The organism is Streptomyces sp. A0958 (assembly GCF_004795035.1).
Taxonomy (GTDB): domain Bacteria; phylum Actinomycetota; class Actinomycetes; order Streptomycetales; family Streptomycetaceae; genus Streptomyces.
Genome location: NZ_SSBK01000008.1, coordinates 1 through 112,790 on the forward strand (window position 1 = coordinate 1; position 112,790 = coordinate 112,790).

A 112,790-nucleotide genomic window follows, 5' to 3' on the forward strand; every position below is an offset into this window, starting at 1 on the left:
ACAACCGACGGCATTCGCGACCTCCTCGAGAGCGACGAAACGACACCCCAGCACTCCCACACCGACGCCGCCCCTACCCATGACCAGCGAAAACACAGTCGTCAGACCCGGAAAGACAACAGCGTCTGACATCAAAACGCCGAACCACCACCGACAAAAACTGGCAGATCATCACCCGTTCTCCAGCTTTGGAGGAAAATTTGGTTGGGCAAGCTGTTCTTGCAGAAACCAGCAGCCGCGCCACCAGCACCGGCCTGGACACCCCCAACCCCGACACGACCTCACCCCACGCACCCGGCTCCCCCACCGAAAAGGCCTTCCCCTCGCGGACACCAACACCCACCACGGTGCCGCCGCACAGCCCTCTAAAAGATCAGAAGTACCGTTCCCGAGACAGCGGCATGGGGCGGGGTGTACCGCCCCATGACAGCCATGACGGCACCAGGTACCGCCCCGCGTCAGTGACCACGCCCTCGCTCAACACCCGACCAGCGAGAAAGCCCCGATATGACGCACCGTCACTGACACCGCCCCACTAACACCAAACCAGCACATCGCACCACGGGCGCGGCACCGGTGTCATGCCCATAGAGGGCGCAGCGCCGGTAGCACTGGCTAAACCGGGTTGTTCTGGAGCAGCAGAACAACCCAGCCGGTGCGTGGCCGCAGCGGCGCCCGCTGCGACCGCGAGGCCGGCCTTGCTGTACGAGCAGCACCCGTGTGCCGACCGGGCCATGTAAATGCTGCGCTGCCTTCCGAGCCCCCATTCAACGACTGTGCAGCACGACCAGGAGCACGAGCAGCACCAGGAGCAGCGGGAGGGTGGCGGGTGGCTGCTACACCTCGATGAACGCCACGACCACCACGGTCTTCAACGCGGTCACCCAGTACACGAGGCGGACCCGTTCGACGTCGTCGAGGTACTGGCGCAGCCGCGGGCCGTTGCTGTCGCCGGGGAGGAGTTCGCCGGCGTCGGGGTCGACGGAGAGGACGACCAGGGCGCGGTCGAGAGCGTGGAGCTCGGTTTCGCTGGTGAGGGAGTCCAGCTGCTTGGCGGCGGAGTCGGAGAACGCGATCCGGGCGCGGCGGCGCGGGCCGTGCGGTGCGGGCATCAGGCGACGGCCGGGCGCTGCGCGGTGAGCCGGGCGAGGTGGGTCTCGCGCAGGTCCTCCCACGGCGTGCAGCCCTCCACCGGGGGCAGGCCGTTGGCGGCGATGTCCTCCAGGACGGCGGCGAGCTGGTCGGCGCTCTCCCGGGTCCGGGCCGCGTACGCGCGCAGCCCGTCAGCAGCGTCAGCCTCCAGCTGCTGCCGGACGGTGGTGTCGGCGGGGGCCGGCTGTTCGCTCATCGAGGGCTCCAGAGGGCAGAACTGGCGTTGCTCACCACGGTATCGCCGGGCCGGGGGGCCCGGGGCCACTCCGGCTGAACCGCCCCTCGTGACTACGTTCCGTACTGCTCATAAGCGCTCGGAAGATCAACTCTTACGTATCACGCTCCACCCCCGAAACCGCCCTAGAAGCCCCTGCGGGCCCCGAGAAACGGACATACAAGGACACGTTCGAGGTTGCGTGACGCTTTCCCGAGGGAACGTGACAGCCGGTGTCACGCTCACGCTCAGTCAGCGTGACACGCGGCCGGTGTCCAGTGACAACGGACCTGGACCGTCTGCCACGGAAGTTGGATCGCCGCCGCATCCGGAACCTACCTCCCTCGGTCGCGCGAGGTCCCGTCGTCCGCCGCCGGCATCCGCTCTTCTCCCCCCGCGGAGCGGCGCAGGAGCATCGCTGGCCTGATCACCGCGTAGACAACCGAGAACATCACGCAGCGAGCCACCAGCTCACCGCCCCAATCTCTGTCGGTCAGCAGGGTCGTACCGGCGCCCGCCGCGATTCCCAGGACGACCGGCACTCCCACCCACAGCCACCAACGCCTCATACCCGCCGAATGCCCCAGGCCCGCAGTCCTACTTCGATGGCAACTGGTCCAACTTCAATGTCAAGGGACAGCCGGAAGGGCGTGGTGCGGTCAGCTGGCGTCGAAGCGGACGCGGGCGAGGAACGTGGCGAGGTCACCGGCGGCTTCGGGTTCCGTAGTGGCGAGCCGGGCCGCGAACGCCAGCTGCTCCATGTCCGCGTCGGGGACCAGGCGGACGAGTTCGGTGAGCAGCGCGGCGTGCGCGAGGACCGGCGGGGTGAGAAGGCCGGCGGCTTCCTCGCGGTCGGCCGGGTCGCGGTAGTGCCCGAGGTACGCGGCCAGGGAGCGGGCGAGCCAGGCGTCGACGTCGTCCTGGACGTAGCCGCCGGCTTGCCGGGTGAGTTCGTCGCGTACGGCTTCGTCCCCGGCGCGGGGCTCGGTCTGCTCCAGGGTGCCGAGCTCGCGCAGCGCCTGGAGCTCGTCGGCGCGGGCCGCGACCCGGGCGGCCTCGCGCAGGTCGGCTTCCCGGGCGGCGGCGGCCGCGGCTTCGGCGGCCAGCTCGGCCTGGACGACGGGGTCGGTGTCCGGGTCGTAGGCGGTGCCCGTCGGCGCGGTGGCGAGCAGCTGGTTGATGCGTTCCCACTCCGCGAGTTCCGCTGGGCCGCGGGCGTCGTCGGCCAGGTCCTCGTGCCGGGACGCCTGCCGCGCGTCGAACCGCGCGTCATCGAGGGCCTCCGCGATCGCGTCGGCGTCCATGCCCTTCGCCCGGCGCCGTACGACGCGATGGCCGATCCGGGCCGGGTCGACCGGCTCCCGGGGTACGGCAACGCGCGGGGCGAGCGGGCGGCGGACGGTACGCGGGGGCGGCCAGGGCGTGGTCATCTTCAACCTCGTCTTCGTGGTGCGGATTCGGTGTCTGTCACCGAAGGTGCGCGAAGCTTGGTGAGTGTCACCACCTCCGCTGGAACCGCTCCTCCTCGGGTGATGTCTGGGCAGACGTGGCTGATCTTCTGTTCCTTGCTGTGCTCTTTGCACCCTTCCTGGCGTCCGGGGTTCTCCTGGGCGCTGCCATCGTCTTCGTCCTACGGGTCCGCAAGCAGCGACCGATCCTGGTCGGGCGCCTGCCAAACCTCGCCACCTCCGTCGTGCTGGCGGTCATGGCCGGCGCAGCGGCGTTCGGAGCGTACTCGTGGGGCGTGATGTCGGGGTTCTACATTTTGGACCCGGATCAAATGTGCGCGGCGCAGGGCGTACCTGGCGATCACGTAGTGACGCGATGGACGTTGCCGGTCAGTGCACAGTGCGTCACATCGGACGGCGTGGGAACCGAGCTGGCGTCAGGCTGGGTGAATCCTGTGATCTTTGCAGGCCTCGCACTGCTGCTACTGGCCCTCATCACAGGATTCCTCGCAGCGGTGCGCCGACGCCCTTCCCCGCGGTGAAGCGTTCGACCGCAGTGTGCCTCCGCGCCCACGAGGCACATCTCGCTCACTGCGACGCGCGCTCTTCAGCTCGCACAGTCACCCCTGCGTGCTCCGTTGGCCGCTGGTGACAACACCCTTGTTTCGGTGACAGCTATCGTGCTTCGGCTCATCTGGTTTATAGCAGGTCCGGTAATTTCGGCCGGGTCAGAACCGGAAAGAAATTGACGACACGGACGTGAAATCCGCGCGCAGCCCGTTGGCCCGGGTGCCCCATTCTGTGAAATACGACTTTGTGATGGCCTCCGCGACGATGGGATGCAGATCCTCCTCCGTCGCACCGGCCTCCTGGAGCTCCAGGATCTGCTTCACGTAGGTGGGCGAGATGTCCGTGGTGATATGGCGCTCGCGGCCGTCGTCCGAGCTGCCCGTGCACGTGAACCCGAAGTACGCCGTGACGTCCGCCATCATCCCCTGGGAGGTGGCCGCCGCCACGTGTGCCTGTGCCCTGACCTGGGGTTTCCACTCGGATTCGGTCTCCTCCACCAAGGCGCCGCCAGGCGCTTCTGCGGTGTCGTCAGCTTCCCGGATGGGTAGCGCTCCACGGTGCGGCGCGAGACGCCCGGCCGCTCTGCCAGAGCCTTGGCCGACCCCTTCGCCCGCGTGAGGAGGAATTTCACCTGTGCATTTGCGGACTTCGGAGCAGGCCGGGTGAAAACCTTCCGCTCCGCCCGCGCGAGGGTTTCCAGGACCTTGCCGCGGCGCGGGGCCGGCTGCTGCTGCTCGTGATCGCTTATACGTTCCAGGAGGCCACGGATCATTGAGCCTTTTCCAACCTCACGTTGAGGTGTGCTGGGGGACAGAGGCTGCCTGGACCATCATTGCGATGCGATGCCACCTGCCGGAGTGAACGCGACCCGATCCGCTGCCTGCACCTTCGATCCTCGTCGGCGTCTCGCCCCTGGCAGGCGGTGCCACCACTGTCGCCCAGGGCTCGCTCCGGATTCTGGATCGGGCCCCGCAGGCAGGCGCGTGGTGCCCCCGCAACGCGCCTTGCGAGAATGCTTCCTGCACGCATGTTCGATCGGGGGTGGGTTCGTTGGTCTGGTTCGCGGAGAGGTTCCTCTGGGACGGGGAGCGTCCTGAGTGGGCGTGGGTCCCATCGAAGTCCGTGGGGCCCATACGGTTTGGTCAGAGCAAGGAGGAAGTCTCAGCCGCTCTGGGCGAGCCGATCACAGGGTGGGGCGAGATGTATGCGCGTTGGTATCCCTTCTCCGGAGTTGGCATCGACACCTACTACGACCAGGAGTCCCAGACCTTGGCTGCAGTGGCTGTTGACGCCTGCCGGGGCCCCCAAGTCAGCCTCGACGGCACTCCTCTGGTTGGCCGGCTGCCCTCGGAACTCGAACCCTGGCTTGAGGAGACCGCGTCAACACTTGAGGATCCGACTCTGCCCGAGTATGTCGACGGGCTGCGCTTCGGGCCCCACGGGGAGCCGTATCTCCTCAGTCTGGGATTGATCCTGCGCTGCCAGCAGAACGGTGACCACGCCCGCTGTCGCCCCGTGTTCCTTGCTCCTCAGTGGGCCATGCGAGGCCAGGAATGGATCGAGGACTTGGTCCCCGAGAGAGAGTGGCTGACGTATTGAACCGCTTCGTGACGGGTGGCTGGGTCGGCTGCCCCGGCGGCGGGCATGAAGAATGTTCCTGGTAGACGGGTTCCCGACCATGATCACCAGCCCGCCAGGAGCTTTCGCGTGCTTGTCTACCCGTCCGGTATTGATCTGTCCAGCCGTGCCCTGCAGCACCTCGCCGGTCTCCTCGCAGGTCACCGCCGTCAAATCGGCTCCCGGTGGCGTCGCCTCACCTGTGGCCGGCAGGCCCTGCTCGTCCTGGCCCACCTGCGCTGCGGCGACACCTACGCCCGTCTTGCAGCGGGTTTCCGCGTCGGGATCGCGACGGTCTACCGGTACATACGCGAGGCCGTTGACCTCATGGCCGCTCTCGCGCCCACGCTGGAACAGGCCATGACAGCTGTGCGGAAGAAGGCGTACGTGATCCTCGACGGCACCGTGCTGCCGATCGATCGCATCGCTGCCGACCAGTCGTACTACTCGGGGAAGAAGAAACATGAAGTTTCCCCGTGATCCTGGACACTCGTTCGTTATGCCGCGAGGGCGTGTTGATGCCGCTGCCTGGTCTCGGCCGGGGTGAGGTAACCGAAGATTTTTTGTTTGCGCAGGCGGCGGCGGTTGTAGAAGGTCTCGATGAAGTTGAAGACCTCGGCGCGGGCGGTAGCCGGTCGGGCCAGGTCCGGGTTCCGATCTCCTCCTTGAGTAGGGCCCAGAAACTTTTCGCTGCGGCGTTGTCGAAACACGAGCCGGTGCGTCCGCAGCTCTGCCGTAGCCCCAACTTGATTATCTGACAACGGAATTGAGACGACGTGTACTCGCTTCCGCGATCACTGTGGACCACGCATCCGGACTCCAGATCGCCTCGGCCGTGGGCCATGTCGAGGGCGTCCACGACGAGCTCGGCGCGGTGGTGGTCGGCCATCGCGTAGCCGACGACCTCGCGGGTGGCCAGGTCCAGCCAGCAGGCGAGGTAGAGCCAGCCCTCGCCCGTCGGAAGATAGGTGATGTCGCCGACCAGCTTGGTGCCGGGGCGCTCGGCTTGGAAGTCGCGGCCGACCAGGTCCGGGGCCGGCTTCACCTTCGCATCCGGCCGGGTCAGCGAGCGCCGCCTGCGGCGGGTGACGCCGGGCGGTGTGCCCGTTGGAGAGAGGCCGGCGGCACAGGCCCGGCGTCGCCGTCGGGCGGCTGGCGTTGACTCGTACTACGGGGCTGTGAGGGTGTCGAGCCGGGCGGCGAGGTCGGGGTGGGCGGCGGCCAGGTGGGGGCGGGCGGCGGCCAGGGGGGCGATGAGGTCGGCGGGATCGTCGTGGGCGAGGGCTGCGTGGAGCTCGCTGAGCGGGCGGCGGGCGGCGGCAGGAAGGTCGGTGAGGGCGGTGACCTGGCCGGCGAGGCGGCGCAGGTCGGCCGCGTTGCGGCGGGCCCAGGCGGCGGTGGTGCGGTCGGCGGCCCGGGCTCGGCGGGTGGCCGTCACGCGCTGTTCGCCGGTGGTCCCTGCGGGGCCGGGGCGGCCGCGCAGGTAGCGGCGTTCGGCGGCCTGTCGGCTGGCGACGCCGAGGGGGCGGGCGAGGTCGGCCCAGCTGGCGCCCGCGTCGCGGGCGGTTTCGATCAGGCCGGTCTCCCATCCGGCTAGCTGCTCGCGGACCTGCCGCAGCAGCGACAAGGAGGCCAGGGCCTGTTCCGGACCGGGGGCGGGGGCGGTTGGGGTCTCGTGCTGGGCTTCACGCAGGGCGTCGTCGATGGCGTCAAGGGCCGCCGCGGCGGCAAGGAACGACACCGGGCTGTGGGCGTCGGCGCGGGTCGGGGGCGGCTGGTCGGCCGGGGTCACGGGCACCTCCCTCAGGTTGTCATCAGGCAGACGACATCTCATTTGTCATCCATTGGATGACATGTTACAACGGTGTCAGTGAAGCGCATTGGCAGTAACTGCCTGAACCTGCTGGAGGTGTTTTCACGATGTTGATGCGCACTGATCCCTTCCGTGAGCTGGACCGGCTGGCGCAGCAGCTGATGGGCCCGGGCACCTGGTCGAAGCCCTCGGCGATGCCGATGGACGCCTACCGCGAGGGCGACGAGTACGTGGTGGCCTTCGACGTTCCCGGCGTCACCGCGGACGCGCTCGACATCGACGTCGAGCGGAACATGCTGACCGTCAAGGCCGAGCGCCGGCCGGTGGCGAAGGGTGACGACGTGCAGGTGGAACTGTCCGAGCGGCCGCTGGGCGTCTTCTCCCGCCAGATCGTGCTCGCCGACACCCTCGACACCGAGCACATCAAGGCCGACTACGACGCGGGCGTGCTCACCCTGCGCATCCCGATCGCCGAGCGCGCCAAGCCCCGCAAGATCTCTGTCGGCGTCGGATCCGGCAACAAGGAGATCTCCGGCTGACACCGGCCGGACAGGTGCGGAGGACGGGCACCTGATCTCCCCCTCACCCCGCCCTCCGCACCCCCACGGGCATCCGAATGGAACAAGAAGGGGTGGCGGCCGAGATGGCTCTGCGACGCGAAGCGTTCCTCGACCGCGTCAAGGAACGCGGCGAGTACGACACCGTGGAGGAAGCCGAGCGCGCGGCCCGCGTGGTGCTCCCCTGCTCGGCGCGCACCTGGTCGGCGAAGCCCGCGCCCAGCTCGCGGCACGCCTGCCGGAGGAATGCGCCCTGATCCTGCTCAACCCGCTCCGGAGCGCCGAACCGCTGCCACCGGAGCGGTTCCTGCGGGCCACTGCGGCCTGGATCGAGGGCGCCACCGAGCACACCGCGACCTGGGACGTCGGCGCCGTCCTCTCAACGGTCGCCGACACGGCCGGCGATGACCTGCTGGGCCAGATCCTGCTCCAGCTCCCCACCGGCTACGACCTCCACTTCGGCCGCCCCCAGCCCACCTGACCACCCTGGCTCCCATGAAAGGAATCCACCGCAGTGATCACCGACGTACGCGTACCGCTTGAGCGCCAGCAGCCGTACTCGACGGTGTACGAGCAGATGCTGGAGAAGGTCCGCTACGAAGGCGCCTACCCCACCCGCGAGCGAGCTGAGGAAGCCGTCCACCTGGTCCTTTCGGGGCTGGGACGCCAGCTGACCGGCGACGAACGCGTCGACCTGGCGCGCTGCCTGCCCCGGGAGGCCGCTCGTGTGCTGACCGCGCAGATCCCCGACCCTCAACCGCTGACCGGATGGGCCTTCGTCAAGGACCTCGCCGCCCGCTCCGGCGCCTCCCTGGCCACCACCCGCTGGGACACCGGCTCCGTCTTCGCCGCCGTCACCGCCCACACCGGCCCCGACCTCATCACCCGCATCCTGCACCAGCTCCCCGCCGGCTACGCCCTGCTGTTCGGCCGCGCCGAACTCACCCCCGCCGCGTAAACGGCCGGTGCCCTTCCAGCGCCACGGGAGGTTGGACGACGGTCCACGGCCCGCGCACTCCGCAGGGAGAGGCCGCCGCTGCCCCGGCGTGACAGCCGGGCTCCGGGCGGGGCTGGAGCCATGACGAAGACGAGGCTGCCCGGGACGCCGAGGCGTCCCGGGCAGTAGGTGCGGGCGCCAGCCGCGAAGCCACTCGGGGCAGATGCAGGTCTTCGCCGTCTCAGGCCGAGGCCGGCGGAGCGGACGACTCGGCGGCGCGGCGGTATTCGGCGTTGATGCGCTGGGCTTCTTCGAGCTGGTCTTCGAGGATGACGATGCGGCAGGCGGCCTCGATCGGGGTCCCGTGGTCGACGAGCTCCCGGGCCCGGGCGGCGATGCGCAGTTGGTAGCGGGAGTAGCGGCGGTGCCCGCCCGCGGAGCGAAGCGGGGTGATCAGGCGGGCCTCGCCGATGGCGCGGAGGAAGCCCTGGGTGGTGCCGAGCATCTCGGCGGCCCGGCCCATGGTGTAGGCGGGGTAGTCGTCGTCGTCGAGACGGCCGAAGGTGTCGTCTGCTGTCATTGCACCTCTCTGTGGAACACGCTTGAGGGGCCCTGGTGTCGTTCGACACCAGGGCCCCGGAGGAACTGCTACACCATCTGCCGGCCCTGGTACTGCGCCGGCGCTCTGTTTCCGCTGACCCGACGGGAATGCTGTCGGGGGTACGGGGATCGCGGTTGCTTGACCGGAGACCACCTCACTATCGATGTCCTGCGGTACCCGGGCTCAAGACTTCCGCCCGGGCGATCCTGATGGCGCCTGGCTCCTCCGTTCTTTCCTCGGTGATCAACTGCGTACTGCTGGCACTGCGGTACTGCTCACGGCGGCCCCTGAGCACTGCGGGCCACCCGGTCCGGTCGCCAGTCCCGTCGCCGTCCTGCAACAACCCTGGCTTCGAAACTCCACTCCCGCACCGTCCTGCCAACTGCAACTGCGGCACTGCTGCCCGGCAGTTCGTCTCTGCCAGACCCTGCTGACTTCCTGTGTTACGAGAGAAACCATAACCAGGCCACCACCCAATGTCTACTCCAGCCACCACAGATTTTCGCGCGTTCGACGATGAGATAATCGAACTCAAACAGCACCGAGAGCCCGAACGCACGATCGAGTTCCGTCCGGATCGGACTGCCGTTGACACCGCGACCGGCGAGCGGCTGCAGTGGTTCTCCCTGTGAGGCGATGAGCAGCAACACGGCGAAGGGGCCCGTACGTAAGGACGGGCCCCTTCGCGTTCCGGCCGCCGCGCACAGGAGTACAGCGGCCGGCTGTTACTGGGCGCCGACGGGGGACGGGGCCCGGTGGTTCGGTACGGCCCGAGCGCCACACGCAAGCCGCCGTCGGCGGGCCCGTCCCAGGGCGCCGTTCGTCCCGGCCGACGTGTCCGCGTACATCAACGTTTCGCTCGTCGTACTCACGTTTTCAGGACGAAGCGGCCTGTATCTGCGTGGTGGCCTGGGAGCGGGGGGTCTTGGCACCAGCCACGCCTACGCCGATGGTGCGGGGGTCGACGGCTTCGAGGGGTGAGCCGACCGTGTACGGGCCCTCGGGGTCGTCGGGCCGGTTGGGGCGGTCGTGGGGCAGGAGGAAGAACGTGCGGCGGACGAAGAGGCCGCTGTCCGGCAGCGCCCGCGCCTTCGGGGCAAGGTTGGTGTAGCCGACGAGCCGGCCGTCGCGTTCGTAGCGGGGCTTGCCCCGGCGTGTGGTGACCTTGTCGAGGGCCTGGCGGACGTAGTCGAGGTCCTCGGTGCTCTCCAGCCAGACGATCTCGGCTTCCTGGGCGAGATCGCCTTCCCGCGGCATCGCGCTCATGTCGCCTCCTGATGGTCCGCGGCCAAGTAGCCGCCGACAGGTGTCCTGTTCATACTGCCCCGCCTTCGGCGGGCCGGCGGAACTCCTGGCGCGGGTACCTCTCATCGTACGGTTGTTCTTCCCCCCCCGGCCTCGGGGTGCCAGTCGTTGTCATGGCGTTGCTTCCTCGTCCGTGTCGCTGTCCTCGGCGAGCAGGGCGAGGCCGGGGTAGAGCTTGGTCGCGTTGTTCTTGATCATGTCCGCCGGTGAGGCGAGGCCTAGCTCCTGGCGGATGCGGGCGGCGAACGCCCGGCTCGTGGAGGGGCGGATCATCTCCTCCGAACACCAGCGACCGTAGACCTCGTAGAGGAGCTTCTGTTCGACGCGCGGCTCCGGGTTGGGGCGGCCGTCGGTGCTGCGGGTGCAGCGTTCGGTGAGGAAGCGGCCGACGTGGTCCTCGGTCGTCTCGTACGCGGCGGTGGCCAGGCGTACGGAGTCGGGGCCGGTCAGCGGGTCGCGGGTGGTGAGGTAGAGGCGGGCGCCGTCGATCAGCCACTGCAGGATGCCCGGGCCCTCATCCTGTACGAGCTCGGCACCGAGGTTGTCGATCTTCAGCTCGTTCGGGACCGTGCGCTCGAACGGGATGAGGCGGATGCGGCGCCAGAACGCGTGCCCGCCGGTCCCGACCTCGGGACGGTGGTTGCCCAGCAGCCACAGCTTGTGCGTCGGGGCGAAGGCCATGAAGTCCTGCCGCATCCGGCGCGCGGTGATGCGGTCGCCGCCGGTCAGGAGCTTGACGCGGGACTCGTTGAACTTGTCGTTCTGCTTCAGCTCGCTGCACACCACGATCCGCCGGCCATGGAGCTCGGTCAGCTCCGTGCTGTGCTCGGCTAACTTCCCCTTCTCCATCAAGAAGCCCGGCGGGGCGGCGTTGGCGTAGTCGCCGAGGATCTGCGTGATGGTCTCCAGCAACACCGACTTGCCGTTGGCCCCCGTGCCGTAAAGGAACGGCAGGACCTGGGCGCCGACGTCGCCGGTGATCGAGTAGCCCAGCAGCACGTGCAGGAATCGGGTGGTCTCCAGTCCCTTCTCGTCCTCGCCGAAGGTGTCGCTCAAGAACCGCTGCCACCGCGGGATCGGCATGGTGCGAGGGGCGACCTGGGTGGCCCGCGAGTGCATGTCACTGAGCGGGTTCGGGTCGCTGAGCTTTCCCGTACGCAGGTCGACCACCCCGCCCGGCGTGCACAGGGCGTAGATGTCACCGTCCAGGACCTGAGGGTCCAGGCGCATCCCGGGAGCCGCCTGGGCCTGGAAGAACATGGCCTTCACCCCCGCCGTCGACTCCGAGCGCCTGCGGTGCGCGGCAATGTCCCGGCTGCTGAAACGGTCTTTCGGGTCGGTGTCGGCGAAGCTCTCCGCCATGTCGCCCGCCGCCCAGACCGCTTCCTCCTCCCCTCCGATCAGTCTCCACCGGTAGCGGTCCCACGCGTGCCAGCCCATCCCGATCACGTACCGGAACTGATCCGCGTACAGGCGGGCGAACAACTTCGCGTTACCGCGATCGGTCAACGCACCCGGCAGCACCCCCGCGTCCGGGACCGGGAAGCGGGCATCCGACTGCTGGGCAGGAAGAACCGGCTGCCCCGAGGGAAGGCCGCGGCCGTGCTCAAGAACCTGCTCGGCTGCGCCCTGCGCATCGAACCGCGCCGGCTCGGCGCTCATGACCGTCCCCGAGACCGGGCTCGGCACCCGGCCTCCGCGTACGGCGCCCACCGGGCCACCCCGTCCAGGAGGTGTTCCCGGCCGGCGGCACCGTCGGCCCGCGGGGCATGGCCCGTCGACGAGGTCTCGGGCTGACGGAACAACGGCTGTCCTTGTCGACGTACGTGCTGGGGCAAGGCCGCCCGGCCCACGCCTAAACACCACTGACCTGGCTTTTCTCTTCACGGGACCGAATGGGACTCAGCCCGCTACGGGGCCGAAGCATCAGCTACCGGTCGGTGGTTGTCCGCGTGGACGCCGATGTCGCGCCCCGGCCGGTGCTGGTGAAGCTGAAGGCACCGATCCGGCTGAGCGGACGCAATGCCACCGCCGACCGTAACCGACTCCTCCAGCTCGCCCGGGAGGAGCCGTCGGCGAGGGTGCTGCCCATGGGGCAGAACGTCATGTCCCCGAACCTGGAGAGGGACAACGAGGGCCAGCCCACCGCCGACTTCATCCTGCGTACCGGCATCAACCTCCCGATGGGAGAGGCCGGCGCCTGGCGCCCGCTGTCGGAGAGGACTGTCGCTGCCCTCGCCCAGGCACTGGACGACTCCGCCTTCCCCACGGCCCTGCGCAACCCCGGGGACGGTGCGATCGACTACGCCACGGGCTTCCGCCAACTCGGGCACAACAGGGCACGGAAGGCGCGGCTGGTGTGGCAGGCCACCGGCCGGCCCGCGGACAAGACGCACCTGGTCGAAGCGGTCGTATCGGTCGACCTTCCCGAGCCCTATGGCTCTGCGGCGACATCTCCGGTCGCAGGCCCGGCCACGCGGTACTGGTCATGACCCGGGCCGGATCGCGACCGACCTCGCGGTGATGGTAGCTGCCGGCGGCGAGGCCATCACGGATCTGGCCGTTCTGCGCGACCAGCGCGAGGTGTTCGGCCCCATCGCCTCGACACCGACTGCCTGGAGGCTGCTGGCCGCCGTCGACGAACGCGTACTGGGCCGCCGGGCCCAGGCCCGGGAAGTGGCCTGGCTCCAGGCATCCGAGACCAGCTGTGGCATACCGGCGGCGAAAGCCGGCGGACGGGAAGTGCCCGGACTGGTCCTGGACATCGACGCCACGCTGATCACCTGCCACTCGGAGAAGGTCCAGGCCGCACCCACCCACAAAGGCGGCTTCAGCTTCCACCCCCCTGCTGTGTTTCCTGGCCAACACCGGCGAGGCCATGTCCGGGCGCCTTCGGCCCGGAAACTCCGGAGCCAACACGGCCGCGGATCACATCGCGGTGCTGGACGACGCTCTCGCGCAGATCCCCCACGCCCACCGGCACGGCACCGACATCCTCGTCCGCACCGAGTCCGCCGCGCGATCCGGGCCCTGCCCGAGCAGGTCTGGCACCCCGCCCTGGACCAGGACAGCACCCTCCGCGAGTCCGCCGAGGTCGCCGAACTGACCGGCATGACCGACCTTGCCGGCTACCCCGCCGGCACCCGCATCATCATCCGCCGCGAACATCCCCACCCCGGAGCCCAGCTCTCGCTCTTCGACCAGGACGAGGGCCTGCGGCACCAGGCGTTCCTCACCGGCACCCCGTTCACCTCCGGCCCGGCCCAGTTCCTTGAGGTCCGCCACCGCGGACACGCATGCGTCGAAGACCACATCCGGTGCGGCAAGACCACCGGCTTCGGCCGCTTCCCCTCCCGCCGCTCCGGCGTCAACGCCGCCTGGCTCGAACTCAGCCTCGCGGCGATCGACCTCCTCGCCCGGACCCGCGTCCTCCTCCTGGACGGCGAACTCGCGACGGCCGAACCCAGCAAACTCCGCTACCGGCTCCTGCACGTCGCCGCCCGGATCACCCGGGGCGGCCACCGCCTCCACCTCCGGATATCGGCGACCTGGCCCTGGCGACACGAGCTCGCGGCCGCATTCCACCGACTGACCGCACTGCCCCGCCCCGCCAGCTGACCCGCCGCCCCCGCCCACCTCGACCCAAGGACCTCGGAGAACCCGACCCCGCGTCGGGCCCTCACCATGCCCACCGGCCGACCCAGCCTCAAACAACCTCGCTCAGCCGCCCAGCAACCCCAACCGAAACGCCGAGGCTAGCTGACCAAGATCGTTCTCAGCGCCAACCGCTGTACCGATGTTCCCCGAGGCCTAACTCCCCTTTCAAGCCATTACGGGGGAAGGTCCGGACCCGGGAGGGAATGCCTGCTTAGATTCTGGCGCCCGATCAAGTGCCGCACACTTGTACGTCCGCCGTGGACCGGGTGCTGTCCCGTTCGATTCGAAGGGAACCACTGTGAGAACTGCCCGAGCACTCGCCGCGTTACTGGCGGCGATACTCACCTCCGCCCTGATGCTGACGGGAACGGCCGCCGCGGCGCCGGCCCCGGACCCGGCTCCCGCCGGCGTCGCGGCGGACGGAAAATACTTCCAGGGGCAGGACTGGGGCTTCTCCCCGGCCATGGCGGAAGCCAACGCGACAGGCTACGCACTGAGCATCGCGAAGCAGGCGCGCTATCAGGGATGCGTGCCGGCGGGACCGACGCAGTTCCAGTACAACGGCGACATGTACCTGGCGACCGTGGTCCTGTTCTGCACGCCCATGCCGCCGATCACCGGCGGCCCGATCGTCGGCGTCCACTCCAGCAAGTGCGTGGACGTCAAGGGCGCCAGCAAGGCGGACGGTGCCCCGATCCAGCTCTACAACTGCAACGGCACCGAGGCCCAGGCGTGGACGATCCACGCGGACGGCACGATCCGGGCCATGGGCCGGTGCCTCGACGTGCAGTACGCGAAGACCGAGGACGGCTCACTCCTGGGCCTCAACACCTGTCACGGCGCGGCCAACCAGCGCTGGGAGAAGCTTCCGAACGGGCTGCTGCGCAGCGTCCACTCCGGCAAGTGCCTGGACGCGCTCGGCTGGGCCACAGGCAACGGCGCCCGGCTCGGCATCTGGACCTGCGCCCCCAGCCACACCAACCAGCAGTGGACCGGCGCGGGGATGAACACCTGAGCCATGGACGAGCCGGGCGCGCGGAGCGAAGCCCCGCGCGCCCGGCGGTCGGCCCGGACAGCCGACCCCGACCGCTCTCGTGCCCGGCGCGCCTGTTCGTCGAGCAGCCGGGCTGACCGTACCGGCCGCCGGGGTCCGGTCCATTAATCGAAATGCCCCGCTCAGCGCGTACAAACCCGGCGGCCGGGCCTTCTACACCCCGCCCCCGACACGCCCCACGGGCCGTTCGTCTGGGACGGCAAAGGGTCTGTCAAACGATCGGCCCTGTCTCATATTCGGTGGTGACGCAGAGTCGTGGAGGTCGTTGATAGTCACGTAAAGGATGTCAACGAGCTTGTGCAGATGGTGTTTTCGGGTCTGTCCCCGCTGGTCATCGAGGATGTGGCCGACGAGGGCGAGCGGATCGTGGTGCGGGCACGAACGCCGCAGGACACGGCGGACTGCCCAGTGTGCGGGGCGTCGTCGGGGCGCGTGCACAGCTACCACTGGCGGACTGTGGCTGACGTACCGATCGACAGCCGACGGGTGGTGGTCCGTGTGCGGGTACGGCGTCTGGTGTGCCCCACCCGCGGCTGCCGACATACCTTCCGCGAGCAGGTGCCCGGAGTCCTGGACCGATACCAGCGACGCACCACCCGCCTGACCAGGCAAGCCAAGGCCGTGGTCAAGGAGTCAGCGGGCCGGGCGGGGGCACGTTTGCTGGCGATACCCGCGTCGGGCGTCTCGCGTCACACGGCCCTGCGTACCCTGTTGCGCATCCCGCCGCCCGCAGGGCGGACGCCCCGCGTGATCGGCGTCGACGACTTCGCTCCGCGCCGGCGGCACCGCTACGCCACCGTGACCATCGACGCCGAGACGCATGAGCGGATCGACGTACTGCCCGACCGCACAGCAGACACCCTGGAGGAGTGGCTACGCGAACATCCAGGCATCGAGGCCGTCTGCCGCGACGGCTCCGCGACCTACGCCGAGGCCATCCGCCGCGCCCTGCCCCGTGCGACGCAGGTCGGTGATCGGTGGCATCTGTGGCACAACCTGCGCGAAGCCGTCTTGAGCGAGGTCAAGGCGCACAACACCTGCTGGACCACCGTACTGGACGCGCCTATCCACGACGGACCCCGCGCCCAGACCACCCTGGAACGCTGACACCAGGTCCACGGCCCACTCGATCAGAGCGTGGACCTGCTCGAATGCGCCCGCCGCCTGGAACTGGCCCTGAACACCGTCAAACGCTACGCGCGAGCCGACCGGCCCGAGCACACGCTCCGCGCCCCAAGTATCGCGCCAGCCTCCTCGACCCCTACCGCGAGCACCCGCGCAAACACCGGGCCGAGGACCCCGGCGTCCCCGCCCAGCACCTCTTCGAAGAGATCAAGGCCCTCGGATTCACCGGCTGCCTGAACCTCCTGCACAAGTACATCAACCAGGGCCGTGCGGACGCCGACCGCAGCCACATCTCCCCGCGCCGCCTCGCTCGAATGACCCTCACCCGACCCGACAACCTCAAGAGCGAGAATCCCCATCTTCTGACCCGGCTCACCCCCGCCCGCCCTGAGATGACCCAACCGACCGCCAGCACCCGGGACTTCGCCGAACTCCTGACTCCTCGCCCAGAACATGCCGCCAAGCTCGATCCCTGGATCACCCAGGTCCGCACAGCCGATCTGCCTCACCTGCACGCCTTCACCCGCGGCCTGGACCGAGACCGCGACGCCGTGATCACCGCGCTCACACTTCCGTACAGCAACGGCCCCACTGAAGGTGTCAACACCAAGACCAAACGGACCGCCCGCCAGATGCACGGGCGAGCAGGTTCCACCCTTCTTCCCCACCGCACCCTCCCCGGATAGCGACACTCTCCGCCACCACCGAATGTGAGACAGGGCCGAACGTTTGACAGACCCCCTCGTGGCCGGTGGGCGGGTAGATCCGCTACCACAGCCGGAAGTCGTGCACCGCCGCACCGTCGCGCCGGGCCGCAGGTGCCTTGACCTTGTCGGCCTTCGGCGCCAGGAGCTCGAACCGCTCGGCGTAGCGGCGGACCTTCGACGCCAGGGGCTCGAACCGCTCGGCGTAGCTGTGGACCTTGGCCGCCAGTACGTCGACGGGCTCGTTCACCCGGTCGATGTCCAGGAGCATCGCGGGCACGTCGACGTCCGGGGCGCGCATCGTCAGATCGGCGTACTGGGTGTAGCGGTACTGGTGACCGTCATCCGGCTTCAGCCGGGAGATCGGCCGCAGGCTGGGCGGCCACCGCACCGCGCTCCTCGCCGGAGAGCTGTAGGGCGAGAGCCAGTCGCAGACCGGGCGTTCCGTCAAGGACGAGACGCCCGGCGTGCGGACACGGGCACGGGCACGGGTGGTCAGCTGGTCCAGAGGACCGGGCTGTCGCTGTACGCGTCACCCTCCTCGAACGAGGCAACCGCGATGGGGTCGGTCTTCGTGGCGCTGAGCGAGCAGCTCTCGTACGAGGCGCCCTTGGTGTTGAAGTCGCGGGGGGCCGTCTCGCTGTCACACTTGCCCGGGAGGTCGCCGATCAGAATGACGCCCGTGGGGCCGCCGCCCTCCAGATTGCCGCGCAGCCTCAGCGACGCGTAGGACAGGTCGGTGCCGCCGACGTTCTCCACCTTCATCCGGATGTAGTAGGGCGTCATGCCCTTCGCCTTGTCACCGAATGGGGCCATGTCGGCCTCAGTACCCTTCTCGATCGCCGTGACCGTCACGGCGACGGTGCCCTCCTTCTTGGTCCCGTACTTGAACGGCAGGACCGCTCGGTCACCGATCTTGAACTTCGTGCCCGGTGCGGCGACGTCACCACTGGGCGCGGCGCCGGCGTCGTCGCTCGGGTCCGCGGACGGGCTCTTGCTGCTCGGAGCGGACGAGGCCGGGGCGGAGGCCGAGGGCGAGTCCTGCGCCGATGCCGAGTCCTCACCGTCGTTGCAGGCCGTGAGCCCGAGGCCCAGGGCAGTAAGGGCAACTGCGAAGCCAATGCGTCCCTTGTATGTCATTTTGACCTAACTCGCGATGGGGCTGCGCGGTGCGACAGCCGGAACGTTCAACAACTGGACGAAGCCCCCGGCCGTGCGACCGGGCACGCCGGAGCGACACGGCGACGGCAGTGCGTCAACGAGGCGCGCCGCGACGCCCATCTCAGACTGAGGCAGGAATGACACAGGCTCGTCGCAGGCACGGCACAGCCAGGCGACGAGCGCCCGGGATGCCGGGTGTGGTCTTCCCCGTACAGTCCATCGCCGGCAGCGGTTCGCCGGGTCATGTGATTCGGGGGGCCGTTCACCATCACTGGGTGTACAGGTGGATACGCGTCATCATGCTGGCCCCACAGCCCCTCGGCCGTACGGGCTGACGCGAGAAACGAAGTTGCGCTCCAGTGCGGCGGACAATGGTCGTTGCCCTGGCAGGGAACGACCACGGCCTGCCGGCCTTGTCCTTGGCGGCGGTGCCGTACACGAAGTGCGGTGCCATCTCGCCGGCCGGCACATCGACGATCAGGACGGTCTTCGTTCCGCCGGCCGGCTCGAATATGCGGAGGTCCGGCAGGTAGGGCTGGACGTGGTTGCGGCTCCACTGGTCGTACTGCTGCCGGTTGACCTGGTCGGGGGCTATGCCCATGAGGGCGATCGTCTTGTCCTGGACGCCGAAGATGTTCAACCTGCCACGGGTGTTGGCCATGGCGGCGACGCCCTTGGCGAGCTCGACCATGACGCGTACCAGCTTCTCGCTGTCCCGCTGGTGGCATAACGCCCGGTGGTCCAAGACCGTGACGGTGACGGAGGCCAGGACGCTGGTGCGGGATCTCGTCGACCCGGCGCTCGTGGCCGGGCGTCGTCGTACCGGCCCCACGCACCGCGCCGAAGACCTCGTCGCCGCACTGACAAACAACTTTCCGCGCACGAGCGGCGACGGCCGGGCCATGTCCTCGTCACAGGCCTCGAAGCCGTCGACCACAGAGCGGGCTGCTCCGCCCGCTCTGCAACGCCACGTGCCTGGCGGCGGCCTAGGTGCTGATCAACAGGGTGCGGAAGCCGTCGAGTTCGAGCATGCCGGTGTTGGGGGTTCTGGGGTTGTAGCGTGCCCCGGGGATGCGAGCCTCGGACCTGGTCAGCCATGCGACGACCTGGTCGTGGTGGGCCTCGGGATCGAAGTCCCAGGCGAGTCGGCACGGCCGGGTGCCATGACCCGTGATCCAGACGGGGGCGAGGCCCAAAGGGACCGGGGCATACAGCCCTCAAGGACCTCTGCGGCTTCGCCCGGGGCGGGATCGCTCGCTTCCAGGCCGCCCCGGGCCCGGGGCATGCAGGTGCCGGCACGTTCCTCACATGCAAGGCGACACACCGCCGGCTCTCCGCCTGGCGGCGCTCTCGGCCCGGGCCGGCCTCCTTGTCCACCGTGCGCAGGTCCCGCAATGGCCGCCGGCGGACAACGCCCGGCCACCGCACCTGGGTCAGGAGCGCCGGGTGTAGCGGTGGAGGCGGGTTCGGGGTTCGGGTGTCGGTTTCGGTGAGTCCGAGGGCGGTGGCGGTGGTGGTCCAGGGCTGGTCGTCGGCGCGGGCCATGTGGGCGGGCGGTGCGGGCGGCTTGGGCGACGGGGTATTCGAGGGCGGTGATGGCGGGCAGCGCGGCGAGGGGTGCGCCGACGGCCAGGGTGTCCAGGCGGGGCGGAGCTGGGTGAGGAGGGCGGCGACGTCTTCGGGGATGGGGGTGGTGCGGTCATCGATGTCGGTGATGTGCTGGTCCCAGTCGGCTTCCGGGCCGCCGGTGTCGTGCCACTCCGGACCCTCGGCGGCGGCCTCCTGCCAGTCCAGGGGGTGGTGGCTGATGGCACGCCGGCCGCATGAGCACGCCCCGCGCAGCGCGGTCACGAGCGGAGCGTTGAGGGCGCCGTCGTAAACCCACCAGTCGCTGGTCTCGCGCATCTGCGAGCCGCTGCCGAGGTCGAAGATCACCGGCTTCGGCTCCGTCCTGTCGACCGGCACCGGGGCCGACGTCCCAGATACGACGCGCCGCACTCCTCCGTCTCCCACACAGTCACAGCCCCGCCCCATGCTTCCCCGCCGGCAATGGTCTTGCGGCGGCTCGGTCCCTGTCCCTCGTCCCCGACTCTGCCCGCCCCCAGGCGCCGGCGAGCCCTGAATGCCCGAACCGGTGAACGCCGGCCCGGCGAGGGAAAGACGGAGCCGTCCGGGTGAGTGTCCTGTGTCATCGAGCGGTGAGCACATGCCACCGCACTTTGACTGGCTGACGTCCGTGACACAGGTGGAGCCCTGGGGAAGGAGTGAGTGGAACCCAGGGAGGTTGTTGTGGCGCGTGATCGGATCGGGCTGGCCGAGGTCCTGGCCGCGGCGGAGAAAGCCGCCCCGATGGCCTCACTGGATGTGGTGGCGCGTAATCTGCGGGACCGGTTCGGCGCGCGGAACGTGTCGTTCCTGTTCCTCGACCTCGTCGGCCTGAAGCTGGCGCGGGTCACCGAAGAGGTGGCTACGCAGCAGGGGCGCCAGTCCGATCAGGTCGACCTGCCCGGCAGCGTCTACGACCAGGTCCTGCGCACCCAGAAGCTGGTGTGCACCCCGGACAGCGGGCAGTGGCAGCGGGTGATCTCGCCGGTCACCAACCGCGGTGACGCCATCGGCGTCCTGGAGCTGTTCCTCCTCGACGCCGGGCCGGACGTGCTGGAGCAGGTGGAAGAGGTCGCGCACGCTCTGGCGTACCTCTTGGTCACCGACCGCCGCTTCACCGACCTCTACCAATGGGACCAGCGCACCGCCCCGGTGAGCCTGGCCGCCGAGATCCAGCGCCAGCTCCTACCCTCCGCCCCCACGTGCGAGGCGCCCGAGTTCGCCCTCGCCTGCGCCCTCGTCCCCGCCGATACCATTGCCGGCGACACCTACGACTACACCCTCGACCACGACACCCTGCACCTGTCCATCACCGACGCCATGGGCCACGACGTCGACGCCGCCCTTATGGCCACCCTCGCGGTCAACGCCTCCCGCGGCGCCCGCCGCGCCGAAGCCGGCCTCGCCGAACAAGCCCGCCAGACCCACCAGGCCATGCTCGACCACGGCCGCCGCGTCTTCGTCACCGGACAGCTGCTGCGCATCGCCCTGGACGGCAGCGGCGCCCAGCTCGTCAACGCCGGCCACATCTGGCCCCTGCGCCTGCGCGACGGCCAGGTCGACGAAGTCCCCCTGGGCGTCAACCTGCCCTTCGGCATCTCCGTACAAGGCCCCTACCAGGTGCAGGACATCGACCTTCGCTCCGGTGACCGCCTCATCCTCTACACCGACGGCATGCAGGAGCGTGAGGCGGAGACCGTCGACCTGCCCGGCGTGATCCGTGACACCGCCGATCAGCACCCCCGGGAGGTGGTTCGCACTCTGACCGCCGCGGTTACCGACGCCTGCGGCGGCCACCTCCAAGATGACGCCACCGTGCTGTGCCTGGACTGGCGCGGTCCCCACACCGCAGGCCGCAGCGCGAACGCCGGCGCCGACACCTGACCCCGCCGTACACCGGGACTTCGCAGCGGTTCTGGAGCGGAAAAGCTCAATCCTCATCCTCAGTGGCACACGCTCAAGGTTGGATGGCCCAGAACAGGGAGGGCGGAACGGTGTGACCGGCGTGCCCTCGCGCACGAGATTCGAACGGTCGCACTATTTGGGTTTGTCGACGTACGACTTCCCCAGGACCTGCGCGACGCCCAGCTCGCCCTTCAACCACACCCGCGCCGCCGGCCCAGGACGCGGGCGGCCCGGGGCGCGGGCGGCCCGGGGCGCGGGCGGGTCAGGGCGCGGGCGGGTCAGGACGCGGGCGGGTCAGGACGCCGAGCGCTTCTACGCCCTCTTCGAGGCGTATGCGAGCGGCAGACGTGCGTCCGCGCCGGCGGCAAACCCTTCAGCCAGGCGCCGTGGGGCGGATCGACGCCGCCGCCCTCTGATAACTGGTCCAGCCGAGCAGGACCGCGACGCCCCGGGAACGCGCTGCGTGCCCTCGGCGTGGAGCGGGCGGTGTAGCGGGGCGTACGTAGGCCCAGGGGGCGGATGCCGTCTCTTTTGCCGCGGTGACGGGCGCATGCCTGCACGAGCCGTCAGGCTGGACGGAGGACCGATCCCCGATCACGGTGCAGACCGAAGAAGAGAGGCAGAGATCTGTGAGCGTTAGCCGAGTTGTGGTTGTGACGGGCGCGGCGCGGGGGATTGGGCGTGCCACCGCAGTCGCGTTCGCCAGGGCCGGGTACCGGGTGGCCGGGGCCGATATCGCAGCGCTCGCGAGTCCCGCGATGGAGTACGAGCCCGCAACCGCCGAAGATCTCGCTGAGACCGGGAGGCTCGTGGAGGAGGCCGGTGCCGAGTGGCTTCCGATCGTTTTCGACCAGCGCGACAAGGCGGCCGTCCGCGACGGGTTCGCCGAGGTCGCTGACCGCTTCGGCGGCGTCGACGTCGTGTTCGCGAATGCGGGTGTGCAGGGCTTCGCTTCGCTGCTGGAGATGAGCGACGAGCTGTGGCACGACCAGATCGACATCAACCTCACCGGCACCGCCAACGTGCTCCGGGTCGCCGCGCCGCTGCTGGTCGAGCGCGGTGGCGGGCGGATCATCGTGACTTCTTCCACGCAGGGCCAGCACGGCACTCTCGACGGCGCCGGCTACTCGGCGTCGAAGTGGGGGCTGATCGGGCTGATGAAGTCGGCTGCTCTGGATCTCGGGCGGTACGGGATCACGGTCAACGCCGTGATCCCTGGGCTGATCGACACGAAGCTCACCCGGCACGAGGACCGCTACGCACAGATCATCCGCACCGGCGGCAACGAGCCCAGCGGGGATGTCGAGAAGGACGAGCGGACCGCGGCGGACGCGCAGCGGCGGAAGCTTCCGCTCGGCGTGCCGTGGGTCGAGCCGCAGGACGTGGCCCCGCTGGTTGTGTTCCTCGCCTCGGAGGACGCACGGATGGTCAGCGGTACCAGCTTCGCGGCCACCGGCGGCGACAGTGCCAGCATCACCGCGTGACCGGCACTGTCGCGCGCATGGCAGGCGGCGGCTCGCACGCCGAAGCCGGTAACCCACTGCGCCCACTGCGCCTGCGCCGGGGCGGGCGCGGCGTCCCGGCCGGAATGGTCGAGGGCATGTGGCGCGTCCGACGTCTGGTCGTGGTGGTGGTGGTCGTCGTCGGCGTGCGCAGCGGTCGACGCGGTCGCGGGCGGGGCGTCGTCCTGCGCGGTGGCGGGTGCGGGGCGGGCGGGGCCGATCGCGTTCTCGACCATCGGCCCGACGCCGGTCGGAGGGCTCAGACGGGGGCGCGTCCCGCCGGCGCCTGGGCTGGACGTCGAGGGGCGGCGATTGATCCTTCTCACCGGCCGATCCGCCCCGGACCCCCGCGCCCGCCGAAACGGCCATCACCACTCTGGCCGTCCCCGACTGCCTGATCGACCTGTCAGAGCGCAGCCGAACCTGCCGGCGTTCGTCGACCGGCTGGGCGTCCCCCTACAGAGGGCCGTGCTGTTCATCGTGGGCCCAATCGGTGCCCCGGGCGCTACCGGCAGGCACCCCAGGGTCCGTCGGACACACTGCCCGGCCCCGCCCTAAAAAGCGTTGTCCAGCGTCAGGGTGAGCTCGGCGATCCGCCACCCACCGACGGTCCGGCGCAGGCCGAACGTGTCCCGGTCGAGACCATCTGGTTGCTCTCGCCGGTGTTCCTCGTCTGCGCCAGATAGGCGGCTCCAGGTGGTGTCTTCGGTCAGGCTCGCTTCCAGCTCGGGCACATCGAGCTCGTCCGGGGCGTGGGCGTAGTTCGCCACCGCCTGCTGGAGTTCGGCGATCACGAGACCACCGTCAGCACGATCTTGCCTTGGAGGTGGCCCTGCGCGGCTCGCGCGTGTGCGCTGCCCGCCTCGGACAGCGGGTAGGTGCTGTCCACCCCGACCTGGAGCTTGCCCTCGCCGAACAGGCGCCCGATCTCGGCGAGCTGGGGGCCGTTGGAACGCACCTGAATGTTCGAGACCGTGATGCCCAGACGCGCCGTCTCTTCCGGGTCGTACTTGGCGAAGAACACCGGAAGCATGGTGCCGCCGCGCTTGAGCACGGTCAGGAAGCGTGAGCTGTCCGGGCCGCCGACGGTGTCGATGACCAGGTCGACGCCGCTGACCACATCTGTGGCCCGCGTCGTGGTGTAGTCGATGAACTCATCGGCGCCGAGCTTGCGCAGGAACTGCTCGTGCCGGCCCGAGGCTACCGCGATGACGTGTGCCCCCTTCCATTTCGCCAGCTGCACCGCGAAGTGGCCCACTCCACCGGCGGCCCCATTGACCAGCACGGTCATCCCCGGCGTGATCGGCACCGGCTGGTGCACCTGGCCGGTGAAAGGAGACGGCACGTCGTGGCCGAGGTCAACCAGGTACTGCCAGGCCGTAAGCACGGCCATCGGCGCCCCAGCCGCCTGCACGTGGTCAATACCGGCCGGCTTGTGAGCCAGGTCCGAAGCCGGCGCGGCCACGTACTCGGCGTACGTCCGGCCGTCGAATCCGGGGAACCGCAGCATGCCGAAGACCTCGTCACCGACGGCGAACCCCGACACGTCCGGGGCGACCGCCTGAACCACGCCCGACATGTCCGTTCCAGGGACCAGGGGGAACTCCAGCGCCGGCCTCATATCGGCCGGCATGACCTTCATCCCCTCACGCAGGTACCAGTCCGGCGGGTTGATGCCCGCCGCGTGCACCCGGACGAGCACCTCGCCCGGGCCGATCTCGGGAACCGGCACCTCGTCGTACTGCAGAACTTCCGGCCCGCCCGCTTCGTGGAACTGGATCGCCTTCATCGCACCTGTCGCTTTCTTGGGGAAACGTTGCTCCTTCAGTCAAGGCCCAGGACGGCATGGCCGTCCAAGACCGGTTCGGCAACCTGATCATTCTGAAACGGCATGACGGCGTACGCTGGAAAAGTGAACGATCTCGGACAGGACCTGGAACTGCGGCTGGTGCGTTACTTCACCGTGGTGGCGGCGCACCAGCACTTCGGCCGGGCGGCCGCCGACTTGCACGTGGCCCAGCCGGCGCTGAGCCGCCAGATCCAACGGCTCGAGAAGCGTCTCGGCGCACGCCTGCTGGACCGCACGCCCCAGGGAACCCGGCTCACTCCGGCCGGACAGACGTTCCTCCCCCAGGCCCGAGCTCTGCTGCAGGCCGCCCGCCAGGCCGAGCTGGCCGTGCGTGAACAAGCCGAGACCGAGCGAATCGCCATCGGCTACGTTGAAGACCTGGTGATCACTGCCGCCGTACGGGAACTGCGCCGCCGTCACCCCGACGCCGAGATCGCCACCCGGCATCTAAGCTGCCGCAACGTCGGGGCGCTGTCCGACAAGCGCGTCGACGCCCTGATCGCGCGGGCCCCGCTGCCGCTCGCCGCCGACGACGTGTCCACCACGCCGCTGTATGAGGAGCCCCGGATGCTCGTTGTCCCGCGCGGCCATCCCCTGGCCGACCGCGCGGCGGTGACCGCAGAAGAACTGGCCGGCGAGGAAGCGGCGCCGTGCGCGTTCGACACCGCGGACTGGACTTCCTACCGAATCCTCGGGGCCGGTGTGCCGCCGATCGAGAGCTACGAGGACAAGCTCGAACTCGTCGCGAGTGGCAGGGCGATCGCCGTGCTACCGGTCGGCGATCGGCGTAGCTCACTACGTCCCGACCTCGTCACCGTCCCGATCGAGGGCGCTCCCCCCAGCCAGGTCGTCCTGGTCAGCCGCAAGGGCGACCCGAATCCGATGATCAGGAATCTCCGGCTAGCCGCCAAGGCCGTCCTGACCGCCCCGGCAGCCTGACCGGGGAACCGGCGGCCGGTTGATGTGGCGATGGGTGACCTGGACTCTGGGTTGTCACGATGCCTCCGGGCTCGTACTCGGTGAGCGAGGCAGAAGAACCGCCTACGCGTCCTGGGCCAACTCGATCGAAGCCCGCTTCGGACTCCTGCGGCAGTTCACCGTCGCCAACTCCGACCACTCCAACCACACGGCCCAGTCCCGAGCCCTGCCCGCCCTACCTCCGCTGGCGCAACACCAACGCTCCCCCACCCCGACGTCCTCGCCTCCCAGCCCTGCGAATGCGCACATATCCGCAGCGAGAAGAGCATCCGATGGGGCGGACGTCCCGTCGGTGAAGCAGCGTGAGTTCACGTCTCAGGTCTGAGGTTCGCTCCGCAGGTCGTCGAAGCCCTCTGGCGTCGCGCAGGCCGAGGCCGCCAGGTCTGCAGAGAGTGCGCACAACGGCTTCGGCCAGGCGTCGTCACGAACGAGTCAAGGGCTTGCGTCGTGCTGGCCTTCTTGGAGCTGGGCGGGGCGGGAGACCGGGTCTGCGGTACCTGGTCTCCCGCCCCTGGGGCCGCTGCTGCCGGCCGGGATGAGGTCGGTCCGGCCAGCAGCAGCGGGGTCTACGGCGCCGGGCTGGGGAACGGTCCCGGGCTCGCTTTCGTCGGCCTGGGGCCCGGCGTTGGGGCAGCCGATGATGTGCGGCGAGTCGGGTACGCAGGTGGCGCCTTCTTCGGGGTACAGGCGCCAGTACAGCTTCGTGCCCGGGGTGGTCGGCAGGTCCTGGCAGAGGGCGGAGACGCGGTTGGCGTTCAGCTCGGCGAACTGGGTGCCTTTCGCCGATGGCAAGCCCCGGTAACCGTCACGCCATACTGCGATCTTGGGGTCGTCGCGGTGGTGAGCCAGTCCGATACACGGTTGGTGTCCTGCGTCTGCGAGGCGCCGTTCCGGAACTCCGTCTCGGCTCCGCCCGGTTCCTCAAGACTCCCGTTGGCCAGGGCGACGCGGCGAGGCGGGGAGGAGGGTGCGGTCATCATCGTTCTCCTTCTTCAAGGCAGTGACGGATTGTGCGGTCGGGCCGTGCGTCGGCTCGTCCTCGGTCCTGCGGAAGATCGGTGTGGCAGAGAGCGGGCTGAGGCTGGGGTGGCTGGGTACGCCCCCTTTCGCGTAGCCCGGTGAAGCGCGCGGAACACCGCTCCCTGCGGCGAAGCGAAGGGCGACCGGACCCGGTTGCGTAGGTTGCGGCCGGCCTCGCACGACCGACGTGAGGGGCGGTGGTACCGCCTGACGGGACCGCAGACAGACCGGTGAGGGGTGCGCCCGGGACCGCGGCGGACAACCTCAAACGGAATATCACCTTCAGTATTTCCACTGACACCGTGCGTGAACATCGGTGTGGAGTGCTCCCCACAGTCCGCGCACCGGCGCACAACGCGGCCTGAGCGCGGGCTCGGCTCGCACTCCCGTCTCCCTCCTTCGACGGGTTTCGGCGCCCATGCGGTGGGAGAGCGGTTGGGTTCACCCGCTCTTGACGGGGCTACAGCTCGCCGACCTACGGGAGATACGCGCGGGCACGTGGGGGCGTACGAAAGCCCTGGTCCGGGAACGGCGCGACTTCAGGCCGTGCTGCCGTGCTGCCGTGCTGCCGTGCCGTCGTGTCGGCACGGCAGCACGGCAGCGCATCCGCTGGTCCCCACGCCGCAGAAGGCCGATGGCTCATCGGTCCTGGTCGGCGTCGGCCTCTGTGTGGGGAAGCAGGGGGAACAGTCGGGTGACAAGGGCCACCGGTCGAGCGCCATCGGGCCGGGCGAGGGGGCGCTGTTCTCGGTCCTGGTAGGAGGCGAGCGCCCGTCGGATCACGTTGGCGACCCGGCTCATCTCTTCAGGCGTCAGGTACGCGACAGCGCTGAAGGCTTCGTCGTGGCGCCATTCGGACGGCGCTTGTTCTCGCTGTGTCAGCCAGCGCTGCCAGCTCTCGTCCTCCAGCCCACGGGCCAAGTCGCCGAACCGCTCTTCCGTAGGGCTGTCGGCGGCGGGGGCGTGCTGCCTTATGCGCCAGGGTCGTGCGCGGCCACCGCCATGGGGGGCCTCTTCGATGTAGCCGTGACGTGCGAGCTGCCGTAGGTGAAATGAGCAGAGCCCCGAGCTGTAGCCCAGCCGGGTGGCGGCTTCGGTTGCCGTGACGGTGCCGACTTCGGCGAGTAGGTCCAGCAAGGCCGTGCGGACTTCGTGCTCGCGTAGTTCTTCACTGGCGCCGGTTGTCTGGGCGTCCGGAGTGTTGACGTCATCTTCAGTCACTTTGCAAAGTCTGCTACTTTGCAAAGTGCTTGGCAAGCGGCAGTCCTTGAAGGCATCCGCCACGGTGTCCACTGCGGCATCTGTGGCGTGCGCAAAGGGGGGAGACAACCATGCCTGTCCGTTACGAGCGGTCCCGTCCCGCCGACCGGCGAGTTCGTGTGCAGGGCCGCCCAGTGGACACCTTTCCGGCTCTGCCGCCGGAGGCGGAACGGGGTTCGGTTCGCAGGATCACGGTGGTGGGCGAGGAGGTGCTGAGCCGTCCGTGCCGGGTCGTGACCGAACTCGGAACTCCGGAGCTGTCGGCGTTGATCGACGACATGTTCCTGACCATGTATGTGGCTGACGGCGCCGGCCTGGCTGCCAACCAGGTAGACGTCGGCCTGCGGTTGTTCGTATACGACTGCCCGGACGACCATGGAATCCGGCATGTCGGCCACATCGTCAACCCTGTTCTGGACCTGCCTGATCCAGGTAGCCGCCGACTCATTGACGACTTCGAGGGCTGTTTGTCCGTACCGGGTGCGGGCATGACGGTTCCTCGTACCGATCGTGCTGTCGCTCGCGGACTCGACAAGGACGGCAATCCCGTTGTCGTCGAAGGAACGGGTTACTTCGCCCGGTGCCTGCAACACGAGACGGACCACCTCTTCGGTCACACCTATCTCGACCGGCTCTCCAAGCGGGATCGCAAAGACGCGCTGCGGCAGATGGCGGAGCGCCGTGAGGATGTCTTCGCTCAACGCTCCATCAAGGCCGCCCGCCTGGGGCAGTGAGAGCTCGGCCGAAGCGTTCGGGCTTGTGACGTGTGCCCGGCCGAGCCTCCCAGTGCCGCGGCCCCTATTCGATGTCAGCGTCGATCGGCCAGCGGTACTTACTGAAGCGGGACCTCATTGCCAGAGCTTCTGCGACGTCCTCCATCGACGTCCCCAGGTCAAACGCGTACTCGGCAACGGTCGGCTCTCGCCCGAGCTCCTTGCGCAGCCGCTTCCTCGCGTCCTTTACGGCGGGCAACGTGCGCCTGGCCCGGGTCTGCTCGGCAGACCTCCCGCCAAGTCGATAGAACAGCCTTGCGGCCACGGCCAAAAGGGCAATGAGCGCAATGACAGCGAGCACATCAGGTACGGGAGCACCGAGCGCTTCGCTCGCCTTCTCAACTATCGAACGGCTGCCAGGGTCGGCCTTTGTCCATGCGAAAGCACCCGAAGAGCAGATGAACATCATCAGCGCGAACCCTCCGCCGCTGAGGGTGGCGCTCATCAGCTGCATCAGCGTGCGGGTTCCGCGTCGGACGTGCTGGGCCACCGTCCCCACATGGAGGCCAGTGATCTCCGAGATCTCGGCATGCGAATAGCCGAGCCCTTTGGCCATGGTCACCATGCGCTTCTGCTGGCCAGGCAGTTGCCGCAACGCGTGCTCCAGGTCCACTCGGTCCACGGCACCCTCCGGCGTCACCTCCTCGATGTCCGAGATATGAAGAAACCGAGTCTGGGCGGCGGCACGTGCGGTCGTGTCGATGGGCACAGCAAAGCCCACTCGTCGGCTCTCGTCCTTGACTCTTCTGGAGATGACCGCGTACATGTAGCCGGCCAGGTTCTCAATCGGCTTCCGCGCGTGGTTCGCCATGGTGGTGATGACTGCTTCGTGGAGCAGGTCGTCCGCTTCGAGCCGCGATGCCGCAACTCGCTGCCCGGCCAGGCAGCGGCGGGCATGAGCCAGCAGGTCTTGGCGCTTCTTCCGGTAGACAGCGGCCACGTCGCCTTCGAGCGACCCCTCCCCCTCGGGCAGGGGGTCGTTCAGGCCCTCAACTTGAAAGGGGGAGAAGGCGCCGTCGCGCATGACCTGGAAGGCCGCGCCCACTTCCTGCTCGGGCGGGAGACGCCTCCGCACGATCGCCTGACGCGGGCGGCGAGGACTGAGGGTCGGTGGTATCGCTTCGGTCCCTTTTTGGTCCCTCGCATAAAAGTGCAGGTCAGAGGCTTGTTCCGTGTGTTGGAGAGGGTCCGAAGGGACTGAAGGGACTCAACTTCCCTGTTCCATTCTTTATGCGTGCGTGTGTATGCGCGCACGCGAGACAAACCCCCCTATTCTCCTCATCTTTGACCCCTGTATTCCTGAGCCGTTCATAACTACTGACTCTCAGTCCCTTCAGTCCCTCGACTCATCCCGCAAAACGCTCTGACCTGGGGTTTTATCGAAGGGACCGAAGAGGGACCGAAAGGTCTCGGTCCCTCCGGTCCCCGTTCGGTCCCTCTCTTCGCGACGGTCGCGCGCTCGCCGACACGCCCGGCCCACTGGTCGGCCGCTGGAACACGGTCCGGCGGCCGGTGCCCGCAACTCCCCCGGGTGGCCGAGGGACTGAAGGGACTCGCGGAAGGAAACAGTCCCACTCAGCCGGAGGCTGCTGTTGTAGGCTCTGACCCGATTGGAAAACTCAGTCCCTTCAGTCCCTCCGTCTAGCAGTGGAAACGCTGTGACCTGGTCTTTCTTCCAGGGACTGAACAACCTGTTGGCCCTCGGCAAGGACGATCAGCGTGCCGCGTCAAAGCGAGACCAGTGGCCCGCGTGGAGCGGGAGCCACGAGTCCCTTCGACATGGCCCGGTGGTGTGCGGGGAACGGCTGGCCCGTCCACCCTCTGGCCGCCGGCCGCAAAACGCCCGCGGGCAACTGTCAGGCCTGCCGCCAGGACCCTCACCGTCCGGCCGACTGTCCGTGTCTCCCGGCGGGCAAGTGGTGCCACGGCTTTCACGCGGCGACCACGGACCCGGAGCTGCTGGCGGCCTGGTGGGGCGTCAACCCGGCGTTGGGGGTCGGCGTCTCGTGCGGCCCGGCCGGGCTCGTCGTCCTGGACGTCGACGCCCACAGTGCCGAAGTGCCGCACCGCGACCGGCTCCTGCCCGGCATCCCCATCCACGAGAGCGTCAACCTGGCGGGCCTGGCCTCCGGGTTCGACACCCTCGCCCTCCTCGCGGCGCTGCGGGGCCAACCGAGTCCGGCGGACGACGAGTCGACGCTCCGAGTCCGTACGCCCTCCGGCGGCCTCCACGTCTGGTACCGCACCGGCCCCGACGGGCCGAGCTACCGGTCATCGGTCGGCTCCAGCCCCAAGGTCGCCCTCGCCTGGCAGGTCGACGTCCGCGCCGGCGGCGGCTACATCGTCACCCCGGCCACCCGCACCCCCGCAGGCACCTACACCCCCGTCGGCGCGGCCCGGTTCCCCGCCCCCCTGCCCGACTGGCTCGCCGCTGAGCTCCGGCGTACCGGCCACATGCCCCGTCACGCCCCCGTACAGGTCCCCGCACCCCGGCCCCGGCCCGTACGCGCCGCCCGCAGCGTTCAACGCGCTCAGCGGCTGCTGGAGCCCCTGCTCGCCGAGGTCGAGGCCTGCGGGGCGGCGGCCGAGGGGACTGCCTTCACCGAGAAGCTGAACCGCGCCGCCTACACCGCCGGTGGGCTGATCGCCGGCGGGCACCTCACCGAGGCCCAGGCCCAGGCCCTGCTCACCGCGGCCGCCGACAGCGCGCGCCCGCACCGCAGCCGGCACAGCCTCACCGTCATCGCTTCCGCCCTGTCCGCCGGCGCAGCCCGCCCGTTCCATCCCGAAGGACGCCCATGAGCAGCGCCGACAGCAGCCCGCGCTTCGACGCCACTGCCGCAGCGCAGCAGATGCTCGCTCTCGAAGCAGAGGGAGGCCTGCCCGGCCTGCCCGCCCAGCAGAACGCCTCCGCGGTGCACGAGCCGGTCCCGGCCGCAGGGCGTCTGCCCGCGCTCCTGACCGACCGGGGCAACGCCAAGCTGTTCGCGGTCATGTTCGGCGACCAGTTCCGGCATGTCGAAGGGCTGGGCTGGTACCACTGGGACCAGTACCGCTGGAAGCGCACCGGTGGCGAGAAGGCCGCGGTCTGGGCGGCGGGGGACCTGGCCGAGCAGATGCCCGCCACCGATCCGACCGGCCAGTTCACCGACCGGGAACTCACCGCCCACCGGCGGCGTTCCATGTCGACCCCCGGCATCAAGGCCATGCTCACCCAGGCCAAGGCCTCTCCCGCGCTCGCCCTGGACCCCGATGTCCTGGACGGCGACCCGTACGCCCTGTGCACCCCGGCCGGTGTCGTCGATCTCCACACCGGGCACCTCCACAAGCCCGACCCGGTGAGCGACATGCACTCCCGGGCCACGAGTGTCGCCCCCGAGGCGACGCCCACCCCGCGCTGGCACCGCTTCCTGCACGACACCTTCGGCGACGACGCCAAGGGTGAGGAGACCATCCACTTCCTCCACCTGCTCCTCGGCTACTCCGTCACCGGCGACGTGGGCGCCCAGGTGCTCCCGTTCCTCTACGGCACCGGCGCCAACGGCAAGTCCGTCCTCCTCGACGTCATGACGCAGATCCTCGGCGACTACGCACAGGCCGCCCCGCCGGGCTTCCTCATGGAGAAGGGCAAGTTCTCCGAGCACTCCACCGAGCTGACCGAGCTGCACGGCCGACGCATCGTCGTCTGCTCCGAACTCAAGCCGAACGACAAGTTCGACGAATCGCGTGTGAAGCTCCTGACCGGCGGCGACCGCATCATGGCCCGCCGGATGCGGCAGGACTTCTTCAGCTTCAACCCCACCCACAAGCTCTGGCTGCTCGGCAACCACCGCCCCGAAGTCGGCACCGGCGGCCACGCGTTCTGGCGGCGTATCCGCCTCATCCCGTTCGAGCGCGTCGTCCCCGCCGCCCGCAAGATCGACAACCTCGCCAAGGAACTCGTCCAGAGCGAGGGCCCCGGCATCCTGCAGTGGCTCATCGAGGGCGCCAAGCTCTACCTCGCCACCCGCGACCCGCTCGACGGGCCCGCCACCGTCCGTACCGCCACCGCGGCGTACGCCACCACCGAGGACCACATCGGCCGCTTCCTCACCGAGTGCTGCACCACCCACACCCCCGACCTCCGGGTGGAACAGGGCCTGCTGTACGCGACGTACAGCAGTTGGTGCAGTGCCGGTGAGGGCATCCGGCCCGCGACGGCCCGCGCGTTCGCGACCCGGGTCCGCCAGGAACTCTCCCTCGCCTCGCCCGCCGACATGATGAAGTCCAGCGGCAAGAAGTACTACCCCGGCCTCGGCCTCCTCGCCGACGACGACTCCCGGACCGGCCATGCCTGACCCACGCACCCGGCACACATCCGCCGGCCCGGCCTACCATGGACACGGTGCCCCCACCCGGGAACGTGCTCACACCCACCCCGGCCTCCTCCCGGCCGGCCGAATCACAAAGGGGCTGCAGCCATGAGCTCGCTGCTGAACGAGAGCGACCTCCACCACGAGAACGCCGTGGTCTGGCTGGAGAACCCCGACAACCTCGACTACGTGCGCCAGGCCCTCGACAAGACCACCCGTCGCCGCGGAAAGCCCCGCTACGAACGTGACGGGCGCATGGTCGGCTACACCGAGCTGGAGGCCCATACAGAAGCCGACCCCGACAGCGGCCTCCACCTGCGCCGGGTCTTCTTCCTGCTCCCCCACGACCGGGACGCCGACCCCGACGGCCCGTACCACGAGGGCGCGCCCGGCGAAGCGGTCGACCCGAGCACCATCGAGCCCAAGCGGGTCGGGGACAAGACCCCTCGCTCGCAGCGCGGCCTGGCCGCGACCGCGGACGCCGCCAACTGACGGGGGACGGGCCTGGGGGCCGGGTTATTACGCCGTAATAACCCGGCCCCCAGGCCCGTTTCTGCACGGTGGCAGGGTTCTTGAGGGCCCTTCACGCCCACGATGCGCCATCATAACTAACGCACCGATGCGAAAAATGGATCACCAGAGTTAGTAAGGTGACTTCCATGACTTCGCCTTCCCCCGGCGACCGCGAGAAGGTCGTCTCCAAGCTGCCCCCGGTGCTGCAGCAGGATCTGAAGATCCGGGCCGCCCAGTACAACGTCGACATCCAGCACGCCGTCGAAGCCGGCATCAAGGCCTGGCGGCGACTGGGCTCCAACCTCTCCCCCATCGACACCGCCGGCGCCAAGTCCTTCGCCACGTTCCTCCCTGACGGCCAGTGGGAGGAGTTCCGCACCGACTGCGCCTCCCGCGGCGTCTCCCTCATCCAGGGGCTCGCCCAGTCCGTCGTCATGTGGCTCGAGACGAACCCGGCGCCCACCGTCGTACGCCCCGAGCACCCCAAGCGCATCATCACCTGCAACCAGAAGGGCGGTGTGGGCAAGACCGCCATCGCCGCCGGCACCGGCGAAGCCTTCGCGGAGGACGCCGACGCACTGCATCCCGTCCGCATCTCCAAGCACTTCGCGGCGGCCCTTTCCGAGAACGAGACCTCGCCCCTCGACCACGAGGACCTTCCCGGGCTCGGCCTGCGCGTCCTCCTCGTCGACTTCGACCCCCAGTGCCACCTCACCAAGCAGCTCGGCCACCAACCGCTGCCCATCGAGGGCGACAGCCTCACCAAGCACATGGCCGGTGAAGCGATGGGCCGGCTCTCCGACCTCGTCGTACCGGTCGCGGACCCCCGCTTCGGCGACCGGCTCCACCTCCTGCCCGCCTGCACCGACGCCTTCCTCCTCGACGTCAAGCTCTCCGGGGTCCGGGCGCGCGAAGCAGCCCTGGAGCGGGCGCTGTCCGCGATCGAGGCCGACTACGACGCCGTCATCATCGACTGCCCGCCCAGCCTCGGGCTCAGCATGGACGCCGCCGCCTACTACGGCCGCCGCCGCCAGGGCGAGGCCCCGGGCAACTCCGGTGTCCTCGTCGTCGTCCAGGCCGAGGACAGCTCCGCCGACGCCTACGGGCTCCTCACCTCGCAGATCGAGGACCTCCGCGCCGACATGCACCTCGAACTCGACTACCTCGGCATCGTCGTCAACCACTACGACGCCCGCCGCGGCTACATCGCCACGTCCTCCCTCAGCTCCTGGATGGACATCAAGGACCCCAGGGTCGTCGGGGTCATAGGAGACCTCAAGGAACAGAAGGAGGCCGTACGCGTGAAGCAGCCCCTGCTCGCGTACTCGCCCCGCTGCGACCAGGCCGTCGGTATGCGCGCCCTCGCCCGGGAGATCTCATGAGCAAGGCAACCCGGCTCGGCGCCGGCACCTCCTTCGGCCAGACCCAGTCCATCAGCGCCCGGCGCGCCGCCATCAACCAGGTCACCGCCGCACCCACCGAGGGCGCCCCTCCCCCGGTCGAACTGCCCGTCGACGTCATCAGCCTCAACCCCGACAACCCCAGGTCCGACCTCGGTGACCTCACCGACCTCGGCCACAGCCTTCGCGACCACGGCCAGAAGACCGCCATCAGCATCATGGGGCGGTTCGCCTACCTCGAAGGCAACCCGGGGCGGGAAGCCGATCTGGAACCCGGCACCAGGTACGTCGTCATCGACGGCAACTCCCGTCTCGCGGCAGCCCGCGAAAACGGCCTCACCCAGATCAAGGTGATGCTCGACGACAGCCTCGGCAGCAACCCGGACGAGATCCTGGAGTCCGCCCTCGTCGCCAACATCCACCGCCAGGAACTCAACCACCTGGACGAGGCCAAGGCCCTTGAACAGCTGCTGAGGATTCACGGCACCCAGGAGGCCCTGGCGGCCCGCCTCCACCGCTCCCAGGGCTGGGTCTCCCAGCGCCTCGCGCTGCTGACCCTGACCCCCTCCCTCAAGGAGAAGCTCCAGTCGGGTGAGGAATCCGCGGCCACCCTGCGCCTGGTCGGCAAGAAGAAGGCCGAGGAGCAGGAAGCCCACCTCCAGCATCTGAAGGCCACCAGGGCGAAGAAGTCCCGTACCCCCAAGCAGCAGGCGCCGGCCGCCGGTGCCGCCGACCGGCTGCCCTCGACGGACCCCCACGCCCTGACCGCCCTCATCATCGCGCAGCTCGACGTACCGGCCCGGCGGAAACTGACGGAGCTTCTTGTCGACTACAAGATCGAGGAGTCGAAGCGGATGAGGGCGGAAAGGTCCACCACGACAGCCGACCCCGCCCCCAAGTGACGCCCGCCTTCACCTGCCTGCGGGAGCGGGAAGCACGCACCTCCAGGCAGGTGAACCTCCTTCGGCGCCGCCCCGCCTGCCGTACCCGTCGATGATCTTGCAGCAAGATCGTTTCCGGGCCGGCTCCGGACCCGGAGCAGCGCCCCGATCCGTTCGCGGCGCGGCATCACCGACCTGTACGAAGGAGAATCCGTGATTCTGAAGGGCAAGAGGCTCCTCGGCTCACTGGCCATGGCGTTCGCTGCGGCGGCCTCGTTCACCGTGGCCGTACCCAGCGGTTCCGCCTTCGCCATCGACCACGTCGAATGCCGCGGTGGCGAGAACTTCCTCAAGATCTGGTCGCACAACGGCGGTCAGCAGAGCGTCGACTGCTACGCGAACGCCGGAAGGACCAACTTCGGCGGCTGGTGGGTCGACAGGATCTCCACGGGCAACAACGACCTGATCTACTACGACGCCAACGGCGACTCGGTGAAGATCCCCCGCTGGACCGACATCACGTTCCCGAACCTCCCCCCGAAGGTCAACTCCATCGAGATCCTCTGACGCACGCCGGAGAGACCAGCGGCCCGGGACGCCGGGCCGCGCACTATTACGGCGTAATACTCTGGCGGCGCGGCGCGCGGCGGCGGTGGGGATGGCCCCACCAGGCGACGAGCGGCGGCCACGGGACGGCCAGCGCGAGGGCGCCGAGAAGGGGTCTCCACGGCGGCCAACTGCCCAGGCCCGCGCCATGAATGCGCTGCTCGGCCTGAGCTCCAGTCGCCAACTCACGTGCTCACTCGCCCACTGAAGTGCTCAGTCACACCGGGGCTCGCGTGCTGTTCGAGAGGCGTGCCGCTACAGGTCGAACTCCAGGTGCTCGATGTCCGTGAAGCGGACTTCTTCGAGGCTGCCGGCGCGGCGGCCGCCGTCCTGGAAGTAGACCTCTTTGAGTCCTTCGGCGGCGATCTCCTGGAGGCGGGCGTCGTTGGCGCCCTGTTCCTGGGCGTCGAAGAGGCGGGCCGCGTGGTGGGGTGGCAGGGCGACGGTCAGGTGGCGGATGCGGTTCTCGTCCGTGGAACCGATCGGCGCGGTGTAGCCGATGCGGGCGCGGGTGTCGATGACGATGCCGCCGGTGGAGGCCGCTTTCTGCCGGGCCTTGGCTCGGACCTGGGGCTGCCAGCGCTTCTTCACCTCGCGGTCCAGGCGGGTGGCGAGGTCCGGGCGGGGCTTCTTGATCTGGCCCTTCACGTACCGTTCGACGGTGCGCTGGGAGATCCGCAGCATCTGGGCGACCGCCTTGGTGCCCTTGAGCTGCTTGACCAGGTAGCGCATCTGCGCGCCGGCGCTCTTGGGCGCCGGGCGGGTGAACGCCTTCTGTACGGCGGCTTCCAGGCCGTCCCCGAACATGCTCATCGCGCTCTACTCCCCGTTGTCGGCATCGGTGACGGTGCCGTCCTTGATGTACCGGGCGAGGTTGAGCTCCGGCGCGTCGAACCGCTCGCGGACCTCCTCGCCCCACAGCACGGACTGGGTGCCCTCGTGTTTGACCAGGCCCGGGTTGATGCCGAGCTTGAAGCCGCCGGGCAGCGGCTTGCCCTCCCGGTAGGGCAGGAAGTCCAGCGGCGAGGGCCCGGCCGAGGCGTAGACGACGCAGTCGGACAGGATCGCGACCGGGTACTGCCCGGTGAACGCCGCATGCTTGACGATCTTGCGGTGCAGGTTGACCCGGGTGCGGGAGATGACCGCCGCGCGGATGTCCGGCCGCCAGGTGGGGCGGGACAGGGCGCGCCACGGCCGGCCCGGGCGCCAGCCCTCGCCGCGGGGGCGTTCGCGGAGCTTGCCCAGACCGCCCTTGACCGTGGCCTTGACCGCCGAGGCGACGATCGCGAGCTGCGGGTCGCGGTCCTTGTAACGGTCCATCGCCGCGAGGAAGTCGGCCGGGGCCAGGTCGGTGTCGACGCCGAGGTCGACCATGGTGGCGAGGTAGGCGTCGCGCAGCCGGCCGTACCAGCCGTCCAGGTAGCGGCCGTTCTCGTAGCGGACGTACGCCTCCAGCGGGCGTACGTCGTAGCCGAGCTCGACCGCGTAGGCGACGGTGGGTGTCGCGTACCAGGCCGGGCCGGCCGGGGTCTCGCCCTTCGGCGTGAACGGGGAAGGCAGCAGGCTGCCGTCGAGCTCCACCCACTCCTTGCCGGCCTTCACGCGGGACAGGTCGACGTGGGACAGGTCCACCAGCCAGGAGCCGGGCAGTTTCGGGTCGAACGCCGGGGCCTTGACGTGCGTGGGCGCGCCGAGGCCGACGTTCAGTCCGTTGGCGCCGGCGGCGAAGGCCATGTTGACGTCGATGCCGACCAGGTGGTGCAGGGTGCACTCGGCATCCGTCATCGGCCGGGCCCAGTCGTACGCCTCCTCGAACAGCTTCTCCGCCGGGCCGCGGACGTGGAAGCGGGGCAGGTCGGCGAGGACCGGGTGGCCGTCGGGGGCCTCGCACGGTGCCGGGTCGACCGGGTCCTTGCCGAGGCTGCTGGGGTTGTGCTCGGAGTGGCGCTTGCCGTCGGCGTCCGGCTCGGAGGCCCGGGTCGGCGGGTGCAGCGCGGTCATCAGCTCCAGGCCGGTCACGGCCGTGGAGCCGCGCGGCGTCATCACCCGCGTCGCGTACAGGCCCAGGACGCGGGCGAGTTCGGCCGGGGGGAGCTGCCCGGCCTGGCCCCAGTGCCGGGTGTCCAGCGCCTGCCAGGACGGGATGCACAGCTGTACGCAGGTCCGGGCGGAACCGGTCGCGGGCCGGTAGATCCGCGCCCAGGGCCCGAGACCGCGCTTGGTGAGCTTCCACTCCGCACGGGCCAGCTGCTTGACGACCTTGTGGTCCTCCGGCAGGCGCCCGGCGAGGCGCTCCTGCTCGTTGAGGCTGGCCGGGAGGCCGTAGCGTTCGCATGCGGCCTCGGTGAGCACGAGCAGCGGGTCGGCGTCCTTGCCCGGCCCGGACAGCTTCGGCTGACCGAGCTTTGCCTCGCCGAGCGTCCAGTCCACCAGGGCGGGGAGGGTCTTGGCGGGCACGTCCAGGACCAGGCCGCCGGTGCAGTACGCCACCCCCGCGCCTTCGGGGTCGACGTCGATCACCGCGAGCGGCCCGTTCTCGAACCGCAGGTCGGTGCCGCTCACCGGGGTCGCAGCCGGGGCGGCCGTCTTCGCGCCGGGGCGGCGCGGCGTTGCCGACGTCGGCCTGGTGGTGCGCGCCGAACGCGGCGCGGCCGTCGGAGCGGCGGTGACGGGGGTGACGGGGGCGGCACTGGGCTGGGTGTTTACGGGCGTGGTCGTCTCCGCCGCGTCGGGCTTGGGGCCTGTGGGTGCTTCCGCCGGGGCGGAGGCGCCGACGGACGTGGTGGGCACTGCGGCGTCCTCGGCAGGAGCGGGCGGGGCAGCGGGAGCGGGCGGGGCTGCGGGGTAGAGCTCCGTGAGCTTGTCCAAGAGCCGGGCGTAGGCGTCGCGCTCCGGCGGGCGGGGCTCGGTCTTCCCGGACTCCCAACCGGAAACTGTGGCCCGGCGCACCTTCAGCGCGGTGGCCACTTCGTCGATCGTCAGGCCGTGCGCCGCACGCAGCCGCTTGCGCTCCGTCGGCGGCGGCAGCGCGGCGCGGGACGCGAGCAGGGCGTCGACCGCGTCGAACAACTCGGACATGGAACACCTCCTGACCACACCTTACCCCCGCGAAACGCACAAGGTGCGTACGTTTCGCGTACGAAGTACGTACACATGGGCCATTTTTCCGCTCCTGAATAACTCATAATCGAAGTTGAAACTAGACTCCTGTGTCGCTTACTATCGAGGGGTGAACGCGGTCGGATCTCTCCCGACCGCCTTAGGGGAGGTTTCATGCCGACGCTCAGCATCAATTTCGACCCGGCCGTCATCGCGCACCTGGTGAACGCCAACGGCGACGACACCGTGCACGTCACCCTCACTCTGGGCACCGAGGGGCAGTCGTCAACGCCGAGGCCGGTCGTTCCGCACGGCCCGCTGGCCGACCTCATGAAGGCAGGCCTGCTGAAGGCGGGCACGGAGCTGACGTTCCACCAGCGCCGTGCCAACCGATCGGGGCACGCCGTGGTGACGGCCGACGGGCAGCTGGTCGTCGACGGCCACGCCCTCCCCTACCCGTCACCGTCCAAAGCCGCCGAAGCCGTGACCGGGAACGTGATCAACGGGTGGACGTTGTGGCACGTGGCGAACGTAGAGGGCGGTCCCACGCTTGATGCTCTGCGCCGCAAGCTGGAGGCGGGAAACCCGGAGTAGCCCATCACTCGCGTCCAGTTCTGCCTGGCAGGGGGCAGTGGACGGCTGTCCCCTGTTCGCGCGTACGAAATCCCCGCAGCTCGCGGCCGGGAGTGCGGCGCCGGACCGTCCACATGTCCGAACCGCGCACGCCGGCCGGTTCCTGCTCGACCACATCGGTGTCGGGTTCCTCGACCCGCGACCGCACGAGCTTCGCCACGTCGGCGGCCGTCGGGTGGTCGAAGATCAGTGTCAACGGCCAACCCAGACCAGCGAGTCGAGCGAGACGGTTGCGGAACTCGACGGCGCCGAGGGAGTCGAATCCGAGCTCGGTGAACAGCTCGTGCGGGTCGATCGCCTCGCCGGACCGGTGACCGAGGACCGCCTCCGCGACGTTGCGCGCCTCCCGCAGGATCACGCCGTCGCGGTCCGCGTCGGGCAGTGCGGCCCATTGCTGCGCCAGGCTCACCTCCGTACTCGCGGCGGCCGGGGGAACCCGCATCATGCCGCGCAGCGTCGCGGGCAGAGTGCCGACGCGCGCCAGGTCGGTGAGCGCCGCCGTGTCCAGCAGGCAGCGACTTCCGGTCCGGGGCCACGACCGCGGGCGCGCTCCTCGAGGTGCGCGCGGTGCGGCGCCAACGTCGCTGCGACGTCGGCCGGATCGAGCTCGGGGCGTTCGCGCAGCATGTCGTGCAGGCGGCGCGCCTGGGCCCGCAGCGCGGCAGGCGTCCGCGCGGACAGCAGCAGCGGCATGGCCGCGCCGGGCTCGGCGCGCCGGCCGGCCGCGGTGAGGCTGCGGGCGCCTCTTCGAGGATCACGTGCGCGTTGGTCCCGCTGATCACGAACGACGACACTCCCGTCCGGCGCGGCCGGTTCCCGGCCGGCCATGGCTCGGCGTCGGTCAGGGTCCGTACCGCGCCCGCCGCCCCCTCCACGTGCGGCGACGGTGCGTCGACGTGCAAGGTGAAGTTCGCCGAGGAGCCGACGAGGCCCGGGTTGAGAGGTTCTTCTACCTCGATGACGTCGACCGTGCGCTGATCGGCAAGCGGCGGTTGTTCCGTACGTTCCTGCACGGCAGGGCGTGGACGAACGCCGAGGGGCCGGTGGCGCTGTTCAACCAGTCGGTGCACTGGCTGCGCCGAAACCGGGTGCTGTCGCCCGGGGTGGGCGTGCTGGCCCGGCACCCGTACGCCTCGGCCTGCTCGGCAGTCAGAAATTCCACCGGCACGGCCGGACCGTGACCCCGCGACGACCAGCTCAGCCGAGCTTCGCCGCACAGGTCGGCGGCAAGTCCCGCAAGCCGCAGAAGCAGGGCTGATCCTTTCGGTCTTCCCTTTGAGGGCATCCGCCGTGGCCGAGATCGCGGTGGATGCCTGGACGCGTTCTTCAGGGCGTGGGTGCCGTGAGATACCGCTGGACCGTGGGTCCGAGCCAGTCCACGATCTCCTCGCGGCCGAGCGCCATGCTCGCCGGGAACCGCAGCACGTAGCGCGTCAGCGCGAGCCCCAGCACGGTCGAGACGCACAGTGCAGCCCGCGCCTGAGCCTGCTCCGGCTCGTGGCCCAGTCGGCGGGCCAGCGGGATCATCTGCTCGCGCAGCACGCTCTGCATGCGATCGGCGGCGGCCGGGTCGGTGGCACCGACCCGCATCAGCGCGGTGAGTTCCCCGTTCTCCTCCCACCGGGTGAGGAAGTGGCGCACCAGCGTACGGCCGATCTCCTCGCGCGGTTCGAGGGGCAGGCCCGGCAACCCGGGATCGACCGCGACGGCCGCCGCGAACAGGCCCGATTGCAGTCGCTGGAGGCCTTGGTGCCACCAGCGATGCCCTTGAGTGCCCGTCAGATCCCCTCGTGCCACGGATAGCGAGCGTCGTGAGCTTCGCCGGACCCGGTACGACGGTGGCCGGCCTCGGTGCCGCGGGGCAACCGACAGCGAGAGGAAGTACCGAAAATGGCCAAGCAGCAGAGTCTCGACCCGAGTACGCCGATGTTCGCGCAGTTCAAGGAGAAGACCGGACCCGTCGTCCTGGCCAACACCTTCGTCGTCCCGAAGGAGAGGGCTGAAGCGTTCCTGGCCCTCTTCCGGAGGCAGGCGGAGTTCATGAAGGCTCAGCCGGGATTCGTCTCCTTGGAGATGCACAAGGGAACGGCGGACAGCCGGCTTCTGATGAACGTCGCGGTCTGGGAGTCGACCGAGGCGCTCGCCACGGCTTTCGGCAGCCCGGAGTTCCAGCGCATGGCGGCCGAGTTCAGCGACGACATCGTGTCGTACCCGCACATATTCGAGCAGATCAACGTATGACACGGCGGTTGCAGCCAGAGAGGGCAGGCGGAGAAGCCCTGCCCCTCCCCCGGCGCACTGGTGGTGGCGGGATCGCGACAAAACCGGCATCGGCGAAGACGAACCGGCAGGCCCGTGCGGCTGGAGACCGAGTGAGGCGATCTTGCCCCCACCCGCGCCGGTCCGCGTCATCTGGCACGTCATCGACCGCCCCCGCTGTGCCCGCCGCATCCGCCGCTGAACCCCTGCCCCATCCCAGGCTGAACGTCAAAGGAGAAGAGCCATGTCGCTGAAGAACGTCAACACCGCCCTGGCCACCGTCTGCGCCCTGTTCGTCCTCTACCTCGGGTTGTCCTTCGTCCTCGCCCCGGAGGCGTCCACTCAAGGCGTTGGCCTGCCGACCTGGCCCGCCGGCAACGGCGACGGCTTCCTGATCATGAAGGGCACCCGCGAATTCTCGATGGGCCTGGTCATCGGCATCCTCCTGCTGACGGGCCACCGCCGCGCCCTGGGCTGGGTCCTGCTGATGGAGGCCGTCGCCCCGTTCGGCGACATGATCAACGTCTTGGCCCATCACGGACCCCTCGCCGCCGCGTTCGGCATCCACGGCCTGACCTCGGCGCTGATCGCGATCACCGGCCTGCTGACCCTCCGGGAGACCAGTAAGGCTCACAAGGCCACCGCCCCGGCGCCCGCCGCGCAGCCCGCCTGACAGCCGCATGCCCCCAAGGGGTGGCCCGGCCACATGGCCGGGCCACCCCTTATCCGTCAGCGACCGCCGAGAAGGATCAGACAAACGATCTTCTTACAGCCTGCGGCGGCATGGCGGCTGAGGCGGTCCGCTGCGCCGCAGCGGCTGGCCACGGCCGCCTGAACTGGCTGGTATTGGGCATGGGTGCCGCGCTGTCACCACCATGCCGCTCATCACGCGCGCGACCACGGAAACGAGACCCGAGCCGGTTGAGTCGGACCGGCATCCCGCGTCCCCGCCGAGTACGCGTCCGGCGCGAGCCCCTTCGCCTCGTTCCGCCGGCCTGAGGTCTTCCCCGATCTCAGGCTCACCAAGGCGCGGCGCCCTGTGCTCGGCCCCCGTACGCGGAGCCGACCCACCACCAGTCCTTCCGACAGGTCCAATAGTTGAATAAGTAATAACTTCTCTCAGAGCCACTGAGAGCGCGGAGCAGAAATCGGGAAGGGCGGCCGATTCGCCGTTCCTCGCAGGTAAGGGCGTCTACGAGGCGATACGCCTCTTCGAGCCTGAACGCCGGACCACTCCCCCGACACGGGTCGCGTCCGGCCCGTACTTCACTGTCCTGTCTGCCCGTCATCTCCATATGCTTCCGCCCACTGCGAGTGACCCGGTGGCCGGTGCAACGCTGGGTGCACGCCCTGGCCGGAGGCGAGTCCGCCCGATGAATGCGGGACACCTGTCGGACCGGACCGAGCCCTGGGGAGGGTTGGCGCAAGACGGGGCGCAGCTGACTGCCTCGTGTGCTGAGTCGACGCCGACCCGAGGTTCCGGGCGAGAGGAACGCAGCCTCGCCTGCCGGTGGCCGACAAGCCCGAGGGGCCGCTTGTGGCTGCGTTGGGGATGTGGGCGTGCCGCTGCAACGGCTGCCTTCCGCGCATCGGCGCTGCGTCACGTGCCGCAGGCCCAGCAGCACGTCTCCGGGGCCGTTCAGACAAGCCGACGCGGCCTCGGGGCGGTGCGGGATGGCCATGGCCGGCGGAGTGCCGCTGCGTGGTACTCCGGAGGGTATGCGCTCGGAGACGCAGCGGCACGCGAAGGGGCCATCGCGTCGGGTGACCCTACCGCCGTGCCTCTCGAGGCCTCCGTGATCCAAATCGCCGAGGCCCGCGCATCTGACCTGCCGAATCCGGCACAGGACGGGCGCCTCCGCAGGCTGTTGTCCGCCCGCGTAAAAGGCGCCATGCGGGCGGCTTCTGGGGCTCCTCGCGACGGACGATTACCGGCGGCCGTGCCCTGTCCGCGTGAGGGCACTGTGCGGCATCCAGACACCGCCCGAGACCACAAGGGCGGCGGCATGGCTCGCCGAGTAGGCGCTGCTGAAGAAGACGCTGCTCCGCCAGTCGGGAACGATGCCCGGCATACAGGGCGTGCACGATTCTTCTTGCCGGGAACGAGTCCGAACGTGGCCCAGTGCGCTCCGCTTCCGATGCCGTCAGCGGGGCCGTCGATTCCAGTGGAGGGTCCGAATCCTGTCGCTACTCCTCCACCGGGACATCCGGATGGTGCGAGGTGCGAACCGACTGATGAACCCTGACAACCACCCGAGTTCGTCTTCACGGAGACGGTATCTGGCCCGGTGACCAAGGCAGGGCGGGTAGACGTTTCACCGCACCCTCTCATCCGGTCATGCCACCGTGTACACAGCTCCTTCGGCCACGCTGCAACTCGGCGACTCAGATGCTCTGCAAGCATCGACCGCCACGTTGGGTGCCCACTTCCGACCCGACACCACGCCGACACGGCCAACCCCCCCATGGCGCCCTAATCCGGTAGCCCCGATGGCTGGACACCTCTCTGTCGACTCGCGGTCAGCCACCTTCCGGCCTTTCCGATGGGGCGGTCGGAGCAGCAGAGGAACCAACACCTCCCCCGCAGAGTCGTCAAATCTGAAGCACGAGGAGCGTGACATCCGGCCCCCCGAACCCGGCAGCCTTGCCAGCATGCGACAAGCCGTTCAAGCCTCAGGAGGCTGGATCAGCAAGCCCATCGCACCTATACGCGCTACGCATTCATCGGAGCTCAAAAACGCCTCTGACCTGGGAAAACAAACATCACTGCAAACATGTGTGCAAGCTTGCGAGCAAGCGTGGAGCAAGGCGTCGTAGCGCGCTTTGCTCATGGTTTGATGCATGGCTTAACTGCATGCCCTGAGACGGGCAAGAGCACAGGTGGGTTTCTCAGTAACTTCCATCGCCTTCTCTGCTGCTTGAGCTGCTGTAGGTGTACGCACTGACATAGCTGTCTAGGTGGCGGTCAAGTTGCAGGCCTGCGGGGCGGCGGGGTCGCTGGTGAGCACTTCCGTCGGGTGTGCTGCCTGCATGCGAGCGCGGTCACCGATGAAGTCCTCTACTCGGTTGCCGCTGCGATTGTTCGTACGGTTCCGTATCAAGCTCCCCGCCAGCCCACCTGCCTGTCGGCGCGCTTGATCGGGCATCGCCCCAGACGTCGACGTTGTGACGAGCTGCGCAATCAACAGGGAGACGCGCTTCCCAGCCCACCGGTTGGCCAGTGCGGCAGTGGGCGTGAAGGGGGACCTAACAGCCAGCAGGCGTGCTGGCAGGAGGGTGCGTCTGCGTGGAGGAAGACGCGTGAGTTCCCCCGTGGGAATCAAGGTGCGCCTACAGGTCAGCATCGAAGCCCGTACACAAGTGGGCTCACGGGGAGGCGTGTGGGTCTGACTCGAGGTCTGATGAACAACCCGGCGGCACGTACGCTGCTGCACCGGCGCGCGAAGCAGGACGGCTATGGGCTGCCGGGCACGCATGCGGATCGGCACCACCGTCAGATGACCGGCCGGGCGAGCTGTACGAATACTGGTAGGTGTGTGCGCAAGGGGCTGGACGGGAAGGGAAGTTTGCCCGTCCATCGGTTGATCGGTCGGCAGCCAGGCATGCCCGCCGGCCTGGCTGCACGCGCCCAGGCATGTCAGTGCGCAGGTCGGGCGGCCCACAGGTCAGCGGGATCACGTGCGGGTCTGGGTGCCGGCGGGGGAGTGGGCCTGTCCGCCTGCTCGTGAGGCTGTCCGGCTGCCTGCCGCACGAGTAGCAAGCGGCGCTACTCATGGACTCACTGATGGAACGGCAGGCCAAGGCGTGGGTGCGGCTGTGCGGGTACCCGCTTGATACCCGGTTGGAAGCAATGCGTGTTGCCATGTCCGGGTGAAGATCGTCCTGGTAACGTGTGCAGCGCTTTGCGTGGCGACTTTGCCGGAGGTGAAACCAACTGTGAGAGCGTCCGCTGTGCTAACGGTCGGAATCACTGCCGGGAAACCAGCGTCTGCATGCGCCCGTTTCCCTGTTGGTCCTCAGGCGGGACCGAACGCGGGGCTGCAAGCGTGAGCACCAACCGAAATCCCTTCGTCGACCTGCCGAAACGGCAGCGAGGAGGGGTCTGCCGGGCCTCGGAGAGGGCGTTCTTGGGGTACTCGGCACCAGGGTCGGCCGTGTCGGAGCGGAGAATCGTTCTGAGAGAACTTTCGGCCCGTCAAGCCGTCTCAAAACGGGTATAACCTCACCTGCTCTCCACCGTCTCCCACCCGTCTTCGGGCCTGAACCAGACTGAGAGGATTCATGTCCAGTCCCTTCGCGGCACCTGACAGTCAGCTGCACCTTCCCCCGATCCCGTGGGCCTCGCTGTCGCACATCTTCATGTTCGGCAACGGCAAGGGCGGCGTGGGCAAGTCGTCGGTCTCGGCCAACGCGGCGGGCAAGGCGGCGCGCAGCGGTCTGCGTACGCTCATCATCGACTGCAACGCGCAGGGCAACATCGCGCGCGAGCTCGGCTACAAGCGGGCCGACTGGAACGACGGGGGAGCGGGCCTGCTCGAGTCGTTGCGCACCGGGACCGCGCTGCGGCCGCAGCGCAGCGTCCGGGAGAACCTGGACGTCGTGATGGGCGGTCCGGCGCTCGGCGACGAGTTCGGCATCTTCTTCCACACGCTGCTCGCCAAGGAAGGGCCGCATGCGTACCTGCGGCTGCTGATGTGCCTGCTGCCGATCGCGCACGAATACCAGATCATCATCCTGGACACCCCGCCCGAAAACCCATCGCTGCAGCGCCTCGCGCTGTCGACCGCGCGCTGGCTCGTTATCCCGGTCAAGAGCGACGGGGGAGCGGAGGACGGTCTGGCGCAGATCGGCCTGGAGTTCTCGTACGTGCGGTTCGTCAGCCGGCTGAACCCGCATCTGGAACTCCTCGGGGTCCTGCTGTTCGACACGGGCCGCAACTACACCGGCATCCACGCCGATGTGCGGCGCCAGGTCCAGAAGGTCCTCGGTGAGGACGCCCACATGTTCAAGCACCTCATCGGGCACACGGAATCGGTGGCCCGGCTGGTACGCAAACGAGGGCTGCTTGTCCGGGAATTGGCCGACCGGCGCAGAGAGGGCGACCGCACCGTCCCGGAGACCGTGGAAGGCCTGGTCGCCGACTATGAAGGATTCACCGAAGAAATGTTCGCTCGGGCTCTCGAGCTGAGGAAGGACGCAGCCGCATGACCCCGCCCAAGGGCAAGAACCGCGTGGACGAGGACGTAGAAGAGCAGAGCATGTCCGACGAGGGTGTCGGCAACCTGTTCAGCGGTGGCGGCGGTGGCTCGTCCAGCGCTCTCGCCGGCTGGGCCACTCCGGCTCCCGCTCAGGCTCAGCCGGTCGCCCCGGTGACCCCCGTGCCCGCGCCGGCTGCCGCGCCGACGGTCATCCCGCAGCCGGCCCGAGAGGCCGCACAGGAGCCCGCCCAGGAACCGCTCGACGACGCGGACACCGCGAAGCCCGTCGGCTTCTACGTGTCGCAGAACGTGGCCGGGCGCTTTCGTAAGTACCGCAAGCAGAACGACGTCACGCACACCCAGATCGTGCTGATGGCCGTCGAGGCCGCAGCGGAGAAGGGGCTCGCGCAGGTCGTCGAAGAGGCCCGCCGGGCACCCAAGTTCCAGTCCAAGCTGTTTGCCGTGACGGTCCGGCCCGATGACACGGACCTGCGTGGCCTGGGCCCCGTGCAACTGCAGTACAAGCCGACCCGGGCGCAGCGCGCGATCATCGACGGCCTGGTGAGGGAGTCCGGTCTGCCGGATCACACCAAGTTCCTCGCGATCGTCCTGGACCAGTACCTGCCGGGACGCAGGGACGTCTGAGCGGGGGGAGTGGGGGATACGGGGGACCGAGCGACCGAAGCGACCGTCGGTGGGGCTTCGAGGCGGAGCCGAAGAACAAGCCCAGCGAGGCGGCGGGCGGGGCCGTCCTGCGAGTCGCTGTCGTCGGTCGCTGTTCCGGGGTGTTCAGTCGCTGTTCTTCAGTCGCTCCCGGAGCTTCAGTCGCTGCCCCCGGAGCGGCTTTTCGGGGGCAGCGACTGAAGAACAGCGACTCAGCGACTCTTCGGTCGCTCTTCAGTCGCTCAAAGAAAGCCCAGGTCAAGCTGGTGATAGGCGCCGGTTAGCGACTGAAGCGACTCAACATACGGGTATATGAAGACATTCGTGCGTGCGTGTGTGCGTCATATATAGAAGCCTTCAGTCGCTTCAGTCGCTGTTTTGCTTGTTACAGCGCTCTGACCTGGAGGTTTCTGAAGCGACTCAAGAGCGACCGAAACATTTCAGTCGCTGGGCGTGGTCCTTTAGTCGCTGACGGTGTGGGAAAGGGCCCACCGATACGGCGAGAGCGGCTCTTTGCCTGTGCTTCACGGCCTCACCGGCCACGTTCGCTAGTCTGTGTCCGCCGTTGAGTCGCTTCGGTCGCTGATAGGGGAAGTAGATGCCTTCTGAGCTGCGTTCTCCTCGCAGCGACTCACGGCGGTCCGCCTCCGATCCCTCGGAGGCCGAGCTGCCGTGGGCCACTGCCCGCTGGTGCGCCCGCCGGGGCTGGCCCGTCCACCCGCTGGCTCCGGGCCGCAAGACCCCCGCGGGCAACTGCGAGAACTGCCGCAACTCGATCCACGCACCGGCCGACTGCCCCTGCCTGTCCCTGGGCCGCTGGTGCCACGGCTTCCACGCCGCCACCCTCGACCAGCGCCGCATTCAGCGGTGGTGGACGCAGCACCCCGACTTCGGGGTCGGCGTCGCCTGTGGCCCGGCCGGCCTGGTCGTGATCGACATCGACGCCCACCCGGCTCCCGCCCCAGGCAGGGACCGAATCCTCCCGGGCATCCCGATCGCAGACCACGTGGACCTCACCGGGCTGGCGACCGGTTTCCACTCCCTGGGCGTGCTGGCCGCGCTGCGCGGCCAGCAGAGCCCGGCGGAGGACACCGGCACGCTGCGGGTGAGGACCCCGTCGGGCGGGCTGCACGTCTGGTACCGGGCCGAGGACAACCGGCGCTGGCAGTGCTCCACCGGCTCCAGCCCCTGCCGGGCTCTCGCCTGGCAGGTCGACGTACGGGCCCACGGCGGCTACATCATCGCTCCGGGGACCACCACGCGCGCAGGCACGTACACGGCTGTCGGAGAGACCCGGGAGCCCGCTGCGCTGCCCCTGTGGCTGGCCCAGGAGCTCGAACGCACCGGGCACCTGCCCGCGGCCAACATCCCCGCGCCTCGTCCCGTCCCGCCGCGTGCCCAGCAGGCTGTGCTGGCCGCCGGGGGAGGGCGGGCCCGTAAGGGGAACGTGCTCGCCGCGGTGCTGGCCCCGGTCGCCGCCTGTGGCCAGGTGTCCGAAGGGGCAGGATTCTCCGACGTCCTCAACCGGGCCGCGTTCACCCTCGGTGGTCTCGTGGCGGCCGACCGGCTGTCCCGCGAGGAGGCCGAGCAAGCCCTGCGTGAAACCGCCTCAACGGCCCGTCCCGGCCAGGAGAGGCGCGCCGAGCAGATCATTGCCAGCGGCCTCGCAGCAGGCCTGCAGAAGCCCCTCTACGCCGCCGGAGGACGCCCGTGACGTCACCCGGCAACGAGACCCTCTTCGACCCCGCGGCGGTGGCCGCCCAGATCCGCGGCCAGGGCGGAGTGCCGCTGCCCGCGCAGGCGGACGGGTCGCCCACGTCCGGGGCCGAGGCGACCGCCGCCGGTCTGCTGCCCGACACCCTCACGGACCGCGGCAACGCCAAGCTGTTCGTCAAGCTCTACGCCAACGACTACCGGCACGTCCCGGGCATCGGCTGGTACCGCTGGGACACCACCCGCTGGCAGATCGACGAGGACGACACGGTCCTGTGGGCCGCCGGCGACCTGGCGGAGAACATCGCCACGCACGACGCCCGCGGGGCGTTCACCACCACGGCCCTGCAGCAGCACCGTCGCCGCGCCCTGTCCACCACCGGCATCAACGCCATGCTCACCCAGGCCAAGTCGGCTCCCGGCATGGTGCTCAACGCGGCTCGCCTGGACGCGGACGCGTATGCGTTGTGCACGCCGGACGGGATCGTGGACCTGCGCACCGGCCTGATCAAGACGCCCGACCCCGACAAGGACTTCCACTCCCGCTCCACCAGCGTCGGCCCCCACCACGGCACCCCTCCGCGGTGGAACCGTTTCCTCAGTGACACGTTCGGTGACGACGCCGTGGGCCGGGAGATGATCGACTTCCTGCAGCTTCTGCTGGGGTATTCGGTCACGGGTGACGTGGGCGGTCAGGTGCTGCCGTTCCTGTTCGGTGCCGGCAAGAACGGCAAGTCCGTCCTCCTCGACGTCCTCATGAAACTGCTGGGGGACTACGCGGATGCCGCGCCGCCCGGCTTCCTGATGTCGCGCCCCTACGAGGGCCACCCCACCGACCTGGCGGAACTCCACGGCCGCCGCGTCATCGTGTGCAGCGAGGTCAAGCACGGCGACAAGTTCGATGAGGCGCGGGTGAAGCTTCTGACCGGTGGTGACCGGATCAAGGCACGCCGGATGCGGCAGGACTTCTTCAGCTTCCAGCCCACCCACAAGCTCTGGCTCCTGGGCAACCACCGCCCCGAAGTCGGTACCGGGGGTTTCGCGTTCTGGCGCCGCATGCGCCTGATCCCCTTCGAACGCGTCGTCTCCGACGAACGCAAGATCGACAACCTCGCCGACATCCTCGTCACCGAAGAAGGCCCCGGAATCCTCGGCTGGCTGATCGACGGCGCCCGCCGCTACCTCGGCGGCGAAAGAGACCTCACCGGACCCGAACGCGTCCGCATCGCCACCACCGCCTACGCCGAAACCGAAGACCACACCGGACGGTTCTTCGAGGAGTGCTGCAGGCTCGCTCCCGAGCTGCGGGCCGAGCAGGCCGGTCTGTACGCCGCCTACAAGACGTGGTGTCACAATGAAGGTGCGTCTGCCATGTCCTCACGCGCGTTCGCGGCGCGCGCCCGCGAACTGGCCGGACTCTCCTCGCCCAAGGAGATGATCCTGTCCAACCAGCGCAAGTACTACCCGGGCATCGGACTGCTCACTGACGAGGAGAGGGAAGCCACCGCATGAGCTCCCTGATCACCGAGGACGAGATCAGCCACGAGCAGGAGCTGGTCTGGCTCGAGGACGTCAGCTCCCTCGACTACGTACGCCAGAGCCTGGACCGGCTCTTCAACCGCCGCGGCAAACCCGCCTACCACCGCGACGGCCGCATGGTCGGATACGCCGTACTGGGCCCCAAGGCCAAAGCCTCCCGATCGTCTGGCTCCTTCCGCCGCCGCGTCTTCTGGCTGCTGCCCCACGACCGTGACACCGACCCGGAAGGCCTCTACGCCACCGGCGCCCCCGCCGAAGCAGTCGACCCCGGCACCATCGCGCCGCGCGTCAAGGGCTACAAGACGGAACGGTCGGAGGGCGGGCCGCCGTCCTCCGCCATGCGGGAGATCGGGTCGCAGCTGCCGCTGTGATCGGGCGGACCGCGCGTTGTTGACCCGAGGTGACCGCAACTCCGATACAGAGTCGCTTGAGTCGCTGCATATGCCGGTGCAGGCGGCCTTGTGTCGCTAAAAGCGCAGGTCAGGCGGCTTTGTCGCGAGCCCTGAGGGACAGCGACCAAGAATCGGACTGAGTGGCGCGAAGCGCTCCCGACACATGGGTGTGGAATGCATGTTTGTGGTCCGCAGTCGCTTCGGTCGCTGTCGTCATGCGGCTTCACTCAGCTGACCTGCAGCTTTGCGGGGAGAGCAGTGGACGGCGAGCGACTCCCCAGTGGCCGTAGGGGGGCGAGGTGTGACGGCCGAGCCCGCGGCCGTCACACCGTCAAACTTTTGCCATGAGACTCCTGTGGTTCTCCTGCTTCGCTAATGTGTCCGAGCCGTTGGGGGGCATTTTGTCGCTGCATGGGGGGGCACATGGCGTCTGGTCGCGCTGTCCGGAGCGATGGGTCGAGAGGGCAGTGGGGTCGAGTCCCGGAAGCGGTCGGAGCCACCGGCGGTACCGGTGCGGACCAGGCATGAGCAGGCATCGAGCGCTTTGCGAAATCGTCGACAGCGCCGCGCCGCACCGGCTCCGCCCACGGCCCCCCGCCCAGTGCTCCACGAGTGAGACCACAGCCGCCGAAGGCCCGCTTCCCGAGTCACTGAGCGACCGCGGCAGCGCCAGACTGTTCGTGAGAACCCACGCGCGTGAGTTCCGGTACGTGCCGGAACTCGGCTGGTACCGCTGGAACGGCAACCGCTGGCAGGCCGACGAGGACGACACGGTGTTGTGGGCGGCGGGGGATCTCGCCGAATCGCTCGCCGCCCACGATCCGCGCGGGCGCTTCACCTCACAGGCGTTGCACGAGCACCGCCGTCGGGCGCTGAGCACCGTCGGCATGAGCGCCATGCTCGCCCAGGCCAGGACCGCGCCGGGCATGGTGCTCAACGCGGCTCGCCTGGACGCGGACGCGTATGCGTTGTGCACGCCGGACGGGATCGTGGACCTGCGCACCGGCCTGATCAGAACGCCCGACCCGGGTAAGGACTTCCACTCCCGCTCCGCCGGTGTGGCCCCGGCGACCGTGCCGACGCCGCGGTGGAACCGTTTCCTCAGTGACACGTTCGGTGACGACGCCGTGGGCCGGGAGATGATCGACTTCCTGCAGCTTCTGCTGGGGTATTCGGTCACGGGTGACGTGGGCGGTCAGGTGCTGCCGTTCCTGTTCGGTGCCGGCAAGAACGGCAAGTCCGTCCTCCTCGACGTCCTCATGAAACTGCTGGGGGACTACGCGGATGCCGCGCCGCCCGGCTTCCTGATGTCGCGCCCCTACGAGGGCCACCCCACCGACCTGGCGGAACTCCACGGCCGCCGCGTCATCGTGTGCAGCGAGGTCAAGCACGGCGACAAGTTCGATGAGGCGCGGGTGAAGCTTCTGACCGGTGGTGACCGGATCAAGGCACGCCGGATGCGGCAGGACTTCTTCAGCTTCCAGCCCACCCACAAGCTCTGGCTCCTGGGCAACCACCGCCCCGAAGTCGGTACCGGGGGTTTCGCGTTCTGGCGCCGCATGCGCCTGATCCCCTTCGAACGCGTCGTCTCCGACGAACGCAAGATCGACAACCTCGCCGACATCCTCGTCACCGAAGAAGGCCCCGGAATCCTCGGCTGGCTGATCGACGGCGCCCGCCGCTACCTCGGCGGCGAAAGAGACCTCACCGGACCCGAACGCGTCCGCATCGCCACCACCGCCTACGCCGAAACCGAAGACCACACCGGACGGTTCCTGAGCGAATCCTGTGACCTGGACGCCGGTTCGCGGACGGAGCAGACGGGCCTGTACGTCGCCTATCGGCGATGGTGCGGGCAGGAGGGGCTGCTGCCCGTCTCGTCCCGGGCCTTCGCCGTCCGGGTCCGCGAGGCGCTGGGGGTGGCGTCGTCCCGCGCGATGATCCGGTCCAACCAGCGCAAGTACTACCCGGGACTGTTGCTGACGGACCGAGAGGAGCCGGCGTGAGTCTCCGGACGGCGTCAAGGCCACTGTCGAGAGCCGGCGTCGGCCGCCGTCGGACCGGCCGGGCGGCCGGCCGCGGCGTACACGAGGCGGCTCCGACTCGGCTGCAGAGTCGCTTGAGTCGCTGCCGTCGACCCGGTGTCACAGGCCGGTGCCGCCCGAGGCGTCGATGCACTGGCCGGTGACCCAGCGGGAGTCGTCCGAAGCGAGGAAGGCCACGATGTCCGCCACGTCAGCGGTCCTTCCCATGCGGCCGAACACCGAGCGTTGAGCATGGGCGGCCTCGCCCTCGGGTGTGGCCCAGCGCCGCTGGTTGAGGTCCGTCTTCACGAAGCCCGGCGCCACCGAGTTCACCGTGATCTGCCGGGGCCCCAGGTCCTTGGCGAGCGTGCGGGTGAGCGCGTCGAGGGCGGCCTTGGCCATGGAGTACGCGAGGGAGGTGGGCATCGCCACACGGGTGCACGCCGAACTGATGTTGACGATCCGGCCGCCTTCCCGGAAACGCGGCAGACCCTGCTGCACCAGGAACAAGGGGGCTTTGGCGTGCACGGCCATGAGCCGGTCGAAGTCGTGGGGCGTTACATCGGTCACCTCCCCCCGGACGTTGAAGCCCGCGTTGTTGACCAGGACGTCCAGGACGGCAGGTTCGCCCAGTTCGCCGAGGCCGGCGTCGAAGACGTCGTACAGGGCCGCGACATCGTCGGGTGCCCCGAGCGGCGCGCGGACCGTGAAGGCGCGACCACCGGCGGCGCGGATCTCTTCGACGGTGGCGCGCGCGGACGCGTCGTCGTTGCCGTAGTGCACGGCGACGAGTGCGCCGTCTGCCGCCAGGCGGTTGGCGATCGCCCGGCCGATGCCCCGGCCGGCGCCCGTGACCAGCGCGGTTCTGCCCTTCAGAGACCCCATCGTGCCGCCCCCCGTTTTCCTCTGCTGTGTACCGATGTGGGATGGGTGGAAACTGGAGCAAGTCTCCACGGAGCCACCCTGGAAAGGGAACACTTGAACGCCGTTGAAAAAACCGCACGACCGGTTTATTATCGCGGTGTGGTGGCCGCAACGGCCTGGAGCGGGGGCGCTGCCACCTTCCATCAGCAGGAGCCGTGCGGCCGGACCCGCGCGGCCTCGACGCTAGGCGGTCACCATGGCCCTACGGCATCTGCGTCTGATCGCGGTGAACATCGACGGGGTACTGCTCAACGACACGTTCAGCCCGGTCATCCACCGGTTCGTGGTCGCCCGCGGGGGCGTCTACACCACTGAGACGGAGCGTGCGGTGCTCTCGCAGTCCCAGCTCGAAGCGGCCGCGGTGCTGGCCCGCCCGGGGGAGGCGCCCACGGATGTCGTGGCGGCCTATTTCCGTGAGCGGGAGGAATACCTTCGTGAGAACCCCGTGCGACTGCTCGACGGCGCGGTCGAACTGCTGGAGCGGCTGCGCGCCGTCGGAGGGGTGCCGCTCGTCTGTTACGGAGGGTTGGGCAGGGAGCACTTCGACCGCTATCTGGCCTCTTGCGTCCAGTACTTCGACGAGCCCCGGTACGTGTGCACCAACGCGTTCCGCCCGGGACTCCGTGAGATCGCCGAGGACGTGGCCGGGCTCCGGTGCGACCAGGTCCTGTTCATCGATGACGTGGCACGCGTGGCAGAGGCCGCACGGGGCCTCGGGGCCGCGTTCGTCGGACATCCGACGGACTACGAGCACAGCTTTCAGCGGGACCTGATGCGGGACGCCGGAGCGCGGCACGTGGTCGACTCGCTCCATGCCGTGGACGAGGAGCTGTTGCGAACCATCGACTCCGAGGCCGCCGAAGGCTGCCTGTGGCCGGCCGGGGCCGCCCCGTCCGATGCCGGTGTGACCCGTGTGGCGGCGAGCGTCTGAAGGGTGACGGGCCCGGCCGCCCGTTCCACGGAACAGGGCGGCCGGGCGGTTTCCGCGGCGCTCCGTCCGGACTGCGGCAGGGATGCCGGGACCGGGAGCGGACGCCCTGCCGCGTGCGTGGAACCCGCATGTTCGCTGGCCCCTGCCGTTCCGGGCCCCTTGCCGCGGGCGTCGGCATGCCGCGAACTGGGGCCCCCGACGCTGGCGTATTCATGGACCAGCCAAGTAGGGTACCTTCTGCGCGGTTTTTTCTTGAGGGAGCACACTGCTCTGCAGTGGAGCGGTGGAGAACGAGGTGAGGGCCATGGCCCAGCAGCAACGAGCGGTCATGACCCGCCGCACGGTACTGGAAGCGGCAGCGACGGTCTTCGCGGAGCACGGCTACACCGCCGCGACCGTTGCGGACATTCTCAAGACAGCGGGCGTCACCAAGGGCGCGCTGTACTTCCACTTCGACTCCAAGGAAGCGCTGGCCCAGGGCGTGCTGGAAGTCCAGACGGACCTGAATCTGCCTCCCCAGGACGTCAAGCTCCAGGAGATGGTGGACGTCGCCATGACGGTCGCCCACCGGCTGGTGCGCGATCCGCTGCTGCGGGCCGGTGCGCGGCTGTCCTCCGATCCCATAGGCCGCAGGCACTACCGAAGCGCCTGGCCCCTGTGGGTGGACATGCTGACGGAGATCGTCACGGAGGCCCACCAGCGGGGTGAGACCCTGTCGCACATCGTGCCGCGGGAGATCGCCGAGATGGTGGTGAGCGCGTTCAACGGAGTGCAGCTCTACGCCCAGTTGGAGACCGATCTGACCGGGGTCGAGCACCGGGTCTCGGTCCTCCTGAAGTACCTGCTGCCCTCCATCGCCTCACCCGCCGTGTTGATGCGGCTGGACGTGGCACCGGACCGAGGGGCCCGGCTGCTCAGCGAGATGGGCCTCGAGACCGCGCCGGCCTGACCAGGGCCTCGGCGCCTCGAGGACGGATGAGTCCGAGGTCACCGCGGCGCGGAAGAGCCGAGGCTCAGCGGCGCCGCCCTCTTTCGGAGCTTGGGCGACGCGATGAGCCCCGGCCGCGGTGGTGCGTGTGCGCGGGAGTCCGCTGCCGGTGATGCGGTTCAGGCCCCTGCGGGCACGGTGGTGATGACGGCGCTGAACGGCATGCTGTCGTTCTGGTGGCCGGTCACGAGGACGCGGTGCCTGCCACTCGCGTCCTCGGAGAGGGGGCGCACCTCGATCAGGCAGCGGGCGCCGAGCTCCACGTACCGGGAGAATTCGCCGGTGATGGCGACGGGGAGGCACGGATGGCCGAGGAACGCCGCACTGGCCTGGCGGGCAGCCTCCAGAAGCACCATGCCGGGTACGTGGTCGACGGAGTGGTCGAAGAGGGCGGGGTGCCGGGTGTCGACCCGCAGTTGCCAGCAGTCCGTCTCCGGTGCGGGAGACAGGACGACGTCGGTGGGGGAGACCCGGCCCACGTCCTGAGGTGCCACCGGGCCGGTCAGGGCGAGGGCCGCCGGAGCGCCGTCGCCGATGCTCGCCGAGCGCAGCCGCTGGTAGACCGCGGGTGAGGCGCAGGTGAAGGTCGCGGAGCCGGTCGCAGCCACCTGCTGGTCCCTGCGGATCACCGCGTCGAAGTGCAGCCCCGCGAGATTCGCGCCCCGGCGCTTGACGTCTGTGCACGTGATCTCGACGTCGAGGCCGGCCGGCGTGGTGTCGACGAGCAGGTGCTCCGGTGCGATGTCGACCGAGAGGTCCGACATCAGGAACTGGTGGCCGAGCGGTACCGCGAATTCGGCGTGCGCCAGGAGTATCCCTGCCTGTCGGATCGTTTCTGCGATCAAAAGCGGATCATGACAGCCGCGGATCGTCGCGAAGAAGCCGTGATGCCGCGGGAGTTGGCCGGTCACGGTGAAACTGAGATCACCGACACGCTCCCAGTCCGTCAGGAGCACTTCGGCGACGCTGGCCCGATGGACGAACTCCTTGGGGACGGTGGTGGTCAGGGACGGGTAGTGAGGTACGGCAGTCGGAGTCGGCGTGGCGGTGTTGTTCTCCCGACGCTCTCCACCGTGGATGAGGCGTTCGACCCGAAACGTGCTCGACGACATGCTGGTCCCCCTGGGTCGTGATGACGGAAGCGAGTGGTGTGGTGCCCAGGCGAGCAAAGATACATACCATCCGGTTTACTTTCTAGCCGTAGTCAGGGGTTCGCCCTCGCGGGTTCCGGACGATCAAACTCCATATCGGCCTGCCAGGGTGCGGCTTTCCTCTGTGGGCTATCTCGCCCCCGGGAGTCGGCGGTGAGTGTGCGGGTCTCGAGTAGCTCTTGAGCAGGCACTTTAAACCGTCTAAGCGGTTTGTTAATGTCATACATGGAGGCGGGGACCTCCTCGGCCTTGTCACAGGGGGGACCTCACATGCCGACTGCCCTCGATCGGCCCACCGAAAGGCCTGCCGACGCGCGTGGGCGTGTGGCCGAGCTGCGCGCGGTCCGCGCGCAGGCGGTGGCCGGGCCGAGCGCGAGGGCGACCGAGGCGCAGCACGCGAAGGGGAAGCTGACCGCGCGCGAGCGTATCGAGCTGCTGGTGGACCCGGGTTCGTTCCATGAGGTGGAGCAGTTGCGGCGGCACCGGGCGACGGGTTTCGGGCTGGAGGCGAAGAGGCCGTACACGGACGGTGTGATCACGGGCTGGGGCATGGTCGAGGGCCGGACGGTCTTCGTGTACGCGCACGACTTCCGGATCTTCGGCGCCCTGAGGAAGGCGTACGGCGGCGCCTACATTGTCATGGAGTCCCAGTCCATCGGTGCGGACCTCACCTACGCGTGGCCTACCAACGAGACCGCGGTGATGGGCGCGGAGGGTGCGGCCAACGTGACCTTCCGCCGGCAGATCGCGAACGCCGAGGACCCCGAAGCTGCCCGCGCCCACATGGTCAAGGAGTACAAGTCCGAGCTCATGCACCCGTACTACGCCGCCGAGCGCGGCCTCGTCGACGACGTCATCGACCCGGCCGGGACACGCGAGGTCCTCATCAAGTCCCTGGCGATGCTCCGCACCAAGCACGCCGACCTGCCGCCGCGCAAGCACGGCAACCAGCCGCAGTAACGGAGCGCCGTCATGGCAAAACAGGAACGTGCCCTGCGTACGCGTGAGGCACTGATCAAATCCGCCGCAGAGGTCTTCGACTGCGAGGGCTTCGGCGTCGCCTCACTCACCACGATCAGCAACAGGGCCGGAGTGAGCAACGGCGCGCTGCACTTCCACTTCGCCAGCAAGGCCGCACTCGCCGAAGCGGTCGAGGAAGCTGCCGGGCGCCGTCTCGACCACGTCACACGACAGGCCACCAGGGGGCCCAACGCCCTGCAGTGCCTTGTGAACGCCACCCACGACCTGGCCCGCGGACTGCGCGAGGACGTCGTACTGCGGGCCGGGTTCGGCCTGAGCAGCGAACAGTCCTACGCCGGCGGGCAGAACCTGAGACTCGAATGGCGCCGCTGGGTCGAAGGCGCCCTCAAGCGTGCCGACGGGGAGGGCGTACTCACCGAGAACCTGTCCGCCCAGGACGTGATGCTCGCCGTCGTGGCAGCGACCGTGGGCTTCGAGGTGCTGGGAGCGCGGGACGCGACGTGGCTCTCGTACAGGACCCTCACCCGCTTCTGGCAGTTGCTCCTGCCCCGGCTCACCCCGCCGGCGGTGCTCGGCGCCCTCAGGGCGGAGGGGGTGCACGGTCCACGGAGCAGGAGCACCGCCCCGCGGATCGGGGGCCAGGGCAGCGAGCCCTGACGCCCGGCCGGCCCGACTGGCCGAGACCGGGGAACAGCACCGCCACGTCATCGGCATGCTCGATGTGCGCCCGCAGGAAGACACCACCGTGCAGGTCCGCTCCCACGCCGTCGTCTACGCCATCACCGTGGGGCAGAGCCCCCGCCCGCACCGGATGTGCGTCTGCGGCGACCGACTCGCTGCGCGCCGCCTGTCTCGGGAAGGTTCGGCCACTCGGTCCGGGCGGCGGACGAGGTGGTCCGCCTGGTGGCCGAGACCCGCTAGCGAGCCGGATCGGGGGTGCGTCCCGACGCGGCCAGGACCCAGCCGGCGAACGCCTGGACACCGTCCACGACGGCCTCGAAGCGCGCGGAGTGGAACAGGTCGAACGAGTGCTGTGCGCCGGGCAGTTCGGCGTAGACCACGGCGCTGTCCGAGACGCGGCGCAGCCGGTCCACGAAGTACCGGGCGCCCTCGACGGTCGCCAGCGCGTCCTTGGTGCCGTGGGCGATGAGGATGGGCGGCGCGCCGGGGTTGAGGTAGGCGTACGGCTGGTTCGGGGAGGGCGGCACGTCGGGCTCCTCGCCGAAGAAGAAGCCGTAGTAGCCGTAGAGGCAGATCGCCGCGGTGACCGAGGTGTCGGCCGACTCGAATCCGGGCTGGTACTCCGGGTCGTTCGGGGTGAGCGCGCACATGGCCGCCATGTTGGAGCCGGCCGAGCTGCCCGCCACGAACAGCTTCGACGGATCGGCGCCGTACTCGGAGGCGTGCTCGCGAACCCAGGCGATGACCTTCTTGGCGTCGATCTGGTGGCCGGGGAAGTCGGTCTCGGGGCGCAGCCGGTAGTTGGCGCTGATGCACACCCAGCCCTGGGCGGCGAGCCGGTAGAGAAGGGGCCGTGCCTCGCGGCTCTTGGCTCCGCTGGTGAACCCGCCGCCGTGGAAGTAGATCAGGACCGGCCCGTTCTGCGGGGCGTCGCGGCGGCGGTAGACGTCGAGCAGATTGTGGCGGCCGGCGTCCCCGTAGCGGAGGTTGGCAATCCGTACCACGTCGAGGTTCCGCGTCAGGCGCCGCAGCAGCAGGAGGCGGGGCCGGGGCCGGCGGTGCGGCGGTTCGTGCACATGGTCCCGCCAGTCGGTCCCGAGCCCCTGATCGAGGGCGTGCTCGAGGGCCTGGCCCGCCCGCAGGCCGCGCCAGGCGGCCACGGCCATCACGGGGATGGTGGCGAGGGCGATCACGGCTATCACCTTGCTGGCCGTTGACTCCAGATCTCCTTGGCCGGCGGCCAAGGCCGTGGAGGCCAGCACGGCGAGCATGCCCATGAACGGCACCTCGTTGAGGACCATGCCGAACCAGAAGCTCAGGGTCGCCAGCGGTCGGGGTCGGCGCGGTGCGACGACGGCGAAGAAGGAGCACCAGGCAAGCAGCGCGGTCGAGGCCACGTATCCCATAGGCATGGCCGTGATCGTATCCGTTCAACTCCCGGAATATTCCCGGTATTTCCTGACCCACCGTTGTCATGTCATGGAGGTGGGACTTGTGGCTCCGGCATCCATATTCGGTACGAACAGGACACCGCCATCCCCGGACTGAGCGTCTCGGAGACGGCGTGGAGTGCGTTCACCGCTGACATCAGCAGCTGATCCGGAGCGGAAAACGGTGGCCCTCTCCGAGGCAGAGGGCCACCGTTTTCCGCAGCGGGTCGGCCGCCGGAGTTGCCGCGCCGCCGGACCGTCCCACTACGTCACGGTGCTCCGGATGCCGAGGGTGATGAGGACCGCTGACGTGGCCCTGGCGGCGGTTCGTTTGAAGCGGGGTCGGTGCAGCGCATGTGAGGCACGCACGATGAGAAGGGTCCAGGCGGTGAGCCAGAGTGCGATCAGTAGCGCGTGGGCGGTGGCCAACGTGAGGATTTGGCCGCCGAAGGGCTGACGGGGTGCGATGAACTGGGGGACCAGGGTCAAGTAGATGGCCGCCGCCTTCGGGTTGAGGACGTTGGCGAGCAACGCTTGGGTGAAGACGGAGTCCGGCCCCTTCGGCAGGCGTCGGCGGGCGGGGGCGGGTGCCGCGTTCGGTGTGGCGGAACGCCATGTCCATATGCCCAGGCCGATGAGGTAGACGGCGCCGACGAGCTTGACGGCGGCGAAGGCCACGCTGGAATGCATGACCAGGGCCGAGAGGCCCGCTACGGCGAGAGTGGCGTGGATGTACAGGCCGGTGACGGTGCCGAGGATGACGGGAAGAGCCTGGCCGCGGCCGCTGTCGGTGACGTGCTGGATCAGCAGGGCCAGGCTGGCTCCCGGGGTGGCGACCAAGGGGAGGACCGCCACCAGGAACCCGGCGACCGCGTAGGGATGGACCACGGTGCCTCCGGTTCGTGCGGGCGGGAGAGATCAGAGCACGACGCGGTAGTGAGTGGTCAGGCGCCGGTCGTCGTCCAGGACGTGGAAGGCGAGGCCGGGCGGCTGGTCGCGGTCTGCGGCTTCATCGCCCTCCCAGGGCATGCGCAGGGTCCAGGTGATGGCCGGTCCGACGATCACGGGACGCGCGGCGAAGGTCGAGGCGGCCGCGGTGTGGGCGTGGCCCGTGAGGACGGCGGCGACCTGCGGGTGCGCGTCGAGCAGGTCCGCCAGCTGTCCGGGCTCTTCGAGCATGCCGGAGTCGGGCAGCGGGTGATGGAGTTCGACCGGCGGCTGGTGGAAGGCGATCAGCGCCGCCCGGTCCCGCGGCAGCGCGGTGAGAGTGGTGTCGATCCAGGCCAGCGTCCGGGCGTCGAGGCGTCCTTCGTCGCGACCGGGGATGGTGGAGTCGCACATCAGGATGGTGGTGCCGGCGATGTGGTGGGCCCGGTTGACGGGTCCGGGGCCGGGGGCCTCCCCGAGCAGGGCCTTGCGGTAGGCCGGTCGCGCGTCGTGGTTCCCGGGGCACGTGAGCACGGGGAAGGGGGCGGTCAGGATCTGAGCCGCCTCCTCGTACTCGGCCTCCTCGCCGTGATCGGCGATGTCCCCGGTGACCAGGAGCGCGTCGACCGGGTGGGGGAGGGCTCGCACGTAGTCCATGACGCGGGTGGCGCGCAGGGTCGCCCTCTCGCTGCCGTCCAGGTGCAGGTCGCTGATGTGTGCCAGCAGCAGTGTCATTCCGCGGTCCCCTCCTATGGCGGGCTCAGCCGCCCTCCTGCGCCGGCAGGTGTCTCCACCACGTCGGCCTCTAACGGAAGTTTTTGATTTTCCGTTAGAGACTCTAGGGTGTGCGCAGGGATGTGATCAAGTGGCTGACGACCTGGCACCGAGAGGGAAGGAGATGCCTTGTGGACCGATGGCTGGCACTGGAACTGGCGAGCACGATTCGCCACGACGGAGAGGGTGGCGTCGCCGACGACCTCGCCACGGTCCAGGGAACGACGGACTGGATACGGAAGCAGGAGCATCTGCTGGCCGGACAGGTTCGGACCGGAGCGCTCGCGGCAGACGAAGACCTCCGGCTCGGGATCATCGAGCTCCGGCAGGCGGTCCGAGCCCTGTTCGCCCGGTTGGTCAGTCCCGCTCCCCCCAGCCCGGCGGACGCCCATCGCCTGATGACCGCCGACCAGGCGATGGACCGCCTCAACACGGCTGCCGCGCGGGAACCGGTCGCCCCGCAGCTGGACTGGCCCGCCGGCGGAGTCCCTGCCGCCCGACTGCTGTCCGCGGAAGAGGACCCGTACGTTCGACTTGTCGCGGCCCTGGCCCGAGCGGCCATCGACTTTCTCAGCGGCCCGCAGAGCACGCAGCTGCGATCGTGCACCGCGCCGCGCTGCGTGCGCTACTTCGTCAAGAGCCACGGTCGGCAGGAGTGGTGCAAGCCGTCATGCGGGAACCGCGCCCGAGCGGCACGCCACTACAGGCGCCGGCGAACGGAAGCCGACGGCGGGTCCACCCCGTCCTGATCGCCCGGGGGAGCCCGGTACTTCCCCGAGCGCCCGGCTGCGATCGAGCGGTCCGGCCCACGGCCACCGGCGCGGAGTCCTTCCTCGGCCTGGCCAGGGCGCTCGACGTGCCCGTGCCGTCCACCGTTCCGGACGAACCCGCCGGTCTCCTGGAGCACCTGGCACGGCCTCACCGGGAAGGACGTGCCGGATGACCTCGCCGACGCGTGCGCGGGCCGGCTGATCCAGGGCGACGCCCTGGTCGAGCGGGCCCACCGCGCAACGGCCGACCAGCTCGCCCGGGTGCTCCTGGTATGAGCGCGTGCCGCAGGTCAGATCCCCGGCCGGTAGCTCGCCCGTGGTCAGGTAGGCCGTGGCGACCTCGTCCGCGCAGGAACCGCCGTCCGGCGCGTAGAGGACGCCGTGTCCCTCGCCACCGGTGACGTACGCCCTGCGGTGGCCGGCGCCCCGGCTGCTGGGGCCCTCGTCGGCCGAGCGGCTTGCGCTGGCGGCCGAGCGGGAGCGGGCGCCCGCCGAACGCAACCGGCTGGCCCACGAGTTGCACGACTCGATCGGGCACACGCTGACGGCCGCCACGATCCAGGCGGCGGTCGCGGGCGAGGTGCCGTCTTCCACCGCGTTCTGCCGTTCGACTGAGTACGTCCCTGCGCGGCCGCCCGGGGCTCCGCAGCCCCCGCTCGCGAGGTCAGGGCACACGCCTCGCGGCCCGAGCGCTTCCGGCCCGCTCCTGGATGCCGCGTGCGGCCGCAGGGGGCGATCCCGCGTACGGGCCGACGCCGCTCGCGACGTTCGGCCCGAACGGGGCCCTCGTCACGCCGGTCGCCTTCTCCGCCACAGCAGGGTGACCGCGAAGACGCCCGCCAGAGAGGGAACCATCCCGGCCCAGCCCAGCTCCGGCGGCAGTCCGGTCGCGCCGGAGGTGTCCTTGATCAGCAACCCGGTCAGTCCGGCGCCGGCGCCGAGCACGAACATCGCGGTCGCGACGGAGGGGGCCCACCGCTTGCCCGCCTTGACGGCCCAGGCCGTCGTGAGCCAGGCAAGGACGCCGAGCGCCCCGATGACGGACGACACGACCAGGTAGGTGGTGACGGCCGAGTCGATCTGCTCCTGGGAGTAGTCGGGATAGCCGGCGCGGACGTGGTCGGCCAGCAGATGGGTGGTGGAGCGGTCGGCGTACGGGGCGATCGTCGCGAGGACGGTGAGGGCAAGGCCCACGTACACCGCTGCGAGTGGCCCTCGTGTGGGGAGTGGTTGATTCATCAGGGTGTGCTTCTCTCGTCGTTTCCCGAGCCGGGAGACCGCTGGGCCGTCGGGCCCGGGGGCGGGGGCATCGGTTCCGCCGTCACTTCGCCAGGGCCGCGTCGAGGAAGGCGAGGATCTCCGCCTGAGCGGCGTGGGCCTGCGGTTCGATGCCGGGCAGAGTGAGGAACGAGTGCTGTGCTCCCGGGTATTCGGAGAGCCGCACGGGAGTTCCTGCCTCGCGCAGCCGCTCCGCGTAGCGGCGGCCGTGGTCGGCGGCCGCGTCCCGGGTGGGCACCACCACGAGCGCCGGGGCGAGCCCGCTCAGGTCGTTCGCGTACAGCGGCGAGACCGCGCGGGCGTCGGCACCCGGCGGGACGGCGAGCCGCTGGAAGAACTGCAGTTGTGGCAGGACCCGGGTCGGGCTGTACGCGTACTCGGCCACCGAGGGGTAGTCGAACATCGTCTCGGTCATGTCGACGGCGGGGTTGACCAGCACCTGCGCCCTCAGCTCCAGCCCGGCCTCCCGGGCCCGGATGGCCGTCAGCGCGCTGATCAGCGCGCCGCAGCTCTCGCCGAAGACGGCCGCGCGCGCAGGGTCGGCGCCCCACTGTTCGGCGTGCCCCACCACGTGCCGGAGTACGTCCCAGCCGTCGTCGGCGGCGTCCGACAGCGGGCTGTCGGGAGCGAGGAGGCGGTGCTCGACGGAGACGACGAGGGCGGGCAGCCGCGCGGCGAGGTGGCTGTTGGTCCAGTCGCACTGCACCGCCGTGCCCACGAAGCTGCCTCCGTGGACATGGACCACGAGCGGCAGCGGGTCGGTCCGGGCCGCGGCGCCGTCGCCCCCCGTCGGGGCCGGCCGGTAGACCCGGACCGGTAGGTCGCGGCCGGGCAGTGCGACCTTCTGCCAGACGATCTCGGCGCCGGTGTCCGGCTCTCCCAGGACCGCCCGCGCCGCGCTGGAGGCCCGGAAGCGGTTCTCCGCGTCGCGGTAGGCGAGCAGTTCCTCGGTGGTGATCGCCGAGAAATCCGGCTCGGGCGGTCGTGCCGCGGTGGTGGTCTCGCTCATGTGTCCTTCTCCCCTCCCGGCCGCATACCGGGTGTGTCGTGTGACCGGACAGCCCAATGCCCTCATTATGCACGCGATGCGTGCATCAGCAAGCGCATAGACAAGCGCATAGCCAAGTGCATAGACAAGTGCATAGGTAAGTGCATGGGTTAGGGTGAGTACGGACGAGAGGGGCGAGATGACTGGCCGAAGACGATGGTCGACGGAGGAGATCCTGGACACGGCGGCGGAACTGCTGCGCACGAGCGACGCCGAGGCGTTCAGCGTGCGCAAACTCGCCGCAGTGCTCGGGACCGACTCCTCCAGCCTCTACCGGCACTTCCGCAACAAGACCGAACTGCTGCGCGCGGTTGCCGACCGCATCCTGCTGGCCGCCATGGACGGCTACCGCCCCGAGGGCGACTGGAAGCAGCGCGTCACGGCCCTGGCCCTGTGCCTGCGCGAGGCATTCGGCGAGCAGCCCCAACTCGCCGCGGTGTGGGGGCGCTATGCGTCCGGCGGCACCGGCTCCCGGTTGGTCATGGAGGAGCTGTTGCAGGCCCTGCGCTCGTCCGGCCTGCCCGACGAGGAGGTCCCGGTGCGATACCACCGCATCGCGATCCTCCTCGCCGCGCTGCTCGCCTCCGAGGCGGGTATCGGCACCATCACCCCCAAGGAGTACGAACAGGGCATGGAGCAGTTCCGCGTCGCGGTGCTCGGCGCCGACCCCGAACGCTTCCCCGCCCTGGCGCACTTCGCCCGCGACGTCCGCCCCCTCGGAGCGGACCGCCGCACCGCGTTCGAAGAAATCCTCGCCGCCCATCTGGCCCACATCGAGGCCCAGATCCCCTGAGGTGCCGGCTCACGAGTGCGACGCGGACCGCGCAGCTGCCGCCGGCCCGGTGCCGGGGGCCGGGCGGGCTTCACGGACACGGCCGGAAGAGGGGTCTGACGATGACGCCTGGTCAGCCCGCCACGACCTCCGTGTTCTGCCCCGCACTCAGCAGCCGACGCCCGTCGTCCTGCCTGCTCATCACGTACGGCGGGGCGCCCTCGCTCTCCTCGCCCGGGGCAGGAACGCGTCTGGGTCCTTGCGCTGCTGGGGGCGTTCGACGGCGGCGACGACCTCTCCTGGGGCTGAACCCAGCGACCGTCCACCGTGTCCTGACCCGCTGCAAACTTGCCCGCCTGGCCCACCTGGACCGGGCGACCGGCCGGGTGATCCGCCGCTATGAGCACGCCGCCCCGGCGACCTCGTCCACGTCGACATCAAGAAGCTCGGCAACATTCCCGACGGCGGCGGCCACAAGGCCCTCGGCCACCCGGGCCTCCAGCTGCCGGACCCGCTCGTCCGAATCAGCCGCTGGTGCGGCGTCGGCCGCCCGCGCCGGCATCTTTGCGGGCAACGCGGCAGCACCACGACGTTCGCGGTCCCGCAGCACCCACTCGCGCGGGGTGGCCCGGTTGACGCCCAGGTCAGCGGCGATTCTCTTGTACGTCGCTCCGGGCGTGGACTCGTACAGAGCCACAGCATCGGCCCGGAACTCGACCGAGTAGTCCTTCAGCGCCATCGGCGGTTTCTCGCTTCCTCCGGATCAATCAAGATCCAGTATCAGCGTGTCCACCAGACAGGGGCAGACCCCGACACACCGCGCTCAAGGGCCAACCACCCGCCGGCCGCGTCCCCCAACCTCACAGGGCAATACACCTAGGGCAGGCTGTTCGCGGACGCCTCCTGCGAGGTGGTGACCGCGTCCGGACCGGTGGAACGTCGCGGGGCCGGGGAACGGCCCGCGGGCGTGGACCTCGCCAGCCACAGGCCGGTGAACACGGCGGTGGCCAGTGTGATGGCGCCGGCCGCGACGAAGGCGCTGTCGAGGCCGGTCTCGAGGGAGGCGCCGCCGGATTGCCGGGTGCGGACGACGGCTCCGAGCACCGCCACACCGAGCACCGCACCGATCTGCCGGGTCGTGCTGCTGATGCCTGAGGCGAGGCCGCCTTCCTGCGGGCTGACTGCTTGGATGGCGGCTCCCGTCAGTGGGGGCAGGGTCAGGGCGAAGCCGGTGCCGACGACTCCCAGCCGCCACCACACGTTCCCGTAGCCGGTGTCGGCGTGCACCATGCCGAGCGCCAGCAGTCCCAGGCCGGCCAGGGCCAGGCCGGTGGTGACGACGATGCGGAAGCCGTACCGGGCGGCGAGCCGGCCCGCGTACGGGCTGACGATCACCATGGCGAGGGACATCGGCAGGGTCTGGAGTCCGGCGCGCAGGATCGAGCTGCCCTGGACGTACACGAAGAACTGGGAGAAGAAGAACGACGAGCCCATGAGCGCGAACCCGACCACGACCATGGCGGTGTTGGAGACCGTGAACAGGCGCTGCCCGAACAGCCGCAGCGGCAGCATCGGAGCGGAGCGGCGCGCTTCGACGGCGACGAAGGCGGCGAGGAGGGCCATCCCGGCGGCGAAGCTCCCCAGGATCAGCGGTGACGTCCAGCCGCGGGCACCACCCTCGATCAGCCCGTACGTCAGCGTCCCCACCCCCAGAACGGACAGTACCGTCCCCGGGACGTCGATCGCGGGGGCGTTCGGATTGCGGGTCTCCTCAAGGCTGTGCAGACCGGCCAGCAGGAGGACCACGCCGATGGGCAGATTGACCAGGAAGATGGCGGGCCAGCCGAAGGCGTCCGTCAGCGCGCCGCCGGCCACGGGGCCTGCGGCCAGGCCGATTCCGCTGAGCCCGGCCCACAGCCCGATCGCCTTGACGCGTTCCTGCGGCACGGGGTGGGCGGCGGCGAGCAGGGCGAGCGAGGCAGGGCTCAGCGCCGCGGCCCCGATGCCCTGCAGCACCCGGCCGGTGACCAGCCAGCCGAGCGAGGGCGCGAGGCTGCACAGCACGGACGCGGCGGTGAACACCGCCACGCCGGTCAGGTACACGCGCTTGCGCCCGAACCGGTCGGCGAAGACACCGCCGGACAGCAACAGCATCGCGACCAGCAGTACGTACGCGTCGACGATCCATTGCAGACCGGTCAGCTGGGTGTGCAGCCGGTGCTGCATGTCGGGCAGCGCCGCTCCGACGATCGTGTTGTCGAGCAGGACCATGAACTGGCCCAGACAGGTCACCGTGAGCAGCACGCCCCGGGGCGAACGACTGCCTACGGCCGCAGGCGGAGCTGCCATGGGGATTCCTCTCGATCGATGGTCGCCCCCGGTGGAACACCGGACGCCCTAACGCAGCCAGTGACTGCGTTAGGTGACTCTAAGGTGGGGTGCCTCGTAAACGCAAGTAATTACTGCGTTAAGGTGGTGGGATGAATGAGAAGGAGCGGGCCCGGCGGCCCGGCGGGCGCAGCGCCCGCGTCGGCGCGCAGGTGCACCAGGCCGTCACCGAACTGATCAGCGAGCGCGGCTACGGCCACTTCACCGTCGGCGAGGTAGCGGCCCGCGCGGGCGTGGCCGACAGCAGCATCTACCGCCGGTGGGGCGGTCTGGAGGCTCTGCTCAGCGACGTGGCGCTCACCCGCCTCAACGCTCGGTCGCCGATGCCCGACACCGGGAGCCTGGCCGGCGACCTGCGCACGTACGCGGCCCAAGTGGCCCGCGAGATCACCGGACCCGACGGTCCGGCGGTGCTGCACCTCGCCGTCGCGCTGGCCGGCAAGGGTCAACAGGGCCTGCGGGCTCGTGAAGACCTCCGCGCCGAACGCACCCGGCAACTGCAGTCCGTGCTCGACCGCGCCCGCGAACGCGGCGAGGACGTACCCGACGCGTTCGAGGTGCTGGACCACATCCTGGCCCCGATGTACATCCGCGTCCTGTTCGGCATGGGCCCGCTCACCCCGGAGTACGTCGACGGGCTGGTGGACCGGTTGCTGTGACCTCGGCCCGGTCCCCGCGAGCAGCCCTCATGGGTGGGTGGGCGCCACGTCCGGCTCATGCCGCGGTGCGGGGTCCCGCCGCCGGGGAAGCAGCAGCGGCGTGGCCAGGATGAGCAGCCCCGCGACCGTGAGGGCCGTGCGCGGACCGGTGACGTCGGCAAGCAGCCCGGCGAGCGCGGTGAGGACGGCGATGGACGCCTGCTGCCCGATCGACCAGGCCGTCAGAGTGCGGGCGATGAGATGTTTGGGGGTCTGTTCGAGCCGGTAGGTGGCGAGCACCGGGGTGTACAGGCTCATGTTGACGATGATCGCCAGCTCCACGGCCATCACGGTGACGAGGCCGACGACGCCGGGCCGGACGAAGACCAGGCCGATCAGCCAGATGGCGCGCAGGGTGCCGACGCTCCGGAAGACCCGGTCGCGGCCGAAGCGGGCGACGACCCGGCGGGCGAGCCGTGAGCCGATGAGGCCGCCGAGGCAGGGGGCGGCGAAGGCGAGGCCGTACTGCCAGGGCGGGAACCCGAGTTGGCGGAGCAGGAGCACGGCCAGCAGCGGCTCGGTGGCCATGATCAGACCGGCGACGAGGATCTGGTTGAGGTAGAGCGGCCGCAGAACGGGGTGGCCCATGATGTGCCGCCAGCCGCCGAGGAGCGCGCCCGCCCGGACCGGGCTCTCGCCGGCCGGTCGCGGCGCTTCCTCCCGGCCGCGGATCGCGGTGATGCCCAGCGCGGAGAGGAGGTAGCTGAGTGCGTCGGCCACGACGGTGGTGACCGGCCCGAACAGGCCGATCGCAGCCCCGCCGAGCGGTGGCCCGACCGCGATGGAGCTCCAGTTCGTGGACTCGAACCGCGCGTTGGCGACGAGCAGGTCGTCCGGCCGGACAAGGGCCTTGAGGTACGCGCCACTGGCCGCGCCGAACGCGATCTTCGCCGCGGCGATCACGGCCGACACCACCAGCAGCTGCCCGAACCCGAGCAGGCCGAAGGCGTACGCCACCGGGATCGACGCCATGGCCGCGAACCGGACCAGGTCCATCCCGATCATGACCGGACGCTTGCGCCGGAACTCCACCCACGGCGCGAGCGGCACCGCGATCAACGCACCCACGGCGGGCCCCACCGCGGACAGCGCGGACACCTCGGCGGGTCCGGCGTGCAGCACCAGTACGGCGATGAGCGGCAAGGCCCCGAACCCCAGCCCGGACCCGTACGCGCTCGCCGCGTACGCCGCCCACAGCCAGCCGAACCGTCGGCCCAGCGCTCTCCTGCCCACCACGCGCAACGCGCTCCTCGAAGCCTCACCTGCACAAACCACCATTGACCGAGGAGAGCTAAGTGGGCAGGAGAACAGCAGGTCAAACAACCAATACGCCGTCTGTCCACAACCATCCGTTGTTCACTAAGGTGGGTCGGCGTGGACCTCCAAGCAGTACGCACCTTCGTCGCCGTCGCGGAATCGGGCCAGTTCCAGAAGGCCGCCGCCGACCTGTCGATCACCCAGCAGGCCGTCTCCAAACGCATCGCCACGCTGGAGCACGCCCTCGGCGTGCGGCTGTTCACCCGCGCCCCCCGAGGCGCCGAACCCACCATCGACGGCCAGGCGTTCCTGCCCCACGCACGCGAGCTGCTGCGCGTCGCCGAACGTGCGCGCGCGTCCGTCCGCCCCGGCCGCCGTCCGCTGCGCGTCGACGTGATCGCCTCCCGTACCGCGCAGTCGAGCCTGATGCGGGGCTTCCACCGCGCGCACCCCGAGACCGACCTCGACGTGATGACGCTGTTCGACATCGACACGGCCGTCACCGCCATCCGCTCCGGTGCGATCGACGCGTCCTTCCGCGCCGTCGCCGCGCCCGGCCGGCTCCTTCCCGAGGACATCGAGTCCGTCCGGGTGCTCGACGAGCCGCTTCAACTCCTCGTCGGCCCCGCCCACGTGCTGGCGAACGCCCGGTCGGTGACCCTCGCTCAGCTCGTCGGGCACCGGATCTGGATGCCGGGCATCGCCCCCGGCACCGAGTGGGGCGCCTACTACGACGACCTCGTCGCCGAGTTCGGCCTCACCATCGAGGCGACCGGCCCCAACTTCGGCTCCGACGCGCTGCTCGACACCATCGCGGACACCCCCGCCCTGGCCACCTTCATGGGCGAGCACTCCCGCCTCATCTGGCCCGCCGGCCACGGCCTGCGCCGCATCCCGGTGACCGACCCGACGCCGGTCTACCCGCACTCGCTCCTCTGGCACCGCGACAACCCCCACCCGGCGCTGACCACCCTCCGCGCCCACCTCACCGCCACCACAGCCGGCCACGACGCCGCCGGGACGTGGGTGCCGGGCTGGGCGCTCCCGCGCTGAATGCCCCTCCCGCGCGGCCGGCCCGCCGCGTCACTCGGCGACGGCGCGGTCCGCGGGCCCGCGGACCGGGGCGGCGGCCTGGAGAAGGCGCTCCTCGGTGGCCGCGCGCCGGGCGTTGACGGCCAGGTGCATCGCCAGCGTCCGGACCCCGCCCAGGAAGCGGTTCGTCGGCACGAACCATTGGTGCTTCAGCCTGGCCATGCGCTGATGGGTGGTGATGAACGGCCGGAGCCGGGCCTCCCACGTGGCGAGTGCCGCGCCGAGGCTGTCGGGGTGCTCCTCAAGAGCGCGGCCCAGTTCCGCCCCGCCCCTCAGGGCGGCGGTGGTGCCCATGCCCGAGAACAGGTTCAGGCACCATGCCGCGTCACCGGCGAGCATGACCCGTCCTGAGCTCCACCGTTCCATCTTGACCTGGTGCACCGAGTCGAACAGGTAGTCGGGCGTGGTGGGCAGCGCATCCAGGACGTGCCGCACGGCGGGGTGGTCCATGTCCCCGAACACCGTGCGCAGACGCTCGGTGCGATCCCCGGTGAACTGCGCGTCGATGTCCTTGGTGCAGTAGGTCAGCAGCGCGGTGGGCGGCCGGTCCGCCAGGCCGAAGACCCACACCGCCCGCCCGGCTCGTGCGCTGATGAGACTGTCCTGCGCCCCGAAGGACGGTGCCTGCCCGGGCAGCGGAAAGGCGCAGATCATCGCGTTCCAGGTGGTCATGAAGCGCTCGTGAGGGCCGAAGACGAGCCGCCGTACGGTGGAGCGCAGCCCGTCCGCGCCGATGACCAGGTCGAAGGTTTCGCGGGAGCGGCGGCCGGTGGAGGCGTCGTTCAGCAGTACCTCCACCGCGCTGTCCCGTTCGGTGATCTCCAGCGGGGAGGTGCCGAAGCGCACCTCGATGCCGTCGTCGCCGCCCGGTCGTATCCGGTGCCACAGCGCCGCCTCGACGTCGCCCCGGACCATCGCCGTGGGGTGGCCCGGCAGGTCGAGCCAGCCCGGGGCGGGCCGGCGGTGGCCCCGGCGGTTCAGCGACCAGGTCGAGCCGGCCTCGGGACTGCGGGTGTGCAGGTGGTCCAGGCCGAGGCCGGCGGCCGCTTCCATGCCGTCGGGCATCAGGTTGATGAAGTAGCCGCCGGTACGGCGCCCGGGCGCCCGCTCGACGATCACCGGGGTCCATCCGGCCCGGCGAAGCCCGATGGCCGCGGACATGCCCGCGATGCCTAGGCCCACGATCAACGCACGTTTCTGCATGACACGTTCCTTGCTCGGGCCGGATGCCCGCTGAGGGGGACTACGGGACGAAGACGAGGCGCTCGTCGGTCCGGTGGTCGTTCCACGCCTGCGCGATTGCGGCCTGCGGCACGGCCCGTGCCCGGACATCGATGGCACCCTCGGCCACCGCCGCTGCCAGCTCCGGCAGTTCGGCGATGAAGTCGCGGGAGGAGACCGATCCGATGCCGCTGCCCACGATCTGCAGTCGGGCCGCACGCAGCGCCGCGGACGGGATCGGAGCGGACGCGCCCGCCATGGAGCCGATCTGCACCCAGGTCAGCGGCGCGGAGCGGTCGGCGCGCGCGGTGAGGAGGGGAAGCATGGCGCCTGCGGCGGGCTCGCCCCACACGAAGTCGAGGACGACGTCGACGTCGGCCGCGGCGGCGATCTCGTCGAAGGTGAGCACGCGGTCCGCGCCGAGTGCGGGCAGCGCCTTCAGCCGGGTGGTGTCGCGGCCGGCGGCGAAGACCTGGGCGGCGCCGAACCGCTTGGCGACCTGGATGGCCATGCGTCCGGCGCTGCCGGTGGCGCCGAGGATGAGGACGCGCTGCCCCTCGCGGAAGTCGATGCGGCGGCGCAGCGCGACCCAGGAGGACATGCCCGGGTTCATCGCGGCGGCGATCCGGACCGGGTCCACGGTGTCGGGCAGGACGACGCTGCGGCGTACGTCGATCACGGTGCGCTCGGCGAAGGTGCCCAGGTTCGTGTCGTCCAGGACCGCGTAACGCAGGCGTCCCGAGGGGTCGCGTACGACACCGTCGACGCCGGGCACGATCGGGAAGACGCCGGTCGCCGAGTAATGGGTGCCGTCCGCCTTCGCCCGCGTGAGGTGGTGCAGGCCCGCCGCGAGGACGTCCACGACCATCTCGTGCTCGCCCTGCGCCACGGGTTCGGGGTGCTCGGCGTAGGCGGGCGGGGTGCCGTACGCCGTGATGACTGCTGCATGCATGAGGAACTCCCTGGCTGGTTTGGTTTGCATTACCAATCAACACCAGAGTTGTTTGTAATGCCAACAATGTCAAGTAGGGTGAGGGGCATGGCCCCCGACGACTCCACCGACGCCATGCTGGACGGCCTGGTCCGCAGCGCCTTCCAGATCATGGGCGTACTCACCCGCATCGGCGCCGAGCACGACCTCTCCCTCACCCAGCTGCGCGTGCTCGGCATCGTGCGCGACCGGCAGCCCCGCATGAGCGACCTGGCGGCTTTCCTCGGCCTGGACAAGTCGACCCTGTCCGGCCTCATCGCCCGGGCCGAACGCCGTGGCCTGCTGGCACGCGGCGCCAGCCCCGAGGACAAGCGCGCCGTGATCGTCCTGATCACCGACGCGGGACGCGAACTCACCGAGCGGCTGAACGAGGAAGTGCGTGACGCCCTGGCACCGGCCACCGGCCGGCTCGAACCGCACCAACGCCACCAGCTCGCGCAGCTCCTGGAGCCCGTCCTCTCCCCGCCCCTGCCGCCCGCGCCCCGGCGCCACGCTCACTGAGCGGACGAGTTCACCGCCGCCGGGCCGGGGCCGGGCCGGAGCCGTACGCCACGCGCTCCCGGGCAGCGGGCCGTGGGTGGCCACCGGAACGCGGCACCTGACGCACCGGCCCCGTCACAGGGGGCCGGTCACGGCGGTGCGGGCCGGGTGCCGGGGGCCGAGGAAGACCACGATGCCGGTGCCGTCGGCGGCGGGCCGAGCGGCCTGGACCCAGCCCAGATGCCGGTAGAAGCCGATCGCGTCACGGGCCCGGGCGGAGGTCAGCAGCCAGCACCGGCCCTCGGGGGCATTCGTGGTGACCGCGTCCAGGAGGGCCGCGCCCACTCCCTGCCCGCGGGCCGCCGTGGCGAGGGCCAGCTCGTCGACCTGGCGGCTCCCGCACAGCCATTCCGCCGTACGGTCGGTCCCGAGGGCTGCCGCGACCCGGGGGTAGGAGCGGTCGGCGGGGAACGGCGTGGGCGTGGTCCAGGCGGTGGCCAGCCCGACCGGGCGGCCGTCCTGGAACGCGCCGGCCGCCGAGAAGCCGTACCGGGTGGCATCGCCGGCCAGCCGGCGGATGAATCCGTCCGCCGCCGGGGCGTCCTCGAACCAGGGCGGCCCCGCGAACGCCTCCGCGTACACGCGGCGCACGTCATCCTGCCGGGCGAGGAGTTCGGCGCCGGACAGGCGGCGTATCACCGCGCCGCTCATGCGGCGGCCCGCGCGGACGCGGTGACCGGGTGCAGGGCGGCGTACTCCAGTGGCGCCGACGGGTCGATGGACACGTTCAGCTGCGCCGGGTCGGCGCCGGCCCGGACGAGGAGGTCGCCGACGGCGGCGATCATCGCCCCGTTGTCGGTGCACAGGGTCAGGGGCGGCACCCGCAGTTCGACCCCTGCGGCCGCGCACCGCTCCTCGGCCAGGGCCCTGACCCGGGAGTTCGCCGCGACACCGCCGACCACGACCAGGGTGTGGACCTCGTACTGGCGGCAGGCGGCCAGCGCCTTGCGCGTCAGGACGTCCGCGACGGCCTCCTGGAGCGAGGCGGCGCCGTCGGCCAGCGGGATGTCCTCGCCCTGCCGGCGGTGCTGCTCGGCCCAGCGGGCGGCGGCCGTCTTCAGCCCGGAGAAGGAGAACGCGTACGGGTCGTCCTTCGCCCCCATGAGCGGACGCGGAAAGGCGACGGCGCGGGGGTCGCCCTCACGGGCGGCGCGGTCGATGGCCGGTCCACCCGGATAGGGGAGGCCGAAGACACGGGCCGCCTTGTCGAAGCACTCGCCCGCGGCGTCGTCCACGGTGTCGCCCAGGTGCAGGATCGGATCGCGCACGAGGTCGCGCACCAGCAGCAGCGAGGTGTGGCCGCCCGAGACGATGAGCACCATGCACGGGTCGGGCAGCGGCCCGTGCTCCAGGGTGTCGGCGGCCACGTGCCCGGCCAGATGGTGCACCCCGTACAGCGGTACCCCCGCCGCGTAGGCCAGGGCCTTCGCGCCGGCCAGCCCGACCTGGAGGGCGCCGGACAGACCGGGCCCGGTGGTCACCGCGACGGCGTCGAGATCCCGCAGGCCGAGCCCGGCCCGGCCAAGGGCCTCCCTGACGACGGGGGCGAACGCCTGGAGGTGGGCGCGGGCGGCGATCTCCGGGACCACACCGCCGAACCGGGCGTGCTCGTCCATGCTCGACGCCACGACGTGCGCGAGCAGCCGGCCGCCCGACACGATCCCGGCTCCTGTCTCGTCACACGACGATTCGATACCCAGCACCACCGGCAGCCCCACGACACCCACCCCTCGCACATCGTTCGTTACTGCAAACTATATGCAATAAGGTGCCGCCGCAGGGAGCCGACCGATCCGCCGCTTCCCGGGCACCGCCGGCCCGTACGAGCCCTTCAGCTCCCCGGTGAGGCCGCCTTGCCGGGAAGGCGGCCCTCCCTCTGCGGCGCGGGTCGGCGCTGCGATCCGGATTCCGCCGCGGACAACCTCTCCGGTGCCATGTCCTGCGTGACGCCCATCTCCTGGGTTCCTACGACGGACAGCAGTTCCAGCTGCTCGGCTCCCTGGCTTCCGGGCGGAGCGGTGAACCACAGCAGGCGTTGGCGTCCGTCCTCGCTGAGGAGGTTGTAGCAATCGAGTTCGATGACGCCGAGCATGGGGTGGACGATCCTCTTGTGGTCCATGCGGCGCACCGCGACGTCGTGGGTGTCCCAGAGGGCTGCGAACTCCTGGCTGCGGCGGCGTAGCACGGCGACCATCTTCGTGACCTCCGCGTCCCGGCCACGCCGGGCGGCCGCTGCCTGGAGGTCGGCCACGAACACCCGGGAGTGCTGCGGGTGGTCCTCGGGCGGGTAGATCTCGCGGGCCCGCGGGTCGGTGAACCAGCGGTACACGAAGCTCGCCGACGGGCCGCGGTGTGCCGGGGACTTACCGAGCAGGGTCAGGGCCAGGTCGTTCTCCACCAGGGTTTCGTGCAGGTCGGTGATGACGCGCGCGGGAGTGTTGGACAGCCGGTCCAGAAGTCCGAGGAGCGCGGGCTGCACGTGTGCCGATGGTCCGTGCACGGACGGCGGGATCGGCCGTTCGGCCAGGTAGAACAGGTGGTCGCGCTCGTCGCCGTTCAGGCGCAGGGCCCGGGCGAGGGCGGCCAGGGTCTGGGCCGACGGCTGCACCCCGTTCTTCGTGCTGCCGCGTTCCAGCTCGGTGTAGTAGTCGGCCGACAGCCCTGCCAGCTGGGCGACCTCCTCGCGGCGCAGCCCGGGGACGCGCCGGCGCGGGCCTTGGGGGAGACCGACCTCGGCGGGACGGATGCGGTCACGGCGTGTCCTGAGGAAGGCGCCGAGTTCTGGAAGGTTCACCCCTCCATGGTCGCTCGTACGCCGGAGCGCAGCCAGGGGGTGGCATCCCCTGGGTGGACGCAGCCCTGGCTGGGGACGGGGGGCCGGTGGATCGTGGAGGACGCAGCAGGGCAACGGCAAGGCCGCGGCCCCACCCCCACCCATCACAGGAGTCAGCCATGCCCATCCCCACTTCCCTCGAAGGGACCGCTGCCTCGGCCCAGCCCTCCGCCTCACCCCGTGTCGCGATCGTCACCGGCGGCTCGCGCGGCATCGGCCGCCGGACCGTCAGCCGGCTGGCCGCCGACGGGTACGCCGTCGTGGTCGGCTACGCCGGCAACCGGGGCGAGGCCGAGGCAGCCGTGAAGGAGGCCGTCACCAGCGGCGGCCGGGCGATCGCGGTACGCGCCGACGTAGCCGACGAACACGCGGTCTCGGCCCTGTTCGACACGGCCGAAGCGGAGTTCGGCGGGGTCGACGTCGTCGTGCACGCGGCCGGGCGGATGCACCTGGCACCGATCGCCGAGCTGGACCTGTCCGTCCTGGACGACCTGCACCGCACCAACATCCGCGGCACGTTCGTCGTCGTCCAGCAGGCCGCCCGCCGGGTGCGCCCCGGCGGTGCGATCGTGACGTTCTCCACGTCCGTGGTGGGGCTCGCCTTCCCGGGCTACGGCGCGTACGCCGCCGGCAAGGGCGCGGTCGAGGCGCTGACGCTGATCCTGGCCCGGGAGCTGCGGGGCCGGGACGTCACCGCCAACGCCGTCGCGCCCGGCCCCACGGCCACCGACCTGTTCCTGGACGGCAAGGACGAGGAGACCATCGCCCGCCTGGCCGCCCAGCCTCCGCTGGAGCGCCTCGGTACCCCGGCCGACATCGCCGAGGTCGTGGCGTTCCTGGCCGCACCGGCCGGCCACTGGATCAACGGACAGGTCGTCCGCGCCAACGGCGGAATCATCTGAACCGCCCGCGGCCACTCCAGCGATCAACGAAAGGGCCGGCCCTACCGTGAAGCGCTCGTCCCTTCGGACGCCGATGTGGCCGAGGTCGCTGAAGCTGTCGCGCGCCCGGTCGCCATGGAGCAAGGCACCCGGCCCCTGCGCACCCGCATAGACCCCAGCCGGGACGGCAGCGAAGTCGTCTCCGCGGTCGCCGACCGCGTCCGCGCCGACTTCTTCCGCCGCATCGGACTGGTCAGCCTGCTCACCGCAGGCGGCTCCCTGTAACGCCCCACTGAGAAAAGGAACGACCAGCCATGCCTTTCGCGAACTTCAAGGTCCCGGAGAAGACCCTCACCCCGAAGCAGAAGGAGGAGATCGTCACCCGCACCACCGAGCTGTACGTCGAGCTCTACGGCGAGCGCGCCCGCAACAACACCATGGTGCTGGTCGAAGAGGTCGCCGACGGCGGCTGGGGCATCTCCGGCAACGTGCTGACCCTCGCCATGCTCGGCGAGGCGGCACCGACAGACACCAGCAGCGGCGCCTGACCGCACCCACCGGCCGTCATCCGGCCAGGACAGCACCGTCAACTACCCGGCCCTGAAGGGCCAGGCTTGGAGGTAGAGCCCGACTGGCTGCCGGGTGGGCTCCTCCGTCCAGCACCCTAAGCGGGCCCAGGGGCGCGTGACTCCGCCCCGGGGAAGACGACTGCCACTTCCTGTGAATCCGGGCCAGGCGGAGTGCGTCATCGGCGCCGACCACACCGGGATGCGTGCAACCGCGTCACCAGGACGAGAGGCAGGGCGATTTCGGGGACGTTGAGGCAGAAGACGTAGACCACGTTGGCAGCCAGCAGCGCGCGCATCCGAGGTGCGGGCGCGTCGGCCCCGTCCTTGGCCGGAGTAGCGGCCGTCGTGCGGGCACGGGTGCGTAACACCCGCCGTCGTGCGGGCGGGTGCGTGACACCCTCGAACAGTGCGCCGAGGCATTCTTCGACGCCGGCGCCGGGGTCACCTTCCTCCCCAGTGTCTTCGGCCGCCCGTACCTGGTGATGGTCCACGCGCCCGGCCGGCAGGCCCGCGTAGTCGTAGGCGTCCGAGGCTTCGGCCAGAACGGTACGGGCCGCGCTGTCGCGTACGACGAACCGGCGGTGCGCGAGCGCCGGATGGCAACGGAGGCGAGAACCGACCTCGCACCGCCGCTCCTCCTGGACTCCAGCGGCTCCGTGGCGATGCCCATGCCCGCGTGCGGCAACCTCGGGCGTGCGACACACGGGTCATGACGACCGGGAGCCCCCTTACGAGGTGCCGATCACCAGCAGCACTCGTCGGATTCTGCCTGACCTAGGATGACGCGGTGAAGTTCGTGATGGTGCCCGGTGGTTGGCAAGGCGGGTGGGTGTTCGACTCGGTGGCTGCTGAGCTGCGTCGGGACGGGCACCATGTCGAGGCGGTGACCCTGGCGGGGCTGGAGCCGGACGGCCCGGTCGATGCGGACTGCCCGCCGAACCTCGACACCCACATCGCCCAGGTGGCCGAGATCATCGACCGTGGCGACGGAACGCCCGTCGCGCTGTGCGGGCACAGCTACGCCGGGATGGTGATCGCCGGTGTCGCGGACCGGCTCGGCGACCGCCTCGATCAGCTCGTCTTCATCGACGCCTATGTCCCGGACGACGGGGATTCGTGCTGGTCTTTGACCAGCGACACCTTCCGGGAGCTGTTCATAGCCGGCGCCCGCGCCGATGGCCGATGGGTCGCGGTCCCCGAAGGACTCGACCCTCGCGCGCGACCGCACCCGCTGGCGAGCTTCGTCCAGTCGGTCAGCCTCGGAGACGACCCCGGCCGCGTGCCCCGCCGAACGTTCATCAGTGGCGGCGCGTGGCCGGGCAGCCCGTTCGTGTCCCTGACCGAGCGGTTGCGCGACGACTCGGCTTGGCGGGTTCACGAGATCCCCGTCGGCCACAACATCGCCCGCCGCGACCCGCATGGCCTTGCGGCCGTTCTCGGCGCGTTGCCGCCCGCCGCCGCCTGACGCACAGCCGCTTGCCCCTCCGCGTCGTCGTCCGGGTCGTCGTCCGCGTCGAGGTGGACGGCCGCCGGTCCGCGCGGGGCCCGCCGGCCCCGGGCCGGCGCTACCGCGCGCCCACGTCGTACGCGGTGCCCTCCGCGACCGCCCGGAGTTTGCCCGGGTTGGCCACGTTGTGGATGGCGGTGATACGGCCGTCCGCGTCGAAGTCGAACGTGACGGTGGCGATCACGCGATCGGGCCCGCTGAACACCATGCCCGGCCCGCCGTTGATCTCGGCGAGTTCGGCGTCCATGTCGGCCGGCTCGACGCCTTGGTAGGTGACGGTGCCGATGGCCGAGAACCAAGCGGCCACCGTGGCCGCGCCGACCACCGGGCCGGGACAGGCACCGGCGTGGTCATCCAGTTCGCGGAGTGGACGCGCCCGATCCGCGAACCCGCCTGTGCGGCACCGGGTTTAGGGTGTGGGCGGCCCGCAGCACACGGGCCCCCTCGGACTACGGACGACGCGCCCGGGGTGCCGAAAACCGGGGGCGGGGCAGAAGTGGCGGACGAGACAGAAATATCCGGAACGGGCATATCGGGAAAGGGCATATCAGGAACGGGCATATCGGGAACGGGCGAAGCCGGCAAGGACGACCGACAGACCGCCCCACCGAACCAGCTGAACCGCCTGAACCACCTGAGCCATCTGAACCACCTGAATCGGCTCGACCGGCGGGTCTACGCCGTCGCCGCCGCGGTCTTCGCCCTCCTCATGGCGCTGTCCACGCGCTACGGCTTCCACATCGACGAGCTGTACTTCCTCGACTCCGCCCGGCACCTTCAGGCGAGTTACGTCGACCAGCCGGTGCTGGCACCCCTGCTGGCCCGCGTCTCGCTGTCGCTGTTCGGGGTCTCGGAGGCCGGCCTGCGCCTGTGGCCCGCGCTCGCCGCGGCGGGCACGGTGATCGTGGGCGGGCTGACCGCGCGCGAACTCGGAGGCGCCCGGCGGACCCACCTGCTCGCGGCCGTCGCGACCGCCACCATGCCCGTGCTCCTGGGCGGTGCGCACATCGCCAACACCACCTCGTACGAAGTGCTGGCATGGGCGGCGATCGCACTGGTGACCGTACGGATCGGCCGCACCGGCGACACCCGCTGGTGGCTCGCCGCAGGAGCACTGGTCGGCATCGGTGCGGAGTTCAACCACCTCGCGGGCATCTTCGGGATCGTCCTGCTGGCCGCCGTCCTGCTCGGCCCGGCCCGGCGCACGGTGGCCGACCGCAGGCTCCTCGCGGGCGCCGGGATCGCCGTGCTGCTCGTACTGCCCGACCTGTGGTGGCAGGCACGGCACGGCTGGGCCATGTTCGAGATGACACGGGCGCTGAACGAGGAGAACGGAGGCCCGGAGAACATCCCCACCTGGATATTCGGCCAGCTCGCCATCGCCGGCCTTGCCATGGCGGTCCTCTGGGCGGCGGGCCTGCGCTTCCTCCGGCGCTCCGGCCGCCCCCTGTGGCAGTGCCTGGTCACCGCGTACGCCGTGCTGTTCGTCCTGTTCGCTGTGACCACCGGAGCCCAGACCTACTACCTGGGCGGCCTGTACGTATGCCTGCTGGCGGCCGGAGCGGTAGGGCTCGACGCGTGGCTGCACTCCCGCCCCGACCGCCTGCGCGGCCTGATGACCGCGACCGCCGTCTCGGCCGCGGTGCTCGCCGTGATCGTCCTGCCGATCCTGCCGCCGGCCTCCATCGCCTGGACGTACGGCATCAGCACGAACTCGGGGGAGACCCTGGGCCGGCCCCAACTGGTCGGCACCGTACGCCAGGTGTGGACCGGGCTCCCGCCGGAACAGCGCGCCGACGCGGTGATCTTCGCGGCGGACTACGGCGAGGCCGGCGCCATCAACGAACTCGGCCGCGGCACCAGCCTGCCGACCGCCGTGAGCGCCCACAACACCAACTGGTGGTGGGGCCCGGGCAACCCCACCGCCACCACCGTCATAGCCATCTCCCCGGGCCCCGAGCACGCCCCCGACTACGCGGCCCACCTGCGCCAGTACTTCCGCCACGTCCACGTGGCCGCCGGCCTCTCCAATCCGTACGGCGTCCACAACGTCGAGTGGGGCGGCCACATCTACATCTGCACGGGCCCCCGCCGCCCCTGGGGCACCATGTGGCCGGAACTCCGCCACTACGCGTGAGGCACACGGCCCGGGGACCTTCTCGCCGAACCTCCGACCGGTGACGACCCGCTCGACGCCCTGATCCCCCGGCTCGCGGCGGCGTACGGCGAGCCGAGGTGGCTCACGTTCCACCTCGACGACGCCGGCTCGGCGGCAGGCCGTGCCGCCGCACGCGGGGACCTTGCCGCCCGCGTCCCCGCCCAGGACAAGGTGCTCACCGCCGGCGACTGCCTGTCGGCGTGCGTCATCGAGTGGACCCTGCACCACCTCGGTCTCGTCGCGTACCTGCGATCGGCGCCCGAGCCGCCCGCCGAGACCCTGACCGTGGCGCGCGCCGCGCTGGAGGACATCGCCGGCGCCGCGTTCCCCGCGTCGTTCTCGGACGCCGACGCGCTGCGGACCGGCACGGGACGGCGTACACCGACCGACGCGCAGACGGCAGAGCCGGGCGAGCTCGCGGCGAGGCTCCCGCTCGTCCTCGGCTGAACTCGTCCCCCCGGGGGCCTACCGGAAGCACTCGACGACGAGCGGGAGCTCCTGCAGCCACGTGCGGAGCAGGGACGCCCTGCGGGCCTTGACCGCCTGCTGATGGAACGTGCCGTCATGGAGCCGGACGGTCACCCAGAGGTACTTCTGAGGGCCTGCCGCGTACTCGACCGCGCTGATCCGGTCCCAGCCGAACTGGAAGTACCGCGCGTCCGACTCGAAGACGACGCCCTCGGCATCGATCAGGACCGCGCCGGTGGCGTCCGCGGCGGTGAAGACGATGTCGTCGTCCGCCGGGCCGGGAACCGGGACCACCGGGGGATACGGCGCAGGAGGGTACGGCGGCGGGTAGGGCGGTGCGAGCGCGGTGGGTGCCGGGTGAAGAGGGACCGCGTCCATCGGCGGCAGCACGGCCGCCGTCGGCGTGTACGTGCCAGGGATCGGCGCGAACAGATCCAACAGCCCTTCCGGGGCGGGCCGTTGAGCCGGGTCCTTCGCCAGGCACGCGAGGAGCGCGGGCCACAGGCCCGGCGGCACCGAGGACAGATCGGCCGGCTCGTGCACCGCGCGGTACATCAGACCCATCGGCGTACCCCCGCCGAAGGCGCTGCCCCCGGCGGCCGCGACCAGCACGGCCCCCAGCGCGAACACATCGGCCGCCCCGCTGACCTCCTCACCCATGGCCTGCTCGGGGGCCAGGAACCCCGGCGTCCCGAAGGCCACGCCGGTGGAGGTCAGACGGGTGGACTCCATGGCCCGCGCGATGCCGAAGTCCAGGACCCTCGGGCCGTCCGCGGCCATGATGATGTTCCCGGGCTTGAGATCGCGATGCACCAGACCGCGGCTGTGGATCGCCGCGAGCGCCTCGGCGAGCGCCGCCCCCAGCTGCCGCAGCCGTTCCTCACTCATCGGCCCTTCGGATGCGAGAAGGGCGGCCAGCGTGGGCCCGGGGATGTAGGCCGTGGCCAGCCAGGGAGCCTGCGCCTCCGGATCGGCGTCCACCACCGGCGCCGTATGGAAGCCGCCCACCAGGCGGGCAGCCGCCACCTCGGCGCGGAAACGCTGCCGGAAGTGCGGATCGGCCGCCAGCTCCGGACGCGCCACCTTCACCGCCACCGAACGCCCGCCGCGCGAGCGCGCCAGATAGACGGTGCCCATACCGCCGGCCCCCAACACCCGCTCCACGGCATACGCACCAATGCGCTCCGGCACACTCACCCGTCCACCCCGTACCTCGTGCGCCGCCTGCGGCCCCGCCCTCTGTTCTCGCGCATCAGTATGACCGGGCGCCCCACCGAAAACCTCGCAGGGCGGCCCGCGGACCGGCCGCCGCTACCGCGCCGCCCGCCAAGCGCCGGAGTCGTGGCGGCCGGGGTGGCGGCTCCCCGGGTGCGGACCACCTGTCTGCGAGGATGGCGGTATGGATGTGCGCCGAAAAAACCACGTGTCGGTGAGCGGACGGGCCGGTGGGCCCGTGGTGATGCTGGCACACGGGTTCGGATGCGACCAGAACATGTGGCGCCTGGTGGTGCCGGCGCTGGAGCGCGACTTCACCGTCGTTCTCTTCGACCACGTCGGCGCGGGCCGCTCCGATCTGTCGGCATGGAGCCCGGAGCGCTACTCCACCTTGCACGGGTACGTCGACGACCTGCTGGAACTGTGCCGGGAGCTGGCGCTGGGCCCGGTGACGTTCGTGGGGCATTCGGTGAGCGCCATGATGGGGGTGCTGGCCGCCGCGCGGGAGCCCGAGGCGTTCGCCGGGCTGGTCCTGCTCGCTCCTTCGCCGTGTTTCGTCGACGACCCCGAGACCGGTTACCGGGGCGGGTTCAGCGCCGGGGACATCGAGGAGCTGCTGGAGTCGCTCGATGCGAACTATCTGGGATGGTCGGGCACGATGGCCCCGGTCATCATGGGCAACCCGGAGCGGCCCGAGCTGGGCGAGGAGCTGACGAGCAGCTTCTGCCGTACCGACCCGGATATCGCCCGGGTCTTCGCCCGGGTGACGTTCCTGTCCGACAACCGCGCCGACCTCGCCGAAGTGGCGGTGCCCACCCTGGTCGCCCAGTGTTCCAGCGATGCGATCGCCCCGCTCGAAGTGGGCGCCTTCGTACATGCTCAGATCCCGGGAAGCCGGCTGGTCACACTGAACGCGACCGGGCACTGCCCGCAGCTTGCCGCCCCTGAGGAAACCGCTTCCGTCATCGCCGCGTTCGCGGGAGACCCCGGATGACGTGCGGGACCGACGGCGATGGAGACGGCCGGAAGGAGGACAGGGCGTCGGCGATCGAGCCGGCGCAGCTCTCCGCCCTGCTGGAGGACAGCGTCGAGGACCTGTACGAGCACGCCCCGTGCGGCTACCTCTCCACCCTGCTCGACGGCCGGATCGCGAAGGTCAACACCACCCTGCTGGACTGGCTCGGCTACCAGCGCGACGACCTCGTCGGCCGCAAGCACTTCTCCGACCTGCTCACCGTCGGGGGACGCCTGTACCACGAGACCCACTTCGCCCCGTTGCTGCGGATGCAGGGTGAGATCAGAGGCATCGCCCTGGAGCTGAAGGCCGCTGACGGCACACGGCTGCCCGTTCTGGTCACCTCCACCGTCAAGACGGGCGCCGACGGACAACCGTTGGTGATCCGCACCACCGTCTTCGACGCGCGCGACCGCCGTGCCTACGAGACCGAGCTGCTGCGCGCCCGGCAGGAGTCGGAACGGGAACGCGAGCGCCTGACGACCCTGAACGCCACGCTGCAAAAGACCCTGCTCCCGCCGACCCTGGTGAACGTACCCGGCCTGGACGTAGCCGCGTACTACCACGTGGCCTCCGTCGACGAGGTCGGCGGCGACTTCTACGATCTCTTTCCCCTCGCTGCCGGCACCTGGGGCCTGTTCCTGGGCGACGTGTGCGGCAAGGGCGCCGCCGCCGCGGCCGTCACCTCCCTGGCCCGGTACACCCTGCGCGCCGCCGCCGTCTACGACGCCGACCCGGTGAGTGTGCTCGGCAACCTGAACACCGTCCTCAACCACGAGTTCAACGGCGCCGACCCACGCTTCTGCACGGTCGTCTTCGGCCTCCTCACCCCCGACCCCGTCCAGGGCGGCTTCCACATCACGCTGGCCGGCGGCGGCCATCCCCCGGCCCTCCTGATGCGTGCCGATGCCACTGCCGACTTCCTGCCCACCCCCGGCGGACAGCTCATGGGCGTCCTGCCCGACGCCCACATCGCCACCGCCACCCTCCGCCTCGCCCCCGGCGACACCCTCCTCCTGTACACCGACGGTCTCACCGAAGCCCACACCGACGGCAAGGCCCGCTACGGCGACGACGCCCTCCTCGACTTCGGCCGAGCCCTGGCCCCGACCACCGCATCGGACACCATCGGTGCGGTCCGTGACCTGCTCGGCACCTTCGGCCAAGGCGTCGACGACGACACCGCCGTCCTCGCAGTCCATGTGCCCCGACCCAGCAGTGAAGAGCAACAGTGACCAAGCAACTGACCCTGGCCACCCGCACCACCCCCGCCGGAGCGGTCATCGAACTGGTGGGGGAGCTGGACTACGACACCGCATCCGAGATCCGCGCCGCCCTGCCCGGCATCGACCTACGCCCGGGCCAGCAACTCGTCATCGACCTCGGCGGCCTCACCATCTGCGACTCCAGCGGCATCACCATGCTGATCGCGGCCCGCAACCGTGCCCTGGCCGCGAACGCGACCATCGCCCTGGCCGCCGTCCCCGAGCGCATCAGACGGGTCTTCCGGATCGTCGGCCTGGAGCAGGTCTTCCCCGCCCACCCCACCGCTCAGGACGCCGAAGCCGCCTGGTGCTCCCCAGCCGACTGACCCGGAGCCGTGAAGGTCACGGCCCGCGCCAGACGTTGGCAAAGGCCGCGTTCTCGATGGAGCGCCTCTGGCGTACGGCCTCCAGCTCCATCACCGCGTCGTGGACGCCGGCCACCACGACCGTCACCTCGTCACCGAGACCGGTCTCGTCGTCGGGCCGTCCGTCATCGATACCCACGGCCGAGGCAAGGGCGACCAGGACGGGCTCCCTCTCCTCCCAGCGGGCGGCCGCCCGGCGGCGCGCGGGTGTATCGACCATCTCCACGCGCTCCGCGCCGAAGGACAACCGGCGCCCTCGCTGCGGGGTCAGCTCGCCGTCCTCTTCCAGGGCGGCCTGGTACGCGGCCGAGAGGTCACGGCCCCGGCGCCACAGCCAGTCCTCGATCCGCTCGTGGGGCTCCTGCCGGGAGAGCGCCGCCGCAGCCTCGGCCATGAGCCGGTCGCCCGGCTCCGCCACAAGGCCCACCACGATGCGGTCGCCGTCCACGCCGACCGCTTCCGCCTCGATGAGGTCGATCAGTTCCGCTCCCGCGAGTGCCAGCGAAAGGTCGCCCTGCCCGACGGAACGCTCCGCCTTCGGGTCCATAGCAGTGATGAACAGGTCTTTCGCCGTGGTCATGAACGGCTCCCCTCGCAGACGTCGCCGGAGCTGTGCCCCTGCCGACCTGGCCCGTGCCCCCGGCCGGTCCGCCGGCGGCACGACTGTCACGATCAGTATCGCCCCACCGGCCGGCGGCCGACAGCGACCCGGACAGTGCGTCACTCCTCCAGTCGCAGGCCACGGCCAAGTCGTACCTGGGCGTGGTGGTACCGCGGTGCGGAGATCTGCCGGCGGACGACGGACGGATGCGGGGTGTTCCCAGGAAGGCTCTGGGCATCGGCCCTCGCCGGCCACGGCTCGGTCACCGCAGAGAACGCCGACACCGCGATCGCACCAGCCACAACAAGATCATCAGACCTGTGACCAGCAGGCCCGTCAGCAACCCTTCCCGTCTCGGCGGAACTCGTGGACCACCCGGATCTCGCCGACAATGTGGGCGTTGAAGTCGTCCAACTCCTCGGCCGGAACCCAAAGCTCGGGATCGTCTGCCCGCCGGCCTGCTGGACCGGGTACCGGCTCAAGAACTCCGACTCGACGCCGTGACCTCGAACTGCGGCCGCAAGACCGCTGCCGGCCTCGGACCGCTGCCGGCCGGGGCGGTCCAGGTGCAGGGTTCGGAGCTGGGTTCGGATCTTGTGCAGCAGATGCCCCGTCGGTCCCGGGCCCGGCGCAATGTCCGACTTCTGCGAATCAGGATCTCCTCACCCGGGGATGAGCCCAGGACCTTGATCAGACCGTTCCGGGGCGTTCCTCCGGCCCACCGGCGAGGTGATCGAAGTACTCGTCAATCAAGCCGATCAGGCCCGCCACGGCGTGCTGATCGATCTCGGGCGACCAGGGCTCCTCGGGACGACCGTCGGGAAAGATCAGCCTCTCGGCCAAGACCCAGTACACCAGGTTCCAGCCGTATCCCAGCTTGGCTGCCAGCCACTCCCTGAACCCGTCCAGCAGGGCTTTGTCAGAGGCAGTGGCATAGCCGTTGAGGAACCCGACCACTGCCCCGAAAGTGACACGGCCGACGAACATCCCCGGACGCGTCTTGAAGCTGGCCCAGATGTCCTGGTGTGACCACGCCGGCTTGCCCCGACCGCGCCCCCAGGCGGCAGGCACGTGCGACAGGTCGGTACCAGCCCCCCAGGTGGAGTACGAGACCGCCTCCGGCCCCACGCCGAGAGCCGCGAGGAGGCTACCCACACGGGCGGCCGGATCGACAGGCCCACCCTTCCGGGTCCACACGTGGGTTCCCGGAGCGTCCCCCTCGTGGTCGGTGACGACGAAGTCCGTCCCGTCCAGCACGAAGAACGCAGCCCGCACACTGCCGTGCCCGTCCCACGAGGTCTCAAGGGTCAGCCTCAGCCGCCGCGCCACCGCCTCCAGGTCCACCGAGAGCAGGGCCAGCGAGCTCAACGGCCAGGTCACGCTCTGGAACATCGATGCCTGCCGCGCCGGATTGCGCCCACCTGCCTGGAGTTCTGTCGCGGGCTCCCAGCCGCCCTCTGCATCCGGTAGCTCGATCATCTCAGTCACGACGCACAGTCAACCAGTACACGATCTCGATGCGGCTGGCCGCCGACGGGAGATCCGCAGGCATCCCTTCCCGGTTGTTCACGGAACTCCGGTCAGAGCCGAATTCAACGAGCCTCATCATCCCCCGTCGCCCAAGTACGTGACGCCCCTGGTAGTTCGGAGAAGCCGGCAGGTGTTCGTCCGCGGCGGCCAGCAGGCGCCGGACCGTCGGTGTCGAGGCGGCCGAACCGAACGCCACGCCTTGTCCAGCGGAACGACGGCGGGGCCGTGCGCTGACCGCGTCGGCGCGCGTCCAGGGCGAGTTGAACGTACTGGTCGCGGCCGGTCACCCATGCCGCCGCGCCGGCAGCGCCTATTTCGTGACTGCTGCGAAGACCTCGGGAAAGGCCCGGGTGCCGAAGCTGCGGTCGTGGCTGCGGATGAGCTCCAGAAGGAAGCTCCGCAGAGTGGCCGTGATGTCGGCGCGGCCGAGCGTTTGCAGGTGCTTGCGAGCGTCGGCGTAGTGGCGCTCGGCAATGGCCGTGGTGATGACCTCGGCGATGCCGTCGTCGAGGGTGCCGCAGGCAGCGACAAGGGATTCGATGATCCTGTGATCACCGGGTGCGCAGGCGTGCTGGACGGCGATACGGAGTTCGCGTCGCCACCACGCAGGGTCGTTGCCATGGAATTCACCGGTCGAGAGAGCCGCGAGGTAGTCGAGAAGATTGGCCCCGGCCGGGCGAGGGTCCACCGGGCCGAGGCGCGCGAGGTAGTCGCAGACGATCAGGAACCTCCTGCCCTCGACGAAGATCTCCTCCCCTTCGACCTCGTAGAGCCCGAGCGTCCGCACCACAGGCCACTGGTCGGTGGCGGCTTCGGTGCGGGTACCGAGGATGTAGAGCATCGCCCAGGCCGATGCGACGGCGACCGAGATGTTGGTCAGGCGTCCGAGTGGACGTGCAACCGGCTTGTCGGCACCGGGGTGGACCTCGATGAACTGGCCGAGGTAGTCGAGCTGGGCAGAGACATCCCCGGCGGGAGTCTGCTGCCAGAGCGTCTGAATGAGCTGAACGAGGATCTTTGGGTCGTCAACGTCGTCGAGGACGGCTCGTAGTTCGGGCCACGCCATCTCCGTGTCGATCTTGGCCATGAGTCCGGCGAGGAACTGGCTGCCTCGGCGCTTCGACTCATCGGTGCCTGCCATCAGCTCACGGGCGTGGGCCAGGAGCGAGGGACCGTACGTGTCCACACGTCCATCGCGTCGATCGGCGGAGTTGACGATCTTCTCCAGGTCCGCCGTCCGCCCGGTTCGGGTGCCGATGGACACGATGGTGTCGAAGACCTCATCGCTCTGGGGCATGTGCGCGGCTCGAGTGGAGAAGATCGCGTCGAGCTGGGCCGTCGAAAACATCTGCGGGGTGCGGCTCACCTCTTCCAGCAGTTGCTGAGCTGTGAGGTGTCCGTGATCGGCCGCGGCCGCCGCGATCCGCAGGAGGCGGTGGTCGGCCTTCCAGTCCTGGGTTTCGAGACGTGGCGGGAGGAATCGGGCTATGGACGTACCGGGGAGATGGGTTTGGGCGAGCAGGTCGAGCAGCAGCTGTTGGCGCTCGTCGATCCTGCCCTTCTGCGCGGCGTACCCGATGGTCGCGAGTGAGGACCTGGCGGCAGCCTCCAGGACAGCGGTGGCGTGTGATCCCGAGGCGAGGATGCCGCGGAGCACGCTATGGCAGACGAAGTCGCGCACACGAGGGTCCGATGCGTCGAGCAGGGCCTCGATGGCGACGCGGATGCGGCGGTCGTCGTCCGTGGTGACGACGAAGGCGCCGATGGCGTGCAGCGTCGCCTCGTCCCGCAGCGTGAGCGCGGCGGGGCCGGGGTTTGTGGCGTGTGCGAGGAAATCCGCCCAGGGCTCGGCACCGTGCCAGGTGCCCGCCCGGTGCCATTCGGCGGCGATGACTCTCCCGAACCCGGCCGCGACGGTGTGGTTCGGCGGCCCCTCGGCGTCGAGGGTCCGGACGATCTCGGCCAGCAGGTGGTCGTCGCCGATGGAGGACCACTGACGTGCCAGGTACTCCAGCTCGACGCATTCTCGGTCGTCACTGCTCATGAGCATGGCGACGAGCGTGGACCGTACGAGAAGGCGCGCCTGCGAGGAGATCGCATGGAGGACACCGAGAAAACCGCGCCGCATCGCGGGGGTGACTGTGGTTCCCGCGAACGTGTGGAGCGGCTCCAGGTAGTCCATTGCCTCGGCCACGTCTCGCGGTGTGCGCAGGGCGAGACGGCCGAACGCGTCGAGCACCGCGGTACGGACATCCGACTCATTGGTGGACTGCCAGATGAGCAAGAGCTGGCTGATGGTCTGCCCCGTCGGCTTGGCGGCGATGGTGGGCAGAATTCTCGTCGTGCGCTCCAGCGCCGACGCCCCGGCTGTCCGCAGGGCGTTGGTGGCGCCATCAAGAAGCGCCGGATAGTGACCCCAGGCCACAAGCCCGATCGCCTGGACCGCCTCGCTGTCCGAGGTGACCAGAGCGTTGACGGCATCGTGGGCCGCACCCTGGAGAAGCGGGTTCGTACCCGCGAGAATCAGGACCTGTTCAAGAACGGCGCCGACGAACAGGTCACCGCCGTGGCTGGTGGCCCGGGCCGTCAGTGTGCCGATCGTCGCTGGGTCCGACCGGGCGAGCAGACCCTTGGCGGCGGCGAATTCGAACATGGTCTGGTGGAGAAATCCGACCTGTTCTCCGCCAGGTACGAGCACACCGCGTTCGGTGAGGACCGCGAGCCCTTCCTCGAGCGATGCGGGGTCGCCGGATGATCCAGCCGCCACGGCGGTCGTCTCGCGCAGCGTGGCGGCGGGCAGCCCCGGCAGGCCGGAGGCGAGCAATCCGATGGCTGCGTGGCCGGCCAGGGCGCTCAGATTGCCGGCCGCACGGGCACGCAGGCCGGTCTCGGTATCCGTACGGGCGTCACGAATCACCCGCCGCTGCCAGTAGGCGTCGAAGAGCCGGGTGACGTCGACATCACCGAGTTCGGGCTCGGCGGGCGCGGAGAGGTCGAACAGCATGCGGAGCAGCAGCGGGCTCCGGCAGACCTCGGCGACCGGCAGGCCGCGCGCCGTTGCCTGCCGGACCCGCCTGGTGACCTCGGCGTGAGGAACGTCCGGACAATACCGAGTGACCAAGGCAGCGACAGCGTGATCCAGTTCGGCGTCGTCGTACGGCTGGAGGTCGTAACGACGCAGATTGTCGTCCGACAGGAGTGCGGCCTCCTGGGGCCTGGTGGAATACAGGCCGGAAAACCCGGCCGTATGTACGGAGTTGAGAAGACGCAACAGCCGCTGGCGCGCCTCTTCGTCGTGAAGCATCAGGTCGGCGGTGTCGAGGAGCAGGACCGGCCTGCTGCCTGCCCGGGCGATCTCTTGCAGCAACCCGGCGAGTCTTTCCGCAGGTTCGTCACTCCGGTCCCGCAGTAACCACGTAGCGGGCAGCAGCAGCGGCTCCGTGTCCGGCTCGGCGGCCAGGCTCTGGTGGAGCGACCACAGCAGTGTGCTCTTGCCCGACCCGGCCTCTCCGACGACCACCCGCGGCCACGGATGACTCGTGTTCCTGAGCTGTTCCAGCAGATCGGGTTCGAGAGTACGCACCACATGGAGCATGGAATCGATGCGGATGTCGCGCACATAGACGGCAGAGATCGCGAGCAATTCGCGGACATCCGCACCGTAGCCGTCCTCTGATACCGACCGGGCGACCGACGCTTCGTCTGCCGGCGTGGACTCAGACGCCGCGGTGAAAGGGAAACCCGGGTCGAGAAGAATTGCGGCGAGTCGGCGACGAAGGTCTTTCAGGTATGCACGAAGTCTTGCGTCGCTTCTGTCAAACGCTATCGCATTCTTCAACGCGTGAAATACTTTGACGTAGCGATCGCCTCCGAGACCGTCGAACGCTGCATCATTGAAGTCGATGGACTCGACTCTTCCGAGGTCCGTCGAACCGTCGAAGTTGAAATAGCGCAGAGCCACCTCCTCATTGGTGATCCGCCTGCTCGGTCTCCACGTCGAATTGCTGGCGAACTGTCCTTCGAGTCGGCCTATCGCCCGTCGGAGCGTCAGCTCAAGCGCTTGGACCCGGTCTCCTCGTCGCCACTCAGTGCGAAAGCTCCGTTCCGCGATCTCACGCAACGCGGGGATGTGCAGCGGTTCCTGCGACTTCTGGCCGTCCCTGGCAACGTCGCCGAACGCGCCAGGGACCAGTCTGTTCACCACGCTGCCCAACTCGCCCACCAGGACCTCGACGTTCCGGGCATCGAACGACACCTTCACCTCCACCGGCCGAGTCTGCGGGGGTGCGCCACCGAGCCACCCTCTCGGGCGTGCTCGGGGCGCGCCTACCGGGCACTGCGCCTCATCAGGCATCTGACTGTCGAGGCGGCGCGCAGGGGGCTCGTCGAACCAGTACGCCGGCCCGACGAGTCGGGGCGTAACCAAGAGAGCCCGATCATAGGCCGGACCGCCGCTTCGAGGCACTGATGCGAGGGAGCCGGCGATCGGCTCCCTCTCCTTGCCGAACCACCGGAGTTGCCCGCCCGCTCGCTCCGCGGCCTCCGGCGCCGCCCCTGGCGCACCGAGTTACTCGATAGCGCGCTGCGTCCCACCCGCTGGAGACCGAACGCTCTTCTCGGGCTTCTCCGTGTTGTGCGGGTAATCAATCGCCGCGGACTGGTCCACGACTTGCCGCTCGACTTGGCGCTCAGGCCAAGAACCGAGATGAGCGCCAAGTCGAGCGGCAAACCCTATTTACCAGCCAAGGCCCTCAGTACTTTTGATTTCAGCGGGCAATCGCCCGGGAAGAGCATGGGAAGGGGGGTACGGATGCAGATTCTGATCGCTATCAATCTTGTCCTTGCGGGCTTCAGTGTCGGGCGCGCATGGCAGTTCGTTCGGGACGCCCGGTCGGCTATGGGAACCGACCGGCGCCGCTGACGAACAAGGTGGCGGCACGGGAACCGATTCGGCTCCCGTGCCGCCACCTCTGGCTGTGGTTCAGAAGTGCCGGGTCGTCTTTACTTCGTGCGTCCGCCCTATCGCTGAGCCTCTTTCATCCTGCACGCGGTCCTGGGCACCTGGTCGTTCGCGCCCGCCGCCGGAACGCCGCACCCCTGGAGTCCGGTCGGTCGGCTCAAGTGAATCTCAAGAGGAACGGCAGGACTTCTCAAGGTGCGTGCCGGACGGTGGGCGACAGGCTTGAGGAGGGCGAATGGTCGATTTCGACACCGTGAGGCCCACGTTCCGGGTGGAACGCGGGCAGGCCGACGACGAGGAACTGGTCGCGGTCACCGTCGTGCTGTGTTCGTTGCTGGCGGGGCAGGAGGAGGAGAGCGGCGACGGAGAGCTGCCCGAGGTCCCGCCGTGGCGGCCCGAGCGGCCCCTTGTCGGTTACCGCTCTCCGTACAGCTGGCGCTAGGACTGTCGTCGAATTCCCGTCGTTCGCCCGGAGGGCGGGCCGCGCGGCAGACGGGAATTCGACGACACGGCCTAGGGCCTGTCCCGTAATCCCTGGTGGGCGCACGACGACAACTACGGCGCCTCGCCGCGTTGTCGGAACGCCCGAATACATCCAGTATGCGGACGCCCCTCCGCCTTGCGCTGCACCGCATCTGACGCCGCGCGCTGATCCACCAGGGATTACGGGACAGCCCTTGGGGCCGGCCGCTTCACCCATGACTGATTCGTGTGCGTACCAGCCGCGCCATACAAACCGCACGTGCGGTTTGTTATGGTGGCATTGATCGGGCCGCACCTTGAGAGGAAGGGACGTGTCGTGACAGTTGTGAATGACATTCCTCGGGCCTCCGCGGAGGCGGCGAACGCTCACGAGCGTGTGGCCGAGCTGCACGCGGTCCGCGCGCAGGCGGTGGCCGGGCCGAGCGCGAGGGCGACCGAGGCGCAGCACGCGAAGGGGAAGCTGACCGCGCGCGAGCGTATCGAGCTGCTGGTGGACCCGGGTTCGTTCCATGAGGTGGAGCAGTTGCGGCGGCACCGGGCGACGGGTTTCGGGCTGGAGGCGAAGAGGCCGTACACGGACGGTGTGGTCACGGGCTGGGGCATGGTCGAGGGCCGGACGGTCTTCGTGTACGCGCACGACTTCCGGATCTTCGGCGGGGCGCTGGGTGAGGCCCATGCCACGAAGATCCACAAGATCATGGACATGGCCCTCGCGGCCGGTGCCCCGCTGGTCTCCCTCAACGACGGGGCCGGTGCCCGTATTCAGGAGGGTGTCTCCGCGCTCGCCGGGTACGGCGGCATCTTCCAGCGCAACACCAAGGCGTCCGGTGTCATCCCGCAGATCAGTGTGATGCTCGGCCCGTGCGCGGGCGGCGCGGCCTACAGCCCCGCCCTGACCGACTTCGTGTTCATGGTCCGTGAGACCTCGCAGATGTTCATCACGGGTCCGGACGTCGTGAAGGCGGTCACCGGTGAGGAGATCACGCAGAACGGGCTGGGCGGCGCCGACGTCCACGCCGGCACCAGCGGCGTGGCGCACTTCGCGTACGACGACGAGGAGACCTGCATCGCCGAGGTCCGCTACCTCCTGTCGATGCTTCCGCAGAACAACCGCGAGTACCCGCCGTGCGTGCCGTGCTCCGACCCGCAGACCCGCCGCTCCGAGGTGCTGCTCGACCTCGTCCCGGCCGATGGCAACCGCCCGTACGACATGCACAAGGTCATCGAGGAGCTTGTCGACGACGGCGACTACCTGGAGGTCCACGAGCGCTGGGCCCGTAACATCGTCTGTGCCCTGGCCCGGCTCAACGGCCAGGTCGTCGGGATCGTCGCCAACCAGCCGCAGTCGCTGGCGGGCGTGCTGGACATCGAGGCGTCCGAGAAGGCCGCCCGCTTCGTGCAGATGTGCGACGCCTTCAACATCCCGATCATCACCCTCCTGGATGTCCCCGGCTTCCTGCCCGGCGTCGACCAGGAGCACGGGGGGATCATCCGGCACGGCGCCAAGCTCCTCTACGCCTACTGCAACGCGACCGTGCCCCGGATCAGCCTGATCCTGCGCAAGGCCTACGGCGGCGCCTACATCGTCATGGACTCCCAGTCGATCGGCGCCGACCTGACCTACGCCTGGCCCACCAACGAGATCGCGGTCATGGGTGCCGAAGGCGCCGCCAACGTGATCTTCCGCCGGCAGATCGCCGAGTCGGACGACCCCGAGACGACCCGGGCCCAGATGGTCAAGGAGTACAAGGCCGAGCTGATGCACCCGTACTACGCGGCCGAACGCGGCCTGGTCGACGACGTCATCGACCCCGCCGACACCCGCGAGGTGCTCATCGGCGCCCTGACGATGCTCCGCACCAAGCACGCCGACGTACCGGCCCGCAAGCACGGCAATCCCCCGCAGTAACGGAGCGCTCGATGGCACGACAGCAACGCGCGGTGCGAACCCGGGAAGCCCTGATCAGGTCCGCGGCCGAGATCGTCGCCCGGGAGGGCTTCGCGGTCACCTCGCTCACCGGGATCAGTACGCGGGCAGGGGTGAGCAACGGCGCGCTGCACTTCCACTTCGTCAGCAAGGTGGCCTTGGTGGAGGCCGTGGAGGCGGCCGCGCTGGAGCGGCTGCGGGCGGTGCTGGAGGCGCCGGCGGGCGCGCGGAGCCGGCTGCAGCACCTCGTCGACGTCACGCACGCGCTGGCGCGCGAGCTGAACTCCGACGTGGTGCTGCGGGCCGGGTTCGTGCTGTGCGGTGACGTGGCGTGGGCGCCGGACGTGGACCTCCGGGCGTACTGGCAGCGGTGGGCCGAGGGGTTGGTGCGGGAGGCCGGTGCGGCGGCCGAACTGCGGCCCGGTGCCGAGCCGGAGGGGATCGTGGCGGCGGTGGTGGGCGCGACCGTGGGCTTCGAGGTGCTGGGCGCGCGGGACACCGTCTGGCTGGCCTCCCGCACGGTCGCGCGGTTCTGGGAACTGCTGCTGCCGACCCTGGCCTCGCCGGGGCTGCTCGGGACGCTGGACGCCGGGGGGACCCGGGGGAGGGCCGAGCCGGTCTCCGACGGCCTCGGAGGCCGCGAGACCCGGTAGTGCCTTCCGGGAGCCTTTGGGCCGGCAAGGTCCTTCGAGAGCCCTTTGAGGCATTCCGAAGCCCCTGAAGAGACCAACTGGTTTGTTTTCAGAGTTCCCCTCCATTACCCCTCCGGGGCCTCGAAAGCCGCTTCCTGTCTGCTCCGAGGCCCCTGTCCGGGGGGAGGGGCGGGTGTCTGCGCGGGTCTGCGCCCCGTGCCGGCCCCAGGGGGTTCCGCGTGCAGCCCTGACGTCGAATCCAGCCACGTCGTGGTGGCTTGCTCTCGCTGTGGCGTGGTGTTCCAGAGTGGCAAATGGGCGTTTTGATCTGCTGGAATGCCGACCTCCGGGCGGTTGAGAGCGAGTTGGGTGCGGCCTGAGGGTGGCCGGAGATCGATGTCGGATGGCCGTCCTGACCCCTATGGGATTGACAAACCGACTGTGCTGTTTTTTTATCAAGTAGCCAGGACGCGCCATCGCGATCCGGCCCCGGCAGAACGGGCAACGCGGGAACGCGCAGGCCGGGCACCTGCCTGCAGCGACCTTTGGGGGAGTACGTGGACATCAACCTGCTCGGAGCGCTGTCCGTCACCGAGAACGGGGTGTCGGTCACGCCGACCGCGCCCAAACCGCGCCAGGTACTGGCCCTGCTCGCGCTCCACGCCGACCAGGTGGTCCCGGTGGCCACGCTGATCGAGGAGCTGTGGGGCGAGAACCCGCCACGCAGCGCCCGTACGACGCTTCAGACGTACGTGCTCCAGCTGCGCGAGCTGATCGGCGGGGCGCTCGGACACGGCGAGAACGAACGCTGTACCGCCAAGGACGTCCTGACCACCCTCCCCGGCGGCTACCGGCTCGAGACCCGGGGCGGGACCGTCGACTACCGGGAGTTCGAGCGCCGGGCCGGCGCCGGTTACCGGGCGATGGACGGCGACGACCACCAGGGCGCCTCGCGCCGGCTGGCGGACGCCCTGTCGCTGTGGACCGGCCCCGCGCTCACCGACGTCCAGGCCGGCAGCCAGATCCAGATGGAGGTCCGGCGCCTGGACGAGGCCCGGCTGTGCGCGCTCGACCAGCGCATCGAGGCCGACCTCCGACTGGGGCGCCACCGCGAACTGCTGTCGGAGCTCACCGTCCTGGTCAACCGGTACCGGATGCACGAGAGCCTGCACGGCCAGTTCATGCTGGCGCTGCACCGCTCCGGGCGCCGCGGCGAGGCGCTCAACGTCTACCGGCGGCTGCGCACGGTCCTCGTGTCGGAGCTGGGTCTGGAGCCGTCGGCCGCGCTGAGCCGGCTGCAGCGCTTCATCCTCACGGCGCACCCCGAACCCGTGCCGACGGCGACGGTCGCCACCGGAGCGGCCAAGGGACGGCTCGTGGTGCGGTGACGGCGCGAGGGGCGGGGCGAATCCGTGCGCGGGACCGCTTCCTCCGCGCACGGACGCCGTCCTCCCCGGAGGCCCTTTCCCGGATCACCCTTGAACGCGGATCGGGGAAAGAGCCTTCGCGTTGTTCGGGCGAGACGTCGTCCGGGCGCCGGCCGGTCCCTTCCGGTTCGTCGCGGGGCGCGGAGGGACCGGTCAGGAGGGGGCCGCGTGCGTCGCGGTGAGCGCCTCCAGGCGGTCCATCAGGTCCTGCTGTTCGCGCGTGAGGCGCTCGACGTGACGGCGCAGGCCGATGAGCTCCGCGTGCAGCAGGCGCACGCTCGGCCCGTCGTCGTCGGCGGGCGCGAACGGTGCGGCCGGGAGACCGGCGGGGCGGACAGGGGCGGAATCCGGGTCATGGAGGATCGCCTCCATGCGGCCGCGCAGGAGCGGGCCGGGCTCCACGCCCAGGTCGCGGACGAGCCGGCGGTGCGCGCGGTCGTACGCCCGCAGTGCCTCCGCCTGACGGCCGCACCGGTACAGCGCGGTCATCAGCAGCTCGTGGAAGCGCTCACGCAACGGGTGGGCGGTGGTGAGCTCCTCCAGCTCGCCCGTGATCTCGCCGGCCCGCCCCGCCCCCAGGCACGCCGTGTACAGGGATTCGAGCGCGACGAGCCGGCTCTCCTCCAGCAGCGAGGCCTCGACGGAGCAGATCGTGCCCCGGCCGCTGCCTTCCAGGGCGGGGCCGCGCCACAGGGCCAGGGCCCGGCGCAGGACGTCGGCCGAGCGGCCGGGGTCGGTGGGCGCGAGACCACGTCCCTCGGCGGAGAGCCGGTGGAAGTGCCGGGCGTCGGTGCCGGTGCCCCCGAGCCGCAGGACGTAACCGGGCGCGCGGGTCACCAGCCACTCGTGGTGCGCCTCCCCGGAGGCGGGCGGCGGGGCGGGCAGCAGCCGGCGCAGCCGCGCGACATGGGCCTGGAGGGCGTTGGCGGCGTTGACGGGCGGGTGTTCGCCCCACAATTCGTCGACGAGCCGGTCCGCGGAGACGGCCTGGTCGGCCTTCACGACGAGCGCGCCGAGCAGGGCACGCTGTTTGGCACCGGCCGGCACGATCGGAACGCCGGTCCGCTCGTCGAAGAACTGGACCGGACCCAGTATTCGAAACTCCATCTCATCCTCGCACGGGAAGGCCCGAGGGCTCTGCGGTCGGAGATCCGTTCCCGGTATTCCCTTCGAAAAGGACCCGGTCCCTTCCTCTCCCATCGGAGAGTAGGGGTTCTCGCGGTAAGACGCCCGGCGCGCGACCGGGACACCGGTAATCGTGGAGGGTTTCTCGAGGTTTTCTCAGGCCGGGTTCACAAACGGTCGACCGTCAGGTCGGGGAAGCCCGTCCGGACCCCTCGGCAGTACCAGGTGCCCAGTACGCCGAACAGAATCCTCGCGTCGGGAAGCCCGGGCAGGGCAGGTGTCCCGGGGGCGGGGCCCCGGCCGGCCGGGCCGAGCAGCCCGCGGGGGAGCGGTTCGGCGCCGTGCGCCGTCGTATCGGTCACCATGGCCGGAAAGCTAACAGCGCGTACCGCGTCCGAAAAGATGTGGGAAGAACGGATGGCTGTTCATCCGGTGATTGTCAGCGGCGTGTCAGCGGCGTGTCAGCGGCGTGTCAGTGGCATATCTCGGAATTCATTGGAGACGGGCCGGAGCCGGACTCGATCGCCGGAGGGGGAACGGGTGCCGAAGGGTATGGTGCACCTGGCCTTGGGTCCATGGAAACGCCAGAAAAGGCCGGATCAAGACAGTGTCGAAAGGTTCACAACCGGCCGGAAAGCTATGGCGGCCTGGCAAGGCTGGGAGGGGAATCATGAAGATTAGAGTCCTGGGTCCGTTGGATGCCGAGGTAAACGGGATATCCATCGTCCCGACCGCTGGCAAGCCCCGCCAGATTCTGGCGCTGCTCGCCCTCTACCCGGGCCGGGTCATGCCCGTGCCCACCCTGATGGAGGAGATCTGGGGCGCCGACCTGCCGCAGAGCGCGCTCACCACGCTCCAGACGTACATCCTCCAGCTGCGCCGCCGTCTGGGCACCGCCATGGGCCCGGACGTCCCCGGCTCCGCCAAGGACGTGCTGGCCACCCGTTACGGCGGCTACCTGCTCCAGATCCCGGCCGAGTCCGTCGACGTGCACGCCTACGAGTGCCTGGTCGCCGAGGGCCGGCAGGCCTTCGAGAGCGGCGAGGACTCACGCGCCTCCAAGTGCCTCGGCGAGGCCCTCGACCTGTGGGAGGGGCCCGCGCTGGTCGACGTGCGCGTGGGACCGATCCTCGACATCGAGGTCATGCGCCTGGAGGAGAGCCGACTGGTGACGCGTGAGCGCCGGATCGACGCCGACCTGCGGCTGGGCCGGCACGTCGAACTGATCGCCGAGCTCACCGATCTGATCGCCCGCCACCCCCAGCACGAGGGGCTGCACTCGCAGGCGATGGTCGCGCTCTACCGCTCCGGCCGGCAGGCCTCCGCGCTCGACGTCTACCGCCGGATGCGCCAGCGGCTGATCGACGAGCTCGGTGTCGAGCCCTCGCCGCAGCTCCAGCGGCTGCACTTGGCGATGCTCGCGGTCGACCCGCGCCTGGACGTGGTCGCTGGGCCGCGCCACTCCTCGACCTTCGACCTGTACGCGGCCTGAGCCGCGGACGCGTGCCGGTGCGGGTCGAGTCCCGCTCCGGCAGCGGTCGCGAGACTCGGGGCGCGGCCGGTGCGCCGCCCGGCGAGCACGCCGGAACAGCTTCCCCGAAGGAGGACGACGGATGGCTTCGCTGACAGCGGTCGACGAGGTGGTGGAGCAGCGGGTACGGCTCCACTGCCTCGCCCACGCGGGCGCGGGCGTGGCCAGCTACCAGCGCTGGTCCCTGGCGGCCGGTCCCGCGGTGGACGTGGCGGCCCTGCTGCTCCCGGGCCGGGACGGCCGCCGGCGGGAGCCGCGCGTCACCGACCGCGCCGGACTCCTGGCCGACCTCCTCGGTCCGCTGCTCGACGCGGCGCGGTCCGGCCCGTACGCGCTGTACGGACACAGCCTGGGAGCGCTGGTGGCCTACACCCTGACCCGGGCGCTGGCCGAAGAGGGGGCGCCCCCTCCCCTGTTCCTCGCGGTCGGCGCCTGCCTGCCGCCGCACGCCACGGCCGCACTGATCGGCGCGGCCGAAGCCCCCGACGAGCAGCTGCTGCCGCTCCTCGGGGCCCTCGGCTCGCTGCCGAAGGGGCCCGCCGCCGCCCGCCCCGGCGGGCTGTGGCACCGCTCCGTGCTGCCCGTCCTGCGCGACGACCTGCGGTTGGCCAAGGCCCTGCGGCAGGCGGCCCTGGACCCCGCCACCGGAGGACCCGTGAACGTACCCCTGCTCGTCTTCGCCGGCAGCGACGACCCGCTTGCCGTCCCGACCGCGCTCCAGGAATGGCGGCGGTGGACCACCGGCCCCATCACCGTGCGCACCCTGATCGGCGACCACTTCTTCGCGGGGAACGACGTGCTGCCCGCGCTGATCGGGGACGCCTGCCGGGAACGCGTCGCGCTGACCACGGGCATGCCGGAAGCCGGACCGGCCGAGGACCGCACCGCCGGCGGTGAGCGGTGAGGCGGATCGTCATCACCGGCGTGGGCGTGGTGGCCCCCGGCGCGATCGGCACCGGTGCCTTCTGGTCGCTGCTCACGTCGGGACGCACGGCGACGCGCGGCGTCACCCTCTTCGATGCCTCCGGACACCGTTCACGGGTGGCCGCCGAGGTCGACATCGACCCCGCCGCCCACGGCTTCACCCTCGCCGACACCGAACGCCTCGACAGGACCGCCCAGTTCGCTCTGGTCAGCGCCCGCGAGGCGGTGCGGGACAGCGGCCTGGCCGACGTCCTGGCGGCCGGGAACCCGCTGCGCACCGGCGTGAGCCTGGGCAGCGCGGCCGGCTGCACCACCGGACTGGCCACCCAGTACGCCCTGCTCAGCGACTTCGGCGTGACCTGGACCGTCGACCACTCCAAGGCTGCCGAGCACCTGCACGACTACTTCATGGTCGGCTCCCTCGCGGCGGTGGTGGCGCGCGACAGCGGAGCGCAGGGCCCGGTCGGCGTGGTCTCCAGCGGCTGCACCTCGGGCCTGGACGCCATCGGCCACGCCGCCGAGCTGATCCGCGAGGGCAGCGCCGACGTGATGGTCGCGGGCGGGGCGGAGGCGCCGATCTCCCCGATCGCCATGGCCTGCTTCGACCGCATCAGGCTCACCAGCCCGCGCAACGAGGACCCGGGGACCGCGTCGCGGCCCTTCGACCGCACCCGCGACGGGTTCGTCCTCGGCGAGGGCGCGGCGGTGGTGATCCTGGAGGAGCTCCAGCACGCCCGGCGGCGCGGGGCCCACGTGTACGCGGAGCTGTCCGGCTTCGCCTCGTACAGCAGCGCCCACCACATGACGGGACTGCGGCCGGGCGGGGAGGAGATGGCCGACGCCATCCGGGCCGCGCTCGACGCCGCCCGGATGAACCCGGTGGACGTGGACTACGTCAACGCGCACGGCGCCGGCACGCGGCACAACGACCGGCACGAGACGCACGCCTTCAAGCTCGGCCTCGGAGATCATGCCCGGCGTGTCCCGGTCAGCTCCATCAAGTCGATGATCGGGCACGCGCTGGGCGCGGCGGGGGCCCTGGACGTCGCGGCCAGCGTGCTCGCCATCCAGCACAGCACGGTGCCCCCGACGGCGAACCTGCACGAACCGGACCCGACCTGCGACCTGGACTACACACCGCTGTTCGCGCGCGAGCAGCGCACCAGCACGGTGCTGAGCGTCGCGAGCGGTTTCGGCGGGTTCCACACGGCGACGGTGCTGACCCGGCCCCGACTGCGGGAAGCGGCGTGAGGGACGGGGAGGGGATGCGGGACGGAGACGGCGTGAGCGGACCGTGGGACGTCGATGCCGTGGCCGGCGGCGGTACCGGTGCGCCCGGGCCGGGACTCGCCGCACTGGAGTGGCCCGAGGAGGAGGCCGTGCGCCCGCCCGCCGAGGTGGTCGTCACCGGCATCGGCGTGATCGCCCCCAACGGGCTCGGCGCCGAGGCCTGGTGGCGCGCGCTGCTGGCGGGGAAGAACGGCATCCGCCCGATCCGGCGCTTCGACGCCTCCGGCTATCCGGTACGGATCGCGGGCGAGATCGACGGGTTCGTCGACGAGGACCACATCTCCAGCCGCCTGCTGCCCTCCACCGACCGGGTCACGCGCCTGGGCCTGGTGGCGGCGAAGGAGGCCCTGGACGACTCCGGGGCCGACCCGGCCGCCCTGCCCCGCTACGGCGCGGGCGTCGTCACCGCCAGCACCGCGGGCGGCACCGAGTTCGGGCAGCGCGGACTGGAGGCGCTGTGGGGCAAGGGCGCCGCGTACGTGAGCGCGTACCAGTCCTTCGCCTGGTTCCACGCCGCCGGCACGGCCCAGATCTCCATCCGGCACACGCTGCGCGGCCCCGGCACCGCGGTCGTCAGCGAGCAGGCCGGCGGCATCGACGCCGTGGCCCGGGCCCGCCGGGAGATCCGCAAGGGCGTGGGCCTGATGGTCGCCGGCGGGGTCGACTCGGCCCTGTGCCCGTGGGGCTGGGCCGCCCACCTGGCGGACGGCCGGATGACCACGGCCGCCGACCCGGACCGCGCCTACCTGCCCTTCGACGAGGCCGCGGGCGGCCACGTGGTGGGCGAGGGCGGGGCGCTGCTGGTCCTGGAGGACGCGGCCGCCGCCGCGGCGCGCGGGGCGACCGCGTACGGCGTGGTGGCCGGCTGCGCGGCCACCTTCGACGGCGGTCTTGACGTGCTGCGGCTGCGTGAGGCGGCGGAACTCGCGCTGGCCGACGCGGGGGTGACGCCGGACGAGGTGGACGTGGTCTTCGCGGACGCGGCCGGCGAACGGGACGCCGACCGGGCCGAGGCGGTGGCGCTGACGGCGCTGTTCGGTCCGTACGGGGTGCCGGTGACGGCTCCCAAGTCGATGACGGGGCGGCTGGGCGCGGGCGGTTCCTCGCTCGACGTGGCGGCCGCGATGTTCGCGCTGCGCGACCGGGTCGTCCCGCCCACGACCGGGACCGTACGGGCCGCCGCGGACTGCGAGATCGACCTGGTGACCGGGGCGGCGCGGGAACTGCCCGGCCTGCGGACGGCGCTGGTGCTCGCCCGCGGCCGGGGCGGGTTCAACTCCGCGGCCGTGGTGCGGGCCGCCGGGGCGTGAGGACGGGTCCCGGGCGGGTACGCGGGGGCCGTGAGCGGTCGGCCGGGGTCTGCGTTCCGGGCGGCCGGGCCGGCCGCACCGTCTCTCCGGCGGGGGCCGCCCGTGGGAGCAGCAGGACGGACGGAACGTTTCCCTTTCCTTGTCAGAGGGTGCCGCCGGCCTACGGCGAACGGCGCAGTTCGTGCCGCAGCCGTTGTTCGAGCGCGGTCAACGGCAGGTCGGGGCGCAGCTGTTCGGGGTGGCCGGGCGGCGGGGCGTCGTAGACCGGATCGCGGTTCAGGCAGCCTTCGAGCGTGCTCTCGCCGACGGTGTGCAGAAGTCCGAGGACGACAAATCCGTCCCACAGGGCACGGACGAAGCCGAACGGGTTCAGGGCACTCGCCTCCAGGGGTCGGCCGCCGGTTCGGCGGGCGGGGGAGCGGCGCACCGGGACACGGCACGGTCGTGTGCGAGCGCCGGGACGTCACGGGTCACGGACGGCGGACCGCGCGGGGGGCGGTGCCGCGACGAGCTGTGTCCGGCCACGGTCCGCCCGGCCCCTCAAGGAACCCTCCAGGCCGGGTGGAGCACGGCAGCGGGGCCGGTGGGGCGCGGGTGGGGTCGTACGGGTGCCGGGACGGGGCCGGTCGGGTGCCGGGCGTGGTGGTCCGGGGCGGACGGAGGCCGTACGGAAGTGACGGGGTGCCGTACGGGACGCGGCGGGCGCGGTCGCGGGGGCCCTGGGCGTGGGAGCCCCGAGGCGGAGGTCCGTGCCGGGAAGGGTGCCCCGTGCCGCCCACCAGGGCGGGGGTGGCCGGGTGGGCGGCGGGGCCGCGGGCGCGACCGGCGGCCGGGGTTGACTCCCGGGCGCCGGCGGGGGCGCCCGTCAGGAGGACGCCGCCCGAGCGGTCCGCGCGACGAGTGTCGGGGGCCCGGCTGGAGCCGTGCTCAAGCCGTCGGACGCTCCGGTCCGGTCCCGCGCCCGCCCCCCGGGGCCGTCCCGCGCGGATCGTGCCTGCCCCGGGGGAGTGCGGCTTCCGCCCGGGGCGTACGGGCGGGAAGGGCGCTCCGGTCAGGCTCGACGGCGGCTCCAGCCGGGCCCGGCCCGGCCACGAGCCGTTCCGGACAGGGTCGTTGACACGGCCGCCGGTCGAGGCGGATTCCGGCAGCATCAGCCGCCGACCCGCACGCGGCGGCCCGAGTCGGCCGGAGTGCCGAAGGGAAGGGTGTGGAAGATGTCGGATGCGCGAGTGCACCGCACGGTCCACCAAGTGATCGCGGCGGCCCCGGCCGGTGTGCTGTACGGGCTGATCGCGGACGCCACGCGATGGCCGCTGTTCTTTCCGCCTTGCGTCCACGTCGAACAGCTCGACTTCCAGGGGACGCGGGAGCGGTTGCGCATGTGGGCCACGGCGGGTGACGCCGTCACGTCCTGGATCTCCAACCGCCGTCTGGACGTGCAGCGGCTGCGCGTGGAGTTCACCATGGACCAGCCCACCGACCCCACCCGCTCCGCGAGCGGGGTCTGGACCGTGGAACCGCTCGGCGACCGCTCCCGGGTGACGCTGGAGCACTCCTTCACCGCCACCGGTGACGACCCCGCAGACGCGGCCTGGGCGGAGGAGGTCACGGCGGCCAACAGCAGCGTCCAGCTCGGGCTCGCCCGGGTCGCCGAGCGCTGGACCCGGCTGGACGACCTGGTGTGGTCCTTCGAGGACACCCTCCACGTCAACGCCCCCGCCGAGCTGATCTTCGACTTCCTGTACCGGGCCGACGACTGGCCCGCCGAACTGCCCCACGTCGCCCGCCTGGACCTGGTCGAGGACGAACCGGGCGTGCAGGTGATGTCCATGGGCAGCCTGTCCATCGACGGCGGCACGCACAGCACCGAGTCCGTCCGCATCTGCTTCCCCGGCGCCCAGCGGATCGTCTACAAGCAGGTCCGCACCTCGCCGCTGTACGCCGCGCACGCGGGCGAGTGGTCCATCGAGCCCGACGAGACGGGCGTGAACCTGATCGCCCGCCATCACGTGCTGCTCGACGAGGACAACATCGAGCGGGTGCTCGGCGAGGGCACCGACGCCGTCGCCGCCGGCCACTACGCACGCGACGCGCTCGGCCAGGCAGGACTGTCCGTTCTGCGGTACGCCACGCGGTACGCCCTCGGTTCGGTCCGCGTCCTGTGAGCGCGGCCCGGACCACCCAGACCCCCGTGCGGGACATCCACGCCCCCGCACGGGACAGCCTCCCCGGTGCCGCCGCCACGGCGGGGACCGGCGCCGACGCCCCGGACGCACCGCCGCTGCGGGCCACCGAGCCGCTGCGGGCCGCGCGCCTGGAAGCCGCGCTCGGCGACCCGTCCGACCCCGGGAACCCGCACGGGCACCTCGCGCTGCTGCGCGCCGACGAGGCCCGTGAGGTGCCCGAGGCCACCGAGGCGCTGCTCGCGGAGGCCGGCGTGGCCGCCGAGTTCGTCCCCCACGACCTCGGCGGCCGCCTCACCTCCCTGGAGGAACTCGCCCGCGTCCTGCGCCCGTTGTTCCGCCGCGACCTGGCCCTCGGCTACGGCTTCGGTATCACGTCCCTGTTCGCCGCCTCCTCGGTGTGGACCGCGGGGGACGAGCACCAGCGGCGCTCCCTGGCCGACGTGCTGCTCGGCGGCGGCCGCGTCACGATCGTGCACCGCGAGGTCGCGCACGCCAACGCCATCCTGCGCAACGAGATGGATGCCGAGCGGCGCCCAGGCGGGTGGCTGGTCGGCGGGCGCAAGGACGTGGTCATCAACGCCCACCGCGCCGACGCGTTCGTGGTGTACGCCCGCACCTCGCGGGAGGCGGGCCCCCGCAGCCACTCGGTCCTCATGCTCGGACCCGGCGCGCCGGCCGCCGGCGAGGTGCGCCGGCTCGGCCGGACGGAGACGCCCGGCATGCGCGGAGCGCACTTCTCCGGCCTCGAACTCGACGGTGTGGCCCTGCCCGACGGCGCCCTGGTCGGCGCCGTCGGCGACGGAGTGTCCCTGGCCCTGCGCAGTTTTCAGATCAGCCACTGCCTGATCCCGGCCACCGTGCTCGCGGGCGTCGACGGCGTACTGCGCTCGGCGGTGCGCGCGGCCACCGAGAACCGGCCGGACGGCCGGCCCTCCCGCCGTCGCCAGAAGGCGCTCGCCGGGGTCTTCGCCGACCTGCTGGCCTGCGACGCCATGGCGGTCACCGGGCTGCGGGCGATGAGCCTCGTGCCCGAGGAGTCGTACCTGCTGGGCGCGGCCGTGAAGTACACGATGCCGGACCTGCTGCGCGAGGACCTGGAGGAACTGGCCACGGTGCTCGGCGGCCGCGGCTACGACCGGGGGCCGGTGTACGGCGGCTTCCAGAAACTCGTACGCGACCTGCCGGTCGCCGGCCTCGGGCACGCGGGCACGGCAGTCTGCCAGGCGGTGATCGTGCCGCAGCTGCCGGCCCTGGCCCGTACGGCCTGGTTCCGCACCCCGGAACCGCCGGCCGAGCTGTTCCGGCCGGGCGCGCCGCTGCCCGCCTTCGACCACCGGCGGCTGGCCCACTCCGGTACCGACGACCTGCTCACCGCCACCCTGGTGGGGGTGGCCGGCCGGCTGGAGGGCCGCACCGGCGGGGGGACGCCGGTGGCGGCCCTGACCGACCTCGCGCGGGCCTTCGTGGCGGAGCTGCGGGTGCTGCGCGCCCGGTGCGCCGCGCTCGGCGGGGACTTCGGCCCGCAGGCCTGCGCCCTGGCCGACCGTTACGCGCTGGTGCTCTCGGCCGCCGCCGTGCTGGGGGTCTGGGAGGCGCAGGAACAGGCCGGCGACCCGTTCCTCGGAGAGCCGGCGTGGGCGGTGCTCGCCCTCAGCCGCATCGGCCGCCGCCTGGGCGTACCGGTGGCGAATCCGCCCGGCGGGGTCGTCGAGGCGGTGCTGGACGAGGCCCTCGACCGCTGCCGGCAGGGGCGCAGCCTCGACGTGTACGGCACGCGGCTCGCGGGCTGACGGAACACCGGACCCAGGGCCCGGCGGGCGACGGCCGCGAGCCGTCCCCCGCCGCCACGTACGGACATCCCCGCCCCGCGGGGCCGTGCCGGGGCGCCGGACGAGCACCCCGGCACGACGGCCGGCCGCCTGCGCGGGGTCATGGGCGACCGGCACGACATCGCAGGAGGCGACGATGAACAAGGTGACGTGTGCCGTACCGGTCCACGTGCCACGGCCGGACGGGCCCTGGCACGGAGTGCGGGAGAGCCTGGCCGAGCTCGGCAACGCGGTGGTCTACACGACGTGGAGCGAATGGCTGCCGAGCGTCCTGACCAGTCCCCGGCTGCCCGAACTGCTCGGCGCGGACTGGGACCGCTACCGCCGTACCCCCGATCCCACCGTCCGCTACCGTTTCGCCGCCGCCCGGCTGCTCATCAAGTGCACGGCCGGGGCGGCCCTGGGGATCGAGCCGGAGCACCTCGACCTGGCCTACCGGCTCGGCGGACGCCCGTACCTGCGCGGCTTCGACCAGATCGAGCTGAGCCTGTCGCACACCGGCGAGCTGATGGCCGTGGGGCTGAGCCGCACCGGCCGGATCGGGGTGGACGCGGAGCCGACCGGGCGCGCGGTCCGGCTGGACCTGCTGGAGGCGCAGATCCTGACCGCCATCGAGTCGGCGGAGATCGCGGAGCTGCCGGAGGAGCAGCGGGTGCCGCACGCGCTGCGGCTGTGGACGCTGAAGGAGGCGTACACCAAGGCGCTGGGACAGGGACTGCGGCTGGGCTTCAAGGAGTTCGGCTTCGGACGCGGGCTGAAGCTGCACGCTCCGGACGGCAGCGCCGCCACCCGTGGCGAGTGGGGCTTCGCCACGCACGAGGTCATGGGCCGGTACCTGGTGAGCACCGCCTGCCACGACGCGGGGCTGTGCACCGCGGACGACACGTCCGTGGGCACCATGCTCGACCGGGGCTTCCTGTCGGCGATGAGCATGAACACGGAGTGATCCGGTACGACTCCACCGGTTCTGCGACGCTTCCCCAGCCGCGTCAGCGGTCTGTCAGCGCCCCGGCAGCGGGTTGCGCCACGGTGGCCCGGGAGTTCCGCGCCTTCTGCGGCCGGGTGCTTCCCGGGCCCCGGCCGACGGCTGGGCCGGCCCGCACGGACGAGTGCCGGAGGAGGCGAACGTGGCTATGCCGAGTCGCCCGCGCGCGGAGCAGGGACAGGGCGGCCGCGCCGCGGAGCCGCCGTCCCTGCCGGTGACCCGGCAGCAGCGCGACCTGTTCCTGGACCCCCTCGGGCAACGTGGCACCGGCCGGTACGTCGAGCAGATCTCCTGGCACTGGCGGGGCCCCCTGGACACCGGGCGGTTCACGGCCGCCTGGCAGTCGGTGGTCGACCGCGAGACGGTGCTGCGGGCCGCCTTCGCCGGGGACCCCGAACCGCACGTGGTGCTGCACGAGCGGGCCGAGGCAGAGGTGGTCCGTCACCTCGCCGGCAGCGTCGGCTGGGACGAACTCGTGGAACGCGACCGGCTGCGGGGCTTCGACCTGCGCGACGCCGGCCCGCTGCGCGTCACCCTGCTGGACGAGCCCGCGGAGCCCGCGGAGCCGCCGGACGGCGGTGCGGGTGCGGTGCCGGACGGCGGCGGGGGTGCGGTGCCGGACGGTGGTGCGGGTGCGGTGCCGCCGCCCGTCGCGCGCCGGACGCCGGACGCCTCCGGGGCCGTCACCCGCGTGCTGCTCACCTTCCACCACGGGCTGCTCGACGCCTGGAGCGTGTTCGTCCTCATCGACGAGTTCTACCGGGCGTACCTCGCCGGCGGGGCGCTGCCCGGCGGTGAGCGGCGCCCCGACATGCGTGACTGGTTCCAGTGGCTCGGCCGCCAGGACCCGGGGCCCGCCCGGGAGTTCTGGACCCGTGCCGTGCCCCCCGGAGCTCCGGCCGTGCTGCCGGCCGCTCCGGGACCCGACACCCGGGAGAGCGGCTGTGGGCGTGCCGAGGGGCGGCTGACCGCCGCCGAGGCCGACCGGCTGCACCGCTGGGCCGCAGCCAGGGCCCTGCCCGACTCGAGCGCGCTGCAGGCGGTCTGGGCGCTGCTGCTCTACCGCGCCGCGGGCGCGACCGGGCCCGCGCAGGTCGGCTTCGGCGTGACCGTCTCGGGACGCGGCATCACCCTGGACGCCGTCGAGCGGCTGCCGGGACCGCTGCGCGCCTGTCTGCCGATGTCCGTGCAGGTCGACCCCGCGCACCGGTTGCCCCAGCTGCTCACCGGGCTGCGCGACCGTGCCCTCGACATGGCGGCATACGAATGGGTCTCGGCCGGGCAGATCCACGAGTGGACCGGCCGCGCCGCCGGCGGCGGCCGTCTGCTGGAGAGCGTCGTGGCGGTCGAGAGCAGGCCGCGCCGGCGGGCCGGGGTGCGCGGCGAGTTGGCCGCCGGCGGCGTACGGGTGGACCCGCCGAGGGCGAGCGGTGCGCACACCGCCTTCCCGGTGGCCCTGTTCGCGCACCGCGAGCCGAACGGCGCGCTGACCCTGAGCGCGCTGCACGACCGGGCCCGGATCTCGGCCGACGACGCGGGCCGCCTGGTCGGGCACTGCGTACGGCTGCTGAAGGAGCTGCCCCGCACCGACGAACGAACGACGGTCGCCGACGTGCTCGCCACGCTCGCCGGCCACGCGCTGCCGCGGATCGCCGCCCCGCCCCGCCGCCGGGCGGACCGGCCGCACCCGGCCGTACTCGACCGGCGGGCGAGCGGCCGTCGAGCCGATTCCGAGCCTTTCTTGACACCGTGGGGCGACACACCCTGAAGGAGTTGCCCATGTCCGACCAGGAGTTCCGCGAGATCGATATGGCCGTGTTCGGGATGGTGCCCGTGGGTACGGCCCCGCCGCTGAGGCTGGCCGGTGCCGACCACGACGACGACGCCGAGTTCTTCACCATCGTCCGAGGCATCGACTAAGGGCTTGCCGGGAATTAACCTGTGGGTTTTGCGACCTGGGCTCGCAGGTTGGCGTGCTGCTGGCCCACGTGTTGTTCTCCGGCAAGCCCTTAGCCCGTGTGGCGCATCGTGCGGGGTCCGGAATCCGGGCGGCTCCGGCCCTGGCCGTGACCACCACGAGCCCACCGACCTGCGCCCCGGCTCTCCCCTCCGCCATGTCCCTGCCGGATTCCGACGGCCGCGAGCGGGTCTCGACCTACCGTCCAGCGCCGCTCCACCACCGGTCGAGGGCCCACTGGCAGGCTGCCTGACTGGACCGGGCCCGGGCCCTGACCGCGGCCCGTCCGGCGCGCACGTCGCCCTGCTCGTGGTCTTCTTCCTGATGCCCGAAGGGCAGTCCTCGATGAGCGCCGCCGGGCAGTCCGGCGAGGCCCCCGGGGCCACGGAGGGTTCCGTGGGGGTCGCGGCGGCCACCGAGCGGTAGGCGCGGCGAGCGCCGGCCCCGTGCGGTGGAAGCGGTGCCCCGTCGGGTGCCGCGGCCGCCGCGCACCGCCGCCCGGCGGGCGACGGCCGGCCGGACCGTCCGCAGCCAAGCCGGTGTGTGCGCCGGCGTAAGGAGGGATTCACACCATGCCGCTGTCGAAGCGGGAGAGCCGGCCCGAGGTGTCCGCCTCGGTCGACGCGTTCCTCAACGACCACCGGTACGTGGCCGCGCTCACCACCGTCCGGCCCGACGGGACGCTCCACACGGCGCCCGTGCGGTTCACCTGGGACGCGGACACCGGCCTCGCCCGGGTCATGACGGTGGTCTCCTCGCGCAAGGCCAGGAACCTGCTCGCGGCCCCGGGCGGCCGGGTCACGCTGTGCCAGGTGCAGGGCTTCACCTGGGTCACGCTCGAGGGCACCGGCACCGTTGTCACCGAGCCGGCGCGGGTGGCCGAGGGGGCCCGGCGG

The 112,790-nt window shown here is 70.5% G+C and carries 102 protein-coding genes and 15 pseudogenes (1 of these 117 running past the window's edge); 68 read left to right on the forward strand and 49 right to left on the reverse strand.

Going from position 1 to position 112,790, the window contains the following annotated elements:
- Positions 1–836: 836 nt before the first annotated feature.
- The 3 genes from E6P78_RS10910 to E6P78_RS10920 all read right to left on the reverse strand — a co-directional run bounded on the left by E6P78_RS10910 (position 837) and on the right by E6P78_RS10920 (position 2,796).
- The gene (locus E6P78_RS10910; protein ID WP_136203359.1) at positions 837–1,112 is read right to left on the reverse strand and encodes a hypothetical protein; all 276 of its coding nucleotides are present in this window, start codon (positions 1,110–1,112) and stop codon (positions 837–839) included.
- Entirely contained in the window at positions 1,112–1,348 is a 237-nt protein-coding gene (locus E6P78_RS10915; RefSeq protein WP_136203360.1) for a hypothetical protein, read from the reverse strand. Before E6P78_RS10915 ends, E6P78_RS10910 begins: the two co-directional genes overlap by 1 nt.
- 677 nt (positions 1,349–2,025) lie before the next feature.
- The gene (locus tag E6P78_RS10920; RefSeq protein WP_136203361.1) at positions 2,026–2,796 is read right to left on the reverse strand and encodes a hypothetical protein; all 771 of its coding nucleotides are present in this window, start codon (positions 2,794–2,796) and stop codon (positions 2,026–2,028) included.
- A 116-nt stretch (positions 2,797–2,912) separates the two neighbouring features.
- Here E6P78_RS10920 and E6P78_RS10925 point away from each other — a divergent pair, with 116 nt between their 5' ends.
- On the forward strand, positions 2,913–3,356 hold the full coding sequence (locus tag E6P78_RS10925) for a hypothetical protein (RefSeq protein ID WP_136203362.1): 444 nt from the start codon (positions 2,913–2,915) through the stop codon (positions 3,354–3,356).
- Positions 3,357–3,542: 186 nt separating this feature from the next.
- On the opposite strand, the pseudogene E6P78_RS10930 reads toward E6P78_RS10925, so the two are convergent.
- Positions 3,543–4,156: pseudogene (locus tag E6P78_RS10930) on the reverse strand (terminal protein).
- Between the two features lie 278 nt (positions 4,157–4,434).
- Between E6P78_RS10930 and E6P78_RS10935 the strand changes: the two are divergent.
- The 3 genes and pseudogenes from E6P78_RS10935 to E6P78_RS10945 all read left to right on the forward strand — a co-directional run bounded on the left by E6P78_RS10935 (position 4,435) and on the right by E6P78_RS10945 (position 5,759).
- Complete coding sequence (locus tag E6P78_RS10935) at positions 4,435–4,983, forward strand: hypothetical protein (protein WP_240799137.1); 549 nt, start codon at positions 4,435–4,437, stop codon at positions 4,981–4,983.
- A 108-nt stretch (positions 4,984–5,091) separates the two neighbouring features.
- Positions 5,092–5,475 (forward strand): annotated as a pseudogene (locus E6P78_RS10940) (transposase family protein); the annotation flags it as partial.
- Positions 5,476–5,477: 2 nt separating this feature from the next.
- Complete coding sequence (locus E6P78_RS10945) at positions 5,478–5,759, forward strand: hypothetical protein (protein ID WP_136203363.1); 282 nt, start codon at positions 5,478–5,480, stop codon at positions 5,757–5,759.
- Between the two features lie 410 nt (positions 5,760–6,169).
- On the opposite strand, the gene E6P78_RS10955 is transcribed toward E6P78_RS10945, so the two are convergent.
- Positions 6,170–6,793 (reverse strand): type III effector protein, encoded by a 624-nt coding sequence (locus tag E6P78_RS10955; RefSeq protein WP_136203364.1) that lies wholly within the window; start codon positions 6,791–6,793, stop codon positions 6,170–6,172.
- A 128-nt stretch (positions 6,794–6,921) separates the two neighbouring features.
- On the opposite strand from E6P78_RS10955, the gene E6P78_RS10960 reads away from it, so the two are divergent.
- The 3 genes and pseudogenes from E6P78_RS10960 (at position 6,922) to E6P78_RS10970 (ending at position 8,329) form a co-directional block, all read left to right on the forward strand.
- Positions 6,922–7,353: an Hsp20/alpha crystallin family protein gene (locus tag E6P78_RS10960; RefSeq protein ID WP_136203365.1), complete on the forward strand. Its 432-nt coding sequence runs from the start codon at positions 6,922–6,924 to the stop codon at positions 7,351–7,353.
- 104 nt (positions 7,354–7,457) lie between these two features.
- Positions 7,458–7,852 (forward strand): annotated as a pseudogene (locus E6P78_RS10965) (DUF2267 domain-containing protein).
- A gap of 33 nt (positions 7,853–7,885) precedes the next feature.
- Positions 7,886–8,329, forward strand: coding sequence for a DUF2267 domain-containing protein (locus tag E6P78_RS10970; protein WP_136203366.1), 444 nt, complete (start codon positions 7,886–7,888; stop codon positions 8,327–8,329).
- Between the two features lie 220 nt (positions 8,330–8,549).
- Here the strand turns inward: E6P78_RS10970 and E6P78_RS10975 are convergent, their stop codons facing one another.
- The 4 genes from E6P78_RS10975 to E6P78_RS10995 form a co-directional block, all read right to left on the reverse strand.
- Entirely contained in the window at positions 8,550–8,888 is a 339-nt protein-coding gene (locus tag E6P78_RS10975; protein WP_103554942.1) for a MerR family transcriptional regulator, read from the reverse strand.
- 464 nt (positions 8,889–9,352) lie between these two features.
- Positions 9,353–9,559: a hypothetical protein gene (locus tag E6P78_RS10985; RefSeq protein WP_136203368.1), complete on the reverse strand. Its 207-nt coding sequence runs from the start codon at positions 9,557–9,559 to the stop codon at positions 9,353–9,355.
- A 226-nt stretch (positions 9,560–9,785) separates the two neighbouring features.
- Positions 9,786–10,175, reverse strand: a complete 390-nt coding sequence (locus tag E6P78_RS10990) for a DUF6009 family protein (RefSeq protein WP_136203369.1) — start codon at positions 10,173–10,175, stop codon at positions 9,786–9,788.
- A gap of 150 nt (positions 10,176–10,325) precedes the next feature.
- Entirely contained in the window at positions 10,326–11,876 is a 1,551-nt protein-coding gene (locus E6P78_RS10995; protein ID WP_136203370.1) for a phage/plasmid primase, P4 family, read from the reverse strand.
- 290 nt (positions 11,877–12,166) lie between these two features.
- Between E6P78_RS10995 and E6P78_RS11000 the strand changes: the two genes are divergently transcribed.
- The 4 genes and pseudogenes from E6P78_RS11000 to E6P78_RS11015 all read left to right on the forward strand — a co-directional run bounded on the left by E6P78_RS11000 (position 12,167) and on the right by E6P78_RS11015 (position 16,736).
- Positions 12,167–12,706 carry a hypothetical protein gene (locus E6P78_RS11000; RefSeq protein ID WP_136203371.1) on the forward strand — a complete coding sequence of 180 codons (540 nt, stop codon included), beginning with the start codon at positions 12,167–12,169 and terminating at the stop codon, positions 12,704–12,706.
- A pseudogene (locus E6P78_RS11005) lies at positions 12,684–13,832 on the forward strand (transposase); the annotation flags it as partial. The gene E6P78_RS11000 and the pseudogene E6P78_RS11005, both read left to right, overlap by 23 nt.
- A 337-nt stretch (positions 13,833–14,169) precedes the next feature.
- Positions 14,170–14,886, forward strand: coding sequence for an RICIN domain-containing protein (locus E6P78_RS11010; protein WP_136203372.1), 717 nt, complete (start codon positions 14,170–14,172; stop codon positions 14,884–14,886).
- A gap of 342 nt (positions 14,887–15,228) precedes the next feature.
- A pseudogene (locus E6P78_RS11015) lies at positions 15,229–16,736 on the forward strand (ISL3 family transposase).
- 82 nt (positions 16,737–16,818) lie between these two features.
- On the opposite strand, the gene E6P78_RS11020 reads toward E6P78_RS11015, so the two are convergent.
- From E6P78_RS11020 to E6P78_RS11035, 4 genes are all read right to left on the reverse strand, one after another.
- Positions 16,819–17,205, reverse strand: coding sequence for a hypothetical protein (locus tag E6P78_RS11020; protein ID WP_206307782.1), 387 nt, complete (start codon positions 17,203–17,205; stop codon positions 16,819–16,821).
- Positions 17,206–17,249: 44 nt separating this feature from the next.
- A complete protein-coding gene (locus tag E6P78_RS11025) occupies positions 17,250–17,894 on the reverse strand; it encodes a hypothetical protein (RefSeq protein ID WP_136203373.1) in 645 nt (214 codons plus the stop codon).
- 289 nt (positions 17,895–18,183) lie between these two features.
- Positions 18,184–18,660, reverse strand: coding sequence for an RNA-binding domain-containing protein (locus E6P78_RS11030; protein WP_168712597.1), 477 nt, complete (start codon positions 18,658–18,660; stop codon positions 18,184–18,186).
- Between the two features lie 241 nt (positions 18,661–18,901).
- Entirely contained in the window at positions 18,902–19,111 is a 210-nt protein-coding gene (locus tag E6P78_RS11035; protein ID WP_136203375.1) for a hypothetical protein, read from the reverse strand.
- A gap of 1,093 nt (positions 19,112–20,204) precedes the next feature.
- On the opposite strand from E6P78_RS11035, the gene E6P78_RS11040 reads away from it, so the two are divergent.
- Positions 20,205–21,404 carry a PP2C family protein-serine/threonine phosphatase gene (locus E6P78_RS11040; protein WP_206307783.1) on the forward strand — a complete coding sequence of 400 codons (1,200 nt, stop codon included), beginning with the start codon at positions 20,205–20,207 and terminating at the stop codon, positions 21,402–21,404.
- A gap of 674 nt (positions 21,405–22,078) precedes the next feature.
- On the forward strand, positions 22,079–22,909 hold the full coding sequence (locus tag E6P78_RS11045; RefSeq protein ID WP_206307784.1) for an SDR family NAD(P)-dependent oxidoreductase: 831 nt from the start codon (positions 22,079–22,081) through the stop codon (positions 22,907–22,909).
- A gap of 572 nt (positions 22,910–23,481) precedes the next feature.
- On the opposite strand, the gene E6P78_RS11050 is transcribed toward E6P78_RS11045, so the two are convergent.
- Positions 23,482–23,721 carry a hypothetical protein gene (locus E6P78_RS11050; protein ID WP_240799138.1) on the reverse strand — a complete coding sequence of 80 codons (240 nt, stop codon included), beginning with the start codon at positions 23,719–23,721 and terminating at the stop codon, positions 23,482–23,484.
- Positions 23,718–24,716, reverse strand: coding sequence for an NADP-dependent oxidoreductase (locus E6P78_RS11055; RefSeq protein ID WP_136203376.1), 999 nt, complete (start codon positions 24,714–24,716; stop codon positions 23,718–23,720). Before E6P78_RS11055 ends, E6P78_RS11050 begins: the two co-directional genes overlap by 4 nt.
- Positions 24,717–24,839: 123 nt before the next feature.
- On the opposite strand from E6P78_RS11055, the gene E6P78_RS11060 reads away from it, so the two are divergent.
- Positions 24,840–25,715, forward strand: a complete 876-nt coding sequence (locus E6P78_RS11060) for a LysR family transcriptional regulator (protein ID WP_136203537.1) — start codon at positions 24,840–24,842, stop codon at positions 25,713–25,715.
- 103 nt (positions 25,716–25,818) lie between these two features.
- Positions 25,819–26,060, forward strand: a pseudogene (locus tag E6P78_RS33325) (IS630 family transposase); the annotation flags it as partial.
- A 126-nt stretch (positions 26,061–26,186) separates the two neighbouring features.
- On the opposite strand, the gene E6P78_RS11070 reads toward E6P78_RS33325, so the two are convergent.
- Positions 26,187–26,546, reverse strand: coding sequence for a hypothetical protein (locus tag E6P78_RS11070; RefSeq protein WP_136203377.1), 360 nt, complete (start codon positions 26,544–26,546; stop codon positions 26,187–26,189).
- Positions 26,547–27,413: 867 nt separating this feature from the next.
- Entirely contained in the window at positions 27,414–27,995 is a 582-nt protein-coding gene (locus E6P78_RS11075) for a winged helix-turn-helix transcriptional regulator (protein ID WP_136203378.1), read from the reverse strand.
- Between the two features lie 110 nt (positions 27,996–28,105).
- On the opposite strand from E6P78_RS11075, the gene def reads away from it, so the two are divergent.
- Entirely contained in the window at positions 28,106–28,768 is a 663-nt protein-coding gene (def, locus tag E6P78_RS11080) for a peptide deformylase (protein ID WP_136203379.1), read from the forward strand.
- Positions 28,769–28,832: 64 nt separating this feature from the next.
- Here the strand turns inward: def and E6P78_RS11085 are convergent, their stop codons facing one another.
- Positions 28,833–29,852, reverse strand: coding sequence for a sigma-70 family RNA polymerase sigma factor (locus E6P78_RS11085; RefSeq protein WP_136203380.1), 1,020 nt, complete (start codon positions 29,850–29,852; stop codon positions 28,833–28,835).
- 734 nt (positions 29,853–30,586) lie between these two features.
- On the opposite strand from E6P78_RS11085, the gene E6P78_RS11090 reads away from it, so the two are divergent.
- The 6 genes from E6P78_RS11090 (at position 30,587) to E6P78_RS11115 (ending at position 36,520) form a co-directional block, all read left to right on the forward strand.
- Positions 30,587–31,609, forward strand: coding sequence for a bifunctional DNA primase/polymerase (locus tag E6P78_RS11090; RefSeq protein ID WP_136203538.1), 1,023 nt, complete (start codon positions 30,587–30,589; stop codon positions 31,607–31,609).
- Entirely contained in the window at positions 31,606–33,144 is a 1,539-nt protein-coding gene (locus E6P78_RS11095; RefSeq protein WP_136203381.1) for a phage/plasmid primase, P4 family, read from the forward strand. Before E6P78_RS11090 ends, E6P78_RS11095 begins: the two co-directional genes overlap by 4 nt.
- 123 nt (positions 33,145–33,267) lie before the next feature.
- Positions 33,268–33,651, forward strand: a complete 384-nt coding sequence (locus tag E6P78_RS11100) for a DUF6009 family protein (protein ID WP_136203382.1) — start codon at positions 33,268–33,270, stop codon at positions 33,649–33,651.
- Between the two features lie 167 nt (positions 33,652–33,818).
- Positions 33,819–35,054: a ParA family protein gene (locus tag E6P78_RS11105; RefSeq protein WP_136203383.1), complete on the forward strand. Its 1,236-nt coding sequence runs from the start codon at positions 33,819–33,821 to the stop codon at positions 35,052–35,054.
- Positions 35,051–35,974: a ParB/RepB/Spo0J family partition protein gene (locus E6P78_RS11110; protein WP_136203384.1), complete on the forward strand. Its 924-nt coding sequence runs from the start codon at positions 35,051–35,053 to the stop codon at positions 35,972–35,974. Before E6P78_RS11105 ends, E6P78_RS11110 begins: the two co-directional genes overlap by 4 nt.
- A gap of 192 nt (positions 35,975–36,166) precedes the next feature.
- The gene (locus E6P78_RS11115; RefSeq protein WP_136203385.1) at positions 36,167–36,520 is read left to right on the forward strand and encodes a beta/gamma crystallin domain-containing protein; all 354 of its coding nucleotides are present in this window, start codon (positions 36,167–36,169) and stop codon (positions 36,518–36,520) included.
- Positions 36,521–36,814: 294 nt separating this feature from the next.
- Here the strand turns inward: E6P78_RS11115 and E6P78_RS11120 are convergent, their stop codons facing one another.
- Both E6P78_RS11120 and E6P78_RS11125 read right to left on the reverse strand, forming a co-directional pair.
- Positions 36,815–37,372 (reverse strand): XRE family transcriptional regulator, encoded by a 558-nt coding sequence (locus E6P78_RS11120; RefSeq protein WP_136203386.1) that lies wholly within the window; start codon positions 37,370–37,372, stop codon positions 36,815–36,817.
- Positions 37,373–37,378: 6 nt separating this feature from the next.
- Positions 37,379–39,637, reverse strand: a complete 2,259-nt coding sequence (locus tag E6P78_RS11125; RefSeq protein WP_136203387.1) for a helix-turn-helix transcriptional regulator — start codon at positions 39,635–39,637, stop codon at positions 37,379–37,381.
- 195 nt (positions 39,638–39,832) lie between these two features.
- On the opposite strand from E6P78_RS11125, the gene E6P78_RS11130 reads away from it, so the two are divergent.
- Positions 39,833–40,252 carry a DUF4357 domain-containing protein gene (locus tag E6P78_RS11130; RefSeq protein WP_136203388.1) on the forward strand — a complete coding sequence of 140 codons (420 nt, stop codon included), beginning with the start codon at positions 39,833–39,835 and terminating at the stop codon, positions 40,250–40,252.
- A 4-nt stretch (positions 40,253–40,256) separates the two neighbouring features.
- Here the strand turns inward: E6P78_RS11130 and E6P78_RS11135 are convergent, their stop codons facing one another.
- Together E6P78_RS11135 and E6P78_RS33990 are read right to left on the reverse strand one after the other, a co-directional pair.
- The gene (locus E6P78_RS11135; RefSeq protein WP_136203389.1) at positions 40,257–40,736 is read right to left on the reverse strand and encodes an acyl carrier protein; all 480 of its coding nucleotides are present in this window, start codon (positions 40,734–40,736) and stop codon (positions 40,257–40,259) included.
- On the reverse strand, positions 40,733–40,984 hold the full coding sequence (locus E6P78_RS33990) for a hypothetical protein (RefSeq protein WP_168712596.1): 252 nt from the start codon (positions 40,982–40,984) through the stop codon (positions 40,733–40,735). Before E6P78_RS33990 ends, E6P78_RS11135 begins: the two co-directional genes overlap by 4 nt.
- Before the next feature lie 203 nt (positions 40,985–41,187).
- Between E6P78_RS33990 and E6P78_RS33335 the strand changes: the two genes are divergently transcribed.
- On the forward strand, positions 41,188–41,472 hold the full coding sequence (locus E6P78_RS33335; protein WP_240799166.1) for a DUF4158 domain-containing protein: 285 nt from the start codon (positions 41,188–41,190) through the stop codon (positions 41,470–41,472).
- 145 nt (positions 41,473–41,617) lie between these two features.
- Here the strand turns inward: E6P78_RS33335 and E6P78_RS11150 are convergent, their stop codons facing one another.
- On the reverse strand, positions 41,618–42,073 hold the full coding sequence (locus E6P78_RS11150) for a TetR/AcrR family transcriptional regulator (protein WP_240799158.1): 456 nt from the start codon (positions 42,071–42,073) through the stop codon (positions 41,618–41,620).
- Positions 42,074–42,181: 108 nt separating this feature from the next.
- Between E6P78_RS11150 and E6P78_RS11155 the strand changes: the two genes are divergently transcribed.
- The 8 genes from E6P78_RS11155 (at position 42,182) to E6P78_RS11190 (ending at position 54,061) form a co-directional block, all read left to right on the forward strand.
- Positions 42,182–42,532, forward strand: a complete 351-nt coding sequence (locus tag E6P78_RS11155) for an antibiotic biosynthesis monooxygenase family protein (protein ID WP_136203390.1) — start codon at positions 42,182–42,184, stop codon at positions 42,530–42,532.
- A gap of 262 nt (positions 42,533–42,794) precedes the next feature.
- Complete coding sequence (locus E6P78_RS11160; protein WP_136203391.1) at positions 42,795–43,223, forward strand: DUF4267 domain-containing protein; 429 nt, start codon at positions 42,795–42,797, stop codon at positions 43,221–43,223.
- Positions 43,224–46,831: 3,608 nt separating this feature from the next.
- Positions 46,832–47,758: an AAA family ATPase gene (locus E6P78_RS11165; RefSeq protein ID WP_136203392.1), complete on the forward strand. Its 927-nt coding sequence runs from the start codon at positions 46,832–46,834 to the stop codon at positions 47,756–47,758.
- A complete protein-coding gene (locus tag E6P78_RS11170) occupies positions 47,755–48,393 on the forward strand; it encodes a hypothetical protein (protein ID WP_136203393.1) in 639 nt (212 codons plus the stop codon). The genes E6P78_RS11165 and E6P78_RS11170 overlap by 4 nt, the downstream gene beginning before the upstream one ends.
- Positions 48,394–49,009: 616 nt before the next feature.
- Complete coding sequence (locus E6P78_RS11175; RefSeq protein WP_136203394.1) at positions 49,010–50,125, forward strand: bifunctional DNA primase/polymerase; 1,116 nt, start codon at positions 49,010–49,012, stop codon at positions 50,123–50,125.
- Positions 50,122–51,636, forward strand: a complete 1,515-nt coding sequence (locus tag E6P78_RS11180) for a phage/plasmid primase, P4 family (RefSeq protein WP_136203395.1) — start codon at positions 50,122–50,124, stop codon at positions 51,634–51,636. Before E6P78_RS11175 ends, E6P78_RS11180 begins: the two co-directional genes overlap by 4 nt.
- On the forward strand, positions 51,633–52,034 hold the full coding sequence (locus E6P78_RS11185) for a DUF6009 family protein (RefSeq protein WP_136203396.1): 402 nt from the start codon (positions 51,633–51,635) through the stop codon (positions 52,032–52,034). The genes E6P78_RS11180 and E6P78_RS11185 overlap by 4 nt, the downstream gene beginning before the upstream one ends.
- Positions 52,035–52,705: 671 nt before the next feature.
- Positions 52,706–54,061 (forward strand): phage/plasmid primase, P4 family, encoded by a 1,356-nt coding sequence (locus tag E6P78_RS11190; protein WP_240799159.1) that lies wholly within the window; start codon positions 52,706–52,708, stop codon positions 54,059–54,061.
- A 138-nt stretch (positions 54,062–54,199) separates the two neighbouring features.
- Here E6P78_RS11190 and E6P78_RS11195 read toward each other — a convergent pair whose 3' ends face one another.
- Positions 54,200–54,964, reverse strand: coding sequence for an SDR family oxidoreductase (locus E6P78_RS11195; protein ID WP_136203398.1), 765 nt, complete (start codon positions 54,962–54,964; stop codon positions 54,200–54,202).
- Between the two features lie 235 nt (positions 54,965–55,199).
- Here E6P78_RS11195 and E6P78_RS11200 point away from each other — a divergent pair, with 235 nt between their 5' ends.
- Together E6P78_RS11200 and E6P78_RS11205 are read left to right on the forward strand one after the other, a co-directional pair.
- Complete coding sequence (locus E6P78_RS11200; RefSeq protein WP_136203399.1) at positions 55,200–55,934, forward strand: HAD family phosphatase; 735 nt, start codon at positions 55,200–55,202, stop codon at positions 55,932–55,934.
- A gap of 283 nt (positions 55,935–56,217) precedes the next feature.
- Complete coding sequence (locus E6P78_RS11205; protein ID WP_240799139.1) at positions 56,218–56,883, forward strand: ScbR family autoregulator-binding transcription factor; 666 nt, start codon at positions 56,218–56,220, stop codon at positions 56,881–56,883.
- Between the two features lie 158 nt (positions 56,884–57,041).
- On the opposite strand, the gene E6P78_RS11210 is transcribed toward E6P78_RS11205, so the two are convergent.
- Positions 57,042–58,034, reverse strand: coding sequence for a ScbA/BarX family gamma-butyrolactone biosynthesis protein (locus E6P78_RS11210; protein WP_136203400.1), 993 nt, complete (start codon positions 58,032–58,034; stop codon positions 57,042–57,044).
- A 309-nt stretch (positions 58,035–58,343) separates the two neighbouring features.
- On the opposite strand from E6P78_RS11210, the gene E6P78_RS11215 reads away from it, so the two are divergent.
- Complete coding sequence (locus E6P78_RS11215; RefSeq protein ID WP_136203401.1) at positions 58,344–59,033, forward strand: carboxyl transferase domain-containing protein; 690 nt, start codon at positions 58,344–58,346, stop codon at positions 59,031–59,033.
- A gap of 12 nt (positions 59,034–59,045) precedes the next feature.
- Complete coding sequence (locus tag E6P78_RS11220; protein ID WP_136203402.1) at positions 59,046–59,711, forward strand: ScbR family autoregulator-binding transcription factor; 666 nt, start codon at positions 59,046–59,048, stop codon at positions 59,709–59,711.
- Positions 59,712–59,971: 260 nt separating this feature from the next.
- Here the strand turns inward: E6P78_RS11220 and E6P78_RS11225 are convergent, their stop codons facing one another.
- The 3 genes from E6P78_RS11225 to E6P78_RS11235 form a co-directional block, all read right to left on the reverse strand.
- Positions 59,972–61,147: an alpha/beta hydrolase gene (locus E6P78_RS11225; protein ID WP_136203403.1), complete on the reverse strand. Its 1,176-nt coding sequence runs from the start codon at positions 61,145–61,147 to the stop codon at positions 59,972–59,974.
- A 282-nt stretch (positions 61,148–61,429) separates the two neighbouring features.
- Complete coding sequence (locus E6P78_RS11230) at positions 61,430–62,053, reverse strand: LysE family translocator (protein WP_136203404.1); 624 nt, start codon at positions 62,051–62,053, stop codon at positions 61,430–61,432.
- A gap of 30 nt (positions 62,054–62,083) precedes the next feature.
- Positions 62,084–62,827, reverse strand: coding sequence for a metallophosphoesterase (locus tag E6P78_RS11235; protein ID WP_136203405.1), 744 nt, complete (start codon positions 62,825–62,827; stop codon positions 62,084–62,086).
- 170 nt (positions 62,828–62,997) lie between these two features.
- Between E6P78_RS11235 and E6P78_RS11240 the strand changes: the two genes are divergently transcribed.
- Together E6P78_RS11240 and E6P78_RS11245 are read left to right on the forward strand one after the other, a co-directional pair.
- Entirely contained in the window at positions 62,998–63,615 is a 618-nt protein-coding gene (locus E6P78_RS11240) for a CGNR zinc finger domain-containing protein (protein WP_136203406.1), read from the forward strand.
- 56 nt (positions 63,616–63,671) lie between these two features.
- Positions 63,672–63,900: pseudogene (locus tag E6P78_RS11245) on the forward strand (hypothetical protein); the annotation flags it as partial.
- A gap of 21 nt (positions 63,901–63,921) precedes the next feature.
- On the opposite strand, the pseudogene E6P78_RS33340 reads toward E6P78_RS11245, so the two are convergent.
- Positions 63,922–64,038: pseudogene (locus E6P78_RS33340) on the reverse strand (alpha/beta hydrolase); the annotation flags it as partial.
- Between the two features lie 19 nt (positions 64,039–64,057).
- Between E6P78_RS33340 and E6P78_RS33345 the strand changes: the two are divergent.
- A pseudogene (locus E6P78_RS33345) lies at positions 64,058–64,216 on the forward strand (histidine kinase); the annotation flags it as partial.
- Between the two features lie 209 nt (positions 64,217–64,425).
- Here E6P78_RS33345 and E6P78_RS33040 read toward each other — a convergent pair.
- Together E6P78_RS33040 and E6P78_RS11265 are read right to left on the reverse strand one after the other, a co-directional pair.
- Complete coding sequence (locus E6P78_RS33040) at positions 64,426–64,875, reverse strand: hypothetical protein (protein WP_240799140.1); 450 nt, start codon at positions 64,873–64,875, stop codon at positions 64,426–64,428.
- 82 nt (positions 64,876–64,957) lie between these two features.
- A complete protein-coding gene (locus E6P78_RS11265) occupies positions 64,958–65,923 on the reverse strand; it encodes an alpha/beta hydrolase (protein ID WP_136203407.1) in 966 nt (321 codons plus the stop codon).
- Positions 65,924–66,101: 178 nt separating this feature from the next.
- On the opposite strand from E6P78_RS11265, the gene E6P78_RS11270 reads away from it, so the two are divergent.
- Positions 66,102–66,755: a helix-turn-helix domain-containing protein gene (locus tag E6P78_RS11270; RefSeq protein ID WP_136203408.1), complete on the forward strand. Its 654-nt coding sequence runs from the start codon at positions 66,102–66,104 to the stop codon at positions 66,753–66,755.
- A gap of 112 nt (positions 66,756–66,867) precedes the next feature.
- On the opposite strand, the pseudogene E6P78_RS33350 reads toward E6P78_RS11270, so the two are convergent.
- Positions 66,868–66,987, reverse strand: a pseudogene (locus E6P78_RS33350) (DUF4440 domain-containing protein); the annotation flags it as partial.
- A 43-nt stretch (positions 66,988–67,030) separates the two neighbouring features.
- Between E6P78_RS33350 and E6P78_RS33355 the strand changes: the two are divergent.
- Positions 67,031–67,221, forward strand: a pseudogene (locus tag E6P78_RS33355) (IS481 family transposase); the annotation flags it as partial.
- Between the two features lie 57 nt (positions 67,222–67,278).
- Here E6P78_RS33355 and E6P78_RS33360 read toward each other — a convergent pair.
- Both E6P78_RS33360 and E6P78_RS11285 read right to left on the reverse strand, forming a co-directional pair.
- A pseudogene (locus E6P78_RS33360) lies at positions 67,279–67,473 on the reverse strand (transposase); the annotation flags it as partial.
- Between the two features lie 137 nt (positions 67,474–67,610).
- Entirely contained in the window at positions 67,611–69,083 is a 1,473-nt protein-coding gene (locus tag E6P78_RS11285) for an MFS transporter (protein ID WP_136203410.1), read from the reverse strand.
- Between the two features lie 131 nt (positions 69,084–69,214).
- Here E6P78_RS11285 and E6P78_RS11290 point away from each other — a divergent pair, with 131 nt between their 5' ends.
- Entirely contained in the window at positions 69,215–69,781 is a 567-nt protein-coding gene (locus tag E6P78_RS11290; protein WP_136203411.1) for a TetR/AcrR family transcriptional regulator, read from the forward strand.
- A 27-nt stretch (positions 69,782–69,808) separates the two neighbouring features.
- Here the strand turns inward: E6P78_RS11290 and E6P78_RS11295 are convergent, their stop codons facing one another.
- Positions 69,809–71,056 (reverse strand): MFS transporter, encoded by a 1,248-nt coding sequence (locus E6P78_RS11295; RefSeq protein WP_206307785.1) that lies wholly within the window; start codon positions 71,054–71,056, stop codon positions 69,809–69,811.
- A gap of 138 nt (positions 71,057–71,194) precedes the next feature.
- Between E6P78_RS11295 and E6P78_RS11300 the strand changes: the two genes are divergently transcribed.
- Positions 71,195–72,130 (forward strand): LysR family transcriptional regulator, encoded by a 936-nt coding sequence (locus E6P78_RS11300; RefSeq protein ID WP_136203412.1) that lies wholly within the window; start codon positions 71,195–71,197, stop codon positions 72,128–72,130.
- A gap of 30 nt (positions 72,131–72,160) precedes the next feature.
- On the opposite strand, the gene E6P78_RS11305 is transcribed toward E6P78_RS11300, so the two are convergent.
- A complete protein-coding gene (locus E6P78_RS11305; protein ID WP_136203413.1) occupies positions 72,161–73,372 on the reverse strand; it encodes an FAD-dependent monooxygenase in 1,212 nt (403 codons plus the stop codon).
- 40 nt (positions 73,373–73,412) lie between these two features.
- Entirely contained in the window at positions 73,413–74,342 is a 930-nt protein-coding gene (locus E6P78_RS11310; protein WP_136203414.1) for a zinc-binding alcohol dehydrogenase family protein, read from the reverse strand.
- Between the two features lie 87 nt (positions 74,343–74,429).
- On the opposite strand from E6P78_RS11310, the gene E6P78_RS11315 reads away from it, so the two are divergent.
- Positions 74,430–74,882, forward strand: coding sequence for a MarR family transcriptional regulator (locus tag E6P78_RS11315; protein ID WP_136203415.1), 453 nt, complete (start codon positions 74,430–74,432; stop codon positions 74,880–74,882).
- 114 nt (positions 74,883–74,996) lie between these two features.
- Here the strand turns inward: E6P78_RS11315 and E6P78_RS11320 are convergent, their stop codons facing one another.
- The 3 genes from E6P78_RS11320 to E6P78_RS11330 form a co-directional block, all read right to left on the reverse strand.
- On the reverse strand, positions 74,997–75,572 hold the full coding sequence (locus E6P78_RS11320; protein ID WP_136203416.1) for a GNAT family N-acetyltransferase: 576 nt from the start codon (positions 75,570–75,572) through the stop codon (positions 74,997–74,999).
- A complete protein-coding gene (gene tsaD / locus E6P78_RS11325) occupies positions 75,569–76,627 on the reverse strand; it encodes a tRNA (adenosine(37)-N6)-threonylcarbamoyltransferase complex transferase subunit TsaD (protein WP_136203542.1) in 1,059 nt (352 codons plus the stop codon). The genes E6P78_RS11320 and tsaD overlap by 4 nt, the downstream gene beginning before the upstream one ends.
- 125 nt (positions 76,628–76,752) lie before the next feature.
- The gene (locus E6P78_RS11330; RefSeq protein ID WP_136203417.1) at positions 76,753–77,715 is read right to left on the reverse strand and encodes a helix-turn-helix transcriptional regulator; all 963 of its coding nucleotides are present in this window, start codon (positions 77,713–77,715) and stop codon (positions 76,753–76,755) included.
- 158 nt (positions 77,716–77,873) lie between these two features.
- Between E6P78_RS11330 and E6P78_RS11335 the strand changes: the two genes are divergently transcribed.
- The 3 genes from E6P78_RS11335 to E6P78_RS11345 all read left to right on the forward strand — a co-directional run bounded on the left by E6P78_RS11335 (position 77,874) and on the right by E6P78_RS11345 (position 79,183).
- A complete protein-coding gene (locus tag E6P78_RS11335) occupies positions 77,874–78,656 on the forward strand; it encodes an SDR family oxidoreductase (RefSeq protein WP_136203418.1) in 783 nt (260 codons plus the stop codon).
- Positions 78,657–78,731: 75 nt separating this feature from the next.
- Positions 78,732–78,920 carry a short-chain dehydrogenase/reductase gene (locus E6P78_RS11340; protein ID WP_240799141.1) on the forward strand — a complete coding sequence of 63 codons (189 nt, stop codon included), beginning with the start codon at positions 78,732–78,734 and terminating at the stop codon, positions 78,918–78,920.
- A gap of 29 nt (positions 78,921–78,949) precedes the next feature.
- A complete protein-coding gene (locus E6P78_RS11345) occupies positions 78,950–79,183 on the forward strand; it encodes a 4-oxalocrotonate tautomerase family protein (RefSeq protein ID WP_136203419.1) in 234 nt (77 codons plus the stop codon).
- 218 nt (positions 79,184–79,401) lie between these two features.
- Here the strand turns inward: E6P78_RS11345 and E6P78_RS33365 are convergent.
- A pseudogene (locus tag E6P78_RS33365) lies at positions 79,402–79,545 on the reverse strand (MFS transporter); the annotation flags it as partial.
- Positions 79,546–79,590: 45 nt separating this feature from the next.
- Here E6P78_RS33365 and E6P78_RS11355 point away from each other — a divergent pair.
- A complete protein-coding gene (locus tag E6P78_RS11355) occupies positions 79,591–79,917 on the forward strand; it encodes a hypothetical protein (RefSeq protein ID WP_136203420.1) in 327 nt (108 codons plus the stop codon).
- A gap of 74 nt (positions 79,918–79,991) precedes the next feature.
- Positions 79,992–80,669 carry an alpha/beta hydrolase gene (locus E6P78_RS11360; RefSeq protein ID WP_240799142.1) on the forward strand — a complete coding sequence of 226 codons (678 nt, stop codon included), beginning with the start codon at positions 79,992–79,994 and terminating at the stop codon, positions 80,667–80,669.
- Between the two features lie 100 nt (positions 80,670–80,769).
- On the opposite strand, the pseudogene E6P78_RS11365 reads toward E6P78_RS11360, so the two are convergent.
- Positions 80,770–81,039: pseudogene (locus E6P78_RS11365) on the reverse strand (RNA polymerase subunit sigma-24); the annotation flags it as partial.
- 168 nt (positions 81,040–81,207) lie between these two features.
- On the opposite strand from E6P78_RS11365, the gene E6P78_RS11370 reads away from it, so the two are divergent.
- The gene (locus E6P78_RS11370) at positions 81,208–82,848 is read left to right on the forward strand and encodes a glycosyltransferase family 39 protein (RefSeq protein ID WP_240799143.1); all 1,641 of its coding nucleotides are present in this window, start codon (positions 81,208–81,210) and stop codon (positions 82,846–82,848) included.
- A gap of 15 nt (positions 82,849–82,863) precedes the next feature.
- Positions 82,864–83,316, forward strand: a pseudogene (locus tag E6P78_RS11375) (maleylpyruvate isomerase); the annotation flags it as partial.
- 18 nt (positions 83,317–83,334) lie between these two features.
- Here the strand turns inward: E6P78_RS11375 and E6P78_RS11380 are convergent.
- On the reverse strand, positions 83,335–84,534 hold the full coding sequence (locus E6P78_RS11380) for a serine/threonine-protein kinase (RefSeq protein WP_136203421.1): 1,200 nt from the start codon (positions 84,532–84,534) through the stop codon (positions 83,335–83,337).
- 202 nt (positions 84,535–84,736) lie between these two features.
- Between E6P78_RS11380 and E6P78_RS11385 the strand changes: the two genes are divergently transcribed.
- The 3 genes from E6P78_RS11385 to E6P78_RS11395 are packed head-to-tail and all read left to right on the forward strand — an operon-like array spanning position 84,737 to position 87,158.
- Positions 84,737–85,546, forward strand: a complete 810-nt coding sequence (locus E6P78_RS11385) for an alpha/beta hydrolase (RefSeq protein ID WP_136203422.1) — start codon at positions 84,737–84,739, stop codon at positions 85,544–85,546.
- Entirely contained in the window at positions 85,543–86,802 is a 1,260-nt protein-coding gene (locus E6P78_RS11390) for a SpoIIE family protein phosphatase (RefSeq protein ID WP_136203423.1), read from the forward strand. Before E6P78_RS11385 ends, E6P78_RS11390 begins: the two co-directional genes overlap by 4 nt.
- On the forward strand, positions 86,799–87,158 hold the full coding sequence (locus tag E6P78_RS11395; protein WP_136203424.1) for an STAS domain-containing protein: 360 nt from the start codon (positions 86,799–86,801) through the stop codon (positions 87,156–87,158). Before E6P78_RS11390 ends, E6P78_RS11395 begins: the two co-directional genes overlap by 4 nt.
- A gap of 16 nt (positions 87,159–87,174) precedes the next feature.
- Here the strand turns inward: E6P78_RS11395 and E6P78_RS11400 are convergent, their stop codons facing one another.
- The 3 genes from E6P78_RS11400 to E6P78_RS11410 all read right to left on the reverse strand — a co-directional run bounded on the left by E6P78_RS11400 (position 87,175) and on the right by E6P78_RS11410 (position 93,595).
- Positions 87,175–87,777 (reverse strand): GPP34 family phosphoprotein, encoded by a 603-nt coding sequence (locus E6P78_RS11400; protein ID WP_136203425.1) that lies wholly within the window; start codon positions 87,775–87,777, stop codon positions 87,175–87,177.
- A gap of 711 nt (positions 87,778–88,488) precedes the next feature.
- Positions 88,489–89,286, reverse strand: coding sequence for a hypothetical protein (locus E6P78_RS11405; RefSeq protein ID WP_136203426.1), 798 nt, complete (start codon positions 89,284–89,286; stop codon positions 88,489–88,491).
- A gap of 352 nt (positions 89,287–89,638) precedes the next feature.
- A complete protein-coding gene (locus tag E6P78_RS11410) occupies positions 89,639–93,595 on the reverse strand; it encodes an ABC transporter ATP-binding protein (protein ID WP_136203427.1) in 3,957 nt (1,318 codons plus the stop codon).
- Between the two features lie 928 nt (positions 93,596–94,523).
- On the opposite strand from E6P78_RS11410, the gene E6P78_RS11415 reads away from it, so the two are divergent.
- The 4 genes from E6P78_RS11415 to E6P78_RS11430 all read left to right on the forward strand — a co-directional run bounded on the left by E6P78_RS11415 (position 94,524) and on the right by E6P78_RS11430 (position 98,718).
- Entirely contained in the window at positions 94,524–94,730 is a 207-nt protein-coding gene (locus E6P78_RS11415) for an acyl-CoA carboxylase subunit epsilon (RefSeq protein WP_136203428.1), read from the forward strand.
- Positions 94,731–95,087: 357 nt separating this feature from the next.
- Positions 95,088–96,680 carry an acyl-CoA carboxylase subunit beta gene (locus E6P78_RS11420; protein ID WP_136203429.1) on the forward strand — a complete coding sequence of 531 codons (1,593 nt, stop codon included), beginning with the start codon at positions 95,088–95,090 and terminating at the stop codon, positions 96,678–96,680.
- Between the two features lie 11 nt (positions 96,681–96,691).
- A complete protein-coding gene (locus E6P78_RS11425) occupies positions 96,692–97,351 on the forward strand; it encodes a ScbR family autoregulator-binding transcription factor (RefSeq protein WP_136203430.1) in 660 nt (219 codons plus the stop codon).
- Between the two features lie 536 nt (positions 97,352–97,887).
- Positions 97,888–98,718, forward strand: coding sequence for an AfsR/SARP family transcriptional regulator (locus E6P78_RS11430; protein WP_136203431.1), 831 nt, complete (start codon positions 97,888–97,890; stop codon positions 98,716–98,718).
- A 192-nt stretch (positions 98,719–98,910) separates the two neighbouring features.
- Here the strand turns inward: E6P78_RS11430 and E6P78_RS11435 are convergent, their stop codons facing one another.
- Together E6P78_RS11435 and E6P78_RS11440 are read right to left on the reverse strand one after the other, a co-directional pair.
- Positions 98,911–99,864 carry an AfsR/SARP family transcriptional regulator gene (locus tag E6P78_RS11435; protein ID WP_136203432.1) on the reverse strand — a complete coding sequence of 318 codons (954 nt, stop codon included), beginning with the start codon at positions 99,862–99,864 and terminating at the stop codon, positions 98,911–98,913.
- Between the two features lie 185 nt (positions 99,865–100,049).
- The gene (locus tag E6P78_RS11440) at positions 100,050–100,247 is read right to left on the reverse strand and encodes a hypothetical protein (protein ID WP_136203433.1); all 198 of its coding nucleotides are present in this window, start codon (positions 100,245–100,247) and stop codon (positions 100,050–100,052) included.
- A gap of 305 nt (positions 100,248–100,552) precedes the next feature.
- Between E6P78_RS11440 and E6P78_RS11445 the strand changes: the two genes are divergently transcribed.
- The 4 genes from E6P78_RS11445 (at position 100,553) to E6P78_RS11460 (ending at position 104,937) form a co-directional block, all read left to right on the forward strand.
- Complete coding sequence (locus tag E6P78_RS11445; protein WP_136203434.1) at positions 100,553–101,374, forward strand: AfsR/SARP family transcriptional regulator; 822 nt, start codon at positions 100,553–100,555, stop codon at positions 101,372–101,374.
- Between the two features lie 121 nt (positions 101,375–101,495).
- Positions 101,496–102,317 (forward strand): thioesterase domain-containing protein, encoded by an 822-nt coding sequence (locus E6P78_RS11450; protein ID WP_136203435.1) that lies wholly within the window; start codon positions 101,496–101,498, stop codon positions 102,315–102,317.
- On the forward strand, positions 102,314–103,588 hold the full coding sequence (locus E6P78_RS11455; RefSeq protein ID WP_136203436.1) for a beta-ketoacyl-[acyl-carrier-protein] synthase family protein: 1,275 nt from the start codon (positions 102,314–102,316) through the stop codon (positions 103,586–103,588). The genes E6P78_RS11450 and E6P78_RS11455 overlap by 4 nt, the downstream gene beginning before the upstream one ends.
- Before the next feature lie 128 nt (positions 103,589–103,716).
- Positions 103,717–104,937, forward strand: a complete 1,221-nt coding sequence (locus E6P78_RS11460) for a beta-ketoacyl synthase N-terminal-like domain-containing protein (RefSeq protein WP_240799160.1) — start codon at positions 103,717–103,719, stop codon at positions 104,935–104,937.
- Positions 104,938–105,097: 160 nt separating this feature from the next.
- Here the strand turns inward: E6P78_RS11460 and E6P78_RS11465 are convergent, their stop codons facing one another.
- Positions 105,098–105,364 carry a DUF6059 family protein gene (locus tag E6P78_RS11465; RefSeq protein ID WP_136203438.1) on the reverse strand — a complete coding sequence of 89 codons (267 nt, stop codon included), beginning with the start codon at positions 105,362–105,364 and terminating at the stop codon, positions 105,098–105,100.
- 787 nt (positions 105,365–106,151) lie between these two features.
- On the opposite strand from E6P78_RS11465, the gene E6P78_RS11470 reads away from it, so the two are divergent.
- The 6 genes from E6P78_RS11470 to E6P78_RS11490 all read left to right on the forward strand — a co-directional run.
- A complete protein-coding gene (locus tag E6P78_RS11470) occupies positions 106,152–107,102 on the forward strand; it encodes an aromatase/cyclase (protein WP_136203439.1) in 951 nt (316 codons plus the stop codon).
- A 26-nt stretch (positions 107,103–107,128) separates the two neighbouring features.
- Positions 107,129–108,913, forward strand: coding sequence for an acyl-CoA dehydrogenase (locus E6P78_RS11475; RefSeq protein WP_136203440.1), 1,785 nt, complete (start codon positions 107,129–107,131; stop codon positions 108,911–108,913).
- 175 nt (positions 108,914–109,088) lie between these two features.
- Positions 109,089–109,898: a 4'-phosphopantetheinyl transferase superfamily protein gene (locus E6P78_RS11480; protein ID WP_136203441.1), complete on the forward strand. Its 810-nt coding sequence runs from the start codon at positions 109,089–109,091 to the stop codon at positions 109,896–109,898.
- A 187-nt stretch (positions 109,899–110,085) separates the two neighbouring features.
- A complete protein-coding gene (locus tag E6P78_RS11485; protein ID WP_240799161.1) occupies positions 110,086–111,705 on the forward strand; it encodes a condensation domain-containing protein in 1,620 nt (539 codons plus the stop codon).
- Between the two features lie 11 nt (positions 111,706–111,716).
- Entirely contained in the window at positions 111,717–111,857 is a 141-nt protein-coding gene (locus E6P78_RS32730) for a hypothetical protein (RefSeq protein WP_168712598.1), read from the forward strand.
- 609 nt (positions 111,858–112,466) lie between these two features.
- A protein-coding gene (locus tag E6P78_RS11490; RefSeq protein ID WP_136203443.1) for a pyridoxamine 5'-phosphate oxidase family protein crosses the window boundary here: on the forward strand, positions 112,467–112,790 show its 5' portion. The gene runs 93 nt beyond the window's last position; only the first 324 of its 417 coding nucleotides appear in the window; the start codon lies at positions 112,467–112,469; its stop codon lies off the right edge, out of view.

Coding starts and splice junctions, on each gene's coding strand:
- E6P78_RS10910 (WP_136203359.1), bottom strand. CDS start 1,112: ATGCCCGCACCGCACGGCCCGCGCCGCCGCGCCCGGATCGCGTTCTCC.
- E6P78_RS10915 (WP_136203360.1), bottom strand. CDS start 1,348: ATGAGCGAACAGCCGGCCCCCGCCGACACCACCGTCCGGCAGCAGCTG.
- E6P78_RS10920 (WP_136203361.1), bottom strand. CDS start 2,796: ATGACCACGCCCTGGCCGCCCCCGCGTACCGTCCGCCGCCCGCTCGCC.
- E6P78_RS10960 (WP_136203365.1), top strand. CDS start 6,922: ATGTTGATGCGCACTGATCCCTTCCGTGAGCTGGACCGGCTGGCGCAG.
- E6P78_RS10975 (WP_103554942.1), bottom strand. CDS start 8,888: ATGACAGCAGACGACACCTTCGGCCGTCTCGACGACGACGACTACCCC.
- E6P78_RS10990 (WP_136203369.1), bottom strand. CDS start 10,175: ATGAGCGCGATGCCGCGGGAAGGCGATCTCGCCCAGGAAGCCGAGATC.
- E6P78_RS10995 (WP_136203370.1), bottom strand. CDS start 11,876: ATGAGCGCCGAGCCGGCGCGGTTCGATGCGCAGGGCGCAGCCGAGCAG.
- E6P78_RS11025 (WP_136203373.1), bottom strand. CDS start 17,894: ATGACATACAAGGGACGCATTGGCTTCGCAGTTGCCCTTACTGCCCTG.
- E6P78_RS11055 (WP_136203376.1), bottom strand. CDS start 24,716: ATGAAGGCGATCCAGTTCCACGAAGCGGGCGGGCCGGAAGTTCTGCAG.
- def (WP_136203379.1), top strand. CDS start 28,106: ATGCCTGTCCGTTACGAGCGGTCCCGTCCCGCCGACCGGCGAGTTCGT.
- E6P78_RS11090 (WP_136203538.1), top strand. CDS start 30,587: ATGGCCCGGTGGTGTGCGGGGAACGGCTGGCCCGTCCACCCTCTGGCC.
- E6P78_RS11095 (WP_136203381.1), top strand. CDS start 31,606: ATGAGCAGCGCCGACAGCAGCCCGCGCTTCGACGCCACTGCCGCAGCG.
- E6P78_RS11100 (WP_136203382.1), top strand. CDS start 33,268: ATGAGCTCGCTGCTGAACGAGAGCGACCTCCACCACGAGAACGCCGTG.
- E6P78_RS11105 (WP_136203383.1), top strand. CDS start 33,819: ATGACTTCGCCTTCCCCCGGCGACCGCGAGAAGGTCGTCTCCAAGCTG.
- E6P78_RS11110 (WP_136203384.1), top strand. CDS start 35,051: ATGAGCAAGGCAACCCGGCTCGGCGCCGGCACCTCCTTCGGCCAGACC.
- E6P78_RS11120 (WP_136203386.1), bottom strand. CDS start 37,372: ATGAGCATGTTCGGGGACGGCCTGGAAGCCGCCGTACAGAAGGCGTTC.
- E6P78_RS11125 (WP_136203387.1), bottom strand. CDS start 39,637: ATGTCCGAGTTGTTCGACGCGGTCGACGCCCTGCTCGCGTCCCGCGCC.
- E6P78_RS11130 (WP_136203388.1), top strand. CDS start 39,833: ATGCCGACGCTCAGCATCAATTTCGACCCGGCCGTCATCGCGCACCTG.
- E6P78_RS11135 (WP_136203389.1), bottom strand. CDS start 40,736: ATGATGCGGGTTCCCCCGGCCGCCGCGAGTACGGAGGTGAGCCTGGCG.
- E6P78_RS33990 (WP_168712596.1), bottom strand. CDS start 40,984: ATGCCGCTGCTGCTGTCCGCGCGGACGCCTGCCGCGCTGCGGGCCCAG.
- E6P78_RS11155 (WP_136203390.1), top strand. CDS start 42,182: ATGGCCAAGCAGCAGAGTCTCGACCCGAGTACGCCGATGTTCGCGCAG.
- E6P78_RS11160 (WP_136203391.1), top strand. CDS start 42,795: ATGTCGCTGAAGAACGTCAACACCGCCCTGGCCACCGTCTGCGCCCTG.
- E6P78_RS11165 (WP_136203392.1), top strand. CDS start 46,832: ATGTCCAGTCCCTTCGCGGCACCTGACAGTCAGCTGCACCTTCCCCCG.
- E6P78_RS11170 (WP_136203393.1), top strand. CDS start 47,755: ATGACCCCGCCCAAGGGCAAGAACCGCGTGGACGAGGACGTAGAAGAG.
- E6P78_RS11175 (WP_136203394.1), top strand. CDS start 49,010: ATGCCTTCTGAGCTGCGTTCTCCTCGCAGCGACTCACGGCGGTCCGCC.
- E6P78_RS11185 (WP_136203396.1), top strand. CDS start 51,633: ATGAGCTCCCTGATCACCGAGGACGAGATCAGCCACGAGCAGGAGCTG.
- E6P78_RS11195 (WP_136203398.1), bottom strand. CDS start 54,964: ATGGGGTCTCTGAAGGGCAGAACCGCGCTGGTCACGGGCGCCGGCCGG.
- E6P78_RS11200 (WP_136203399.1), top strand. CDS start 55,200: ATGGCCCTACGGCATCTGCGTCTGATCGCGGTGAACATCGACGGGGTA.
- E6P78_RS11210 (WP_136203400.1), bottom strand. CDS start 58,034: ATGTCGTCGAGCACGTTTCGGGTCGAACGCCTCATCCACGGTGGAGAG.
- E6P78_RS11215 (WP_136203401.1), top strand. CDS start 58,344: ATGCCGACTGCCCTCGATCGGCCCACCGAAAGGCCTGCCGACGCGCGT.
- E6P78_RS11220 (WP_136203402.1), top strand. CDS start 59,046: ATGGCAAAACAGGAACGTGCCCTGCGTACGCGTGAGGCACTGATCAAA.
- E6P78_RS11225 (WP_136203403.1), bottom strand. CDS start 61,147: ATGCCTATGGGATACGTGGCCTCGACCGCGCTGCTTGCCTGGTGCTCC.
- E6P78_RS11235 (WP_136203405.1), bottom strand. CDS start 62,827: ATGACACTGCTGCTGGCACACATCAGCGACCTGCACCTGGACGGCAGC.
- E6P78_RS33040 (WP_240799140.1), bottom strand. CDS start 64,875: ATGAATCAACCACTCCCCACACGAGGGCCACTCGCAGCGGTGTACGTG.
- E6P78_RS11265 (WP_136203407.1), bottom strand. CDS start 65,923: ATGAGCGAGACCACCACCGCGGCACGACCGCCCGAGCCGGATTTCTCG.
- E6P78_RS11270 (WP_136203408.1), top strand. CDS start 66,102: ATGACTGGCCGAAGACGATGGTCGACGGAGGAGATCCTGGACACGGCG.
- E6P78_RS11285 (WP_136203410.1), bottom strand. CDS start 69,083: ATGGCAGCTCCGCCTGCGGCCGTAGGCAGTCGTTCGCCCCGGGGCGTG.
- E6P78_RS11290 (WP_136203411.1), top strand. CDS start 69,215: ATGAATGAGAAGGAGCGGGCCCGGCGGCCCGGCGGGCGCAGCGCCCGC.
- E6P78_RS11305 (WP_136203413.1), bottom strand. CDS start 73,372: ATGCAGAAACGTGCGTTGATCGTGGGCCTAGGCATCGCGGGCATGTCC.
- E6P78_RS11310 (WP_136203414.1), bottom strand. CDS start 74,342: ATGCATGCAGCAGTCATCACGGCGTACGGCACCCCGCCCGCCTACGCC.
- E6P78_RS11315 (WP_136203415.1), top strand. CDS start 74,430: ATGGCCCCCGACGACTCCACCGACGCCATGCTGGACGGCCTGGTCCGC.
- E6P78_RS11320 (WP_136203416.1), bottom strand. CDS start 75,572: ATGAGCGGCGCGGTGATACGCCGCCTGTCCGGCGCCGAACTCCTCGCC.
- E6P78_RS11335 (WP_136203418.1), top strand. CDS start 77,874: ATGCCCATCCCCACTTCCCTCGAAGGGACCGCTGCCTCGGCCCAGCCC.
- E6P78_RS11345 (WP_136203419.1), top strand. CDS start 78,950: ATGCCTTTCGCGAACTTCAAGGTCCCGGAGAAGACCCTCACCCCGAAG.
- E6P78_RS11385 (WP_136203422.1), top strand. CDS start 84,737: ATGGATGTGCGCCGAAAAAACCACGTGTCGGTGAGCGGACGGGCCGGT.
- E6P78_RS11390 (WP_136203423.1), top strand. CDS start 85,543: ATGACGTGCGGGACCGACGGCGATGGAGACGGCCGGAAGGAGGACAGG.
- E6P78_RS11400 (WP_136203425.1), bottom strand. CDS start 87,777: ATGACCACGGCGAAAGACCTGTTCATCACTGCTATGGACCCGAAGGCG.
- E6P78_RS11415 (WP_136203428.1), top strand. CDS start 94,524: ATGGTCGATTTCGACACCGTGAGGCCCACGTTCCGGGTGGAACGCGGG.
- E6P78_RS11425 (WP_136203430.1), top strand. CDS start 96,692: ATGGCACGACAGCAACGCGCGGTGCGAACCCGGGAAGCCCTGATCAGG.
- E6P78_RS11435 (WP_136203432.1), bottom strand. CDS start 99,864: ATGGAGTTTCGAATACTGGGTCCGGTCCAGTTCTTCGACGAGCGGACC.
- E6P78_RS11440 (WP_136203433.1), bottom strand. CDS start 100,247: ATGGTGACCGATACGACGGCGCACGGCGCCGAACCGCTCCCCCGCGGG.
- E6P78_RS11445 (WP_136203434.1), top strand. CDS start 100,553: ATGAAGATTAGAGTCCTGGGTCCGTTGGATGCCGAGGTAAACGGGATA.
- E6P78_RS11450 (WP_136203435.1), top strand. CDS start 101,496: ATGGCTTCGCTGACAGCGGTCGACGAGGTGGTGGAGCAGCGGGTACGG.
- E6P78_RS11470 (WP_136203439.1), top strand. CDS start 106,152: ATGTCGGATGCGCGAGTGCACCGCACGGTCCACCAAGTGATCGCGGCG.
- E6P78_RS11480 (WP_136203441.1), top strand. CDS start 109,089: ATGAACAAGGTGACGTGTGCCGTACCGGTCCACGTGCCACGGCCGGAC.
- E6P78_RS11485 (WP_240799161.1), top strand. CDS start 110,086: ATGCCGAGTCGCCCGCGCGCGGAGCAGGGACAGGGCGGCCGCGCCGCG.
- E6P78_RS32730 (WP_168712598.1), top strand. CDS start 111,717: ATGTCCGACCAGGAGTTCCGCGAGATCGATATGGCCGTGTTCGGGATG.